Source organism: Leptospiraceae bacterium (genome assembly GCA_015075105.1).
GTDB lineage: Bacteria > Spirochaetota > Leptospiria > Leptospirales > Leptospiraceae > JABWCC01.
Map to the genome: position 1 here is coordinate 1,155,344 of JABTUZ010000002.1, position 115,343 is coordinate 1,270,686.

A 115,343-nucleotide genomic window follows, 5' to 3' on the forward strand; every position below is an offset into this window, starting at 1 on the left:
GTAGCCGAAACGAACACCCAAAATTTGGTGCTGAAAGGCGATAATTTGGACAGCCTGAAAATACTGAAAAGCCATTACACAGGAAAGATAAAATGTATCTACATAGACCCGCCTTACAATACCACGAGCGATGAATTTGTTTATCCCGATAAGTTTGACAAAGAAGAAGCCGAAGTGTTGGGATTGGCAAACCTAAGCGATGACGACTTTGCACGGATGGATTTTAGCTTTAAAACTAAAAAGAGCCATAATGGTTGGCTAGCATTTATGTATCCACGTTTGTTATTAGCAAGAGATTTATTGAGTAAAGATGGAGTGATTTTTATAAGTATAGATGACAATGAACAAGCCAATTTGAAATTACTTTGTGATGATGTTTTTGGAGAAGAGAATTTTGTGGCGAATTTAATTTGGGAGCGTGCATTTTCGCCTAAAAATGACGCAAAATTTATTTCAAATAGCCATGATTATGTTTTGATGTTTGCTAAAAGTATTAATGATTTTGACATAGGGAGGCTGAACCGAACCGACGAAGCTAATGCTCGTTATTCAAACCCCGATAATGATCCTCGTGGTGTATGGATGTCTAGTGATATTTCTGTAAAAACATACAATGCAGAAAATGATTATCCAATAACAACACCATCTGGGCGTGTAATAGAGCCTCCAGCAGCGCGCTGCTGGAGTCTCTCGAAAAACGCGTTTTTCGAGAGACTCCAAGATAATCGAATTTGGTTTGGAGCAGATGGTAATGGAGTACCTAGAATCAAACGTTTTCTTGCAGAATTAAAATTTGATGGTATGGCTCCAACTTCTATATTGGCTCATAAGGATGTTGGTCACAGCCAAGAAGGGGCAAAAGAGGTGGTTTCTCTCTTTGAGGATAAAGCATCTTTTGACGGACCTAAGCCAGTGAGACTTTTGAAAAGATTATTAACTCTTGCAAATACAGAAGACAATAGCATCATCCTTGACTTTTTTGCAGGTTCAGGCACCACAGGTCACGCAGTAATGCAACTCAATGCAGAAGATGCTTCGACAGGCTCAGCACCCGGCAACCGTAAATTCATATTGTGCCAGATAGACGAACCAATCAAAGAGGACAAACCGGCTTATAAATTTTGCATTGATAATAATTTACCACCGGTAATTTCGAGCATTACCATAGAACGCCTTAAACGTGCAGGAAAAAAAATTGCCAAAGAAATAGAAGAAGCAAACAACAAAAATGCAGGTAAACTGCAATTCGACAATTCGGACACTGAGCGCAGTCGAAGTGCTGATATTGGTTTTAAAGTGTTCGACAGTGTTGAAGCCCCCAAGTTGAAAGTAGATGAAACAGGTCAAATTTCAATTGAGATAAAAGAAAGCGATGCTTTAAGCCGTATTTACAATATGATTTTCACCGTTGGTTTAGACGAGCCAACACAAGTTCCAGAAGAAGTAGTAAAAGATTGCATTTACAAAATCGGCAACCATTATTACATCACCAACAGCGAGCGTATTACCAATGATGATTTTTCAGACGTTATTAATGCTTCGATACGCTCAGCAGGTAAAGTATTCATTGACGGTTGGACAGCCAGCCTAAACGGAACATTACAGAACTATAAAGAGGATGTGAAGATTGTGTTTTAATATATACCCCAACTTCCCATAATTTAGATTATGTCGCATTTTCTATTTGCCATGAAATACTGATTTAGTTTTATGTTACATAGAGTACATCGTATTTTATGTTTATTCTAAAATGTTTAAAGACTTGCAGAATCAGAATTTTTTTTCCATTCTTGCGACTGCACTATAACACTCTACCATGGGTTGGTGCGATCTGTACGATTTTTTTCAGTGTGTCTATCTTTTTCTTTTCTTTGCAAACCTACGCAAATCAAAAACTAAAACCATTAAAAATCGGAGACGACCTGAATTTTGAAGGAATATCTCCCAAGGCAAAGCACCAATTTCTAAAATTTATCACACTCGACGGATTTAGATTGTCTGCCGATTTTTACAAAAGTGTTTCTAAAGAAAGAGGTACTTTCGTAATTGTGCCCGACCTTCATGACGGAACATATCAAAGCGTGAAAATTTTTGCAGAGAAAATGGTTGAACACTTCAATGTTATCATCCTCTACCCAAGAGGACACGTCAACTCCGAAGAATTTTTAGGCACAAGAAAATTCTCTCTCGACTTAGTAAAAACTAAAAAAGATTCATTTCAGTTTATTAAAGACTACAAAGCAATCCTTGAAATCATTCAAGACAGAAAAGGGGAACTCGGTGTAGAAACAAATAAATGTATTTTTGTGACAGGGAGATTTCACTCCAATTTAATTGTAACTGAAATTTTAGAAGGTGTGAGTGGCTTAGTTTTACTATCCGCAAGAAAAGAATTTTACAAAACTCCGACAAGTGAGCACATATCTAAATTGAATCAATTACCGATACTTATTCTTGCGGATAAATATCGAGAATCAGAATTGAAAGAAGCCTTCCAGCCTATCCAAAATTCAAAAATACAGATGGAGTTTTTTGAAAAAATAGGAAATGGGTTTTCAATACTATTAAAAAGACCGGACACCATGACCACTATTCAAAATTTTGCAGAAAGTATTCAATGAAATTTTTAAGACTCTTACTTTTCATATATCTTTTTTGCACACTCACTATAAAAGCCCAAGAACAGCCAGTACGGAATGTGAAGATATTGGTAGGAGGGGACGTTATGTTCAATTGGGGAATCCAAGAACTCAAGACAAGGAAGGGTAATAACGCACCCCTAATTCAATTGAAAGAAATTTTTCAAGAGGCAGATTTTAGAGCAATCAATTTAGAAACCCCTGTAATCAAGAAAGCTTCTTCCGATGAGAGCAAGTCCTATGTGTTTTATTCCAAAGAAGAAGACTTGCTTTCCTTAAAAGAAATTGGAGTCGATCTGGTTTTTCTCGGAAACAACCATTCTATGGACTATGGAATAAAAGGGTTAAAAGAAACCTTTGAGCATCTGTCCAAATTGAATTTTTTGTATGCAGGAGCCGGAAAAAATTTAGAAGAAGCATCCACTCCTATCACCGTGAAAATCAACGAAATTCCTTTTCAGTTTATATCTGTAAGCATGGTTGGAGAATCCAGACTTTTTGCCCAAAAAAAAAGAGGTGGTATTGCACCTTGGCAAAAAAAATTTTTACAAAATAAAAGAAAAGACACATCCACAAAAATTTTTTCTATTCACTGGGGAGAAGAATACCGCCCTGCCCCCTACCCTTCTCAAGTCACCTTAGCTCATTCGCTTATTGATTCGGGATTTAAAGTAGTAGTCGGACACCACCCTCATATTCCTCAAGCAATAGAAAAATATAAAGATGGAATCATTCTTTACTCGCTTGGAAATTTAATTTTTGGGAGCAGAAATCCCTACTTAACTCACAATATCATCGCAATACTTCATTTTGAAAATGAAAAACTTACGTTATGCGAAATTGTTCCGGTATTCGGAAAATTTCAGAATGAAGAAGAGCACATAGTACGACCTTTAGAAGAAAAAAAGGCAAATGAATTTTTACGTGAAATATCCATACTCTCCGAAAAAAGAAACACGAACATAGAAATCAAAAATGGAAGAGGATTTATCTATTTTCGAAAGGAATGATAGGTATGCTTTGCAATATAAAATAAAATAAACAGTAAACCGAAGGACAACATCCCAAGAGAAACTTCGATTAGTTTTAATTTTTGAATACCTATAAGAGAAAGAAAAAAAGTCGGGAAAAGAAAGAAAGCAGAAATTTTCAAAGATATTTCTTTTTCCGATACCCAAAAAAGATAACCGATTAAAGACGCTCCAAAAAATAAAGAAATCCATTTAGTTAAGCTATAGCCTTTTAAGTCTATTAAGTAAACCGCAACCAACTCTTCCGATCTAGCGTTCAATATTTGAGAAATTCTATAATTTTCAAGGCAGTCAAAAACCGCAGCAAGAAGAATCGAAAAGTAAAAAAATATTCTATAAAGATTGGACTCGTTCGCATAACGTATCGAAAGTTCAAAAAGCAAGCTAAAGAATACGACATACAATACGATATAAAACATATCCCAGACCAAGGAATCTTTAAACAACTCTATAGACTCTGTGTGCCTTTCGTCTTCAGGTCCTCCTAAGATATTGTGAATATGCTCTATTTTTGAAGACAACTCCAATGCGATTATAGTAGATTTTAAATTTGAATGATTTAAGTAAACAGGTGGTTTAGAAGTTTTGAAAGTCATAACTATAGAAACCAAAATAAGCAAGAGACCATTAAGAAAAAGCGAATGAATTATATTTTTTTCGTTAAGGTATTGAAAAATCTTCATCTCAAGTGCTCGTTTTCTTTTTCAATACTTCCGATGTACTTTTGTATTTTTCTTAATGCCTTTCCTTCTCCAATAAATTGAATTCCGACCCCATTAGGTTTATCGAACATTTTACCAAGGTTTCTCCATTCTACTTTTGCAAGAATAGAAATTTTCCCGAAATCAGTATCAAAGTGAATCGTTACGTCTTCTTTGTTAGAAAAATTTTCAGGCTCGGTTTCTATAAAAGCACCATGATTAGAAATATTAATCATCTTCCCTTCAAATTCTAATCCACTTTTTGAAAGAATTATTTTTTGATTTACAGTGTATCTTGGTGAATAATATTTTTTTAGAAATATATATAGATTTTTTCGCTTTGTCCAAGGCTCTTCACTAAAATCAAATCGAACAATTGCCCTATCCCCGGAAATTAAAACTACTTCGGAGATTTTAGAACAAAGCTCTACTTTTCCAAAACGAAATAAATCAAAAGTCAAGAAAAACACAAGGCTACTGTTTTTCTCAGGATAAAAATCGAGGTCATCTAAAAAAAATACAACTGTTGCACCACTCTTAGAAATTTCCTTAGTTTCCATCTGATACACTTTTCCAAGAAAATTCAGAGACACAGGAATTCTAGATTTAATTTTTCTTTCAAAAAACATGTATTCTTCTTTCCATAAAGCTAAAACCCATTTTATCTAATCTTCACAGTTTTGCATTGACTTTTTTCAATTCAAGTTTTTTATGGTCAAAGTTGTATAATATTAAACTTCTACCCTTATTATAATCGGCTAAAATGCTGATTTTTTAAAATAAGGGAATTACCCATTAGGAGACTCTATGAAAAATTATGAAGTAACTGCGGTTTTGAAGGAAGGCTCTTCAATCGTAGAAGAAACCAAAAATGCCATCAAAGATATTCTATCTCGGAATTCTGCTGAAATTTCTTCAGAGGAAGACTGGGGCTCTAAAAAAATCTGGCATAAAATCAACGGACAAGAAACAGGGTTCTTTGCTCACTGGAAATGTAAAGCAAATCCGGCAAAAGTAGCTCAAATCAAAGCAGAACTTCTTCTAAACGAGAATATTCTACGCTCCCTTGTAGTAACACAAAACTAAAATGGCAAACGACTTAAATCGAGTTGTGTTAATCGGTCGGTTGACTAGAGACCCCGAATTCAAAATTATCGGGCAAAGCTCAGTTGTAAATTTTTCTTTGGCTAACAATCGAATCTATGTATCCAATGGAGAAAAACGAGAAGAAACTCATTTTTTCGACTGCGAAGCCTGGGGAAAATTAGCCGATATACTCAAGCAATACGCAAAAAAAGGCAAGCAAGTTGCGATTGAGGGAAGACTAAAACAATCTACCTGGGACACTCCTGAAGGGAAAAAGGCAAGTAAGGTCAGAATCCATGTAGAGAATTGCCAGCTTTTGGGCGGGATTTCAGAATCATCTTCTGAAAAATCTACCAGTGTGCCTTACGATAATACCGATTCCTCGAACTACGTTCCGGATTATGCCGAAACGACAGACGACGATATGGTATTTTAATTAAAAACAGTAATATAGAATATTTAAGAGGGAATATGTCAGAGACAGAAATCAAAAACTCCGATAGCGGGGAAATAAAATCTGAAGAAAAATTTGAATCAGGAAAAGAAAGATACCATTACAGAAAAAATTCCGACGAAGACGATGATCTTCGCGGCAAGGATATGGATGGGAAAGGAAAAAAGAATCCAAAGTACAAAAGAAAGATTTGTAAATTTTGTGCAGACAAAACTCTGATTTCCGGGCTGGATTATAAGCGAGTAGATATCTTGGAAAGATTTATCACAAATCGAGGAAAGATACTTCCTCGAAGAATTACAGGAACTTGTGCAAAACATCAAAGACAATTAGTGCACGAAATAAAAAAAGCAAGAAGTATATGCTTACTACCGTTTAAAGTAATCTGAGGTTTTAGACATGAAAGTTATATTACAAAAAGATGTATCCAATCTTGGAGATGCAGGAGATATCAAAGAAGTATCTGATGGATACGCTCGAAATTTTCTGTTTCCAAAGAAATTTGCAATCCGAGCTGACGAAGGCAATACTAAAACTGCCATTCATCAGAAAAAAATGGCATTACTCAAGAAAGAGAAAAGAAAGAAGACAATGAGCGATCTTGCCTCTTCTATCAACGGAAAAGAATTTGAGTTAAAAGTAAAAGTAGGCGAAAAAGATAAGCTATTTGGCTCTGTTACTGCAAATGATATTTCTGTGATGCTGAAAAATTCTGGCTTTGATATTGATAAAAGAAAGATCGAACTTTCAGATCAAATCAAATCTTTAGGTGAATTTAGCGCGAAAATCAAACTTGCAGACGGAATAAATGCCTCTGTTAAAATCAAAGTAGACAAGGAAGTTTAAAAATATCTTTCTAAGATGAATCCTGAACCCCTTTATGAACTGGAAACTGAGAAGTCTTTCTTAGGCACCATCCTCATAAAGGGCTCTATTATTGACCCAAACATTGGACTTTCTCCAGACGACTTCTATCAAGAGTTTCATAAAAAAATCTTTTCAACTATCATTGGTCTCACTGATAAGAATGTCACAATCGATCCAATATCTGTAATTAATGATTTAAGAGAAAAAGCCGGGTTTAGAGACGAGCCAAAAGAATTAGAATATATTTATTCTCTTTACAGAGACACTGTAATTTCTCAACCTCTTAGCTATTTTATAAAAAGAATCAAAAATCTTTCCGATAGAAGAAAATATCTTTCTGTTCTAAGAGAATCTATTCAATTAATCAATTCTGATCCAACAGAAAACGAAAGTCTTTTTTCAAAAATTGAAAAAGACCTTGCAGTAGTTTCAAAAGCTGTTCAATCTCGCGGGCTGCGCAACATGGCTACCGACCAAAATGAATTATTGCAATATATTAAAACTCTATTTGAAAACAAGGGAGAATTATCAGGATTAAAAACCCACTACCCTGAGTTGGATGAATTGACTACCGGTTTAAAAAGCCATGAGCTTATGATTCTTGCGGCAAGACCGGGCAGAGGAAAAACTTCTCTCGCTTTAAACATAGCGGCTAACGTATCTCTAAAAGACGGAAAAGCAGTCGCTATGTTTTCAATGGAGATGAGCCGGCTGGAACTTCAAATCAAGCTGATTTGTGCAGATGCAAGGATCAATTCTACCCATTTAAGAAATGGAGAACTACACAAATCCGATCAACAAAAGCTCAAAGATTCTATTGTAAGAATTTGCAATGCACCGATCTGGATCGACGATTCAGGCTCTTTGAATTTGTGGGAGTTTCGGGGTAGAATACGCCAGCTACTAACCACCCAGCCTCTTTCTCTCATTATTGTTGACTACCTTCAATTGATGAATGACCCGGAAAGCAAGGAAGGTGGACGACAACAAGAAGTTGCCTCTATCTCCAGAAATTTAAAACAGATGGCAAAAGAAGCAAACTGTCCGATAATTGCTCTTTCTCAAATGTCGAGAGCTATTGAGCAGCGATCAAAAGATCAAAGACCGCAACTGTCTGATTTAAGAGAATCGGGTGCAATCGAGCAAGATGCAGATATTGTTGCCTTTATTCACAGAGAGGATATGGTTCGACCTCCAGAAGAAGTGAAACCAGAAATGGTAAACAAGGCAGAAATCATCATAGCAAAAAATAGATCAGGTAGAATGAAATCTTTTTTCCTAACATTCACCCCTGAGTATGGAAAATTTGATACGTTTATGGCGTAGATTTATCTTCTCTTCTTGTTTTTTTGAGAATTCCCAAACCGATTTGATTTTTCATAAACCTTAGGTTTATTTTCTTTTCTTCGATTTGGCCTATTCGAACGATTACGATTATTTTTTTTCTTTTTGTTCTGCTCTTCATAAAAAACTTCTTTCTCAAATAGAAGATTTTTATCGAACATTTCTGTTTCTTTGTCTAACTTTAATTTAAACAATGCTGCTGCAATATCTATCGCAAGATATTTATCCCCCATCAGTTTTTCTATTTTCCTGATATACTCACTTAAATGACCAGCGTCGATAATTTTAGAAATAGTTTTTTGAAAATCCTGTAACTTCGCTTCTTCTAAATCTAATACTGACGGGATTTCTCTTCTCTGTATTTTTACACCACTTTCTCTTTCTATTTTTTTAATGAAATGGATTTGCCTGCCTACAACAAAATTGAAAGCTATTCCTGTTTTCCCGGCTCGCCCAGTTCGACCAATTCTATGGACATAGTCTTCGTCGTCTCTCGGCAAATCGTAGTTAAAAACAGCTTCTACATTATTAACGTCTATTCCTCGCCCTGCTACATCTGTAGCGATAAGAATTTCTACACGACCACTCCTAAAGCCTCTCATCACTTTATCACGTTGATTTTGATTCATATCTCCGTGTAATCCTTCAACAAAATATCCTCGTGCTTTTAAAACTTCAACCAGACTATCTACTTGAATTTTTGTATTACAAAAAACTAAAGCCAACTTTATTTTATAAAACTCAATTAATCGAGCCAAGGCTTCTGATTTTGAATGCTCTTTAATATCATAATAGACTTGTTCTATTTTTGGCGTACTCAATTTCTGATGAGAGACATCAATTACCTTAGGGTTTTTCTGATATCTTTTCATAAGATTTAAAATTTCATTGGGCATAGTAGCCGAAAACATAATAGTCTGTCTATCTTCTGAAGTATTTTTTAAAATGAATTCAATATCTTCACGAAATCCCATATCAAGCATTTCATCGGCTTCATCCAAAATAACCATTTGAATAGAATCCAACTTCATAGATTTTCGTTTGATATGATCAATAGTTCTACCGGGTGTGCCTATTACAATTTGAGGATTTTTCTTTAGTGCTTTCAACTGTCGTCCGATCTCTTGCCCACCGTAAACCGGTACAACACTAAGATCAGTTCTATACTTCAATAGTTTACGAAACTCTTCCGAAACCTGTATCACAAGCTCTCTCGTCGGACACAATATAATTGCTTGCAAACTTTTATTGTTACTATCTAAATTCTCTATCGTTGGAATAGCAAATGCAGCAGTCTTTCCTGTTCCTGTTTGTGCCTGCCCGATCAAATCCATCCCTTTCAAGATCAATGGAATTGCCTCTGACTGAATGGGAGAAGCCTCTTCAAATCCCATATCTGAAATCGCTTCTTTGACCTCTTGAGATATATCTAATTCTGTAAAACTAATTTTTTTCATTATTTTCCTAGTGCCATAACTAGGAAAATAAACTCCCCAAATTAAAGAAGACTTAAATTATTTTTTGTTTTCGATTCTTTCTTCTATCAGTTTGTTTAAAGCCTCTGCAAGATCTTTAAACTCATCTGTTTTACGAAGCCGAATCCTTTCGACCTTCTCACCGGCTAATAACCTATTGATTGATTTTTTAATATTATGAATAGGGCCGGCCATTCTATGAGAATTAAAAATTGTAAAGATTGCAAGTATTACCAAGAAAAGACTGGACAAGACTACAATGGCGTTCACTTGAATGTGAAACCTGTCTAACTTATGATCATAGTCTGGAAGAAAGATTTCTTTTTCGATAAACTTTTCTACTTCGACTCCATTCACTTCTTCAAAACCTTTTTGATAAACCTTGATCGGGTCTTGTCTAAGTTTGAATACTGCGCCACCTTCGTATTTAGTTTCATTCACCCAATACAAAACCCCCAGTGTAACCAAAACGCCAAGAATCAAAATAATTGAATTGTGCAATAAAAATGCGAGCTGAAACTCTTTATCAATAATATAACGGATACGGAATTTTTTTTTCTCAGAAGACATAACGCTTTCCTCTCAATGTATGTAACATCGTATTTAAGAAACTATTTTTTTGTCAAAAGTATTTAAAGTAAACTGAAATATATTTTTTATTTGAGTGCTATGATAGATTGCCCTACTCAATACGAAAAAGCATTAGTTTAAATTGGACACTTCTATAACCTTAGTTCGGTCGATTCTGATTTCTCCCTTTGTAGTGTGAATCAACATCGAACTGTCGTCCATATCTATAATAACTCCTCGAATCACAGTATTATCGTCTAAGATGATTTTTTCTAGTTTATCGTATTCTTCCTTTAATTGAGTTTCTGTTAATGGACCGGTGATCCTTTTTTTGGCTACCTTATCTATAAAAATAGTATCTATTTCAGAAAATTCAGATTTCTCGGTTTGAGTCAAGCGAGATCTTTTAAATCCTTCTAAGGACATTTCAATTTTCTGACCGGGTTCTATCACCTGCTCGCCTACAGGCTCGACTTTTACTTGGTTTTGAACTATTGATAAAGCTACTCTTCCCTCTTGTACACCGACCTTAACTGTATTTCCAGATTTATTCATATCTGACTCGAAATAAAACTTAGTCCCTCTGACCCCTGCAATTGCAGTGGGGGAAACAATTTGAAAATTTGACTTCTTTTGATTTTTGTGAACATGGGCAAACAGTTTTCCTTTTTCTGTGTAGAGCTCTGCCGTATTGTCCTCCCCTTGAATCAATTTTTTCAAAACCACTTCTGAATTTTCCTTGATTCGAATACTCGTGCCAACAGAAAGCCAAATATCTACCTTAGATTGACCCTTAGTGATAATAGTTTGGTTTTCGTATATCTCTGACCCATTTTCCAATTTTACAAAATCCTTAGTAGCCGAAGACTTTAAATATACTTCCCCTGTTAAAAAGGTAACCTTTGCCGAAAATACTTGTTGAGGCTTACCTTCGTTTTGAAACCATGAGTATTTCACGGCAATAGCAATCATCGCAGCAGCACCAAGCCCAATTGCCATATTTTTAAAATTCAATATATAAAAAGTATTTTTTGTTTTCTTATTTTGTAAGATCGCTGAAAAATTTTCCGGAATAGAAATACTTTTTTGTTTCTCTTTGGTGATTTTCTTTTGGATAGATCGAATGGACTCAGACAACTCATTCTCTTCGTTTTGAATTACGGAACGAAAAACCAATCTTTCTATTTCTGAAAATTCTTGAAAATCTTTGTCTTCAATATTCATAAGCTCATACCGTTTTCTTTTGCGTATTCAACCAAATTGGCCAATCCCTTTGTAACGAGTCTTGACGCAGTAGAAATGGAAATATCCATAATCTCTGAAATTTGCTGCAACGTCATGTCTTCCATACTTTTCAAAATTACCGCAGTTTTTTGTTCTTCTGGTAATGTGGATAAATGAGAATACAATTTCTCTTCCATGTCTTTTAATTCATAATTCTTTTCTATAGAAAGAGAATCACTTTTGTACTCAATTTTTTCGTAAGGATTCTCGTTCTTTGTAGAAAATTTCTTTGAATAATTAATCGAGTTATTCCTCGCAATCGTATAAAGAATCATTAGAGATTTATCTAAAGAGAATTCATCTTTTGAATAATATTTATAATAGCTTAGAAAAGTTTCCTGCATTAGATCCAACGCCACTTCTTCATTATTTGTAAACTTATACAAAAAATCGAAAATTCGTTTATGATTTTTTTTATAGATCATTTCCATCAAAGGGTTTTATCTTCCACAAATCCAATAACACTTCTAAAAATAAAACTTCAAGTGAAAAAGCCCAAGACCGTATAAAAAACGAAAAAACAGATTTTCAATTTTGTTCAACCTTAATATTCTTAACAATCGACCACTCCCATTTTTGCAAAACAGAGAAATTTTTACAATTTTGAAAGAGCATCCATTGCCGCATTTTTGTATGCACCGCTAAGCGTAGGATAGTTAAAAATATGTCTCGTAAAATAATCCAATTCTCCCTTTAAATTGACTACAGCCTGACCCAAGGCGATAAGCTCTGTAGCCCTGTCCGACACAATATGTACACTCAATAAACGCTTGGATTTCTTTTCAGCGATGAGCTTTAACAATCCCCAAGTATCCCCTGAAATCTGTGACCTTGTAATTGTATCAAAATTAGCCTTGCCTACCACGTATTCTATTCCTCTGTTGTTAAGCATTTCTTCCGTAGGACCAATCATTGCAATCTCAGGAAGAGTAAAAATTCCAATCGGCAGGTCGTCCATTTTTAGAGAAATGGGGTCATTGGAAAAAATATGCTTTGCGACTTGAATTCCTTGATACATTGAAGTAGATGCAAGAGCAGGAAAACCAATCACATCACCTGCAGCATAAATATTTGGCACGATAGTCTTGTAATTCGCATCTACAGGAATGAGCATCCTATCTGTAGGAATGATTCCTACATTTTCAAGCCCCATTCCATGGATATTTCCTACCCGGCCACGAGAAATCAAGATTTGGTTTACATGGGTAGTATCTCCATAATCGGTAAATATATCAATCCCTCCAGATTTTCTTAAATACTGTTTAATTTTTGTTCCAAGGTGTAATTGAATCCCTGAAAGCCTCATATAGTGTTCAATCGAAGAAGAAACCTCCCCATCTAAAAAGCTTAAAACTCTCTCCGAGTTATCAAATAAATGAATCTTTACTCCAATATTTGCAAAAATCGTGGCATACTCGCAGCCAATAATTCCAGCGCCTACAATACCCATAGAGCTTGGAAGATTTTCTATTTCAAAAAGACCATCACTGTCGTACACAAACCCTGTTTCAAAAGGAATTCCTTCATTCTCCGGACGACGAGGTCTAGTCCCTGTAGCTATTAGAATATAATCTGTTTCAAAGATTTCCTCTCCCATGGAATTTTGGACTTTTACTCTGTTTTTATCCAAAATAGTCCCCCACCCGGTGAGTATTTCTGCCCCACTCTGTAAAACTTGGTCTCTTGCTACTCTCTCTTCTTTCTGAATTACAGCTCCTGCCCGATACATCAGCTCTTTTAGAGAGATTTTCTTAGAGATATTGGTATCAAAACCGTGTATATTTTTCTCAGAAAGCCTCTTAAAAAACCGGCTGGTCTCCTGCAATGACTTAGAAGGAATTGTCCCTGTGTGGACACAACCTCCCCCTAATTGCTCTTCTTTTTCAATAATTAACGCTTTTTTCCCTAAATTGGCAGACTGGATCGCAGCTTTTTGTGCTGCGGGACCCCCACCGATTACAATAATATCAAATTTTTTTACTTTTGATTGCATTCTTTTCTCGACTTTCTGGATAATATAAATTTATGTTCTGATTTGAGCAATATTTTTTGGATTTGTTCATGATTGAAATTAAAAAAGAAGATTCAACTATAAAAATTAGTTTCCAGAAACCGGAGTTTGATATTGGTGATGTCAAAGAGCTGGAAGGAATAGTCACATCTTTGATAAATCAAAGCTATGTAAAATTAATATTTGATTTTCAAACTGTAAAATTTATCAACTCCACTACAATGGGGCAAATTGCAAAATTAATTCAAGACGCAAAAAACAAAAATGCCAAAATTTTCTTTAATGGAGAGATCGATCCATTCGTTTATCAACTTTTTTCCATCTCCGGCTTAGAAGAATATTTGAATAATCGAGAAGACGACTGATTCCATGCTCCGCAACAAACTATGCGGCAAACCTTTCACCTATTTTCTATTCATTACAATTAGAGACAATTTATGAACCACACATTTTTTAGAGCTTACTACCTATTTATACCTGTTGTACTTTTTTTTACGCTATTTCTTTTTGATAAAATTTTTGGTACAATGCCAATTAGAAAACTCACAGAGACTAGAATTGAATTTTCATTTTACGATGAAAAGAAAAATTTATTGACTCAAATAAAAAAATACAATTCAGAAAGAACCAAAGACGATTCTCTTCTGGTGCTCTTTGGTACTTCGCACATGGGAGAGTTTTCAACTCAATACATATCTAAAAAAATCAAGGGATTAACAACGTACAATTTTTCTGCCCCCATGGCCAGTCCTTCGTTTCTTTATTATTGGTTTCAAAAACTGCACTCAGAGAAAATTCATATAGATTATGCAGTTCTCGAAATTGTTCCCGAAATGTTTACAGATAACGCAAATAATTATGCACTGAAGTTTTCCTACGATTGGAATTTTATGTTCCGACATAGAGATTTTTTTACTCTAAAAGATTTAGAAAGTTTTGCAGTTGCCAATCTATTCGACTCTATTCGTTTTCCATTTCACGGAATGACGGCTATTGAAAGAATAAAATCCTCTGGAACTACAAATCAGTTAGAGTTTTTACAATCTATGGTGCATTTGGCAACTGTAAAAAATAATGGAGGTATCCCAAACCCTATTTTGCACGAGGTACCGGAAACTTATTTAGAAAGAGAATCTAAAGACTACTTCAAGAAAAATTTTACAAATTTTAAAACTTCAACTACTCAAGATAAATTCTATTCAGAATTCCTAAAGTTTGCATCTGAAAATAATATCAAGGTACTAGTTTATAAGCCTCTTGTTTCTCCTTATTTGCAAGCCATTCTGAATTCAGAAAAATTTTATTCTGACTGGGAGAATGAAAAATATAAAATAGCAGATACATATAAAATGAGAATTTTAAATCTTAGCGAAAAAGAAAAAAATATCCAATGCAAAAAATTTGTAGATGTACACCACCTTAGCGGTGGATGCTACAATGAAGTTACAGATATTTTGCTAAGTACAATTTTTCCAAAGAAAAACCAATAAGAAATTTACTTGCATTCGATTACTGGTAATTTTCCAGATTAGGAGAACTCAATGAAAGCGGTTCTATTCACAATTCAAAACGCTTACGCTTATTTAGATAAACTAGGTCCTAAAAAATCTATTCAGATAGTCAATAAACTTGGGTTAGATAAAATTTACTCAATTTCAAAAATTATTCCAAAGAATAGATTAGTCGCTCTGGCTCAAAATCTATCAGTAGAAAAAATTGTAGAAGCAATAAAAACAATTGAAGAAAATACTTTAGCTGAGTTAATTGAAAACCTAAACGACGAGACTCTACTCTATTTCCTGCAAAACATCCCTGTAAAAGAAATTTCTGAATTTGTCGAAAAAATTTCTGTAATTGAAATTCGATTTCTCATAGAAAAAATAGGGAAGGAAATTGCCGCAATCCTCATATTAGAAATCGGAGTAGAGAAATCTGCAAATCTTTTAAACCTAGTCGGCTCAAAAACAATGACAGACCTTATCATTACAACCGGTTACAAAGAGATTGTGATTCTTGTAAAAAGTCTAACTCTAAAAGAATCAGAAAAGTGGATCAAAGAATTTGGTGTGAATGACATTCCTATACTTATTCAAGGGTTAGGGGCAAAAAATATGCTCTCTATTATAAAAACTTTGGGTTTAGATAATAGCATGGAAACCGTAAAAATATTGGGATCGAATAAATCTGTAGAAATAGCAAAAAACATTTCTAAAATGAAACTACCAAAAAGCTCTACACCCATTTCAAAAAAGAAAAAAACAAAGAAAAAATTAGTCCCTAAAAAAATTAGGTCGAAAGCGGGAGCCTAATCGTAAATACAGATCCTTTCCCCGGCTTACTATCCAATAAAATCACACCCCCCATTTTCTCTAACAAAGTTTGTGTAATAGCAAGCCCAAGTCCTGTGCCTCCGATTTTTTTATTATGAACAGAAGGCACTCTGAAAAATCTCTCAAAAATAGAAATGCTATACTCCGGATCGATTCCTATTCCGGTGTCTGCAACTGTGATGATTGCAATATGATTCTCACTTCTTTTTAGGGTAATTGTAACACTTCCGACTTCTGTGTACTTAATAGCATTGTTAAGTAGATTTCCAATGATTTGTGAAAATTCGAATTTGACACCTTCAATAAATAAAGACTCTTCAAGATTCAAAACAATTTGTAACTTTTTTTCTTTTGCTAAAGGACTGTATGTATCTGCAATATCTCGAATCACATACGCAGGGTCAAACTTTTCTAAATCGTCTTTGGAATCTAAAATATTTTTTTGCTCCAATTTTAATAAATTTTCTATTAAGTGGTTCATTCGTTTAATATTTTTATCTATTACTTTTAACATATCCAACTCGTCTGAAGTAAAGCGAGTCAAATTCATATTCCCGCTAAGAAGCTGAAAATATCCTTGGATGTTAGTCATAGGAGATCGTAGCTCATGGCTGATATTAGAAATAAATTCATGCTTGAGTCTTTCATTTTCTTTTTTTTCCGAATTATTAACAAATTGAATCTGATATTTTCCAGACAGCCTTGATATAGAGCTAATATTCAAATCCACATCCAAAGAAATCTGATCTTTTCTGATTAATTCAAAATCGGAAAAATATATTTCTTGAACTGAATCATTTTCGTTCTCTTTCAAAGATGCAATTTTCTCATTATGCCCAACCATATCTTCAAATTCTAACTTTGCCAAATCACTTCTGGAATAGCCTGTAATTTGTCTGAATTTCATATTGGAGTCTATGATATTACCGGAATATATGTCTATAATAATTGATGGATCGGTAGAATACTCAAATAAATATCTATACCTTTCTTCTGAAAATTGTAAATCAATAAAGCTCCGATCTAATTTGATTTCCAGAACAGAATTTAAGTTTTCTAATTTTGTAATTTCATATTGTAGATAATAAATTTTCCATACGAGTTGATCTACGATTTCATTAAAATAAGTTCTTGCTACAAGGCTATAATCTTTGATCTCTTCAAGCCTAAGTCTGGAATCAAAATTCTTTTCTGAAATATCCAACAAAAGCAGATTTAAGTCCTTGATCAACTTTAAACCAAAGCTCTTTTCATAACTAATAGTTTTTTCGTTATTAGAAACTTCTCTCAAAACAGATCGAATATTATTCAAAGGGCTAAATATGTTTGAATACCTTTTTTGACGAATGGTCTTCCCGTCATTGGCAAATACATAGGGTCGTATTTTTTCCAAATCTTCTTCATAAGGACCATAAGAGAAAAATTTATTTTTTCTGGTTGAATTCATTAAAAAAATTTTCTTTATATCTTGATAGCTGTACTCCGGGAAATTCCCGGATGAATAGATCGTGTCGATCAATTCAGAATTTTCGTCCGGGTTTGTCTTCGCCAATAAATCTATTGATTGCATGATGGATTCAATTATCTCAAGAGAAAGTCTTTTTTTTTCATGGAAAAATATTCCACTAAACACCAAGATATTTGTAGGTAGAGTGATTTCCGGAAATTCGTTTATTTCAAACGCTGAATTCAAAGCAGGGAACATAAAACGATTTCCCGCCATACCCAAGCAATCACTCTGATGAAAATATTTTTCTAGTAGATGAAAAGGCGTTTCCTGAAATCGAATCTTTAATCTGTGAAATTTTTTACTTTGGAAGTAATACTCTACGACATAGCGCTCAATCGAATTTACGTGGGTCACCGGAATTATATATTCTTTAGAGTAGTCTAAATTTGAAAAATTTATATTCATAGAAGAATAAAATTTATAAGATATGTTGGTTAAAATAGCTCCCGGATACAAACTCTTGAATGGAGTTTTCTTTAAACGATTCTCTCGTAAAAAGTAGCTAAACGGAACTTCTCCCGCAGCTGCCCTTCCCTCTCTCAATAAGTAAATAATCCCAGAATATGCGTTATGCGATTCAGTGACTAAGGAGGATGTATCTTTTGGAAAGAGTCCTTTTTTTTCAGCAAGCACAATAGGAATAGAAGACAAAGTAGAAGAAATCAGTATTTTCATTTATAAATGGTGCACCTGCAAAAAGTTTTTCTTGAGAATAGATTCTCCCAAATATTCAATAAAATCCACAATTAATAGAAACCTCATCTCTTGCAAAACAAGGATAGGGCAGAAATGCCATAAATGCACATCTGTAAAAAATTTTTCTTCATAGTATATATTATAAAGTTTCAAGCGTCTCATTTATTTCCTATTTGTTTTAAAATAGCATCCCCATAAGTAGAATTCATCTTTACCATACCCGGATAAGTGAAATGGTGAAAATCACTAAAGTCTTGCATCGGTAGAAAATTTTTAAAATCTACAAAATGAATACTTCCGCCAGAAATTGAAATCAAAAAATCAAGGTGGGCTTTATACCAAGTAGATTTTGAATACCACTCCATAGAAATCGGATTTTCCGGATTATTCACAACTATAACTTTTTGGTTGTAGTGTTGTGCTTTTTCTGCAAATAGTTTTAAATATTTCATTTGCAGAGTAGGTAAAAATTTTTCATCTACTACTTTTAGCTTTGCATTTTTTAAAGCGTGAAGATAGGCAATTCCCGGTCTATTGGCAAAATCATCAAGCAGTCTATATTCAAAATATTTTTGATATTGTGCATCGCTCATCCCGACATACCTAAGGTCTTCGCTTCTTTCTTCACGAACATACTGCATGTCCCTCAAAGGCTCTTCTAATCCAAAAGTTTGTTGCAACCGGACTCCCACATCATCATTAGAGTGATCAAAGCGATCTTCTTTGGCATTTTTAGGTCTCCAAGTATCAGAAAGTGTTACGGTGACTTGTTCCTTTGATAAGAAAAATTTTTCGTCTAAATAAATCTGAATCCACCCGGATTTGGTAAACTCCAAGATTTGAGATTCTTTCTTTGCGTTTGTGATTTCTAAGATAAGCTTTCCGTTGCGAAATATTTCTGGAACCAATTGAATAAAAAATCCTTCATGCTTCATTTTCTTTGTCGGGAAAAAGGTGAAACTCTTTCCTGTCCAGCCAAGTGAGCTTACTCTTTCAGGAATTTGCACACCTGCATACCCGTGATAGCTCGTATTCCTTCCCATTCTATGATTGTATAAATTTTTCAGATTTTGGAAATATATTTCACGATAACGATAGAATCCAAAAAGACTTGAAGATAAATACTCAAAATTTTTTTCCAACTCCAATACATTCCAAAAATTTTTTAGAGTCGGAAAAGGGAAGCTATACCTTGATTGAGGTGCTTCACTAAAATTCAAAGCATCTCGAATCAACTCCTTTTCGCCTGACGCATTCAAGGAAGATGGGTTTATAGCATACGCTCTATGAATTCTATAATCAATAAAATTGACCGGAAACAAAATGATCTCAGGGTTTAATTCTCGAATAGAATCAAAGCATAAATATGCGTCTAATGGAGTCATACCTGCATAAGAAAAATATTCTATATCAAAATCTTTTCCGGTTTTCTCATGTAAATATGTCTTTAACAACTCTCTGTCCATAGAGTAATAGGCAATACTGCTACCTACAATTAGAATCCGGGGAGCTACTTTTTTTTTAGAAGATATTCTTTTTCGTTCATACTCAAAATTAAAAAAATGATTAGTACCCCAAGGAGATTCATTTGGAAGTTTCCAAATCAAAACCTTAAAAAAAAGAAAGTCTATGACTACCACAAACGAAAAAATTGTAAAAATATTCTTTAATAATTTCATATCAAAACACAAAATAAATAAACGGTTTAGTATTCCCAGAAAGTAAAACTCCCACAATAATAATTACAGAAACAAGAAAAGAACGAAATACAGTAAGATTTTCAAAAATATCCAAAATTTCAGAATTCCAAAAAGTTCCGGCTAAATGAGCCAAAAAAGAAAAAATCACCACAAGATAAAAAATATTTAACATACTATAAGAAGGCTCGATTCCCTCTCTCCAAAAAAGAATATTTTGAAATAGGGTTGTTGCAGTACTTATATCTTTCGATCTGAAAAAAATCCAAAGAATACAAACCAAGATAAAAATACAAATAGAATAAAATAGACCTGCATAGATTTTTAAATATTTATTCTTTTGAAAAATTTCTTTTCTATACTCTCCTATTTTTGACTCCGATACCATTCTTTCTAAGCCCAACCAAAAACCGTGCAAGCCTCCCCAGATAATAAAATTCCAACTTGCCCCATGCCAGAGTCCCCCAAGGAGCATTGTCAAAAAAAGATTTCTATATGTAAATACTTTAGAAATTCTATTTCCTCCAAGAGGGATATACAGATAAGACTTCAACCAAGACGAAAGAGATATATGCCATCTTCTCCAAAACTCTGTTAGGCTTTTTGAAAAATAAGGAAGATGAAAATTTTCCGGAAGCTCAAAACCAAGAGCATAGCCTGCCCCTCTTGCAATATCTGAGTAACCACTAAAGTCGCAATATATTTGTATAGAATAAGAGACAACCCCACAAAGAGTAAAAAACCCGGAAACCTGTTCGGGATATCCAAAAACAAAATCAGATACGACAGAAATCTGATCTGCAAAGACAGATTTTTTTAAAAAACCCAATAGAAGAAAATAGAAAGATTTGCCTGCTTGAATATCAGAAAATTTATGCAAGGTGCGAATCTGAGGCAGAAAATCCTTTGCAGACACAATAGGCCCAGCAACCAACTGAGGAAAAAAAGATAGAAATAGAGCATAACGTAGAAAACTCTTCTCAACAGAAATAACCCCTCTGTATAAATCTATAGTATAACTCATCGACTGAAAAGTAAAAAAAGATATTCCCGCAGGAAGGAGTATTTCTAATGCCGAAATATGGGCAGTGAGATGCAGCATTTCTGCAAGATGCCCGACATTTCCCAAGAAAAAGTTAAAATACTTAAAAAATCCAAGAATCGTTAAATTTATAACAACCGACAAAATCAGAAAAGCCTTTTTCTTAAGTGGGAACTCCACCATCAAACGTCCTGCCGAATAGTCCAAAATTGTAGTAAAAAGAATTAAAAATCCAAATCTCCAATCCCAACTCATATAAAAATAGTAGCTAAAAAAGACTAAGATCAAATTAGAAAAAAACAGATTTTTTTCAGGGTTGGCCTTGAAAAAAAAAGAGACAGCCCATCTCAAAGTAAATACAAGTAAAAGGAAGAAAAAAAATAATGGAGTCGTAAAGTTCATTTTATGTCAAAATCCAAAAAAAGGGGCATGAGCCATAGAAAATAAACCCAAAGAAGAACTCATCCTGAAAATCAAAAATTCAATCGAAAAAATTCCAGAAAATATGGTAGGAGAGCTGAATTTTGAGGTAGAAATGTTTTTATCCAAACTCTCTCTTCTTGAAGTAAAATCAGAGACTACAGGAATCGAGCTAACTATAAATAAAAAACTAACAAGAGAAAATTTATACGAATTTCTCAAAGATGATCTCATATTTTTTCTTCAAAAAATCCTATCAGGAGCAAAAATCAGCGATTCTTTCCCCGATATATCTACAATCCACAAAGATATCATACAAATCCTAAAAGAATTAGGAGTGTATGTATATTACCCTGTAGGGAAGGATTTCGCAAAAACCTCTATTATCGAAAGATGGTACACTCAATTAAGCAAAACCAATGCTTTAACCCTACCTAAAATTATCAATTTTTTTGATATTTATAGAAATAGACTCTATTCTCTTACAGAAAAATGCCCTTACGAATTCAGCGATTTAAACAAAATAGTCCGAAAAATGCTAAAATCCGAGAATTATGAGATTAGTTTTGAAGAAATTTACAGCGCAGAGCACCTTTTAAGAGACGAAATTTTATTTGCTCTTTTACGCCAAATTGCCCCAAACAATAGGTTAGAATACTTGGTCGGAAAAGAAATTATAGTCGATTTATCGAACCAATTTATCAAAATATTGCACCAAGAATTTTCGGACGATTTAAAAAAGGACTTAAATGAACAAAAAATTGTAGCAGATGAAATTATCAAAGAAAAAGAAACTATCGACACCGAATTCAAATTAGCCAAAAAGTTGCAAACGAAAACCCTCCAAAAACTGCCGGAAACTGACGAAAGAATACATTTTTCCTTATGGTATTCGCCACTAATTCACGTGGGAGGAGATTATTACAGCGTAAATCAATTCGACACTAACGAATATTCGCTTTTTTTGGCAGATATTTCAGGGCATGGAATCAGTGCAGCCATGCTCTTAAATACGGTAAAAATTAGCTTTGAAAAGTATTTGGCAACCTATAAGGATAGACCGGAAAAGCTCATCCGAAAAATGAACGATGAGTTGTATGGGAAAATCGGGGATAATTTTGTAACGGCGATCTATGTGTATATAAATCTTAAAAAGAAAATTATTCGCTATTGCAACGCCGGACATCCAAAAGCATTTCTCTATCCGTTGACCGGATCTCGTCCTAAGGTGCGTTTTTTACGACAAACTGGAAAAGTGCTTGGGATTTTTCAAAAAGCTAATTTTAGAGATGAAGAATTGAAACTCCAAGAAAAAGAAAGATTGATAATATATACAGACGGTATATCGGAAACTTTCAATCATAGCAAACAGATGTTTGGAGAAAGAGGAATACTGAGAGCTTTTTCAAACTCTGATTCAAATAATGGAGAATTAGCCATTGAGCAGATGAAAGATAACCTAAAAATATTTCAAGGAAATTATCCGGTAGAAGATGACAGATGCTTAATTTTGTGCGATATAAATAATCAAAAATTTACTGAAAAATAAGCGATTTAAAGCAAAAAATATAGCTAAAAAATAAACAATTTTAAGTATTTTATAGATTAAAATTAAGCAGTTTGCATTTTTACTTTTTGCTACCGCTAGACCAAGTATTTTTATATATCGCAAGGTGCTCCCACCTATAAAAAACTTTCTTAGAAATATATACCAAATATTCAGGGAATTTGTTTTATATTAGCTGACTCAGCTCTTACTAAAATATATATATTAGATGAATGAAGAATATAGATTAAATTTAAGCAAATTAACGCATATATTTTTATTATTTCGTGAATAAAAATATGCCTAAAAACACTGAAATTAAAACGAAAATAAAGTTAAAATTAAGCATTTTTATAAAATAAATAAAACTACCGCCTAAAAAGAAGTGTGCACAAACATATTTTCAAATGCAGGAGAAGAAAGGAATTATTGCTTACTATTAGGCATATTCATGCCTAATATAAACCTTATTATCGCTTACTATAAAGTGTATTTGCATTTAACTCCACAGTGTGGGCAAGTGCATGATATTTCTGCCTTAACAGACCTGCCTTTTGCGGTTTCAACTTTCCCGATTGCTACAAAATCAAAATCTACACCCTCTGGAACATAATGCCCCGATCCGTATTTTGCAGACCCCTCGATTTGATTAGTGCAAGCGTGGCATTTTACTCTTAACTTTATAACTTCAGCCATTTCTTCAGTAGATAGCAAATCAGCCCTAAAAGCAACCATTTTTTCGTTCTACAAAAATGGCATGTGAGTGAAAAAATTATACACATGCCATTTTGTCAGTGTTTTCGATATTTGTATATCTTTTCTTATCTGATTGCTGGACTATTTTTTTAGTTATAGGTTTCCAAATCCCCGGATGCCCATTTATTGCCTGCTATCGCGGCAAAATACAGAGTCTAAATTCTCAAGGTCACCTTTGCTTTATAATAGAGTCTATTTTCTCTTTTTTCCGAAATCTTATCTCACCCATCCCTCCCCTTGAAATTTATTTCTCAATCTATAACCGCCGAAATATCGGCACTTATTCTTTTCTATTATCTACTTAAAATTTTATATAAAAATCTTTACTTGAGATTGACTTTTAGCCTTACAAAACAAATTGATTTCATTCTATTCCACCTAACCTTATTCAGATTTAAGCGGAAAACACTTCAAGCTAACACATGCTCAAAAACAAGCAATGCCGAGATTTAAGCAGTATTTTTATCTTGCCCATTTTTAGAGACTTTTTTCCACTCATATAAAAGAACTGTCCAAATAATAGCATGCAATACCAGAATTATGTCACTTAATGCCAAAAATTCGTCTTTTTCTGCCCATTTCCCCCTGTATGTACTACAGTAAAAATTTTCTAATTTTCTAATATACGTCTCTGTAAAATTAGTAATTCTATGCAACTTCAAGAATGCAGCTTAATCTCCTTGGATTTAGAAACAAATGGATTAAGCCCGAACAATTCGGAAATTTTAGAAATCGGTTTAATAGAATTTTCAAAAAGTCAAATTCTGAACACTTTCAATACCTATATTAGACCAAAAGTTATTCAAAATCTAGCCTTCTCTATCAATGGAATAACCGAAGATATGTTGAAGAAAGCACCTACTCTCGAAGAAATTTCTAAAGACCTGTCTTCCTATTTACTAAACAAACCGCTCATTATACAAAATGCAGAATTTGACCTATCCTTCCTACTAAAAGAAAATTCGATTCAAGACGGGTTCACCAACCAAACACCGGTATATTGTACTGTTCAATTTGCCAGAAAATATTTTCCAGAGCTAAAATCTTATTCCCTCGCAAATTTAAGAAAAGAATTTCAGATTTCTGATTACCAAAAACACAGAGAAGGAAACGCACACGAAGCTATAGATGATTGTTACGCTGCAATGAAGGTTTTTATAGAATGCGCAAACAAAGGAGAGTTGTGGAAAAAAGATTACCTAAATATAGCGTACCACCAGAAAAATTTAGTAACTATTTCAGATTATAGAAAAAAACTTATTTCGACTTAGTGCGTACTAACTTAATAGAATCAGGATACAAAACTCTTTTTTTTTCTGAGCTTTCTCCGTCTGAATAGAAATGCTTATTATTGCCCGATTTTTCGTTTCTTTTTACCATGTAGATAAAGTGTCGAACATATTGAGTGTAAGGCTCTGGAATTTCTTTAGGCTCGAATTCGACCGGATTTTGAAGAAGACTTCTAACTGAATTCAAGTTCAAATCTTCCTTACTGGTTTGCATTAAAGTTTCAAAACGCCTGCAAATTTCTTCGTCATTGACTTCGACGCTTAACTTACGCATTGCGTTTAGCAATTTATTGAATGCTGCTGCGGATCTCCCCATATATTGCCATTATTATATGAAAGGCACTGTAAACAACTATAACTTTGTTTCAGGCATGACCCAACCTGAAAAATGTCGAAATTGATAATGTTTGAGTTGTTATTTTTCTGATTTAAAACTGCATACAAACCAGATAAGTGCATTTTCAATCTATTCCTTAAATTTGGATTTTTGCTATACTCTGTATTCCATTTTCGGTCTAAACCAATTCTCACATTATTTAAAATTTTTCTTTTCGTAAAATTATGCAATAAAGAAAAATATTCATCAATGAACGCCTTTACTAAAGCAGAAGATTGTTTCTCCGAGAAGTTTCTTTCTTCACAACTCTCTTCTTGAAATAAAGAAATGGCCGGCTCAAAGTAAACTAATTTAGAATTCCAATCGAATCCATAGCAAATTTGAGAATTCTTTTTACCCGCAATTTTGCTGTTTTTACTTTGCGAAATGAGGGTATTTCCCTTTTGTACAAATTTTCCAAAAAATATTAAATCCTCAGAATGATAGAAAGGAAAAGTTTTACTTTTCAGTTGTAGTTTTTCAAAGTCTAAATTCGTCATTCCAGATTTTTTATCTACTGAATAAGATCCAAAAAATTGAAACGCAACGGATAGATTTTCTTGGTATCTTTTTTGAATTATTGGTTCAGAAAAACCAAGTAGAGTTATTTTAAATTCTCTGAGAAATTGCTCCTTAGAAATTTTTTCATTCTTTTCTAAATTCAAAAATTGAAGTGGAGCTTCTTTCGTTTCTTTCTTCTCACCGACAGAAGCGAGTTTCTCAGAGCTACCAAAGTGAACGACTTGGACTTCCAAGGATACCGAAACAAAATTATCGTTCTCGATTATAGAATGGACTTCGCTTTCATGAATATCCAAAAGACTGTCTTCCGCAAAAATCGGACAACTACAGATAGCTAAGATTATCAAAAATCGTGCCAAATTTTTATGTAATTTTGAAAAAATCATAGTTATTTAACCCAAAATAGCAGAATTTCACTATTTTGTCTAATTTTTTTTGTGCTTTTTTGAAATTTTTTAGAAAAAAAACACGAAATTCTAAAGCTAAAAATTTTTGATCTAAGCGGCAACCATCCTCTTAGTCCGATACTTCCACTCCCAAAACATAATCCCATCTTCTTCGTTTGTTGTCTCTTCTTGACTTTTTTCCAATAATGCATAAATCATATTTGCAACTTCCTTAGAAAAGCCTTTATCCAATTCAACTTCAAACTCCAAAACTTCTTTCTGAAAGATTAATATAGCCAATCTAAATATTTCATCCAAGATTTGAATTTTTTCTTTGTTCGCTCGAAGCTCTTCTTTGTTATTTTCATTCTTTAACATTACTGTAAGGAATGTTCGAATAAAAACTACATCTTCCTGAGTTAATTTAAAATCTAAAAGTATTTGTCTGACTTTATCCAATTCCATATTCCTAAGGTGAATACGAGCCAAAAATACCGGGTTTTCAGAATACATATTCAAATTGGAGCCGCTTGCAATGATATCGGTTGCACGCACCTTATCCGAGTTTACTACATCTTTTTCTGTAGTTACGGAATTCTCTGCCGATGAATCCTTAGCCTGTGCAACGATTTTTCTTTTAATAATCAAAATATTCAATGTAGGAAAACGAATCTTCAAAGAAACCATTTCTTGCCGTGGAAAATCTTCATCTATTACCAAATGATGAAACTCATTATTTAACTCTGACCCAACTATAAAATCTTGAGTTTTCTTAAAATGATAAATAATAATCGGTAAAATATCGCTCCCACTTCCAGAGTTTAGAAAAATCGTTTTGACTTCCTTAGAGCCTCCGTGCTGATAAGGAATTACCATTTTCCCTGCTTTTACAGACACAAAACTTAATTCCCCTGTATGAAAATGAGACAGGTCAAAATCTTCTCCCAAAAAAACAATCCTTGGTACAGGCACTATAATTGAGTTATTTTTTGATCCTTTTGGAATCTCCGGTCCCCTAGAAGTAAATACAACATAAGTCATTTTGGCTAATCTGACCTTGACTAAAAATCCGGCAGGGGTCTTTTTTTCTTCGTAAAGAGGCTCTTCTTCCATTTTATAATAACTCCATTTTCTTCATTTTGTATTGCAAAGACCCTCTGGAAATTCCAAGAGCCTTTGCCATCCGAATTTGATTCCCGGAAAACAACTTATTGGCCAAAAGAATTTTTTGTCTCTCCAGTGCAAGTACGCAGCGCCTGATATTCATATCTTCTATATCCTGGCTCCCTATCGTTTTCAATCCGGATTTTGAGCTAAAAGAGACTTCCTCTACGCCTATTTTTTCAGATTTTGCAGACAACATAGCATGCTCCAAAACATTCCTCAACTCTCTCAAATTTTGCTGATAATTGCCCAATTTCAAGACATTTATTGCTTCCTCGGTTAAGATATAATTTCTTTTCTGGTGGCGATACAAAACTTCCCTAAACATGCTTTTCAATACTTCCACGAATAAAGCTTTCTCCATTGAATCTAAATCGGGTAAATTGACTAATCTTTGGTTTAAATACTCCCAAAATGGAGGGTAAATCTCATTTTTCGGAAGTTTTGAGTCCAAAAAAATCATGGTGCAAGTAGTATTTTCAGAAAACTTCTCAAAGAAAAATCTCTGTTGTCCGAGCGAAAATCCATAGATATTTTCAAACACCAAAATGCCGTTACTGGATAAATCGAGCCACTCCTCTAAAGATTTTTCTAATTTAACAATTTGCTCTGGAATAGAATTTAAAATAAGAATTTTTTTTGAAGGAAAATTTACAAAATTGTAGTACTTGGAAAAAGTCTTCTTTCCTACCCCGACAGACCCTGAAACTAAAAAGTATCTCCATTTCAAAGATTCTTGAAATTTCTCCGATAGCCCGGGAGTCATTTTCACTATATTTTCCATTGCCTCAAACTGCACAGAATTTACGGAATTACCCAAAAAAGGTTGATTCCCAAAAGACAATTTAGAATAGATTTTATCTCCAAAAAGCAACATTACCACAGAATAGATATCTCGCTCTTCTCCCGAAAATTCCCAAAGAATAAACCCCCTGAAATCCTCCTGACTTCCAATCCTTAAAACCATAGCAAAAGCAGAATCTTGGTTATACAATGAGTATGTATTAGACGAAAACTGACACGGGTATTTTGAAGTCCTGACTAATTCAAATTGGCTACTTTTCCCGGATAAAAAAGAATAAAAAAATCCACCATCTTGATAGCCAAAGCCGGCTACTTCATCGTAAGACTCGGAATTTTCGATTTTCAAAACGACCACACCACACAAAGCACCTACACTCAAGGAAACTTCTTCAAATAATTTGGGCAAAACCGAAGGCACAAAATCCCCACTATGAAAATCATCAGAAAACAAATATTTGAGGGAAGTATCCACAAATTAAAAGTGTTTAAAATTAAGCACAGTGTCAACTATTTTGTCGGATATCCGACAAAATAGAATTCTTTCTATAAAAATTTCTTATACTAATTCTCGATAGTCGGATGTCCGACAATTAAAAAAGATTATCTCTTTTAGGGAAAAATAATAAAATTTTGCAAAATTCCCTTTTTTTTATAAAATTAGATAAAATATTGAAGTTTCTTACGCTTTACCGTGAATAGAAAAAACAGGGGCTACAAAATAAAATTATGGAAATTATAGCAATCACAAATCAAAAAGGAGGCGAAGGAAAAACTACAACATCTTTAAACCTCTCAGAAGGTCTTGCCAGACGAGGACTGAAAACGCTTTTGGTTGATATAGACCCTCAGGCGAATTCCAGCGGGATCTACCTGTCACCTGAAAAATTAGAGAAATCTATGTACAACGTCTTCAACTCTTCTCTAAAACTAAAAGATATTATAGTTCCAACTTCCAGAAAAAATCTTTTCTTAGCTCCTTCCAAACAAAACCTCGCAGAGATGGAAGTAGTCAGCAATAATAGCGTAGAAGCCCCTTACATTTTAAGAGATGCGCTTCAGACCATCCCTGATTTTGAATTCATCGTAATAGACTGCCCTCCGAGCCTGTCCATTTTCACCATCAACGCCTTGGTGGCCTCCAAACATATTATCATCCCTCTTCAAGCCGAAAAATTTTCAGTTGATGGGATTCTTGGATTGCAACAAACTATAAACAGCATCAAAAAAAGAATCAACCCAGACTTAGGTGTATTAGGGGCACTGATCACCCAGCTAAAACCACAGACATTACTGACTAAAACTATACTGCCTGTATTGGACAAATACTTCAAAATTTTTGAGCATTCCATTAGCGATGGGGTTGCAGTGGGCGAAAGTCATCTTGCTAAAAAGTCAATCTATGACTACAATAAATCGAGCAGACAAGCTCAGGAATACGAAGGCTTTATTGAGGAGATTTTGCATGAGCTCAAAAAGTAAGCGATTAGGTAGCCTCGCAGATGTTTTCCAAGCAGAAAATCTGGAAGGAACAGTCCGAAAAATCAAGATAGATAAAATCCATCCAGCAGAAAATCAACCAAGACAAGAAAGACAAAAGGGAATCGGAGAATTAGCAGAAAGCCTAAAACAAGACGGGCTACTCCAACCCATAGTTGTGACAAAAAAAATATCAGACGAATTTTATACCATCATTGCAGGAGAAAGGCGGTACCACGCTGCAAAACTACTTGGGTGGAGCGAGATAGAATGCAAAATCTTGGATAGAGACAAAAAAGAAACCTACAGAATTGCGATCATCGAAAACCTTCAAAGAGAGAACCTCTCTCCTTATGAAGAAATCGAAGCGATTAGCTATTTAAAAAAACAATATCTTTACACAGATCAAGAGCTAGGAGGAATTTTCGGAAAAAGCCGAAACTATATGACAGAAATACTCAGCATCTCTTCTCTAAGCCCGGAAGAAATCAAGATCTGCAAGGACTTGAAAATAGACAATAAAAATCTATTAATTCAAGCAGTGCTTTCTTCAAAAAAAGGGGTGTTCCATGAATTCATCCAGATGTTTTCTAATGGTCAAATTTCAACCGTAAAAGAAGCAAAAAATTTTAACAAAGAAAAAAAGATACAAAATCCTATTTTAAAAAATACAAATTATGATATCACTAAAAAAGAAAATACGATTATCATAAAATCCGACGACAAAGAATCCCTTAACGAAATATATAAGTTTGTCAAAAAAGAATTAGCCAAAAATTATCCGTAAATTTTTCACCAATAATAACTCTAAAGCAGGTTTGCACCTATAGTAAATAGCGATCTCCCTTGGTTTTTTAAGCGTATTTATTTCCAAGATTGACTTTTTACAAGTGTGGCATTTAAAAAAACACACTACAACTAAAAAAAAATTAAACTATTCAAAAATTTACTACTTATTTGTAAAGATTGATATTTGTAAAAAATATTAATCCAATCCATTTTTTCAATCAACCTATCCACAATGATTATAAATCTACTTTGAATAAGGTTATAGCCATAGAAGTACGAAAAAAATTCGCTACAATTCTTGACAAAACAAGTGCAAGGTCTATAATGTGACATAATTTAGTAAACGAAGATTAAGTACTAAAAAGAAGAATTAATAAAAAAATAGAAAAAAAATATCCTCCACTGGCGGCAACCAATGGAGGCGGGTTTCCCCGAAGGAATGTTGTTGGATGAGACATAATAAAACTTATGTCAAAAAATGTCAACTCCTTTAGATTTTTTTTGCTTAAAATTAATTACTGGAGGAGAAATGACAGAAGGTCATTCCTATATAAAATTAATGTCGGACATAATAGATTCCGGCACTTGGGGCGAATTATCTTCTGCCGCAAGGTCACTATACCCTGTTCTGCTTAAATTTAGTGACCAAAATTTTAAACCAGTTTGGCCAAACACTGAAACTCTTATGAGACTAACTGGCTTTAAATCAAAAAAATCAATAATAGAAGGAAAGCGCGATTTAGCCCAAAAAGGACTCATCCAATTTAAATCAGGAACGGGACACAGCAGTTCAAAATATTTCTTTTCTTTTGCTTACAAAAACTCCAAAATCGAACCTCAGGGGTGGAAAAATGGATACCCCGGAGGTGGAGGGGGGTCCGCCTCAGAGGCGGAAAAAGAAATCTCCATGGAGTCCCCAGGAAGAAACCCGAACAACATAAATATAACCATAACTAATAACCAGAAAGTACCCTATTTAAAAGAAAAAAATAGCGAGAACAAGCTTTCAGCAAATTCACTAATAGATGAATTTGGATCTCAAATATTTGCAATAGCAACTGAAAAAGCACAGGCAAAAGGATTAGAAAAAAATTATGCATATATCCAAGCCATCTGCAAATCCGAATTGGAGAAATCGCTTAAATTTAATCAAACAAAAAAAGAAGAATCCCCTCAACCTATTATAGCTCCTTCTTGGGAGGGCTTTTTAGAATGGGCTAAAAAATATTTACCAAATTCTTCCATAAACTATTTTAGAAATTTAGATATTCATTTTGAGGGTAGAACTATATTTATAAAAGGCGAAGTGCCTGTTTTTCAAAAACAAATATTATATAAATTTTTTACTGAAGAAGTTACTCCTTCTATATTAGTAGTATTTTCGGATAGTTTTGAAAAAAAAGAAAATCGCTTGGAATATTTTCGATAAAAATAAAGGAATAAAAAATGCCAGACACATCCATAAGAATCAGTCATTCTCAATTACAAAAAATTCAAAAAATTACCGCAAAGGGCAAATACAAATTGCACGAGGGTGTTTTAGAGAGCTACATTGAAGATTCGGAAAATCCCGACAACTCTGTAGTTATTTTTAATTTTTCAGAAGAGGTTTATTTTAACTCTATTCAATTTTCAATCACTGAAAACGACAAAAAATACTCTCCCCATTTTTTCCGATTTGAAATTTCAAAAGACGGAATAGTATGGGAGCCTATTATCCAAGAAGTTGATTTTAGGAAAAATGCAAAATCCAATAATATTTGGACATTTTCTTTAGTTAGTGCAAATTACATAAAGTTTATCTCAAAATTAAATTTAAGCTCTGAAGAAAAAAAGTATAAAATTAGTTTTTCTAATTTAAAAATCATGATTTCTGGAGCAGTAAAATTAACTGCAAGCTCCGAAAATGACAGACTATGGGTAAAAGAAAATTTAATTGACGGAAGAAAAGATTATGGTTGGTCATCTAAGGAAAAAGATTCACCGGGTGAAGAAAGTTTTACATTAGACTTAGGATCGGTAAATAAAATTAATGAACTCCGCTTATTAACAAGAAATTCAACAGAAACTAACTTCCCGGAACATTTCTCTCTATTTTATAGTGAAGATGATTTGTCTTGGTTTCAACTTATGGAAGAGCCAAAATTTTTCTCAGAACCCGGTATGTGGTACAGATGGCGATTTCTTCCTGTGAATTTTCGATTTTTGAAATTCGTTTCTTATGAAGAATTGCGTCATAATAAAAAACAATACGTTAGTCAAGTTGTGGAAATTGAGCTTTATGCCGCTCCTGATTTTATTGACTTGTCTAAAAAAGAAAAAGCAGAACCCCTACCCTATGCATCTATTCTAAGATCTGGCTTAGTTCGCTTTGCGACCGAGGGTGAGGCAAAAAGTGGTGTAGCCGTACAAGCAAGTGACCCAAGACTAAGAGACGCTACAATAGAATTTAAAGGAATCGTAGAGCTTGCCTCTGATGGTGAAGAAAAACCGGGAGTAGTTGTTCAGGGAAATGATAAAAGACTAAAACCAGCAACAGATGAATTTAGAGGATTAGTACGATTTGCGAAGAATGGAGAAACTAGAACCGGAACCGCAGTTCAAGGAGATGACGATAGATTAAAACCGGCAACTACATCTGATTACGGAATTGTAAAACTTGCAGAAGATGGCGAGACCCGATCCGGGGTAGTTGTTCAAGGAAACGACAATCGTTTAAAAAAAGCTACAAAAAAGAATTACGGGTTGGTAGTACTTGCAGATCACGAAGAGTCATCTCCTGAAAAAGTTGTGACCTCTGATGACCCAAGAATCAAAAATGCAAATACAGAAAAAACAGGAATATTGAGATTTGCATCGAATGGAGAAGATTCTTCGTTTGCCGCAGTTCAAGGAAATGACAATCGTTTAAAAAAAGCTACAACTGAAAGTTATGGAATAGTCGAACTTGCCTCTGACGGTGAAGCCAAGCCTGAAAAAGTTGTACAGGGCAACGATAGAAGATTGAAGTTAGCTACGACCAATGAGCCCGGTATCGTACTATTGTCTGAACACGGATCTACTACTTCTAATAAAGTAGTAATTGCCGACGATCCTCGTTTGTGTGATAAAAGAGAGCCTGTTCCCCATACACACGAGTATTCAATGATTGGGCACGATTTTAATTCGCATTCGGGGTTGATTAAGCTAAATGGCAAAGAATCAAACCAACAAAAATCAATCGTGTCACCTTCTATAAATCAAGGAGTTATTTTTGGAAAAAATGAATCAGAGCAAGGGTCAGGGATTGTAGGAGTTGGTGGAGAGGAAGGAGTATTAGGGTTTAGTCCTCACTATGGGGTTAGCGGTTATAGCAATGGAAAAGAAAATTCTGCGGGTGTATTGGGTGTATCACATTTTTCACATGGAGCTATTTTTATTTCTCAAAGAGAGTATGCGTTATTTGCAAACGGCAACGGACTCAAATCAAAAGACATTCAGGGTAGTGGAAAAGCAATCCTTGCAGAAGGTGATTCTCTATTCAAAGGTCTTGTGCAAATTCAAACAAAAAATGGAAATGATTGCATAGCACGATACTTTCCTATTGTAAAAGGAGACGTGATTGCAGAGGGAGATTTACTCGTAACTTCTTCTGAAGAAGGCAGGCTCTCAAAGTCCAAGACTGCCTATTCTACTCGAGTTATAGGAGTGGCGATTCAATCTGAGTCTTTGGTGTTAGGTGAAAAAATTGAAAATTCTATGGCGGTAGGGATGTTTGGAGTTGTTCGATTGAATGTAGATGCATCGGATGGAGAAATTGTGCCCGGAGATATTTTGGTTTCGAGTATAAGTCCGGGTCATGCAGTGAAAGCAGATTTAAACAAAACTAAAATTGGTATGATTGTAGGGAAATCTTTAGGGTATTGCAAAAAAGGAAAATCTACTATTCAAGCCATGGTCAGTATCGGATAAGAAAATGAAAAAAATTTCAGATATATTAAAACAATCCAATACATGTTTATTCTCCTTTGAATTTTTTCCACCTAAGACAAATGAAGGTGAAATAAAATTTTTTCAAACTCTAAAAGAAATATCTAAGCTAAACCCTGCGTTTGTATCGGTTACTTACGGTGCAGGTGGAAGTACGAAAGAAAAAACAATTGAGCTGTCCGAAAAAATCAACAAAGAAAATATGTTTCCGGCGATGTGTCATTTTACTTGTGTGAGTGTAAATTCAGAACAGATTGAAAAAACTTTACACGAAATCAACAGTAAAGGGATTTCTAATTTAATGGCGTTGAGAGGAGACCCGCCTGCTGGGGAAGGTATATTCCAAAAAACAACCGGTGGATTTTCTAATGCAACTGAATTGATTCAGTTTATTAAAGAAAAAAAGTTCAATTTTTCTATAGCAGGAGGGTGTTATCCAGAGAAGCACCCGGAAACAAAAACTATGGAAGAAGAAATTTTTTTCTTATCGAAAAAAGTTGAAGCCGGAGCAGAATTTTTAATTACACAGTTATTTTTTTCTAATCCTGTGTTTGAAAAATATAGAGAACTTGCAATTCGTTCTAATGTAGAAGTTCCAATTATTCCGGGGATTATGCCGATTACGGATTTTAAGCAAATTGAAAGATTTAAAAAAATGACCGGCTGCAATATCCCTGAAAATTTTGTAAGTCGTTTAGAAAAATTCAAGGAGAATCCGGATGATTTTTTAAAAGTAAGTTTAGATTTTACGACTCACCAATGTTTGGAATTAATGAAAAGTGGCGTAAAGGGATTACATTTTTACACACTGAATCAATCCAAAACGAGTTATGAAATCGTAAAAAACTTAACTTAAAGGTTTATATCTCTTGATCTAAGAAAAGTTGCAAGGATTTGTTTTCTTTTGCAACTCCACTTTCAATAGCCTTTCGGTAAAGAGTTTGAACTGCTCCCCTTCCCTTTTCTCCTAAATTTTTTGTAAACTGGTTGACGTATAAATTGATATGTTCGTTTACCACTTCTTCAGAAATACTTTGAGAGTGCTTTAGTATATACTCTTTGGTTTTACTCGGATATTTCCATGCAAATTCTAAACTATTTCTTAAAGCCTTGTCAACTTGGTTTTGAATATTTTTAGATATACTTCTTTTTATAGCAATAGCTCCAAGAGGGATCGGGCAATTGGTTTCTTTTTCCCACCATTCTCCAAGGTCTATTAATTTTTCAAACCCTCTTTTTTCAAAGGTAAATCTTTCTTCATGAATAATTACACCGAGTGAATAGTTCTCCTGTTCCATTTGTGGAATAATTTTATCGTAGCGAATAGGTATGGGAGTAAAATTATTTTTTAAATAAAGTGAAAGAAGAAGATTGGCAGTAGTGTTTAGACCCGGAACTAAAATGGATTGACCAACTGGATCAAGAGTTGAGCTATCTTTTTTTTTAATTAGTATCGGTCCACAATTTTGACCTAAGGCAGAGCCGGTATTTAAGAGTATATATTTATCCATTACTTGAAAATATTTTGCAAAAGAAAGTTTTGTAATATCGTATTTGGCTATTTCTGCACTTTTGTTCAGCTCTTCTACGTCGTGCAGCTCTTCTATAAATTTTAAAAAATCGGATTGCAATTCATGGATTAAATGAAAAAATAAAAATGTATCGTTTGGACAGGGTGAATAGGCAAGAGTAAGTTTTTGTTGCATAACCTTTTTTTGTGTTTAGCTTTTTAGTAGTCAAATACTTTACATTGAACACGATGATTTTTACAGAACAAAAATTCAAGTAAAGGAGAAAGTATGTGCACCTCTGTAATCTATCGTGATCTTGAAAACCAAAGTATTTTTTTAGGGTTCAACAGAGACGAATCTGTAAAAAGAAAGAAAGCGATCTCTCCTTCGATTGAAAAAATAAATGATGTAGAAGTTCTCTGCCCAAAAGACGGCGATTACGGTGGGACTTGGATCGGGGTGAATTCAACTGGAGAAATATTTGCGATATTGAATTTTTATGAAGCGCAGTTGAAGATTCTCAGAAACCCTGTTAGTCGAGGATTACTCCTTCGCTCTGTACTCTTCAAGGAGATTGCGTTAGACGGTATAGATGCTCAGGGTCTCGTAAAATACTATCCTTTCAGAATTATAAAAATTAATTATTCAACTGTAATGCTTTTTGAATGGAATGGAGAATCTATACACACTCAAGAGGATGCCGGCAAGTGGCAAGTTTTTGGCAGCTCATTTACCCTTGGGAAAAAAGCAGAAATTGAAAGGAGAAGATTATTTGAAGAAAAATTTCTCCCGGACATAAAAAATTTTCAAGATATGGAAAATACGTCTATTCGATTTTTAACCAGCCATATTCCTGAAGCCGGAGCACTCTCCCCTTGCATGCACAGAAGAGAAGCAAGAACTGTGTCTCAAACTTTGATCACCCTAAGAAAAAATGTAGTTTCTATGAAGTACAAAAATTCCCCTCCTTGTGAAACAGAAGAGTTTGAAAATTTTTCTATGCCGATTGTTGGGCACTAACGCCTTCTTCTAAATTGTGAGTTTATTTTCTAATAGAGCATTTTGCACACGCCTCAGAATAGGAGGAAAGTTTTCTATTCTGCATTGATTTTGGTTTAAACAAAAGAAAAAATACGCTCTTTAAAGTAGGAAAGATTAGATACAATATAGCCAAACTTACAACGAAATAAATAATTTTGTCTTGAAATTCTATATTCATTTTGAAGCCTCTTTCATTTTTTTGTATAACGGAAAAGTAAGCAACACCACTAAAACTTCTAACCCACCAAAGAAGGTAGATAAAAATCCAAAATTGTGTTCCGAGGAAATATTCGTGTTCAAATAATTTTCTAAAAATACAGAAACAAGAGGTCCAAGCATAAACCCAATCGACCCTACTCCCGTAAATCCTGACATCACACTTGCGTTGTAACCTTTCGGTGCCATAAGCGAGGCAGACATCATAGAAGGTACAAACATGACTCCGGCTCCTATGCCACACAATAGAAGCACAGGAAGAATTAGCTTAGGGTGGTTTAAATAGCCTGCAATGGATAGACTCACTCCATATAAAAAAGACCCTGCAAGCATTAGTGGGAATGTTCCGACTTTTTTTGATAGTCTTGCAAACGGATAAGATAAAAGGCTCATCGGTATGAGAACTGCCGCCAGAAAAAATCCTACTTGTCCTGAATTCAAAGAAAGAGATTCTCTTAGGTGAATATTGAAAGTAGTTACAAAAAATCCGACCGTGAATCTATCAATAAAATTATAAATATAAGGAATCAGAAAATATTTATTTTGAGAGAGGGCTTTTTTCCATTTTGCAAATGTTACTTTTTCGTGAAAATGGATCGGGTGGTCTTTTAAGTAGATAAAGGAAATTATACCAATTGCAAACATTATTCCTGAGGCTGTATAAATTGGGATATATGGGTTTTGTCTTCCAAGAATTCCGAGTGGTGAGCCGATCCCTACTCCGAGAGACAGAAGCATCCCGGCAAGCCCCATGAGTATTCCTTTTTTATAGTGGGTTGGATTTGAGTTATCATTCTCTTTGTCAGTGATGGAGGAGAGCAAAAGCCCGATAACGAAAATATGACAGATCCCTTCAAAGAATCTGGCAAACTGAAGAATGGTGATTTCTCTTGTTCCTCCGAGAATTAAAAAACAGATTCCGTCTAAAATTGCAAAAATCGAAATAAAAGTCCTTCTATTCTTAAACTTATCAGAAAAAAACCCGGCTATAGGGGAAAACAAAAACGATCCAAGCATGGCGATGCTCATAAATAGAGAGACCATAAAGTTGTTTCCGCCATGAATATCTTTTATAATATCTTTGAAAACCGGCACAATCATAGTAACCGGAAGCATTGTAAAAAAAATCAGGAATAAATGAAGAAGCGGGACTTTGTTTGGGTCTGAAAAATAATTTTTCTTCATCATAATCCCAGTAAATATACTTAAATCAATCAGTCAATTGATTTTGATTCTCAAATAGAAACTGAATTAGTTTATTCGCAAGTTTGTCTATTTAGTTTCTGTTGGGTGGCTTTCAGTTTTAGAGTCAAAAATATTGTCTTTTTTGAAAATTAACTCCATCTGAAATGGAGCTTGCACATATTTAGACGGGTCTGTTTCATAAGAAATATAAGCCAAGTATTTTTGAAACTTTATAATGTACATGTATTCTTTATAGGGCAAGTAACCAAGAACATCTTTGATTCCGCGAACCCAAATACTTTCAGGAGTGACTTTTTCGTATTGAACAGATTTTGCGGTAATCTGAGGGAGTAAGTCTTTGCAAGCAGGGTAGTCTCTTTTATTAATTTCTGTTTTGAACGTTTTAATAAGATTAAATTCTAACTTTTCTTTTTTGAGTTTTGCAGAATCAGGAAGAGTAGTAAAATAATATTCGTAGTATTCCTTATCCATGACCGTAGCTTGATCAGAGTCTTTTTTTTGCTCTTTAGGTTGATTGTTTTCCGTAGAATTGGAAGGTTGATCTTTTTTTTCGTTTACAGTCGCATTTTGCTTGTCTTGAGCAAATATTCCAATTGAAATAGCTAAAAATAAAAGAGTTGTTCTCATATCTACCTCATATTATCGGCTTATACTGCAATAAAATAAAATACTTGTAAAGAATTTTATTTTTTTTGTTCGACGAAATTTGAGCATAAATATATCGTATTTTAAAAACTGAGTGCAAAATCTAAATGTTTGGCAAAGATTCGAAAATATTAAACGTAGGTATCGCAGAGATAAAAATTGGTAAAAGTCCCGATGTGCTTAGGACTACCTTAGGGTCTTGCATTGGGGTCGTTTTGTATGAGCCTGTAAAGAAAATAGGAGCAATCTCTCATATTATGTTGGCTAAGGATCCTACCGGAAAGGATAGTTTAAAGACCCCCGGAAAATACGGAGAAACTGCTCTACCCTTGGTGATTAAAGCTATGGAGGGGGAAGGTTGCAAAATCGGTACATTTTATGCTCGGATTTTTGGCGGAGCATCCATGTTTAAGGGGATTAACTCAAATTTTTTACAAAATATCGGTGAAAATAATATCCAGATAACCAAAGAAATTTTGCAAAGTAAAAATATACCTATTATTGTAGAGGATATCGGCGGGCACGATGGAAGAACTATTAGTTTGTATTTGGACGATGGAAGGATTCTGTTAAAAAAAGGTGGAGTGGAAAAATATTTATATAAAGTAAAATAAACGATGAAAGAAAAAATTGATGCAGTTCTGAGCGATGTAAATAAATTACCATCTATTTCTAATGTAGTTATTAAAGTAATGGAAATGGTGAGAGACCCTGCGGTGTCTATACAGGATCTTGCTACTGAAATATCTAAAGACCCTGCGATTACTGCAACTATCATTAAGCTTTCTAACTCAGCTTATTATAGAGCAAGTAAACCAATTAAAACAGTACAAGAATCACTTATGACTCTTGGAATCAAAGTTGTAAAAGAAATTATTTTAGTTACAGCCGCTAAGGGTATTTTTTATAAAGATGTACAAGGGTATCAAATTGAAGCAGAGGCAATGTGGTTGCATTCTTTAATTGTAGCCGAGCTTTCTTTTAGAATTTCCCAGCACAAAAAATTGACCTTACCGAAAGACTTAGTTTTCACTGCGGGTCTCTTGCACGATGTAGGGAAAATGATTATGGCTCAATTTTTCCCATCAGTTTTATTTAATATAAAAAATGAGGTAAAGGATTCAAAAGAGCCGTTCACTGAATTAGAAAAAAAATATTTTGGTTACGACCATCAAGAAGTAGGAAAGAAAGCTCTTGAGAAATGGAATTTTCCTGAAGAGTTAATCGAAGTTATTGCATATCATCACAACCCCGAGGAAGCTAAAAAATTTCCTTTACTCACAGCAGTAGTCCATATTGCAAATACCATAGCCATAGTGTCTGGAGTAGGGATTGATATTGGCGGGATTTCTCAGCCATTGTCAAAAGTAGCCTTGCAAGTCACAGGTGTTACTGAAAAAGATCTTCAAGATTATTATCTAATGATTCCTGATTTAGAAAAGAGTCTTGCAGAGTTAAAATCTATTTAAAATTGAATATTGCGTTAATTGGTCCAAGAGGGGCAGGCAAATCCAAGATTTCTAGAAAGCTAACAAAAATTATCGGTAATCCAGTTGTGTCAACAGACATGATTGCAGTTTATGAATCCGGTGGTCATTCGATTGAAGAGCAAATCAGAGAAGCAAATGGAGATTGGAAGAATTTTAGAGATTTAGAATTTAGAATTTTAGAAAAAATCTCAGAAGCAAAAAATATCATTTTAGATTGTGGTGGAGGGATTATTTTTGATGTAAATGATCTTGGTGAAGAAATTGTAAGCGAAAGAAAAGTACGGTTACTAAAATCGTTTGCTAAAATAATTTTTGTGTATCAAAGCAAAGAAAATCTATTACAAAAAGTAAAGAATGATTCCAATCGCCCTACTCTTAGCCAGATTAATTCTTACGAAGAAATATTGAACAGAAGAATGCCGGTATATTCAAAAATTGCAGATTTGCAATTGAATTTAGATGGTAAAAAACCGGAAGAAGCAGCAAGTGAAATTCTACAATTATTAAAAGGAAAGTTCTAACCCAAGTGAAGTTGCATAATCAAAAGTCACTTGAGATAGTATAGGGATCTGGAATGGACCAAGATTAGAATAAACTGTATCCTTGGAATAGTAGTTCCTAAAGTTCACGAATAGTGTAGTATTGGAAGATTTTGGTTTTCCACGAAAACTTGCAGAAAAGGAGGACATGCTCGGAGAATTCATTTGAGAAATTCCTCCTAAGTTTAAGTTGAACGAGCTTGGAAAAAGAAATGGATTTAGTAGATTTTGCTGAGATATTTCACTTCCACCGGAGCGATTCATAATATTGGAATAATTTCCACCAACATAGAATGAGTAATTTTTATTATTATCCAAGAAAATTGTCAAACCTACCGCAGCAGAATCTGCCCCGTGTAAGTTTGTAAAATTATAATTGAATTGGTTTTTTTGTGGGTCAGTGGTGTTCAAATAATTGTATCTTAAATTGAATGCAATGTTTTTGATATTTAAGAGCACAGATAGTCTTCCTCCATCGGGTGAACTGAAATTAATTGAATTGTCTTTTCTTGAATTAAATAGAGCCGCTTGGATCTGTAAGTGTTGAGATGGCACAAAATTTGTTTGCAATTCGAGGAGCTTATCTCTTGAGCCGGATCCATACAAATCACGATCTATAAAGCGATTTGTTAGGGTAGAAACAGGTATGTGAGATTGAAAAATATAATTATTTACATTTGAAGTATAAGTATTTCCAGCAACGATTTGTGTGGAAAAGAATTCATTTCCTTGCAGATTAATTCCGGCAAAGGCAGTAGTTCTTTCTTTAAATCTGTCTCCATAATCAGAGCTGATTGTTCTCATTACCGCAGAAACACTGGAACTAATCGAATAATCTATTTCCATGTTTCTAAGTAATGGTTGATTGCGACTGACTGGAGTAAATCCTTTGTCTATATTGGTAAAAGGAATTTTAGGGGCCATTATAGAGTGAACTGTAAGTCGATTGTCTTTATAATTCAAGAAAGTCTCTCCTTGAACCGGTGCGGTATAAAGCATTTGGTTTAAGGACAATGAATTTGGACTTACCGAGTGGGTTATTGAAAACTCATTGTTTGATTTGTCTAAATCTTGGTTTAAAGAAGGGTTTAGCTTTAGAAAATCATTTTTCTTAGAGTTTGCATCGTTGGATTTCGCAGAATCATTTTCTGATTGTGAGGAATTTTGGTTCGATGAAATAATATTTTCAGAAATAGAAACCAACTCATCACTTGGGCCGTGTAGAGATTTTGTGTTATTCAGAGACTGAAAATAGCTACGCCCTGACTTCTTGAGTTTTACGGGTGTGAATGCAAGGATTGCGACGAATCCGGCCCCGGAAAGAACAGAAATCAGAATAGAAATTTTTGGGTTTATTGTACGATAAAGCATCTCTATTTTATTATACGCCTGAATTTAAAAAAATCAGACGTTACTTTGAGATTTTTATGAATTTAATCTTTGTCAATTTCTTTTTTTCTATCCACCCTGTCTTCTATTGCTCTCATTAGACTGTTTTGGGTGTATTTTCCGTCTTTTTCAATTTTACCAATCTGTAACTTCATCAGTTCCGGTATCAGGTCTATGATATGGGAAAAGGTCAAAATTCGAAACTTGTCTTTTTTCATGGATTCACGAATCTCTTCAGACAAGATTAGGTCTTTGCTGTTTGCAACCGGAATGTAAACAGAATAGGTCTCTCTTGCACTGCCCATAATCTGGCATATATCAAACCACGCTTCTATTTTCTGGTTGATCGCCCCTACCGGAAGAATTTCTCCGTATTGGGTTACAGAGCCGGAAACCGCAACCGTAGAAGATATTTCTATATCGGAAAGTGCAGAAAGAATTGCCAAAAGCTCTCCGGCACTCGCAGAATCACCGTCCACTATGTATTGGTTTTGTTCAAACATAATGGATGCGTCTAGGGCAAATGAATTTAGGTGAGAGAAAAATCCTTTGATATAGGATTGTAGAACAAACACTCCCTTATCATGAATGTCCCCGGACAGGTTTACTTCTCTTTCTATATTGATAAAGTTTCCGCTACCGATTACGGCTCTTGCAGAAATAGTGTTTACTTGCCCATAATCCGGCATGTAGTTATTTTGGGGAGAGGCTATTATGGATAGACCGTTGATCCTGCCTACTCTTTTTCCTGTCAGGAAGATATTGTACGAGCCGTTTTGAATATCTTCATAGTATTTTTTTCTGTGGAGAGAATTTCTTTTGTCGATGTTTGCGATCCCTGCTTCAATTTCAGCATCGGTGATTTCTTTTTTTGCTTTACCGAGAGCTAAAGACTCTTCAAACACTTTTTTGATTTCTGTGAGCCTTAGAGAAAATTTAGACTGGCTGTCGTTTAGTTTTAATGCGTATTCCAATAGCCTTTTCTTTGCTGAAGGAACAGGTTTCGGATAATCTTCCATGACCCAGTTGTCAATTAGAAGAGAGAAGCGATTGATGTTTTTCTTACTCAACTCTGCTTCATAGTCCAATTCAATCTTGATCCCAAAAGTTTCACGGAGGTCGCTATCTTTTTTCATTAGTTGCTCATAGAGATAGTCTTCTCCTATTAAGATAACTCTAAGCTGAAGAGGGAATTGCGGTAGCGCTCTGTCGAAAGACTGAAAAAAACTTACTTCGGGTAAATTTGCGAAATCTAATCTTTCTGTGACAAGGCAAGACTTTAGCACATCGTATAGATAGGGCTCGTTTAATAATTTAAACATAGGTAATACCAAGTAGCCACCGGTAGCCTTGATTAAGTTCCCCGGTTGGTATCTTTTTTCTGTAGGAACTCCCATTAAGCCCATTACGCTTGGAGTAGGATCATAAACTATGGAAGTAGTCTCTATATCCGGATCAAAGAGTGCTACCAACCCTTCTTTATAGTCCGGATCTTCGATAATCGAATTATTTTTACGGAAATAGTAGTATTTGGTATAAGTATTTTTTGTAATGTATTCCTTTTTTAAAAGGGATAAAATTCCGCTTCTTTTTCCGATTCCCTCAGAGCCTGTAATTACAAAGTGTGGAAAAATTTTTGGGTTGTCCAAGGCAAAACGAATCTGCTTTAAAGCGTCGCTTTGGAATAGAAAATAGTCCGGATGGATTTCTTTTTCTTTTAGCTCGTTTTTCCCGAAATCGGCTTCCTTTATTTCTACTTTTACGTCAGAATTTGTTAATTTTTTTAACATATTTACCTACTTTATTATATAATATCGTTTTTTCTTGGATTTTGCATAAGAAAGAATCTTTTCAAAAACCCATAAATCCCTTATATTGCAAGAGTTTCAGGGGTTTTATTTCCTGCAATTCAGATAATTTCCTTAGGGTGATTTTTGAGCCAAAATAGACCCTAAGTTAAGTGAATTAAGAAGATGAAATTACCGAAAAACCCTTTTGGATTTTTGCAAAATAGCAGGTTGAGAGTGATTCTTTTTGAATTTTAACAAATTTTAATTTAGAGAAAAACTAAACTTGAATAAATTGAGTTATGTAGGTTGCTGGAATAAGTATAGTTAAATTCAGGAGACAGATTTTGTCAGATTGGGCAAAGAAAAATTATAAAAATAGAAAGTGGGCAGGAGAGCTTACAGAAAAAAATGTAGGTGAAGAAATCTGTGTTTATGGCTGGGCGTTCAGGCTAAGAGATCAAGGTGGAGTAATCTTTATCGATCTAAGAGACAGATCGGGTATTATCCAAGTTGTAGCCAGAAAAGAAATCATTGGAGAGGAATTTGCTAAGGTAGATCATATTCGGTCTGAGTTTGTGATTGGTATAAAAGGGAAACTTCAAAAAAGAGACAAGGAGTCTATTAACCCAAAAATTCCTACTGGAACAATTGAAATTATCATAGAAGAATTAGAAGTACTCAATTCTGCAAAGACTCCTCCGTTTTCTCTTGATGAATTTGACGATACGGGAGAAGAAGTTCGTTTGAAGTATCGCTATTTAGAGTTTAGAAAAAATGAACTAAAAGAGAGGATGATTCTTCGGCACAAATTTATTTTTGCAATTCGGAAATTTTTAAATGAGAAAGGGTTTTTAGAAATCGAAACTCCTATCTTGAATAAATCTACTCCTGAAGGTGCGAGAGACTTTCTTGTTCCTTCAAGATTGAACCCGGGAAGTTTTTATGCACTACCCCAGTCCCCTCAAATTTTTAAGCAAATCTTGATGGTGGGTGGAATGGACAGATACTTTCAAGTTGTAAAATGTTTTAGAGATGAAGATCTTCGCGCAGACAGGCAACCCGAATTTACACAATTGGATATGGAATTTTCTTTTGTGGATGAAGAAGATATACTTAGAGAAATTGAAGTGATGATTTCACACGTATTTAGTGAGGTATTTGGAATAAAATTGAATTCCCCTTTTCCGAGAATGAGCTACGATGAAGCGATGAATTCTTACGGCTCGGATAAGCCTGACCTTCGATTTGGAATGAAGCTGCATAACGTATCTGATATTGTAAAAAATTCTGACTTTCAGGTGTTTACTCAAGCAGTCCAAGCAGGAGGAATGGTAAAAGCGATTTGTGTAAAAGGCGGGTCTGTAATATCCAGAAAGGAAATAGAGGATTTGACTTCTTGGTTGAACAAAGACTTTAAAGTAAAAGGGTTGGCTTATATGAAGCACACTCCTTCCGGTTTAGAGTCAACGATTACAAAGAGATTTACAAAAGAGGAATTGGAAGGAATTTCCAAAGCAGTAGATTCCAAAGAAGGCGATATGGTTTTCTTTGTTGCGGATAAGACAGATATTGTGCATGCAGGACTTGGTGCTTTGCGTTTAAAATTATCGGAAAAGTTTGAAACTCCAAGAGACGATGAAATTAATCTTACTTGGGTCTTGAATTTCCCTATGTTTGAATTGGATGAGAAAGGTGCGTTAGGCGCTATACACCACCCTTTTACTTCTCCCACAGAAGATTGTATTTCGTATTTTGATTCTATGGAGAAATTGAAAGAAAATCTCTCTAAGTTGAAATCTAAGGCTTACGATTTAGTATTGAATGGAACTGAAATTGGGGGTGGAAGTATCAGAATCCATGATAAATCAATACAGGAAAAAGTTTTTCGTGCGTTAGGTATAGATGAAGAGGAAGCAACTGAAAGGTTTGGGTTTCTTTTAGAGGCTTTGCAGTTTGGTGCTCCCCCTCATGGAGGCATAGCGTTTGGCATTGATCGAATACTCATGCTTTTATCGGGAGGGAAATCAATTCGTGATGTTATTGCATTCCCAAAAACTCAGAAAGGATTATGCTTGATGAGTGAGTGCCCTACTCCTGTCGATGACAAGCAATTGTCTGAATTGAAAATACGAACAATCAAAGTCTGATGGTGAAAAAAGAAAAGCAAAACAAAAAAGATAAGGCTCAGTATTCTTTTCAGGATTATTCTTTGTATTTGAAAATTTGCGGGATCAATGATTCCAAGATAAAGGATCTTGAGAAAAATCTATCTATTGATATTATTCCGAGAGGGAACACCCTCCTTTTATCCGGAAGTCAAAAAAAAATCACAGGGGCATTAAATTTTTTTTCAAAGCTGGAGGAGAATTTTCGATTGAGACCGGATAAAGAAAATGTGGAATTTGCTGACATTCAATATATGATCGGGATTAACGAAAAAAAACAAGTGAAAGATTTAGTGGGAGACAAGATAAACCCTCTTTGGAAGCCTTCTGAAAAAGTATTTACTACATACCGAGGAAAAACAATTTTTCCAAGAACCTACAACCAAGAAATTTTCTATAATAGCTTGAATGAAAATATGATTACGTTTGCGATTGGTCCTGCCGGTACAGGAAAAACATTTTTATCTATTGCTACAGCGTGCAAGATGCTACAAACCGGTGAAGTAGAGAGATTGGTTTTAACAAGACCCGCAGTTGAGGCAGGAGAGTCTTTGGGATTTTTGCCGGGTGACCTTTCTCAAAAAGTGGATCCTTATCTTCGTCCGATTTACGACGCACTGTATGAATGTATAGGGTACGAAAAAGTGCAAGAGCTTTTGAGTACGGGGAAAATCGAGATTGCTCCGATTGCATTCATGAGAGGCAGGACTCTTGCAAATTCTTTTATCTTGTTGGACGAGGCTCAAAATTGTACGATAAACCAACTAAAAATGATTTTGACAAGGTTAGGTAGAAATTCTAGAATGAGTCTATCCGGAGATATTACGCAAATAGATTTGGAATACGGTAAATCCGGTTTAGATAGAGTTGTATCTTTGTTTCAGGATACAGAGGGGATCGGTTTGGTTATTTTTGGAAAAGAAGATATAACAAGGCACCCGTTGGTAGAAAAAATAGTTCGTAAATTTGAAGAACTTAAATAGGCGGGTTGAATATTTGAAAAGAATATTTGAAGAAATAGAAAACGTTATGACTAGATTAACGGAAATTCTGACTCGTATTCGACCGGCAAGTTTTGTAAAAAAACTCCAGCTAATCCTGATTCTGATTACTCTATCTATGGTGACGTATTTTTTAGCTGTGCCTTTTTTGGGACAAGCCAAATTAGACCTTTCAAAAGATGGAGTTTTTGCACTCGGACAAATTTCACACGATACGATAGCTTCTACTAAAGAGATCATCTACGACGACGAGGAAAAAACGAAAGCCGAAAAATCCAGAGCCTATCAATCGGCAGCCTTTTTTTTTGATAGAGACTCTTCGACTCTTACCAATGATATAAATAGATATATCGAAGAAGATTTTGAAAATCTAAAATCATTGTCCGGGCAAGGACACTCTGCAAAAATTTATTCCATGTTGATCGACAAGAATCCAAGATGGAGAAATCGAAATAAGGAAGACTTGGATGTGCTTATTTCTTATCCTCGAAAAGATAGAATTCGAGAGATGGTGGAACAAGCAGTTAGTTTGATTTTTTTGAGTCATTGTGTTTGTAAAGATATTCCATTCGATAGAAACCTATTGCGTGGCTCAGGAGCAAAAGTAAGGAGTAAAGGTGGGAAAGAAAATATTTCAGTTCTTGAGGGAAGTTTTGTAATCGAAAGGACAGAAATGTACGGAAATCGCATTGTCTCTGAAAGATTGAATAAAATATTAGAAGAGAAATTTTCTAATTCTAATTTTTCACTTTTGCCTATCGTAAAAAAATTAAGTTATTCGTATATATATTCTTTTCCTGCCTGTGTGTTTAATAGTCAGGAGACGGAAAATGAAAGAAAGTCGGCAATGGATAAGGTTGCATCTATCAAGAGTAAGATTAATGCAAATGAAATTATTATTAAATCGGGAGATCTCGTAACACCTGAAATTCGTTATCGTCTTGAAATGCTGAACAAGTATGCGACACGAGCAAACGTAACGTCTATTATTTCTATCTTACTCATACAACTTGTATTTTTAGGAATTATAGTTGTTTATTTAAAAAAATACGATCCAAAACGATTGAATGATGTATCGAGTAATGTAATTGTTTTTTCTTTGATATGGATATTTGTAATTTTTTCTTTTATAAGCTCTAAGTTTTTCTATCTTCCTGAAACAAACTACGATTCGATTTATTATTTTGGCTTATTTGTTCCTGTTGGAATGATTTGTTTGATCTTAGCTTTTATTTATGACGAACAATTGTCTATAGCTATTGGTTTTTATTTATCCTTTTTTGTATTTTTTGCTTCCAGAAACAATTCTACTTCTTTTCTTATCGCATTTTCCGCGACGATTGTATCTGCATACTATGCAGGCAAGGTGAGAAAGAGGATCGACTTTATCAAAGCAGGATTTCTCATAACGTTTATTCAGATGATCATTTCAACCAGTGGTTACCTTTTTGATTCAAGGGTGTATTGGGTGACAGAGCCGAGTGGATCTTTTTTTAGAGACCTCACTAGATCTAACGTATTCAAATTATATACAACTTGCTTTATCAATGGTTTTGTATGCTCTACGATGACTCAGTTTTTACTGCCCATATACGAATATATTTTTAATATCCCGACCAGATTCAAATTGCAAGAACTTGCAGACACTGGACATCCTCTGTTACAAGAAATGTTGACAAAAGCTCCTTCTACATATACTCATACTTTTTTGGTGAGTGCGTTATCCGAAAGAGCTGCGCAAAATCTTGGGCTTGATTGGCTGTTGACTAGAGTAGGAGTATATTTCCATGATATAGGGAAGATTCCGAATGCAGGATTTTTTGTAGAGAATCAACACCTCATTCCTAAAAAAGAAAATATAGATAGGAACAATCCCGGTCTTGCAGCAAAAATTGTAATCGATCACGTTTTAGACGGGATTGAAATGGCAAAAAAAGCTCGATTGCCAAGAGAGGTAATCAATTTTATTCCAGAGCATCATGGTACGAGCACTATGGCTTTTTTCTATCACAGGGCATTGGCTGATTTGTCTTCTTCTCAGAGAAAGAAGGTCAGAAAGCAGGACTTTATGTATCCGGGCCCGAAACCTCAACGAAAAGAAACAGCGATTGTGATGATTGCAGATTCTGTCGAAGCCGCAAGTCGCTCTATGGAAGAAGTTAATTCTCATGCGTTAGACGAATTGATTCAGAAAATCATCAATATTAAGTTATCGGAAAATCAACTCGATGAGAGTGGGCTTACGATAGGCGATCTTTTTGTCATCAAATCTTCTTTTAAGGAAGTTTTGTTATCCAGTCTTCACCAAAGACCTAAATATCCAAGTGAGGAAGAAACTAAGAGATTAGAAAACCGCTCATGATGGAAGTTATTGAAGTTTCTACTTTAAGTAAGCTCCCTTCCCCTCTCAATAGAGCAGATATAAAAAAGCAAATACGAAAAATTTTAAACTACCTTATAGACAATATATCCTATGAGATTTCAGTTATTATAACAAGCGACCTTGAAATTCAAAATTTAAATAAAGAAAAGAGAAATAAAAATAAACCTACCGATGTTTTGTCTTTTCCTGCAGTTCTGGCAGAACTGCAATTGCCTTACTTGGCTTTGGGGGAAGTTGTTATTTCAATCGACACAGCAAAAAGCCAAGCAAAAAAAATTGGGCATAGCTTAAGAGAAGAATTTTATAGATTGCTTGTTCACGGAATCTTGCATTTATTAGGTTACGATCACGAAAAAAGTCAATACCAAGCAAAAAAAATGAGAAGAAAAGAAGACGAATGTCTATCTATAATTTTTAAAAAATCATGCCTCTAAAAAAAGAAACAGGAATAGTATTGAATATGAGGACTTTTTCAGATGTGGATGCGCTAATAACTGTCTTGGGAAAAACTCAACCAAAAGCAAAATATATTCTGAAAGGAATTAAAAAGAGTAAGAATCGCCCGATAGTCGCCTCTGAGATTTCAACTCAAATCCAGTTAGATTTTTATAGCCATGAAAAAGACGAGACCAGAATCGTGAAGGAAGTTAGTGTTGTCAATAGGTTTGAAAAGATAAAATCTTCTTTTGGAGGTTTTGTGTTACTCGGGTACACTTCTGAACTATTAGATCAATTGCTTCCCGATGGAGAGTCTCACACGGCAATCTATAAACTGTATTTAGAATTTTTAAATACTATAGATGAGAATGGGTACTCACCCTTAATCATGCCTTTTTTCAAAATTAAATTATTAGCAGCGGTAGGTCTTTTTAGTGGCGAGTTTCGTTGTATTTTTTGCAATATGGATGTGTTGGAAAAAAAATCTGCATTTATAAATTCAGAGAACTGGGAGGTTACTTGCGGGGATTGTCAGAATATTCAAAAAAATACTATAAATGAAATCAGGTTGTTCAATGCAATTATGAAGAATCGATACTTGAATTTAAAAAATAAGTCGATTCCTCTGCCGCAAATTATAGAAATTGACTATCTTTTGAATTCTTATTTAAAAATATATATTGGAAAGCCGTTAAAAAGTGCTAACATTTTGTATAAATCATTAAAGGAAAACTATGAATTTCTTTATTAAAAGTATAAGTTTTTTATTTATCTTAAATTTTGTGATCTCACTTTTAGTTTTAAATATTCAGTGGGGAAGAAAGACTTTCGTATTGAAGAATTCCGAGAAAACAAAACAAGCCCTGCGTACAGAAAGCAAATCCGTATTTGTGAGATTGTTTGAATTAAAAAATAGCGTATTTATAGAATTGAATAAAGATTTCGAGAAGAGAAAAAAAGTAAGATTGAATTATGAATGAAAAAGATTTATTGAAAAATAGAGTAAAGAAAAAATTAGAAGAAGGAATTCTAAGGTATTTCGATAAAGAAAAAATTGATACAAAATTGGAGGATTGCAGAATTCGAATAGAGTATTCCAGAGATGAAAAATTTGGAGATTATTCTACCCCTTTTGCATTGGAAAATAAATCCATTTTATCGCGAAATCCAAAGGAGATTGCAGAGGGAGTTATTTTATATTTAAGAGAAGAATCAATTTTTGAAAAGGTTGACTTTACTTTTCCTGGGTTCATCAATTTTAGAATTCAAAAAGATTATTTAATTGAGTATATTTCCAATATGCCTATTTCGCCTAACGCATTATTTCCAAAAGTAGAATCCCCGAAAAAAATACTATTTGAGTTCGTGAGCGCAAATCCTACAGGCCCCTTAAATATTGTGTCTGCAAGAGCTGCGGCTATGGGTGATTCTATATGCTCCCTATTGGAGAGAGTCGGGAATACAGTTAGTCGTGAATTTTATGTAAACGATTACGGGAATCAGGTTTTTTTATTGGGCGTTTCTTGCCTTGCGAGGATTCGAGAAACTTTGGGTGAGCCTATTCAGATTGAAGCAGATGATTCTGAAAAATCTATAGAGGAATTGTTTAACGGGAATTTTATTCCTAAAGAAGGGTATCGAGGAGATTACATAAAAAATCTTGCAGAAAAATTTTTAAATAACCCGGACAAAAAAAAACAAATTTTAGATCATCTGGTGGGAAAAAAATACAAAGAAATTTCTGAGTTCTTGTCTCTTTGGTGTGTAGAAGAAAATTTATCTGGACAAAAAAAAGATTTAGAATCGTTTGGGATTCATTTTGATAAATTTTTTAGCGAGAAGTCTTTACACGATTCGGGCGAAGTCGAAAAAACTCGTATATTATTGGAAAAGTCAGGAGATGTTTTTACTGAAGACGGAAAATTATTTTTTCGTTCCACAAAATTTTTAGACGATAAAGACAGAGTTATCGTAAGAGAAGACGGGCGGCCTACCTATTTACTTGCAGATATAGCCTACCACACAAATAAGATGCAAAGAGGATTTGATGTGATGATCAATATTTGGGGGCCGGATCACCACGGTTATATCGCAAGACTAAAAGGTGCGATGAAATCTCTTGGCTATGCGGATGAATCTTTTCAGATATTGATCGCACAACAAGTAAACCTTTTGTCTAAAGGTGAAAAGGTAAAAATGAGTAAGCGTTTGGGGTCTTTTCAAACAATGTCTGAATTGTTAGAATACCTCGGAACAAACTCAAAAGATGTAGGAAGATATTTTTTTGAAATGAGATCGTTAGATGTACCTTTGGATTTTGATTTAGATTTAGCGAAAGATGAATCCGAAAAAAATCCAGTGTTCTATTTGCAATACGCTCATGCGAGAATATGCTCTATATTCAGAGAGGTCGGAGAAGACTTTGACTTGCAGGCGTTAAAAGAGTTGGAGATGACCTCCGAAAGAGAGAGGCTGCTATTTTGGTGTGCGAGATTTCCCGAAGAAGTCTTGGACTCTGCAAATTCTTTTGAACCGCACAGGCTTGCAAACTATTTACAAAATTTAAGCAAAGTTTTTACAAAGTTTTACTCGGCTAAGGAAAATAGACTAAAAAACAGTGAAGGGAGGGTGCGTCATGCGCTATCCTTTCTATGTCGGACTACTGCTGTTTGTTTGAGAGAGGGATTAAAGATCCTCGGAGTGAGTGCTCCTGAAAAAATGAGTAGAAATTCTGACAATGAGTAAATCTCTTTTAAGCATAACTGTAATCTCAACCGGTTCGGAGTTTACTTCCGGAAAAAGTATTGATACAAATTCTTCGTGGATAGCAAATGAATTATTTACACTTGGGTTTCAAGTGAATAAATTTTTAGTATTGCCAGATTCGCTTGAGGTATTGAAAGAGAACATTTGTAATGAGTTATATCAAGAGAAAAATACTCTTGTGATTATGACTGGCGGACTTGGTCCTACAGAAGATGACTATACGTTAGACGCAATTTGTGCAATTTTAAAAAAGAAGCCCCTTCGTAACGAAAAGGCTTTTCAAAGATTAGAAAATTTTTTTCAGAAAAGAGGAAAGGATTACCAGAAGTTAATTCAGGAAGTAGAAAAACAGACAAGAATCCCAGAAGGCTCAACTCATTTAGAAAATTCAGTTGGTATAGCAGCAGGGTTTTTTATTTCTACTGAAAATAATACTCACCTAATTGCGATGCCGGGTGTTCCGGCAGAAATGAAACCAATGTTTTGCAAAGAAGTAGTTCCGATTTTAAAAAATAATTTTCAAAGTAAGAATTTATATTACGATACAAGGTGGGTTTGGGGAATTGGTGAATCGTATTTTCAAAGTAAATTTATTTCTAACTACAAGGACTTGCTCTCCAATATAACGTGGGGAGTTACAGCAAAGTCTGGCTATATTCAAGTAAGTTTTTGTTCCGAGAAAATGGAAAATATTTCTCCTGTTGTCAAAGCAATAGAAAAAGAGTTTGAGCCAAATGTGTCGATAGATATATTTCAGGAAATTCATAAGTTTTTGACATTACACAAAATGAGTCTTGGAACTGCGGAAAGTTGTACCGGGGGGTTTATTGCAAAAAAAATTACAGATCTTGCAGGAGCTTCTGAATATTTTCTTGGCTCTATCGTCTCTTATAGCAATAAAATAAAAATGAAAATTTTGGGTGTTGAGGAAGAGACTCTTAAAAATTTTGGAGCTGTGAGCGAAGAAACCGCAAAAGAAATGGTTATCGGTGCAGAAAATAAGTTGAATTGTGAATATTCTATATCAATCACTGGGATTGCAGGGCCCGGGGGTGGAACAGAAACTAAAAAAGTAGGTTTATGTTATATAGCTGTGAAAAAGAAAGGCAGATCTCCGATTGTTGAGAAGTTTCATTTTCCATTTACCCGTGAACTTTTCAGAGATTACGCATCGAATATGGCTCTTTTTTGCTTGTATAAACTTATTCAAACAAAAAATCTGTAGAAGTGTATTTCTATTTTTTTTCTTCTATCCTTTTTTTTCTATTATTCTTTTTTGTATTAGGAAATAAATATTCTTCGTCTGCGTTTATTCAAAATAATTGGGTCTGGGAGAAGCATACCGAAGATGGGATGTCGCATGACGTACGCTTTTCTGTGAACCCTTTTACTCATTTAAACGGGTATATAAACGAGAATAGGTATTTTGCATTTCAGACAAGGCAAAGTCACGCTTTGAAACCGGATTTTCTTTATCAAATTCCAATTATTGGAAGAGGATTTATAGAGTATGAAAAAATCGGTAAAAAAGTTTCTTACTTCTCTTCAAATCAAGAAATTCTTTGGCAGAAAGATTTTATGAGTTATCCAAAACCGAGCTATGAAGGAAATTTAATTCTACTGGCTTCGGGGGACAATAATCGGGTTTTCCTTTCTGATCTCAACGGGAATTGGATCGGAGAGAAGGTGATAGACGGAAGATTTCTCTCTGATTATTCTTTTGCACAAAATAACGGTGGGGCTATTCTTTTGTTTTCAGGGGGAGAGGTAGTTCGGTTAAACGAAAAAGGGAATCGTGTGTTTTATAAAGATTTTAAAAAGAAAACATTATCGTTTTATAAAAGTATAGCTATTTCGCCTAACGGACAATTTTCTGCTATTCATTATTTGAACGAGGACAAGGATTTTATTTTGTTGTTGGATCAAGCAGGAGATGAGGTTGCGACTCTTCTTTTGCATAAAGTGTATCCACATAAAGTATTTATGGCGATTGGGAATTTAGGGAATCTACAAGTCAATCTACCCGATAGTATTTTTCTATACGAAAAGTCTGGAAAGTTGTTGAGGCATATACAAAAAAAGAAGCGATCTGATATTTACCAGCTTTCCTTCCATACCGGTGAATATTTTGTAGCATCCAATGTAGAAGATATTTATTTTTTTGATAACGATGCAAATATTCTGAAAATTCAAAAAGGGATTTCATTTCCGGTCAGAGCCATTCCTTCTAAATCTTCTAAAGAAATATTTTTAGAAACAAAAAATGAGATATTCCAATTTAGTTTATTCAATTAGGAGAATTTAACACACAAGTGATAGAAAAACCGATAAACGAAAAGTCTGTAGCAAAATTAAGTCTCTTTTATAGATTCGTTGTGTGGCTTATAGCATTTACGAGTAGATATGTATTTCACGGAATTCGTTACTACTTTCCAGATCAAACTAAAATGATTCAATTGACTCATCCTGTGGTGGCTTTTGCAAATCATGTAGATGAAAGAGATGTGCCTTTGCTCGCTTCTATTCATCCTTATTTAAGCCCAAAATCAAAATACTCTCTTCCAGTAAGAAGAGATATAATGGAAAAAAATTTCTTGATTAAGGAGTTTCGTCCAAAAGGAATCGCAAAATTTATTTTTCATATAGTGGATGTTACTAATGTCATCCCAAAACTTTTTAAGTATGTTGGTGGAATTCCAGTTGCAAGACCTTTTAGAGACGATGCAAAAGAATTATTGAGGGCGGGAAAACTTAGAGATATTGTGAATGAGCAGTGGGATGTATTATTGAAAGGAATTCAAAAAGGAAGGAAACTATTTCTATTTCCTGAAGGCACTCTTTCTTCAGACGGATCCATTGGACAAATTCGCAAAGGGGTATTTTTTTTACAGGAAAGAATTCAAAATTTGAATTTGTTGCCTTTTACATTGACTTATGATTTTCTGACCGATAAAAAACCTTTAGCTCACGTCGGTTTTGGAAAAATGTTTCAATTGAAGTCTGGACTCACAGAGCACGAAGTTGCTATGGAGTTAAAAAAGGCTTTAAACTCCTATTTTACGCTAACCTCGGGAAATTTATTTTCTTTTGCAATTTTAACTGAGGATGTTCGTGCAGGGATTGGCAGACATTTTTTATTTTATAAAATGAAAAAATTGGCAGAAGAGTTAGATAAAAAAGGAATCATCTATATAGCCAAAGAGCTTTTAGTAAAATCCTATAACGAGCTTTTTGCAGAAATTTTAGCAAAAGCAAAGCAAGAAGGATTCATTGAGTTTACTTCTGAAAAAAAATATCGTGGGACTGAAAAATTATATTCAATGGTGGCGACTGACGCACCGAATACAGGGAAGAGGCGGTTAAGGAAAGTGCACCCGTATTTGTACCATTTGAATCAGTTGAAGGGATTTCACGACACGATTGTAGAAATTTGGAACAATATTGAGGTATATGATTGAATATGGAATTAAAAGATAAGATAAAAGAATTTTTAAATAATTCGGAGAAATTAGAAAGAACAATCGGATCTGCAATAGATTGTATTTTCTTTTCAGAGATAAATAATTTACTTCCTGAAAAAATTAACATTGATTTACAAGCCTTATCGCTTCTCTCAAATAAAAATAGCGAACTCGATAAAAAGATAGGCACTCTCGAGCATGAAAAAATTATCACTGTGAATTCTTTTCATAAATTGATTAATGAAGAGTCGCTACTGAGTATAAGTGAGTTGGCATCTGTTCCCGGCTATGAGCCCTCTAAAGAATTTTTATTAAAAGTGCTAAATCAAAAACCAATTGTCGAGTTATTGGCAGGAATTATTGAAAGTGCAATCATTGAATTTAATAAAAAAATTAATCCTTTTTTTGGTGCAATACAAGCGACTGGATTAGACAAACAGATTAAATTATTTGTTTACCCATTTTTACCGGGGTTGCTATCCAAGATTGCAGATTTTATTTTTAATTCTCCTAAAGGTGAAGAAGGGAGAGAGTTGATTAGAAATACAATTAAAATATTTTTGACTGCGGAGTTTTCTGAATTTAAGTCCCCTACCCCAAATGAGCTTGAAGAAATCAAATCTAACTTTTTAGTATTGAAAGAATCTATTTTGAAGGATTCTGTTTTTACAGATTCGATGCAAAATATTTATACATCTCTCAGGCAGCACATTTTGCAAGGATCAAAGTCTAAAAATTTACGCGAGTTTCTTGGAATGAGTGAAGATGATTATTCTCTTTTTAGAACAAATCTTGCAAAACAATTGGCGAAAAATATTATTGATTTCAAAAATCGTGAATCTTTAGAACAAACAATTTTTTTGGTTGTTTCTGAAATTGTAGGGTGATGGAATCAAAGAAAGACATTGAATGGCATTTCTTTTTTTATAAGTACAATTCGTAAAATTAGTAGTAACAAAATACATAAGCCGGTTGTCATAACCGCTTTGAAACGAAAAGTATTTTTTTCAGAGTAGAGGAATATAGAATAAGGAAGCGAGAGTGCGTACATTCTGGAGATATTGTCAAACGCTCTCCAATACCCTTCTTCTGCAATAGCGATTTGTAATAAAGTGAAAAAGATGGGAGAGTAAAAAATCAAACTATTCAGTGACCATTTTTTGCCTACAAGAGAAATTAAAAATATAAAATAGAAAAGAAGTGGAATTTTGATAAGCTCGCGAATAATTCCCTTAGAGTCATTGGGTGTATCAAAACTTTTTAACAGTCCGAAAAATGGAAGATCACTAAGCTCTAAAAAATTTAAGGGATTTGTGCCCGGATGAGTGCCTGAAATTGTTTTTGTGTATTGAGTAAAAGAAATATAGGAAAGGATAACAAGGAAAAATACAAGGACTGCACTCCACTTTTTTTGTAAAATGCTGTAGAGAATAAAAGGTGCAATTAAAAATAAAGCTCCTTCTTTAACGAAAAGCGAAATTCCAAAAAGAAATATAGAAAGATACAGATATTTTTTTTTGATAAAATTTTGATTGGATAAAATTTGAGACCTGATAAAAAAATACAAACCAATAATTAAAAAGGAAACCATGAGAGAGTCAGCAACTAATAATAAATCAGAATTTAAAGAGAAAGGAGAAAAAAGATAGAAAAGTGAAAAATATTTCTTATCAGTTTCGCATAACGCTTTTAATGAATAAAAACTCAACAGATGGAAAAGAGTCAATAGAGTGGAAAGTACGAAGGGATAGATTGAAACTCCAAATATTTTTATAAATGGAAAAAGAACAAGACTCAGTCCGATTCTGTGAAATCTCAAATAAAAGGAGTCAAGAATCGGTAAAGAAATATTTTCGGTAACAAGATACTTTGTAATAAGATAGAAAAATTGCCCGTCGTATCCACCATTTTGAAATACGATAATACCTTTACAGAAATATTTCGGGTTTAATTTGAAAAATCCGTCCCAAATTCCAACAAGCGACCAGAGATTATAGTTGTAAGGTTTGATTAGAAAAACTATTAAAAGAATTTTTAAAGCAATGTACATAGCCACAAAATACTTTATCGGCAATCGTTTGAGCTTTTCTATAAAAGGATGAAATAGATTTCGGAAGTGAGTTTTTAGCAATGTTGTATTATACGAGATTATTGAGCAGGTGTTTGTTGAAAAGGTAAGATTCGATTTCTAAATATTTCTCTTCTTCTGATAGTTTCATTATTTCTTTGGCGAGTTTTTTTGCTTGACTGATTTCAATTACCTGAATGATCTTTTTTACTTTTGGTACGAGTGGCAGAGAAACAGAAAATTCTCTTAATCCAAGTCCGATGAGTAAAATTGTAAAGTTTGTATCACTTGCAATTTCTCCACAAATTCCAACAGGAATGTTTTGTTTTTTTGCTATTTGGATTGTATTAACAAGTAGGCGAAAAAAAGATATATGGTATGGATTGTATAGGTCTGAAATTACAGAATTATTTCGATCGACTGCTACAGTGTACTGCAATAAATCATTTGTTCCAATCGAAAAAAAATCACACTCTTTTGTGAATACGTCAGGCGATATTGCAACTGCTGGTGTCTCTACCATAATCCCGATTTTTACTCGCTTGTATGGAACATTCGCACTTTTCAATAAATCTTTGGATTCTTTTAAAAGCTCTTTCGTTTCTATAATTTCTTGGATAGACGTTACCATCGGAAGCATAAGAGAAAGTTCTCCATACACAGAGGCTCTGAGTATGGCTCTTAATTGTTTTTTGAACCAGTTTTTATTTTGCAAACAGTAGCGGATTCCTCTTTTTCCTAAGAAAGGATTTTCTTCTTTTTCGTTTTCAAATTTATCTGCACCAAGATCAAATGTGCGAATGATTACCGGTTTATTTTTCATTCCTTCTACAATTTTCTTATAGGCGTGAAATTGCTCGTCTTCGGTCGGGTTGTTTGAAGGATGCTCTAAAAATAAAGACTCGCTTCTATAAAGACCGATTCCATCTGCTCCATATTTTAGTGCTAGATCGCAATCGCTTTCTGATTCGAGGTTGGCTTTTACTAAAATTCTTGTCCCATCTCTTGTTTCTGCAATTTTTTTTGGTTTGAATTTTGAGTCGCCAAAATCTGTTTTAGAGGAAGCACCAAAAAGTTTAATTTCATTCAAAGAAGGATTTTGAATGATGATTCCTTCGTCAGCGTCTATAAAAATATATTCATCTTCGGAGATTTTTTCAGTAATATCAATCAACCCAACCACTGCGGGAATATTGTAATTTTTTGCAAGAATCGCCATGTGCCCCGTTTTTCCCCCGGTATCGGTTGCAATTGCTTTTACTTTATTTTTATCTAAGTGAATGATTTGAGAGGGAGTTAAAACATGAGCCACTAAAATTACTTCTTCTTTTAAATTTTCCAAGAAAGTGTAGTCGCTTCTTTTCCCGACAAGATTTGCTTCTATTCTTTCTCCTATATCGCGAATATCAACTGCTCTTTCGCTTAAATACCCGTCTCCCAAAGATGATAGTCTTTCAGCAATTTCTTCGATTGTGTTGTGAACTGCGAGAGGTGCGTTTTCTAACTTTTTCTGAATTCTTTCTTTTACGTTTTGAAGGAAGATGGGGTCTTCGAGCATTAATATTTGTGAAGATAATATTTCCACAAGCTCCTTTTTTAACTCTTTTGAAAATTTTTGAATAGTGGATTCTAATTCTTGTTTAGTTAAGTAAATTGTATTTTCAAATTTTTCAATTTCGTGATGTACTTCGTCTTCAGAAATATGTATTTGTAAAATCAGATGCTCTCCGGAAAGAATTTTTAAGCATTTGCCGTAAAATTTTCCGGAGGATGCACTGATTCCTTTGTGGATAATTTTTTTTGAATTGTTCTCCATTTACTCAACAAGATTTATTGTTTGATGATTGAAGAGATTCATTTTTTATTTTGCTCTTTAATTAAATTCAAAGCTCCACCTGCCTTGAACCATTCTATTTGATGCTCATTGTAAGAATGGCTAACTTTGATTTCTTCACTTTTCCCATCCTTGTGATGAAGTGCAAGAGTCAAAGGGATACCGGAGGAAAAATTTGTCAGTCCAAGAATATCAATAGTATCATCTTCTTGAATTTTATCGTAGTCCTCTTTGTTCACAAAAGTCAAAGCAAGCATTCCTTGTTTTTTTAGATTTGTCTCGTGGATTCTCGCAAAAGAGCGTACGAGAACTGCCCTTACTCCAAGAAATCTTGGCTCCATAGCAGCGTGTTCACGAGAAGAGCCTTCTCCATAATTTTCGTCGCCTACTACAATTGAGCCGATTCCTTTTTTTTTGTAGTCTCTTTGGGTTGCAGGTACCGGACCATACTCATCTGTGAGTTGATTTTTTACGTTGTCTGTCTTGTCGTTAAAAAAGTTTACAGCCCCAATGAGCATGTTGTTGGAAATATTGTCCAAGTGTCCTCTGTATTTTAACCAAGGTCCCGCCATAGAAATATGGTCTGTAGTACATTTTCCTTTTGCTTTGATTAAAAGTTTTAGTCCTTTTAAGTCAGTTTTTTCCCAAGGTTTAAAATTGTCCAATAGCTGCAAACGATCTGAATTTGGGTTTACAACGATTTCGATTTTTTCTCCGTCTTCGGCAGGTGCTTGATAACCCGGATCTTTTACGTCAAATCCTTTTTTAGGAAGTTCATCTCCACTCGGAGGATCTAATTGAACTTTCTCGCCTTTTTCATTGATTAGAGTGTCTGTAATCGGGTTGAAAGTAATGTCTCCTGCAATAGCAAGTGCAGTAACAATTTCGGGAGAAGCAACAAAGGCGTGTGTGTTTGGGTTTCCGTCTGCACGTTTAGCAAAGTTTCTATTATAAGAATGCACTATTGTGTTCTTTTCTTTTTTTTCTGCTCCAGCTCTCGCCCACATACCGATACAGGGGCCGCATGCATTGGAGAACACTCTTGCACCGATTTTTTCAAAAGCATCTAAAAAACCGTCTCTCTCTACCGTATAACGTATCTGCTCTGAGCCCGGGTTTATCATAAACTCTGCTTTGGTTTTTAGGTTTTTATCGGCTACTTGTTTTGCTAAACTCATGGCACGAGATAGATCTTCATAGGAAGAATTTGTGCAAGAGCCGACTAAACCTACTTCAACTTTCAGAGGCCATCCATTTTTATTGGCGACTTCTTTCATTTTAGAAATAGGAGTCGCAAGATCCGGTGTAAACGGGCCATTCAAGTGAGGCTCTAACTCGGAAAGATTGATTTCAATTACTTGATCAAAATAATCTTTTGGATTAGAATAAACTTCCGGGTCACCGGTTAAGTGCTCTTGGATTGTGTTTGCTAAATCTGCAACGTCTTTTCTGCCGGTAGATCGTAAATATCTGTCCATACTTTCATCGTAACCGAAAGTAGAAGTAGTGGCTCCAATCTCTGCGCCCATATTGCAAATTGTACCTTTTCCGGTGCAAGAAAGAGATTTGGCTCCTTCTCCAAAATATTCTAAAATACTACCTGTCCCTCCTTTTACCGTAAGAATTCCAGCTACTTTTAAAATTACGTCTTTAGCGGATGCCCAACCGTTTAGTTTTCCAGTCAGATGAATTCCGATGAGTTTTGGAAATTTTAATTCCCAGGGAAGTCCTGCCATAACGTCCACAGCGTCTGCCCCCCCTACTCCGATTGCAATCATTCCCAGACCGCCGGCGTTTACAGTATGCGAATCTGTGCCTATCATCATTCCACCGGGAAAAGCATAATTTTCGAGAACAATCTGGTGTATAATCCCTGCACCCGGCTTCCAAAATCCGATTCCGTACTTATTGGAAATCGAAGATAGAAAATCATAAACTTCTTTATTTCCTTTTTGAGCAACGCTAAGGTCTATAGAGGCTCCCTCTTTTGCTTCTATCAAGTGGTCACAATGGACAGTGGAAGGAACTGCAACTTTCTTTTTACCGGCTTGCATAAATTGCAATAATGCCATCTGTGCGGTTGCATCCTGCATGGCGACTCGGTCGGGTGCAAAGTCAACATAAGAGCTACCCCTTTGAAAAGGGCTTTTAGGCATACTATCGAATAGATGGGAATATAGAATTTTTTGTGTAAGTGTCAGAGGGCGACCTACTAATTTTTTTGCAGCAGCTACCTTTTCCGGTATCATTGAATATACCTTGCGAATCATTTCTATATCAAAAGCCATTTTCTTCCTTCCTGTTTCTTAAAAGATATTATCTTAAATCAATAGTTGAATACTTTTCCAAAAACCGTAAAAAGTCAAGATAAGATTTATTTTCAAAAATTTTTTAAGTGAATAAAAATCGTACTAAAAAAAGGAAGTTCTGGAATTTGAGGCATAGTCATTGGACTTTTTTGTTTTTTTAGTGTAGCCGAATCGAGTCTTTTTAAAAAATAGTTATCCTACCCTTTTTTAATAGGATTGGAAATAAAAATAAGCACTGCAAAAAAAATAGATCGACTTACAGGTGTAGTAGTTTAGAAAGAAATTTCTAAAATTTGAAAATGAAAATTTTTTTTACCTTCTATTTACTTTTACAGTTTTCTTTGTCGGCAGAGCCGTTCCAAGTCGGAGAATTACTTCGTTACAAAATAGTGTGGAAGTTTATGACGGTTGGCTATTCTACTATGGGAGTTCCCGGAACTATTCCTTGCGGGAAATACAATTGCTATATTTTTTTATCTACTGCAAAAGGTACTTCTTTTATCGATAAATTTTTTCCTGTTGAGGATCGGATCACCAGTTTTTGGATTCCAGAACTTAAAAAACCGGTTTGGACAGAAAAAAATTTGAATGAAGGTAATTTTCACAAAAAATACAATGCGGCTTTTCATTTAAAAGAAAAAAAAGCTACTTGGACATTGGAGCAAATTTCAGGGAATTCGAATCGGCCTAAAATTAAAAGAAAAGATGCTGTCTGGAAATACAAACATGGAACTACATACTCTCTTCCAGATGATTTTCAAGATATTTTGTCGGCGGTATATTATATGAGAGGATTCGACACAAAAAAAGATTTAGGACAATCTTTTGAGATTCAATTATTTGATGACTTGAAATTAAGTGTACTGAAAGTTAAAATTATAAAACAAGAAGAGCTGAAATTAGTGGTCAACGGTAAAACTAAAATTTACAATTCAATTGCGACAGAGCCATATTTTCATACGTCAGGAGTTTTTCAGTCTGCGGGGAATATTCGGCTTTGGATTAGTACTGATTACAGAAGAATCCCGTTAAGAATTCAAGCAAAAATTCCTTACATCGGCAGTATTCTTGTTGAATTGGAAGAGGATAACTTACAGAAAATTGAAAAATAGAGTTCACAGTATTTCTATCATAAATTCGATTACTTTTACTTTTGGTAAGTATTTGGTTTTTTTATTTTTGATTTGCGTAACTCACTGCATATCTTTGTTTCCGTATAAAGGAACAGGGTATGTATCGGTTTTGGATTTTGAAGGAAAAAAAATTGCAGAGTTCCCTAAAGATTCTAAGTGGATCGGATTTGATGAATCAAAATATTTTCCATTGAGCGAATTAAACAAATTCCCTAATTTAGAATCTTTAGAAATCAGGTCTCCAAAGTTTACCGATTTGAACGATCTTTCTATGTTTTCTAAATTACGATATTTAAATTTAGATGGGACTTCTATCATACACACCGACTTTTTAAAAAATTTACCGAATTTGGGAACCCTTGTTTTGAATAATACAAATGTTCAAACTATTTCTATCCCAGTTTCTAATAATACAATTTCTAAATTGTATTTGTATAAAACAAAAATTCAGTCACTAAAATTTTTAAAATATTTTACCGAGCTTCGGCACCTCGATTTGAGAAAAACAGAGATATCCGATTTGTCAGAGATTTCTAATTGTAAGAAATTGATGGATTTACAAATAGGAGATACGAAAATTAAAAATTTACACTTTGTTTCTACTCTGAAAGATTTACTTTATATTGATATAGATGGGTTGGAAATTTCAAAAGAAGAATTAGAAAAATTGAGAATTACCAACCCCTATTTAAAAATAGTAAAAAGAAAATATTATTAGCGTTATCATGTAAACTCAATAATTTATTTATTAACGTAAAGATTTCCACCTGAATCTTGGAATTCTTTTGCTTTTTTCTCTAATCCTTTTTCTAACACAGACTCTTCTGCAAGTCCGTTTTGTTTCGCGAAGTCCCTAACGTCTTGAGTAATTTTCATTGAGCAAAAATGAGGACCACACATAGAGCAAAAATGGGCTTCCTTCATTCGGTCTTGGGGCAGCATTTCATCGTGGTAGTTTCTAGCAGTTTCCGGATCCAGAGAAAGATTGAATTGGTCTTCCCAGCGAAATTCAAATCTCGCTTTGCTCAATAAATTATCTCTTTCAATAGCTCCCGGGTGTTGTTTTGCAAGGTCTGCAGCATGGGCAGCTATCTTGTAAGCAATGACCCCTGATTTTACATCTTCTTTATCTGGTAAACCAAGATGTTCTTTGGGAGTAACGTAACAAAGCATAGACGTTCCAAACCAACCGATCATTGCAGCACCAATTGCGGACGTTATGTGGTCATAGCCCGGAGCAATATCAGTAACCAATGGGCCTAACGTATAAAATGGAGCCTCATGACAAATTTCTAATTGCTTGTCCATATTTTCTTTGATTAGATGCATAGGGACGTGTCCAGGCCCCTCAATCATAGTTTGAATGTCATGATCCCAAGCAATTTTAGTCAATTCTCCCAAAGTTTCTAATTCTGCAAATTGAGCTTTGTCGTTGGCATCTGCGATACTCCCCGGTCTTAATCCGTCTCCAAGAGAAAATGCAATATCGTACTTTTTCATAATTTCACAAATATCTCGGAAATGAGTATATAAAAAATTTTCCTTGTGATGAGAAAGACACCATTTTGCAAGAATGGATCCGCCACGCGAAACAATCCCGGTCATCCTGTTGGTAGTGAGCGGTATATATCGTAAAAGTAATCCTGCATGAATAGTAAAATAGTCAACGCCTTGCTCTGCTTGCTCGATTAGAGTTTCTAAAAAAATATCAATATTGAGATTCTCGGCTTTCCCGTTGACTTTTTCTAAAGCTTGATAGATTGGAACAGTCCCTACAGGAACAGGAGAGTTTCGGATAATCCACTCTCTTGTCTCGTGTATGTTTTTTCCGGTAGAAAGATCCATGATCGTATCAGCACCCCATTGTAATGCCCACTGCATCTTTTCTACTTCTTCTTCTATACTTGATCCGAGAATAGAGTTTCCAATATTTGCATTGATTTTTACTAAAAAATTTCTTCCTATAATCATCGGTTCAAGTTCAGGGTGGTTGATATTTGCAGGGATAATCGCTCGGCCTCTTGCAATTTCTGAACGAACAAATTCAGGGTCTATTCCTTCACGCAAACCAACAAAGTTCATTTCTTCGGTGATAATGCCTTTTTTCGCGTAGTGCATTTGAGAGAAAATTTTATCTCCCCTACTCTTTCGCCTTTCGATCCATTCAGCTCTTCTTTTTGGGATTCCCTTTTTTGGGTCATAATTTTGTGGGCCTGAAGTTTCGTACAAGGAAATAATTTCTTTATTGGAAAGTTGTATTGTCTTGTTTGGAATTGAAGAGTCAAGTATTGGTTTATCTGTGATATGGTCTTTCGCAAGACTGGATGGAATATCGGAAAAATTAGACTTCATAAGTTGCCTACCAAAAGTTAATAGTCCGGGAATATTATATTAGTGAAATATTTTATTCTCCGTTTTCCTACGCTGGAATTATCCAGATCAGGTTCCGGGGAACTCTCTCAGCCTAAGGCATATAGCCATAAACACCCCCAACGGACTGATATTTAGACTTTCGCTTTAAAAGAAAATGTCAAGTTTTATTTTGAAGAGGAAAGTTTTTTCATTATAGATAGATCGTAAAAAAATTCTTTTGTGTTTAGATAATATGAATACTTTCCGGCATAGTTAGACAAGATATCATTAAACGAGTTTCCTCCTTTTGTCGTAAAATACCCTGATTGAAAAAGCCTGTGTCCAGTGTGACTGAATCGGAATAAAATGCTATCTGAGAGCCTATAATAAATTTCACCTTTGTATTGAAATCCGAATCCCCCCGACTCACCATTGAAGTTCATTGCTCTCCAATAATGGAAGTCTTTGAATTTATTAACACCATATACTATGTCAAATGAAAACTCCAGCGTTAAGCGATCTTTGGAGACCTTGTATCCAAGTCCAATCGGGAATTCTAAAACAGAATTTGCATAGGAAAGTCCCTTTCCTATGGGTTTGTATGTTATTGGGTTGGTAGCGACAAACTGGATTACGTCATAGATATAGTATTTGAAGTAGGAATACCTTAACCCGGTGGAAATAAAAAATCCATCGGAAGGTTTCCAGAAATCTGGTGACGCATCTCCAAAATAATAACGAATGTTCGGTTCGATTTTATATTCAGAAACTGTGGATATCCCTTTTCCATCGGCAAAATTTTGAGTTCCCGAAAATACGTAAGCCGAGTCGTGCAGAGACCATTCTCTTGTTGCTATTTTAGTTCCGTTTTCCGGTGAATTTGCCCGTAGAAAAAAGTCTTCATCTCTTGCTTCTCCAGAGTTGACAAAATTTCCGGTGGTTATAAATTTTCCGCTTAAAAGAAAGCGATTGTACACTTGTGAAGCTTGAATTCCAAGAGAGTTGAAATTTCTTGGGTAAGTGATTCGTGAGCCTCCTTTTAAACCTGAAAGATTATCGTATTTGTTGCCAGTTTCAAAAATATGCTCACCATTATTTCTTTCTGCAACCAGAGCAAGGGTGGTTTGTGAAAAAATTTTTACCTGAAAAAAAAGTAGGATGAAGAGAAAACTAAAAAATCGCATTTGTATAATATTTATAGGGTGAAATGATTTCACCCTATAAATATTGGAGAAATCAATGACTTTGCTATGCCTGTTATTTTTAGTTTTTAATGGTTTTGGTTTTTGTAAAGTCAGTTTATTTGAGTTGTTTGTTTTTCTCGCCTTTTCCCCTCTTCTATTGCTCGGTAGTACTTGTGTTGCTTTTCTGATTTGATTAGTCCCAGCATGCATCGCAGTACACTTTCATTAAAATTTGTAGGAGTTCCTACACTCAGGGACTTTTCTATATCGGGGTTTTTGCCTTCTAATATTTCCAGCTTTATAGAAAGGAGAGTGAAGAAAAAAAGGCATCGAGAGTCACCAGTACCATTCGACAATATCGAAAGTTTTATCCAATCATCACCTATTGGTCGAAAGCTTTTTTTGAATAGATTTTGGCCTTCCATTTGATAGGAGCTTTGAATTTTCTTAGATGTATTTTGTTCCTCGTTTAAGGGTAAAATTTTATAGTTTGCAATTAGTCGATTTAGAATTTTAGGGATGTCTTTTAAACGATAAAATTTACGTAATTTTATCACGGTCTTTTCAGGAATCAACAAGGTCGCAACTTGATTGCTTGCTTTTAAAGAATTTTTTAAATCGAATTCCGTAAATGTTTGTTTTTTGTTCATATCCTTTAAGGTAAAATAATAATAAGATAGAAAATTTTTTTTTCTTCTAATTTCATATTTGAGTTAATTTTTTTCTTTAATATGTAGCTAATGTGTGTGTGAAAAAATTCACGATAATCGAAAAATAATAAAAAATGTAGGAGTTCCTACAAAAAATTTAAGAGACATAATTCTTGACAGGAAAAGAGTCCTATACAAAATAGAGCAAAAAAAGGGCATGAAAAAAATAAGAGCAAACGAGGAAATCACTCCGGAAGAAATCGGACTGAGGTATGCTGTATCAGATTTGGATTTTTTGTCTTTAGTAAAAGAATATAAAATTCCTATTGAAAAAAGTGGAAATTATAGAATTTCCATTCTTGATAAATATTTCTCCATCGCTGAAAATAGAAATTTTAATTCTAACATAATTGCGATTACTAACCAGAAAGGTGGAGAAGGAAAAACTACTCTTTCCCTATGTCTTGCTGAAGCACTTTCACTTGAATCAAAGGTGCTGCTTGTTGATTGGGATGCACAAGCAAACGCGACTCGTTTATTTTTTAATGACTTAGACACTTCAATATTTGATTGCTTGCATTATAGAGATAAAGAGCCTATGAAAATTCAAGATATAATTCAGAGAGTTTTTGATCGCTATGATCTTGTTCCATCTTCTATTCGCCTTGCAAATTTAACTACACCGTATGAGCGAGATGATTTTGAATTATTAAAAGATGCATTGTTGCCTGTTCGGTCTTCTTACGAATATATAATCGTTGATTGTCCACCTTCATTGGGCCTTGGATTAGAGAATGCTTTGATTGCTGCAGATTATGTAATTGTTCCGATCCAAGCGAGGGCTTTTAGTATTCAAGGAATTCAAGATTTACACAATACCATTGAAAAAATACGCAAAAAAGTGAATCCGAACCTTGAATTATTGGGTGCAATCCTAAATCAATTTGAGGAATCTAGGGCTTTATCGGGAATTAGCCAAAGTATAAAAAAATATTTTCCTGTATTCCAAACAGTTATTAATAGAAGAGAAAGTATTCCACAGAGTCAAGTTAAGCGTAAATTACTTTTTGATTATGATAAAAAAGCATTAAAGAATTTTCAGGAATTAGCTTTAGAAATAAAGCAAAAGATATATGTCCAAGCGAAATGATTTTGCAGCTATAGATCTCATTACTGCGTATAGTGAGAAAAAAAATGCCCCTGATAAAATTGATATTTCTAGTATTGTATTGGATCAAAACCAACCACGTGTTTTTGGTAAAAATGAAATTGATGATTTAGTAGAGTCAATGAGAAGACTCGGACTTATTGAACCAATAATTGTTAGAAAGGAAAAATCACAATTTATTATAGTTGCCGGGGAGAGAAGATACCGGTCTGCGATTCAACTTGGTTGGAAGGATATCCCCGCAATTGTTACTGAGGTAAAAGAAGATCTTTGTTATGAAATTTCACTCGCTGAAAATGAAAAAAGGAAAAATTTAAACCCGTGGGAAGTTGGGCGAGCCATTCAATATTTACGAAAAGAGAAAAAGAGATCTGTTAAGGAAGTATCAGAATTGCTTGGATATACCGAAAGATATATTAAGCAATTGAGTTCAATTGCAAGGCTAGAACAAAATTCTGTTTATGATTTGTTAAAAAGTGGAAAAGAAGCAAGTGTTAAAAATTTAGAATCTTTGCTAAAATTTAAAGAGGGTAGGGGTGAAATGATTTCACCCAACAAGAAGTTATCCGACATAATTCGGATTAACTTGAAGAAATTACCCCAAAAGCAAAAAGAGACTTTTTTCCGCGAACTTAATGCATTAAAGAAAAAGTTCGGACTTTCTTAGCTCTCAGCAGTAATCATTTTCGCCTATTAATGTAATTTAGTCTTTTTATGCACCCCTTTGACTCAAAATTGTAGGAACTCCTACAATTTTAGTTCTTTTAGAATTGAGCCGGCTTTCATGAAAAACTCTTTTGTTTCGTTTTCAGAGAAGGGAGCAAAAAACTTATTGAGGAATCTTTTAGAGGACTCAACATATTCTAAAGAAGAGGCAATAATCAACTGAGGTCTGGATTTATTTTCATAAATTTTTAACTCGCCATTTTTTTGAATTACCATTGCCTTAGGAGGAATTTTTGTGTTGCCGCGAATTAAACACCCTGCAGAAATCATTGCACCATCTCCAATTACACAATTCTCCAAAATGATACTGCCGATTCCAATTAAGCAAGCCTTACCGATGGTGCTGCTGTGGATTACAACATTGTGCCCGATAAGAGAATAATCACCGATAGAAGTGCTGTATGTTGAATCTACGTGGATGGTGGAGTTATCTTGAATATTGACTGCTTTACCGAGTTTGATAAAATTTGTGTCTGCACGAAGAACAGCACCGGGCCAGATAGAACAATCATCTTGCATTTCAACTAAACCATAAACAGTTGCAGCTGGGTGGATGAAACAATTAGGAAATAAATTTTTTTGTTTAGCCGCAGTTTTTTTCAAAATTTTCTATCCCCAGTTTTTTACATATACGACTTAGGTCTTCTTGTTCAGCTTTAGATAGTTTACTCATTTCTTCTGTGATGATTTGGACTTGCCTTGGAAAAATTTCAGAAATAAATTTTTTCCCTGAGTGAGAGAGATGTACACTTATGTACCTCTTATCTTTCGTTTCGCGTTTTCGCTCAATCCAGCCTCTCTTCTCTAAATTGTTAAGAACCATTGTGATGTTTCCCCCACTTTTCAGAAGTTTTTTTCCAAGCTCATTTTGGCACATAGGACCGAGGTGAAAAAGTGATTCTAATACACCGAATTGGCTTGGGCTTAGACCAATTTTGTTGATATATTTTCCTGTTCTGTAGTTTACAGATTCAGATGCTCTCATTAATTTGATAAAGCAATCAAGTGCTTGAATTTCTGTTTGGCTGCCTTTAAAATGAGTACCCATACAATTCTAAAATATAGAGTATAAATAAAGAGTTCTTATTGCAAGTGTAATTTTCGCTAGCTTTGCAAAGTCTAATTGTAATTTTAACTGTAGTTTTTTACCTATCAACCGAAGATTAAAGTAGAAATCCTTAAAAACAGAATATATAGAATTTAAAAGAGAATATGATGAATAGAAATTTACGATTTAACAATTTTGAAGAAGCAGTGAGCGAGCTAAAAAAACTCGAAAAGGAAAAAGTGAGCACAACAAAACTATGGAGTTTTTTTCAGATACTTGATCATTGTGCTGATTCGATAGAATTTTCAATGACAGAGTATCCTAAGGTAGTGCCGAGTTTTATTCGTTTAACTATAGGAAAATTTATATTTAATAAAATGATGAAAGATGGGTATATGAGGACAAATGCTCCGAATCCTTCCGCTCCAAAAGTAAGGGAAGAAGGAGATGAAAAATTTGCACTTTAAAGACTTTACAACGCTATCTCTGCATTTAAAGAATTTCAAGGAAATTTAGCTGTTCATCCTGTTTTTGGTAAGTTAAAAAAAGAAGAGTGGGAAAAACTCCACGTCTATCATATAGCCAACCATTTGGGGTTTGTTGATGTTGATAAAAATAAAGAATTAAAACCGGTACCAAGACCTTCTAAGGTAAAGAAATCTTTATCAGTAAAACCGAAATCAAAAGCAAAGTCTTCCGTAAAGAAAAAGCCTTCAGTTGCAAAATCGAAAAAGAAAAAATCTCGCTAATTGAAGAATATTTTTCTTAGCTTTTGAAAACTGATCCATAAAAAAATCGGAATTATTATATTGAGTAATAAAAAGAAAAAGAACCCGGAAACTTTTCCACCAAAAGAATATGGGTCTCTTCCGAAACTCAGATGTATTAAAATGGGGTGAATCAAAAAAATAGATAAACTCATTTTTCCGATGAAAGAAAAAATAGAATAGATTTTTTGTAAAATATTAGAAACAGATTCTTCTAATTTGATTCCTATAGAAAATAAGAGTATAAACATGGCTAATGGATAAAATATAAAATGGTTAGACAGTTCCGGTAATTTTTTCATTGATAAATATCCAACAAAAATTAAATAAAAAAGTAGGCTAATGACTAAACTGAATAAAAAAATCTTTCCTGTTAAGATTGTATTTTTAAAATTACCCGAGTCTTTGAAAATATTTTTTGCAGAAAATCCTACTAAGAAGAAAAATACAAAGTTTCCAAAAAAAGCCGGAATAAGCCCGTTGATATACAAGTTTGTGCTTTGAAACCAATCTAAGTTAGAAAAAATATTTAGTACAAAAGAAATCCATAGCACAATATAGATAGATTTTGTTTTTTCAAATCTTCGGACAAATAGAGCATAAATTAAATAGCATTGAACCATGAGAGGAACAAAATAAAAAGGAGCCATGATAGTTCCTGAAAATATTTTGTAAATATAATCGAATATTGTGTATATTGATTCCAACGGATATTTCAAAATATAAGCAATTGTACCGATGATCAGATAGGGCATAATTAGGTTATTCCATTTAGATAGCCAGTATTCTTTTGGAGACTTATAGTTTAAAAAAAATGCTGAAGAAATAATAAATGCAGGAACGCTAAATCTGGAGGCATTCGACAAAAAAAATGTAATATTGGAAAAAGAATCGTTCGGGTGATAATATCGAAAATAGGAATCGAGGTGAATGATTACAATTCCAATAATAGATATTCCTCTAATAAAATCAATTATAGAGCTTCTTTTTTCTATAGCCTGAGGTGTTGTTTCAAATTTTGGAAAGAAAAATAATTTCCTGAAATTAGAGAAAAGTAAAAATAAGAAACTGCACAGTATTAGTCCAAAAATTTCAGCAGAGTAGGAATTTGTCAGTGTCATGGGGATTCTCCAAATAGAATAGAGTAAAAAATTTGCTTAAATTTCTGAAAATAAAAAAATTGTGTCGATTTATATAAGGAAAAAGTATATAGTAAATTCAATTCAAAAATTTCCAATAAATAGGGGCTGAAGACATGCCTGCAACAGTATCATTAAAATCCGGAGAAGTTATATTTAGAGAAGGTGACTCTGAAAATTCTATGTATGTAATTCTCCAAGGAAGTGTTGAAATTTATTTCAAAATAAAAGCTCAAGAGACAAGGGTTGCAATTTTAAAGAAGGGTGATTTTTTTGGAGAAATGGCTTTATTTCGTGCAAAGCCAAGAACTGCGACCGCAAGGGCTATGACAGATACAGAGCTTGCAGTTATTGAGAGTAAACAGCAGTTGGAAAGATTTTTGATCCAAAATCCTACTTTCTCGGCAAAAATGGTTAGCATTATGGCGACAAGGCTTGCCAATACGAATGAACTTCTAATAGAAAAAATTAATGAAACTTCAGCAAAGGAAATCGAATACCAGCAACCGATTATTAACTCGTAGTAGAACTTTATTTAGGAGCTTCAATGATTTGATCTTTACCTTGGCTTTTTGCCAAGTAGAGAGCCTTGTCTGCCTTCTGAAAAAGTATATCTGTAGAATCCCCGTGCTTTGGATAAGCAGATATTCCTCCACTTACTGTAATTTTTCTTTTTAGTAATTTTTCAGATTTCATTTTTAATTCTTGTGTAAATCTTTTTGCAGCGAGGATTGCAGAGGGTACTTCTAATTCAGGCAGAATCACGAGAAACTCTTCTCCTCCAACTCTAAAAGAGGAATCCTCTGATCGAAAAATTTTAAATAGAATTGTGCCTACCAATTTTAAAACCTTATCTCCTTCATGATGGCCAAAAGTATCGTTGTATGTTTTAAAATCATCTATATCAAAAAGAAAAATCGAAAATACTCTGTTGTATCTTTGACCTCTTTTTAATTCTTTCTTAAATAGAATATCAAAATATCGTTTATTATAAATTCCTGTTAGCTCATCCGTGATTGAACTTCTGACAATATTTTCATAAATTGTAATATCTATGAATTTCGGATTTTTTAAAAGATTTGCATGATTTAATAAATAGTCGAGCATGGCGACTCTAAACCCAACCGGGTAACCCATTTTATGATTAAAGACTCTGATATTTTCTTGGATTTTCTCCCAATGAGATTTTGCTTCTTCCTCTTCTATATTGAGGTGAGTCAAAATTCGGAATAGGTCCGAATAAAATCCTTTTTCTTCTTTTAGTTGCAGATTCTCTAAAGATTTGATGATATTTTCTTCTGTATTATTTTTATCCCTCAGTATTTCTATGATTCCATTTTTTACGATGGAAGACTCGTCTAACTCGTGAAATACTTCGAGTTCAGAAATCATATTGATTTTTTCTTGGCGAGAAACTTCTTCTACTATTTCATAAGCACTGATTGCTTCGATAGCATCTTTTAATTCTTTATTTTGAAGTTTAGCAAGTTTCTCATAGGCATTGATAATTCTTTGCAATTTTATGACTTCATTTTTTGTATCTTCTGAATTCGTATTTTGTATCATAATTGCTCTTGCAGATTACTATTTTTATAAAACTAAGAGATTTACAATAAATTTATCTGTCTAATATCCATAAAATTCAATTATTTCTATTGATTAAATCATTTCCATAAAACTAAGGAGGCGAAAGGAGATTTTTTGGTCTCTGTCATGCTTTCTTTTTTGCAACTATTAAAATTCTACCTCCATTGGATTTGAATTTATCCATCTTGTAATTACCGTAAACATTCAATATTTCAAATTTAAAGTCTTCGAGTTTTGCTTTTATTTCATTCCAAAAAAATACCCTCATGGTATGTTTATCTTTTAATTCTCGTGCATCTAAGTTATAGACATAATTAACATCGACTACAGTTGCTTGGTCAGAGCGAGTAAGACGAAACCCTCTATGTCTTTTGATTTGAATTTGACCGGATTTTAGAGTTGCTACATTTGTAATCGGTTTTCTTTTGATTTTTCGGATGGGTTCTGCATTCCAGATTTCAAAAATAGCAAGGCCTGAAGGTTTTAGATTTTGTTGCAAAAGTTTGAGAGCCGACTTAATTTCTTCGTCTGTGATTAAATAGTTGAAAGTTCCGAATAAAAATACAATTCCGTCGTAGTGGTGAGAGGCTTGGTAGCCTTGCATAAACCCGATGTCAAATTTGCAGTGAGGAAATCTTTTTTTGGCGACATTTACCATTTTATCGGAAGAATCTATTCCTACGATCTCGTACCCTCTTGACTGCAAAGCCTTAACATGCTCTCCGGTTCCGCATCCCATATCAATTACAGATCGAATTTTATGCTTCTTAAAAAGGTCATCTAAGAAATAAATTTCTTCGTCAAACTTCCTTCCACTTTTCTCGATGTCAAAATAGTATTCGGCAAGCTCTGTATATAGTTTCATTTTTTCTCTGAACAAATTTTAAATTTATGCCGTTACTTATATTATAACGGCACTTATCCATGAAAATACAAGCTTTTCTATTTTTGTTTTTGACCTGCTCTGAAATATTATATGCTTCAGAAGGATTGGGTAAAGGCATGGGACATATTTTTACTTGGTCGTTTTTTGCGTTTTCTTCTTTTTTAGGCCTTTTTTTTGTATTGTACGGCTTATTTTCCAAGTCTGAGAAGCTAAAAAAATCTAAAATTGTAGGAGCTCCTACAATTTTAGGCTCAAATAGAGAGTATAGCTTGGATGAAATGCGTAATCGGGAAGTATTCGGAAGAAAAGAAGAAGAATTATACTTGGAATATACGGAGCAGATGGAGAAGTATAGGGCATTTGAAACAATTGTGCTGTATTTTTTCCAAGGAGAAAATCTTGTCCCGGCGTATATCAAGCGTTCAGGAATACTCATTACCCCTACTGAAAACATCCAGATCGAAAACGAAGAGCAAGTTATAGAGAAGTTACTCAAAAAAGAAGGTGTGTTCAACAGGGATCACACTTCTTTATTTTTACCTTTGGCGGATGAGAGAAAATTGTATGGTGCTTTAGAATTTTGTTTTCAAAATCCGGATTCAGGTTTGAAAATTTCTTCCGTGTGGGCGGATACCAAAGAATTTGCTAAAAATTTCTTAAAACTTCATTCCTACAATTCTTCCAAAAAAGATACCGCAACCGAAGTTTATAACTCTGAATATTTCTGGGATACAATTCAGTCTAAGAGTAAAGAAAAGACTGATGAAAATTTGACTTTAATTTCATTTTTTGATTATACAGATATTTCAATAGTAGCTTATTTATTAAAATCTCAATTAGTAGATTGGTTTGGAGATGATTTTAAAATTTATAGACTCAGTGATTCTATTTTTAGTTTTTTTTTGAGAGAGAATGAAAATAGAAAATTTCAATCTAAGGTCGAGGAAATTCTATCTGATTTGCAAAGATACGAAAATAGAATTTATATGTCGGTTGGGTCTGCGGACAAAAATATAAAGTACAGCTCATATCAAAAATGGTTTCAGAGAGCAGAAAATGCTTTACAAGCTTCAGTTCTTCAAGGTCAAAATCACTATAAGCAATTTTCATTGAAATAATTATGGATCCTCTTTTAGACGAAAAAATAGTGTTGATGATTTCTCAAATCTTCCCAGAATATTTCCGTGAGATTTTGGGAGTTGACGCAAAAAGAGAAGCATTTGGTCCTTCAAAAAATGAAGGGCTTTGTTATGAGAGTTGTACTTGTGTGGAGTATTCGGGAGAGATAAGCGGGAAATTATTTATAGGTATGGACGGATACACCAAATTAAAACTTCTGCCTCGAATAGCAAAAAGTTTTCAGATAGACCCAACTACAAAGACAACATCTGCTTCGATTATCATGGAGTTCAACAATCAGATTGCGGCTCGTCTGGCGGGTGAGATGCAAACAGGGGGTTTTTCTATGGAGATTTCTCCTCCGGAAAATCTAAATCATAAAATTGTTCCAATAGATTCTACTCAGTACAGGCAATACATCTTAATTTACTTCTTGAAATCGGTTGAAGAAAAATCGTATTTAGGCAGAATCTATTTAATACTACTTCAAAAAAAATTCTAATGAAAAATATTACACAAAGTATAAGAAGTATTCCTTTGCTATTGAGATCTGCAGGAGTATTAGACAATAATAAAATAGAGATACGAAAAGAGATTTTAAAAGGACAAAAAAAAGAGTATAGAGTGTATTATTATTTTCCTCAAAAGAAAAACATCTCTAACCTTCCGGGAATTTTACTTGTTCACGGGATGAGTGTTTATGGTATAGAAGACAAGAGGTTGATTGAGCTGGCAAAAAATCTATCAGCCTCAGGATACGTCGTTGCGACTCCTGAATTTCCCGAAATCAAGCAACTTCAAATAAGAGAAGAGTCTGTTGATAATATATGTGATACAATTTTTGGATTTAAAAAAGAAAGAAATATATTCAATTCAGAAAGAATGGGTTTTTTTTCTATTAGTTTTTCAGGAGGGATGGGATTAGTATCTCTTACAAGAGAAAAGTTTAGAGACAATATTAATTCAATTTTTGTAGTAGGTCCTTATACAGATTTTCGGGAAACAGTTCCTTTTGTGCTTGGGAATCCCAACGCAGATGATTACGGGTACTGTATTTTTTTATATAACTATATTCATTTAGCAATTAAAAATTCCAAAAATTTAGAAGAAGTAATTTTGGAATCTGCCTTGGATAATGGGTTTCACAGAAATGAAAAATCTTTAGCTCCAAGTCTTGTCAATAAACTGTCTAAGAGAGATAGAGAAATATTTGTAAAAATTCAACGAGATCCGGAATTTAGAATTAGTATAGGGAATGAGTTTGTAACTAAAAAACCGGAGATTGCAAAAAATCTTTCTCCTATTTTTGAAATTCATAAACTCAAAGCACATATATCATTGGTTCATGGTAGAAACGATAATGTAATTTCTTCTGAAGAATCAGTGAAGGCGGCAAGAATTTTGACCGAGCACAACAAGCCGCATATTTTAGAGTTAACCGGATTACTTTCTCATGGAGATAAAGTTCCTGTACATTCTCAATTAGGAGATATTCCGGGAATGGCTAAGGCTTTCGGATATTTTTTTAGTCATATTTAATACTTTTATTGTTTCAAATACAATAATATTTAAAAATATTCAGAAAAAGCCGATTTCTATTCGTAATATATATATAGAGATAGTTATGGAAGACCAAAAAATACAGAATATTCCGGGAATTGGAGATTTTAATGCAGAAAGAGCATTGAGTCTAAGTATTTCAGAGGACACTTTGTCTGCGGAATTGACCATTAGCCCTGTAAAACTTTTTGGTCATCCACTTTCTCTTGGAGACCTGCAAGATTTTTTAGATAAGAGTGGGATTGCAGAAGATCGAACAGACTATGAGGCAATCAGGATTTCACTTACAAAATTAGCTAATCGTGGCCCTAAGCCCACTGATGAAAGTCCTATTAAATTTATTGTTGCGACTGGAGTTCCTGCAACGCCCGGGGTAGATGGATTTTTGAAATTCTATCACCCAAGAGCTAAGAGAGTGGTAATCGCTGAAGATGGAAGCGCGGATTATAGAAACACCGACAGATACATTCATGTAAAAAAAGATGAAAAGGTAGCTACTCTTTTTGAGGGGATAGCTGGTAAGCAAGGAGTGAGTGTATTTGGAAAACCAATTTACCCCCCATCAATAAATCGACCTAAACTATCCATAGGGAAAAATGTTTATACAAAAAATATTCCTTCTATAGAAAATTCAGGGCATATCTATATAGAGCACTATTCTGTGACAGACGGTGTAATCTATCTTACAGACAATTCTGTATCTGTTTCGCCTGAATTAGAAATTCAATCGGATGTCGGGTTATCTACAGGAAACGTAAAGTATGAAGGGAGCGTTCGTGTAAAGGGAAGTATAGAATCCGGATCCAATGTTTTTTGTACAGGGAGTTTAATTGTCGGAGGGAACATCGAGTCTGATGAGGTAACTGTATCGGAAGGACTGGAAGTAAAAGGTGGAATAAAAGTAAAAGGGAGAAGGGCAATAAAAATTGGAGGAGACTTAAAAGCTAAGTTCATCGAGAACTCGGTTTTAGAAGTGGATGGAGATATTATCTTAGAAGGTTCTGTGCTAAATTCAAAAATTTATTGTCTTGGAAATGTAATTTTAAACGGGCCGTCGGCATCTGTGATCGGATCTGAAATCATCGCCTATGGAGGTGTGTCTGTATTGAATCTCGGATCGCTCGCAGGTCTTGAGGCTGTGGTAGAGCTTGGGTTTCATTTTAAAAATGAAAAATCTTACAAAGAGGGGATAGTTAGACTACAGGCTTTAGAAAAAGAAGTTGAAGAGCTATTGCCTAAGGTTCAACAAATCAAACGTGCAGTCATGGCAGCGAGAGGAAATTTAGACGAAGAAAAAAAGCAAAAGTTCAAGGAGTTTTTTGACTCTTATCAAGAGAAAGCAAAAAAAGCCAATCTTATGGCAGAGCAGATCGAATCCTTGAAAATTAACAGATATAGCCAAGAAGCGGTAACTATGGTAGTTCGGGGAATGGCATTTCCGAATTCGGTTATAAAATATAGACGGCAAATAGAAAAATTTACGGTTCAGCAAAGCTCTTTCATGTTGAAATTTTTTCCCGGACAAGACAAGGCAGTTCAGTCTGCCTTCATTGAAAAGAAAGTGCCTAAACGATGATTGTTTTTTGGGTATTTAAATACTGAAAAGCCTTAATCATCAGACTATTATGCCGAATTTACGCAAATACACAAAAACAAATAAGTTAAAATTTCAGAATAATCCAAAAAAATACTTGACAAGATTCTGATTTTTTGAAATAATCTGTAGATTTGAAGGGTTTGGTAAAGGAATACCGGCTCAAAAATTTGAAACGGATTTTTAGTATATTCCCCCTGTATCTTTTATCGTCCCTTTAACGCTTTAGCTTTAGCGATTTTTTTCCAAAAATTTATTTAAGACAAAATTTGGGAATTTGTCTTTAGGAGTTTTTGGAACGGTCTGCAATCGTAAACCGGGAAATAAAGCTCCCCTTCAGGATGAAGGGTTTTTTTACAAAGGAGGGTAAGATGATTATCAATCACAACATCAGCGCGATGAATGCAAGCAGAGCGTTGAAATTCAACACTACCGAAGTGGACAAGTCCATGGAGAAATTGTCAAGCGGGCTTAGAATCAATAGAGCCGGCGACGATGCTTCCGGGCTTGCAGTTTCGGAAAAGTTGAGAACACAAGTTGCGGGTTTGCGACAAGCTGAGCGTAACACTGAAGACGGAATGTCCTTCATTCAGGTTGCCGAAGGCTTTTTGGAGCAGACTTCGCAAATTCTTCAGAGGGTCAGGGTTTTGGCAATTCAGACTTCTAATGGAATTTACACACCGGAAGACAGACAATTAGTACAAGTGGAAGTTTCCGGTCTTGTAGATGAATTGGATCGAATAGCTTCTCAAGCAGAGTTCAATCGTTTCAAAGTTTTGAACGGGGACTATGCAAGAGGATCAAAAACTGCAAGCATGTGGTTTCACATGGGTGCAAACCAGAACCAGAGAGAAAGAGTTTTCATAGGTACTATGAACGCTACTTCTCTTAAAATGAAAGCCGCAGGAAGAGCTACTTCCATTTCCACTCCCGGAAAAGCCAACGACACAATAGGTCTTGTGGATTCGGCTTTGCAAAGACTCGGAAAACAAAGAGCAGATCTCGGTGCTTATTACAATCGTCTCGAACATGCGGCGAAAGGTTTAATGAGCGCTTATGAAAATGTTCAGGCTTCTGAGTCACGTATTAGGGATGCGGATATGGCAGAGACATTCGTAGAATACACAAAAAATAAAATTCTAACGGATACGAGTCTTGCAATGGTTTCGCAAACTACAGTCAGACCTGAGGCAGTGCTCAGGCTTTTGAGGTAGGAGGTCTATCAACATTCTAACTGTCTATAGGGATTGAGTTTTCGATAGATATTAGATATGATGAGGAATTTAGAAACCTCAGTTCTTGGGAGAGAAAGTTTAAAAAAATAGAATCCTTTTTTTAGGAAAAAGAGTTCTTTGACAATACACTCTCCACAAATTTTTGTGGAGAACTTTTCTTGTAAATGATTGTCTGCCGCCCATTCGGGATAAAATCCATACGAAGCGGGGGCGGATAAGGGGCGGTTAGTAACTAACGCACCAAAGCCCTGGGTTATGGATGAACCCACATTTACGCAGGGAGGGTGTATATGATTATAGGTCACAACCTGGGCGCACTAAAAGCAAACAGGGTACTAAGGACTGTAAGTGAAGAGATGGATAAGTCTATGGAAAAACTTTCCACAGGACTTAGGATCAATAGAGCAGGGGACGACGCAACCGGATTTTCTGTATCAGAAAAAATGAGAACTCAAATCCGAGGGCTTGCCCAAGCAGAAAAAAATGCCATGAATGGAATTTCTTTCATTCAGGTGACAGAAGGATCTTTAGAGCAGGTGAATGATATTCTTCAAAGGCTCAGGGAACTTTCTGTTCAATCTGCGAATGGGATATATTCTAATATGGACAGGCAACAAGTCCAGTTGGAAGTGTCCCAGCTCATTGATGAAGTTGAGAGAATTGGGAACACGGCAGAGTTTAATAATGTAAAAACTCTAAACGGGCAATTTTCAAGAGCTTCTAAAAATCCATTGTCTCTTCATGTAGGACCCAACCAGAATGAAAAACTCGACATTTATGTCGGTACAATGAATTCTGGTTCATTAAAATTGCAGTCTGCGGGAAAAAGAGAAACAATTTCTTCACCTGCAAACGCAAACAAGATGATAGGTGTAGTGGACGAAGCGATAGGAAAACTTTCAAAGCAAAGAGCCGATCTCGGAGCCTATTACAATAGAATTGAGGTCACTGCAAAGTCATTGGATACTCGGTACATGAATATGGTCGCCGCAGAAAGTCGAATTCGGGACGCTGATATGGCTACTGAAATGGTTGAGTACACTAAAAATCAAATTCTGTCAAAGAGTGCGATGGCTATGCTTGTTCAGGCGAATGCAAGGCCCGAACAGGTTGTAAAACTTCTCACTGACAGATTCTAAAAAGGGAAGCAGTGTGAATTTCCCCGCTAAACTTAGCGGGGATTTTTTTAATCTACTTTATACAAAGGGATGTTGAAACCTTCCTACGAGAATTCCAGATACAGTTAAATCTTCATCAATATTTTCCCATCTGAGAGAATTTCCGTTCGCCCGCAATTTTACTAATTTTAAAAAGATTGTTCTTTTTTCAGTCCAGACTTTAATAGACGGTATTTCTTTTATGAGGTTATTTGTTGCCATGAAATTCATTATATTTCTCCAATAAATGGCGTACCTGCAAAAAGTCGTTTTTTGAAAAAGAATTGTTCAAAAAGCCAATAAAAGTGCCATTTTCTAGCGTTGTAAAAAGCCCTGAAAGGGGTTTTTGCAGTAGCGTCATAAATAGGACTGATATTCGAAAATTATTTTCTCTATTTTTTGCAAATCAGATATATTGACATCAAATTCTCTTGTACCTATCTGAGAGGATAGTCATGAATCAATGAATCCGCGGGTATCTTAAGATTCGTCGACAATGAACGTATCATTTTGATTGTCAGTTTTCTTTTTATTCAGAATCTCGGATGCTCGGCCTCGACTCCCGATATAATTGCCCAAATCGGTTGTAGTCAGATCCATTTCTTCCATCCTGAACTTGATTGCCTCTATAGGGTCTGGATCGTGTATTGGAAAATTCTCTTTCTCATACTTCTCTGCCAAGGTTGATAATACATCCAGTTTGTCATACTTTGACGTCCCCGGCATAGGATCTTTCTCCAATAAAGCATCAATTTCCCGTATAGCCGCTTCATAATCTTTTCGACTCTTCAATGGTTTAATATCCATAGTCACACCTCATTTGCATTAATTCGATCATATTGGCTATGCGTCCCAATAAAACGAATATAAACTATTCCGATTCCGTAATGTATTTTCACAATCAATCGATATTTATTCTCACAAATATTAAAACTACTACATTTGTGGTATTGACAAAAAATAAAAAAATTAACAGCTATGGTCAAAATTGGTAAAATTTTTTTACGGAAATTTATTTTTTCTTTTTATCGGGGTAGTCTGGCAAAAAATTTTCAGGAGAAAATATATGAATAAAAAAAATTTAATGAAAGTTGTTTCAATGCTATGTATTCTTATGGTAGTAGCAGGGAGCTTAGTCGGCTGCGCTGACTATAATGCAACGGCAAAGGCAAAAAAAGATGCAGACGCTTTTTGGAATTTGTGGTTTTTATTGATGCTACTTAGCAGTGTGTCAAGAACAAGCTCCACATCTTCTTCTTCAAGCTGTTCGGATTCTTGCTCCAATTCATTGGCTTGTTGCACTTCGAGATGTTGTTCATACACAATTCAGGGCAATCTATCAAAATTAAGTGGTGATACATCAAAAGGAGTCTCCAAGTGCCAAAGTCCTTTAGGAGATAAATACGCTTGTACCCCTCTTAATAGAGATGGATTAAAAATCGGAAATACAACTTGTGTGGGTAGTGGAGATTTAGCAAACTATACTTGTAATGTAGTTGCTCCGTAAATTCCCATGAAAATATCTGCTTCCATTTTAACTGTAAGATGGAGGCAGTTATTTAGAGGAAGTATTTGTGTCTATTCAATATTAGTAGTGCTTAATATTCATTGTTCAGATAAGAAGTCTTTTGAATCGCAAATTAAAAATTTTCCCATAATCCTTTCATTATTGAATCAGAGAAATTGCATTAGTTATCCAAAAAAATATTTGGTGACAGAGCAATCCTTAGTTAATGGAAGAAGTGATTGGGAAACAATAAACTATGTTACAAGAGAATGTATTTTTACAAGGGAATTTATTTATCATTGTACAATAGGTCGCGATCTTTCGGCTAAATATTTTTTCCAGAATAGTGATAAATTTTCTCAAAAGATTACTTCCCTTGTCGGACCGATAAATAATTTAGTTAGAAAAGAAACTCTCCAATTTCAGGAAATTTATACTCACAATGAAAATGGTTTGTTAATAGAATATTCAAGAATAGATGAATCTTATGGAGAAAAATATTTTACGTGGGATGAAAAAGGAAGAGTATTAGGAGGTATTATTACAAAAGGAAATTGTCAAAATACGAATATTATTTGGACGTATAATGAAAACCAGAATATTATTTCTTATCGCGCTATATCAGAAAATATTGACTGCAATAATTATACAGTTTATTCTTACGATGAAAAATATATTTTGCGTAACAGAACTGTAAAAACACATTATCAAAGCCAAAATTATTCCTACTCAAATTATGAATTTGCGAATTTGTGTCAAAATAATTAGGAGTGGGATGTTTCGCATCGTTCGGGCTTGTTGGCGATTCAGGTTTTTTCTCCATTCAGGATTTTCAATTTTTCCCAGGGCTTCACCTAATTGTTGTAAGCACATCAAAAGTGCGTGTCTCCCCTCAATATCGCCTAACGCATAATGTATTAGGTTTTCTTCATTTGTCATTCTAATTTTCATAAATTTTTTCCGAAAGGATCAGATAAGAAAAAATTATTCAAAAAGGTCCGAGTGAGTTCCCGTTCGTTCAAAAATTATTTCATTCCCGCGAACTTTATAAATTAACAGCCAATCTGGCTCAATATGACATTCTCTTCTACCAACATAAGAGCCGGATAATTTATGATCTTTATTTCTTGCTGGAAGTGCTGTTTTATCGATTAATAAAGAAACGACTGTTTTAAGTTTTGTTAAATCTTTATTTCTCTTTCTACAAAGTTTAATATCTTTTTCAAACTGATTTGTGTAGGAAGGCAAAAGACTCATAGTTTTAAAGATTGAAAAAGGTCAGCTTTATTTTTGAATTTTTTTACGCCTTTGTTTTTATCAGTATTTTTAAAAGTTTTTAAAGTGGTGTAATTTGGAACTTTTACATCAAAAGGAATGCCATTATTCAAACGAATTTGACTGTAAAAAATATTAATTGCCTCTGAAGGGGATATACCAAGAGAATAAAGAATATCTTCTACATCTTTTTTAAGTTTGTCCTCAACCCTAGCACGAATCATAGCAGATTTCATAAAAACCTCATGGAAAATGTATCACGATTGGGATACACATGTCAACAAAAAAATAATCCAAATAAAAAATCATGCACGAAATGCCGATCCACGCTGGTTATAAAATCACCTGCGAGGAGATAGAAAGCTAGCGCTCAATAATCTTTAAGCAACCCGAAAACCGGCTCGACGCTCAAAAAGCAGTCATACTGAAATTACTCGAAGCTGTGCACAAATCCAGAAAAAAACTTTCCCCAAAACTACTACATTTGTGGTATTGACAAAAAATAAAAAATTAACAGCTATGGTCAAAATTGGTGAAAAATTTTTTTACGGAAATTTATTTTTTCTTTTATCAGGGGGTAGTCTGGCAAAAATTTTCAGGAGAAGATATATGATAAAAAAAACTCTATTTTCAATTCTACTTGTGGCTGGTTTCATCGGATGTAGTACACCGAATACTAAATCAACAGATATTTGGGGAACAAGATCAGCAAATCTGGGTACTGTGACTCCGAATTATAAGCTTCTCGGTAAAGTGCAAGGCACTGGATGCACTATCGATGGAACCCCGGAAAAATATACTTTTTACGCCGGTTATCTGGGAAAAAAATCTACTGCTTTTGATTTTGCACAAAGCATAGCAATGTACAATGCAATGTCCCAGCAGGAAGATGCAGATCTTGTTATCCATTCTACAACAAAATATGAAGTTACAAATTCTGGAGATAAAATTTGCGCAAATGTTCGCGGACTTGCGGTCAAAATTACAGATATCAATGGAGCTAAAACTGATAATATTGAAAAAGCTGAAGAAACCAATAAAAAGAGGAAATAATATGAAATATAATTTTTTACTTTCTTTGTTAGCATTGGCTTTTTCGTGCTCTTCTCCAATCGTCAAAACCTACGACATTCCAGTAATGAGCGTAAAATCACTTCCATACCCTTTGATTACGTCATATGAATCCTTGGGCAAAGTAATAGGTAAAGCTTGTGTAAAAAATAACGAATCAAATTCTTTTGTCAATGCTTCACATATCGGAAATCTATCTCCTGCAGAACAAGCGGCGTATTTTCAGGGGCTTTCAACAAAACCGGAAGCGGATCTATTAGTATCAATAAAAACGGTTCAAACAACAAACCCCGATACAAACGAGGTTTGTGCTGAGGTTAGAGGCGAAGCCGTGGCAATTAAAGAGATCAGTAAAGAAGGGAAATATAAACAAGTTGATTTAGAAAATCAGAACGCAGGAATAAACCCTCTTGCAACAAATCAGTCAAATAAAAAGAGTTTTGATGGGATATGCAATATTCCTTTTATTGGTGGAATGGTAAATGCGGTGACGATAGGTCTGATATGTATTCCTTCGATAAGAAGAAAAAATAATATGACTGCATGTGAAATTCCACTCTTCGGTGTATATCCAAATTTGTTTACACTTGGTTGGGTGTGCCAGGAAAAATATCGAATATTTAGTTTTTAAAAGAAAAAATTTCCAAATGGTATGTTTAAAAAGGAATAAAGTAAAAGGCTTTGATTTTACTGACTTGAATTGCTCACCGGTGGAATTTATATTGAATCCGCCGGTTTGATTTTGATGGAACCTGATTTATCAAAACCTTCTATTCTCTATTTCCTGCAAAAACTTGTACTAAAAAGAGCCAACAGAAAACCCTTGACAATAGGAAATGCAAATCAATTTAATACCACAGAGAAAACATCAAAGCCTTTTTTTAGTTGCAAAGAAATCCGTGTCATCCAAGTATAAACCCAAATATTTTACTGGAATAAAAAGACTGGACTGAATTCTTTCAATTTCACTTAGCTTATCATGCTGGACAAAATTCAGATAACAAATCAAAAGGGAAAGCATGAATACGAATAATACCAACGAAAAAAAGTCATCCAAGAATTTTGGAAAATTTCTTGTTGCGATTGGAGGATTTTCAATCTTTTTTCAGTTTGTGGGAACTTGCGGGAGCTTTCTAAAATACAACACTTGGCCACATACTACAGGAGTCTATACAGGAAAAGTTTCTATTCCATCTCCGGGTAGAAATACAATGCCGAGTTGTAGCCATTCTTATAGCTTTGCATTCCATGGACAACAGAATACAGGAACACAATTTGCGGAATGTAAATATTTCTTTTACGGGAGTCAGGAAGTAGGCCAAAAATATGAAATCGCATACGATCCGAATAACGGGAAAAATGTAATCTCTAAAGAAATACTTTTTGGATTGGATTTATATCGTTTTCTTTCTCTATTCGTTCTACCGTTTGCTATTGGATTTGGAGTAATCCTGTGGAGAAAAAAATAATTCTACGATTTGTGTTTTAGATGTTCTGGAATCTTATTTTTGAAAAAACATTCATTAAACTTATACGCTACCATTATCTACAACTTTCAACCCAAAACTCGTAAGTAGAAAAATCATTCCAAATCCTATCCCAAAATAACCAATGTGTAGAGGTACTGTGGAGATAGAAACTGATTCAGAATTATTTTCTATTTTAGCGATGACAATTTTCTTGGAGAAGTAGTAAATAATTTTTTTCCGAATAGGGATGCTGTCTCCCACTCTAAGTCTTTTGTGTAAAATAGGATCTGCCATTTCTACAACCTCGTACAATTTACCTTTGTTGTCGGGGACAAGATAGGTATAGATATGTTTTTTTCTTCCAGCTACTACAATCGGATGATATTCTGAAAGAGTTGCAAAACTCGGTTGCGTTTCGGAGAGATTTTTATAATTTTCTTCAAGGAATAGTTTTTTATGAAAAGAGAACAATGTCAGTAAACCAAAAAATATCAGAAAAGCAATAGACAAAACAAAAAATATTTTGTATAGGTGAGTGTAATTTTGTTTTTTATTCTGAGAATTTTTCAATCTAATCCCCAAATTATCAATATCCTGAAAAATTACAACTTTGGAAATAGAAATTTTAATTTTTTCTTTTAAAATATACAGTATTTATAAAGTATAGTTCTTGAGTGAGAGGTGGTTTCTATGAGTCCTTTTAATAAAATTTTTGGGATTTTTGCTTTTATTTTATCTGTTTTTTGGGTTTCTTCCTGTTGCAAAAAAGATTTTGGGCTAATTTCTAAAATAGAAAGATCGGCTACTGACGAAATAGATTTATTTTTGATTCCTGAAAAGTACAATATTTTAGAAAGTAGCTGGATTAGCAAAAATACAAAATCCAATTTTAGGAAAAAAGATTTGGTTCGTTATCTCGCAGAGCATGGTAGATATATTTCTGATTTGCAATCCAATCCGAGTCTTGAATTTTCCGAAAAAGAAGGAGTTGTGACTATGAGGGTAGGGAGGACTTCTCATTCTACTGACTATTCTTACGACAAACAAATTCCTATTCTTTTTTATGGGGACAAATGGTTTCAAAAGGGAGTATATTCCGAAAAAATCCCTCAACAAAAAATTGCTCCTACACTCGCAAAAATTATAAATACACCTAAGCCAAACGGAGCAAAAGAATCTGAACTTTCTCAAATTTTAAAAGAGAGTAGTGAACTGCCGGAAATTATTGTAACGATTGTAATAGACCAAGGAGGTCAACAATTATACAAAGCTCATCCAAATTCTTATCCTAATATAAAATCTATTATGGCAAGAAGTGCTTACTTCCCAAATGCAGAGGTAGGTCATCTTGATGCACACACTGCCGTAGGTCATGCAGCAATAGGGACAGGTGCATATCCAAGAGAGAATGGAGTAGTGGGGAATACTTTTTATACACTTGAAAATGGGAAATTTCATCAAAGTGAAATTTATTCTCACGATGAGACGAATGTAAATATTTCAGACCTCAGAACTGAGACCTTGGCTGATGTTGCAGACTTGTATTTTAAAAACCAATTGGAAGTTATCAGTCAGGCTTATGCACTTCGTGCGTCTATCGGAATGGGTGGGCATGGTTTTGGACAACTTTCCGGTACAGATAAGGACTATGTATATTGGTTAGATGCTCATGATTGCAAGTGGAAGTCGGACGTTAGGTACTATTCATACCCTGAATTTGCGAATGAATTTTCTCCATGTGAGAATTTTATTTTAAATTATCCGAATGGTTGGAAGGATATACATAACTTCAGAAAAGAGGACTCTAAAAAATATTGGAGTCAAATTATGGCAACCCCAAAAGAAGTAGAGTTGGAAGCGGGTCTATTTAAAAAAATGATCGAAGAAAAGATTATCAAAAAAGGGAAGGCAAGCGATAATTTACCGGATCTGGCTTATATGACGATCAAGGCTACTGATGCAGCCGGACACTATTTTGGTTGGGAGTCCTTGGAAGCAGAAAATACCTTTCAAGAAGCAGACAAACAAGTTGGGCTTATCTTAGAATTTTTAAAATCAAATTTTAGTGATAGGTTTGTATTTGTGTTGACTGCCGACCATGGTTGCGCTCCACTTCCTGAAATTTCGGGAGGGGAAAGGTATTTGATTGAGGATTTTTACAAGGAAGTGAATTCTCTTCTTGGTTCCAAGAATACGTTAGGCGAAAGCCTGATCAAGACAATGACAGTAGGTCAAGTCGGGTTAAATAGAGAAGTTATGAATAAATATGGAATTTCTGAAGGTCAGATTATTTCAAAAATATTGAAAATTCAATCCAATGGGAAAAGATTTTTTAAGCAAGTAATTCGTAAGAATGCAGAGTTAAGAAGATAGCTCTTTTACTGCCTCATCGATTGTGTTGTAATGGGTGAATGATTTCCATAAATCCAATATAGTGAAAATACGGATAATATTTTCTGAGGCTTCTGCAAGATACATTTTTTTATTATTCAACTCTTGTTTATTTTTCATATCAAACAACGAGCGAATTCCTGAACTGGAAATATATTTTAATTTCGATAGATTTAATATTAAGTGTATCGACTCGGAAATTTCATCGTACTTTTTTTGTAATACATCAAATGAACTTTCGTCGAGTCTTCCCTGAAGCTCAAATATTTTTACGTCATTTTTATGTATTGTTTGAATTATTAAATGTTCATTCATCGTAATGTAAGTACTCTTAATTTATCTTTAGACAGTTGAAAACTCGCTTTAGCACCTGCTGGAAAATCATAAATACGCTCGCTCAAAGAGTCAATCGAAATTCCACCATTCATTTCAGAAATAATTTCTAATTTTTCATTTACTGGGAAGTCCATGAGTTTGTATTTTTGCCTGTACCTTGCTCCCAACTCTCTTGAGTAGGCTCTGAAAATAGATTTGGTTTTGGAGAATGTAGAATTTTTTTTATTGGTTTGCATACAAGAATTCACCCAGCCTGTAGATCCTGCACCCGTGTACAACAAAAACCCGGAGCTTTTTTGTTCTTCTAGAATTTTTCCGATTTTTATCAAATATCTGCTGATTAGGTCGGGGCTATTGTTTCGGATATGGATTTCGCTTACTGCCTTTACGGTTTCGATTTTTTTCCCGTTTGGGTATTCAATCTTCGACGAGATCAAAGCCCAGTTTTCAATTTTTGTATTTTTCCAAAATTGCTCTTTGGACTCTTTTAGGGATTTTGGTGTAAAACTGAGCAAAGCTCCCACAGAGGATTCGGGGTCTGAATTGCAGCCGAGTAAAAGATTTTGGTAAGTATAGTGAGAGACATAAGTGAAATGGTTGTCTCCCCCAAGTGCGATTACAAGGTCATAATTTTTCAGATTTCTGTTTCTGATATTTTCCCTGAAAATAAAGTCACCCTTTGGAAAAGTATATTTTAAAATCTCTCTACTTTTTAGCTGTCGCAAGTGCGAGGAGTGGATTTTATGAAAGCAATTATTTTGGACTTGGCATATTTTCTTTAATGTAGCCAAGCTACCATATTTTTCTAAGTCTAATTCATATTTAGATCTTTTTAGAACGATAAGTACGCTTTGGATTTTTGTTAAATTGCTTTTCATGGATTATGTATCTAAAATAATTTATTTTATGGGTTTTAGTATTCTATATTTGGGGCTATTTGGTAAACAAATAAATTTTTGTATTTCAGTATAATATTGGACAAAATTCCTAATTTAATTTTTATTTTTACAAATAATAATTGCATTTTAAATAAAGTAAAAACCATCATGGAATTGAATGAGTAATGTAATGGAACAAATAAACACTGACGAATTATTGAAAAAAATTTCCAAATTAGAATTTGAAAATAAAAACCTTAAAGACGAATTGAATGCAGTAGCTAAATCGCCTTATCTCCCTAATACAATCGCCGATCTGTATTTCAAAATCATCCTAAGAAGAGAAGAAATTTTGAAACACGAGATAGGGGCAGGGATTAATGAAAAAGAAGGCTCTCTATACGATATTAAAAACCAGATCAAGAAATACGCACCTATCATCGGACTTGATCCAGATTCGGTAAGAATTGCAGTGACCGAAGCTATTCAGAATATTGTAGAGCACGGATACGGAACTTTTGCAGAGATTGAATTGGAGATTAATAATAAAATCCATAACCCGTATTTAAAAATGACATTCAAGCATGAAATGGAGTTAGGAGCAAAATACACACTTTCGCAGATTGATGAAAATGCCAAGAAAGGCGATATCACCTCAGAGCATTTTGATTTTGAAAGCTCAAGAGGCAGAGGTGAATTTTTGATGAGAGAATTAGCCGATGAGAGGAGAGTGGTCAATGGAGTGGAGATTGCTCCTGATGGAAGAAAGATCCACTACTTCAAGAGAGTTTTGATAAACTACAAAGACCCGAAAGGAACAAGAGCAGAAACAAGTTTTGATGAAATTCGTACTGAAATCGACAGATTGGATTATGAAGATGTAGTTTGTTATTTTCATATAGATCACAAACAAAATAAATTGAATACGATCACAATAGTTACTCATAAAAACAAAGAAGAAAAGGTACGTCAAATTATGGAAGAAGCAGGATTTGCTTTATCGCATAAAGACACTTATTACAGAACTTTATTTTCTTCCTTTGTTCCCACTAGAGATCAAACAGATAAAGAGTTAGAAGATTTATTTGCAAAAGTGAAGCGTAGCGTAAGCGCTGAATACGATGTAAAATAGGGCTTTTCTATAGGTTTTTTTAGATTTTTCATAAAAATTGAAAATAAAGTTTGCATGTATTTGAAAATTCTTTCCGATTGTAAAAAAGGAACATAATTTTATGGTTCGACTGCGAGGAAACGAAAGCAGTTGTACTGTAAATTCAATTTTTTAAAACAAGAATTTTGATTTTGTTAAAGGATTTTCAAATATGACAAACGGCAAACCAACACCAATTAAAAAAGCACAGATTTTATCAGAGCTTTCAACTGAATTAGATATTTCAAAAAAGGATGCGGGTGCATTTCTTGATGCTCTTGTGAATCTTGCTTATAAAGAAACAAAAAAGAATGGTGCTTTTATAGTCCCCGGACTTGGTAAATTAGTTCTTAGAAAAACGAAAAAAAGAAAAGGACGAAATCCTGCGACTGGTGCAGAGATAGAAATCCCTGCAAAAACTGTAGTTCGATTTTCTTTATTCAAAGCGTGTAAAGAAGCAATCGTTCCATCTAAAAAATAATTTTTTAATGTCAAGCTATGCCTATCATCCACTTGAAGATTCTTTCTTCGGGAAACTGATAGGTGAAGTTTTGCATTCTAATGGAATTTCCAGAGAGGAGATTCTAAATTCTATACATTCCAACCTTGAGTTTCCAGAAAAAAAGTTTTCTTTTACAGGAACTCCCAAAGCAGATAAACAAATTCAAATGAGTATCCTTCCAGTGAAAATTAGAAAGTGGATCTCTGAAAAAAAATACAAAGAGATTCAAGATGAATTTCGAGGACTTGCCTTCGGAAAAAATCAAGAGAAACCAAAGATAGATTTGGCTTTGGAAATTTTGGAGTGGATTGTTTCGGGCTTTGAAGAAGATGAGCTTGTCTTAGAGTTAATAAAAATTCTAACAGGTCATAAAATTCCAGTAGAATTAAATTTAGTTGAAAGTTTAAAATCAGAATATGAAACTGCAATTCAGGGATAAAGATGAGCTCCGATAAAGAAAAAATTCAAATTTTAAATACAATGACTCGGATCATTGATGAAAAAGCAGCCAAGTACAAAAGCGAACGAAAAGGGATGAACCCATCAAGGGTAAATTCAGAAAAAAAACTCATTCTGGATTCTATTGACGACGCTGTAAAACTTGCAAAAACGATCCAACCAATTCCACAGGATTTGATTGCTGACCTAGAAAAACTGAGTAAACAATTCTTTAATATGATTTAATGAACTTTTATAAATTACTCGGCTGGAGTTAGAGTTTCGTATTTGTCGTTGAACCTGTAACCCACTCCCCAGATAGTTTCTATCCATTCCGGTTGCTCTGCGTTCTTTTCTAATTTAGAACGAATTCTTTTGATATGGCTATCAATCATTCTTGCAAACCCATCCCATTCAGTTCCCCAGAGAGCCTCTAAGATTTTTTCTCTGGTGAATACCTTCCCTGGGGCTGATGCGAGAAGTTGTAGAATCTCAAATTCTTTTCTGGAAATATTAATAATCTTGGAGCCAATGGTCACTCTTCTGCGAACGGGGTCAATTTTTAAGGCTCCTCGAATAATCTCTCCCTCAGAATCATTTCTAATCTGATTCTTATTGTCCCATCTTCTGAAAAATACATCAATCCTTGCTTTTAGTTCCCTTAGTGAAAATGGTTTAGTGATATAGTCGTCTGCCCCCAGCTCTAACCCCATGATCTTATCAATCTCATCATTTCTTGCGGATAGAATAAAAATTGGAGTGATTTCATCGTTTTTGCGGATAGTTCTACAAATTTCGATACCGTCTATATCGGGCAAAGATAGATCCAATAAAAGCATATCCGGGCGATTCTCTTTAAATAGAGTGAGTCCTTCTTCGCCAGTTGGACTTACTGTGGTGACATAATGAGCAGAATTCAGAGTTTTTCTAATTAGATTTCCTATATCAGGATCATCTTCTATGACTAATATATTTTTCATTTATATTGGAAATTTAACTATTTGCATAATTCTGTCAAGAATATTTCAGTTTTAAATTATCATTGACACAATTTAGTCGTTCGTTGTAATTTTTTATAAAGGTTTAAGAAATTGCAAAAACCAAAAAGCTGGGCTGTACTTACGGTTGCAGGAAATTTTCGTCCTGATGAATTTAGCCGTGATTTGGGGATTTCTCCTGATTTTTTTGAAGAAACTAACTCTAAGTCTGGAACTACCGGGTTTTGGCAGATCCATTCTAAATTAAGTGCTGACCATGCTTTAGAAGAGCATCTTTGGGAAATTTTAAAAAGACTTGCACCTGTAAGACTTATCTTTAAAAAAATGATTATTGGAATAGAATGTACAATTTATGCAAGTGTAGAATTTTCGGATGAAAGCACCCGGGGGATTGATTTCAGTCCAAGGATTCTTTCCATATTGGGAAATTTAGGGATTCGATTTGAGTTAAATCCTTGGTTGAATAAAAGCAATCAAGGTCAAGCCGGGCTAATGGGCACTAACTGATCTAAGTTGAACCTATTTAAGTATCTTTGAAAACTATTTGTGATTTCATAAATGAAAAATTTTCTTTTTTTTTCTTTTAATCCTTTTGCAAAATTTAAAATTTCATTGATAAGGGTATGGTCGAAATATGCAACTTTAATCGTATTTAGTTTTATATTTTCATTCGATCCAAAAAAAACTAAATTGAATACACTTTTGATTTCTTGTAAAATATCTTCATTAGCTTCTTCAAATAGACAAATTATTTCTATAAACCCACGTTTTTTTTCTATTTTAAAATATTTTAGATCCTTAGCCATAATTCGATGAATCTACTTCCTTTTGAAATTTTACAAATCCGATCTCAATTTTTATATTCTATCAGAACATTTTTTCATGAAAATCATTTTTTTGAAATAGACACACCTACATTAAAAAAAACGCCGGGAATGGAGCCTTATTTAGATCCATTTTTAGTTTCTTCTCCTCATTCCAAAAATGAAGGTTATTTAATTACCTCTCCTGAGTATTCTTTAAAACAGGTTCTTTCAAAAGGATTGGAAAGAATTTACGAAATCGCTCATGTATATCGCTCCGGGGAAAAAGGTGTTTTACATACAAAAGAGTTTTTAATGTTAGAGTTTTATATATCTAATACTGATGAAAAAGGATTAATCCAATTTTGTATTCAGTTACTCGAACACTTAAATAATCATTTTAAAAATATTGGTTTTTCAACTTCTGATTGTCTTGTCATCTCTATGGAAGAATTATTTTTTCAAAAAACGGGTAGGGGGTTTTCAAGAGAAGATTTGGTATTTACAATAAAAAAAAATAGATTATTGGATGATTTTTCTATTCAAACATATTCTTACGATGATTTATTTTTTTTAACCTTTTTAAATTGTGTGGAAAATCGTCTTGGTGAGAATCCAACTTTTGTGTATGACTACCCTCAAGAGCTTGCCTCTCTTGCAAAAGTAGAAAACGGTAGAGCAAAGCGATTTGAAATCTATTGGAAGAAAATCGAAATTGCAAATGGATTTTATGAGTTATCCGATCCATATTTACAGAGAAAAAGATTTGAAGAAGAAAAAGCCTTACGAAAAAAATTAGGGAAAGAAGTTTTTGATATTGATGAAGATTTGATTCAGGCACTTATAGCCGGAATAGGAAACTCTTCAGGTATATCTTTTGGATTGGATAGACTTTTTATGATTTTCCTAAACCATAAAGATTTGCGCTTTGTTAGCCCTTATTACCAATCTCCACCACCTGAATCACCTCCATCGAAAGAGCCTGAATCTCCCGATGAGTAATCACTTCCGTCATCGGACTCTGACCACGAATCGGAAGAAAGGTCATTGTTGCCGTAATAGGAGGAATTGTCTGAGTATCTGTCGTTTCCATACAAGTTGTCTCTGCCTGTCAATTTATCGTAGATCCAGTTCCCTGCAATCGCTCCAAATATTCCGCCAAGGATTCCTCCCATGATTCCTCTTCCTCCTGCAAACATACCATTTTGCTCTCCTTGACTTTGAGGGCGGTTACGACTTGTGAAATTTTTAATAAGTCGGATTATTATAAATGCTATTAATACAAAAAAAAGAATTGTGAGAATTCCAGAAAATTTACTACCAGAGTTATTTTTCATTGAATTGTAAGTTTCCCCTCGAACAGGGCGTGTATCTTTTGTGAGAGGAGCACTTCCCGATAAAACTTGCGAATAGTAGTCAATCGCTGAATTTAAACCGGAGTCAAATTTCCCGGCTTTAAATTCACTCGCTAATTTTTCTTTCAGAGTACCGGACTCAAAACTACCAAAAATTTCTCTTGTTTTACTTCCAACTTTGATTTCAATTTTTTTTTCTTTCTTTGCAATTAGAATGTAAACACCGTTAACTTTTTTCTCTCTTGCTCTTTGTAAAGCAAACTCAGAAGGATGAAAATTTTTTATTTCAGGGAAAGTTTCTATTACTAAATTTTTCCCGAACTTGGATTGGATTTCAGAAATTTTCTGATTCGCAGAACTCACTGCTTCGTTATGAAACATCCCGGCGGTATCTGAAACTTCTCCAAACACGGATTGGGTATATAAAAAAAATATTAAAAAAATTGTAAAAATTTTATTCATTTTTTCTCCTACTGCTTTTTATAAAAAGTCATGCGAATAGATTTGCAATTATAATTTACTTTTCTTTGATTAGACGGAGTAAAATATATATTGATTCATCTACCATACAAAAAAGACTAGAAAATAGAATTATGAAAACCGTAAAAAAGAAACCACCTTTGAAAAAAAAATCTATTACAAGCACAACTTCTAAAACTAAGGGAACGACACTCCACTCTGAGCCTATCCGAAATTTAAAGATCGGAAAATGCAGCGTAACTATTCTTGGCACCGCACATGTAAGCAAAAAAAGTATAGAAGCTGTAGAAGAAATCGTAAAAAAAGAAAAACCTGATACAATCTGTGTCGAGCTTTGTGATTCAAGACTTACATCTGTCAGAGACCCGGAGCACTGGAAGAAACTTGATATATTCAAAGTGTTCAAACAAAGAAAAATGTATTTACTTTTATCGACTTTGATACTTTCCTCATTTCAAAAAAAAATCGGAAAAGGAGAGGTCAAGCCCGGCGACGAGATGCGTAAAGCAATCCAAGAAGCAGATAGAACGAAAGCAAAACTTATTACTGTGGATAGGGAAGTGCAGACTACTTTAAAAAGAGCGTGGGGGAATGTTGGATTTTTTTCCAAGATGTATTTGCTTAGTGCTCTTATTACTTCTCTCCTTGTAAAGGAAGATGTTACAGAAGAAAAAATTGAAGAGATGAAATCAGACGATGCTTTAAAAGACCTTTTTTCGCAATTACCCAAACGTTATGAACATATTAAGAATGTAATCATTGATGAAAGAGATGAATACCTTGCAGAAAAAATCCGTAACGCTGCTTCTAATTCAAAAAAACTTTTGGCAGTCGTCGGAGCAGGCCACTTAGAAGGGATTTTAACGCACATCCATGAACCAAAAGATATTTCTCATTTAGACATTATCCCGGTGAAAACTATCTTGCAGAGAATTTCTGGTTTTGTATTGCCCCTCTTAATACTTGGTTTGTTGTCTTATACTTTTTATTCAGGTGGAAAAGAAAAGGCAATGGAATTTGCAATCAATTGGGTTGTAGTCAAGGGAAGTCTTGCCGCACTCGGTGCACTCATTGCACTTGCCCATCCGGTTTCTATTCTACTTGCATTTGTAGTTGCTCCGCTTGGAAATTTTAATCCAATTTTAAAACCTGGTTGGGTGGCTGCACTTTCCGAATCGTATTTTAGGAAGCCTATTGTTGAAGATTTTGAAAATATTGCAACAGACTCCGAAAACTTTACAGGCTACTGGAAAAATAGAGTGATTAGAATATTTTTGGTTTTTATGCTTCCACAACTTGGGAGCAGTATCGGAACATTTATCGTAACCTACAAAGGATTCACCGGATTATTCTGATTTGAATTGGTTGTAGAATTTATTTACCTTCTCTACATAGTTCTTTGTTTCTTTGTAGGGAGGAATACTTCCAAACTTTTGAACTCTTCCAGGCCCGGCGTTATACGCTGCAAGTGCGAGATTTTTATTTCCAAAAATATTCAACATATCTTTTAAATATTCAGTCCCGCCTGAAATATTTTCTTCAGGGTCAAGTGGGTTGTTGACACCGAGCATCTCCGCAGTTTTTGGCATTAGCTGCATGAGACCAAGTGCACCTTTTTTGGATTCTGCTTTCGGATTAAAATTTGATTCGGCTTTGATTACAGCTTTGACTAAATTCGGATCTAAATTTTTTTCTTTTGAATTTTCCTCTATAATAGATAATAAGTCTTTGTTTTTTGAAGAAGGACTTTTTTCTTCTGTGATTACTTTTTTTAGTTCTTTTTCAAATCCTGAAATTTCTTGTTTTTTAAAAAATTGTTTGGAATAGTTGTCTTCTAATTTTTCGGGAAGAGTTTCAATTTCTTTGATTCTCACAAGAATACTTGTTACTTGAGGTAAATTTTCGATTCTCATATTATGTCTCATCGGTAAATTTTCAGAAAAGTTGAGATTTTTTTTAGATTCTTTTCATAAAGAGTAGGGCGTTTTTTCTCTAGCCTCCCGGTTTTGGTCTTCTATATCGTTTTAGTCTGTCGTAACGAGTCGTTTTTCTCTTGGAAAGGTAAGCTCCCCCCGCAATCGTGGTTACCGGGGTGGGAACTCCATTCTCGAAGAATCTGCTGGGGAGAATTATGTCCCATTCGGCAAGGTCAAGCACTAACAAAAGAGTAAAAAGAGCTGTCTTTGTGGTGCCAAGCCAGTCTGCAAGAATGCCCAAGCTCAATCCAGTCTTCGTTATTCGGGGTAAAATTCTTTTTCTGCAAATTTTGCCCGACTTCTTGATACGCTTTCTTTACTCTATCCATTTTCTCAAAAGTCCCCCAAAGAATCACATTTCTGTATCTGTTCAACAATACGTTTAGGTATTTCCTCCTTGATAAACCTGTCGTTCTTCTATTGAACTCGTCCATATATTTTGCTGGAACAAGCAAGCTCGATTGGGTTTCTGTAAATTTTTGTGGGTTCATAAATTTCTCCTTAAAGTAAAATTTTCTGCTCTTCTTTATAAGGTAAAAAAATATCACGATAGAAATAAAATTTTTGCAATTTTAGAAAATTTTTTTTAGTTTTTACAGAAAAAGTCTCAAATCTGCACTAAATGTGTAATCTTTTTTTAATCCCCCAAAAAAGTGGAGTTCCCACATTTTCGCACGAAAAGTGTAAGATCTGCACTAAACGCGAAATTTCAAAAACTCTACTAAAGCTCAAAACCTCATCCTAAAAGATAAACGTATTTGCAAAGATTCTACCTCCACTATTTCCGACCTCAGACTTTCGTTATCAGTCCTCTGAATTGGAGTTTCCACATTTTTGCATAAAAGGTTCACAATTGGTATAAAACATGCACTTTACAGAAAAGAGTGGAGATCCCACATTTTTACATAAAATCTCCACTATTAGTATCAAACACTAAAATTCTTCGAAAAACATGAAGTTTCTGGCATATAAGGCAAAAGCTACCGAATCAAATCTTAACGTGTAATTCTCTAAACTAAAAAAACTTATCCTAAAAGCGAATCAAATTGAAAAAGATTTCAGTCTTCAAACCTCAGAATAGTTCCCACATATTATAGGAATTCAACTTATGTCTCTATAGAAAGCAAAAACAGTTTAAATGAGTAAAGAGAAAGATCGAGAACGCACTCGCAAAAAGTAACCATACTGTAATAATTCAGGTTAGATTTATTCTTGAATAAAAAAAAGCAAATGGAAATTTTTATTCAGAGTGGACGGAGTAGTCGTTTATTCGGAAATTGGAGAAAATATTTGACAAAGAAAATATTTCAAAATGGTAAAAAGATACTGGTGGTGGATGATGAGGAAGACATTGCCGATCTTATTCAATTTCATTTAGAAGAGGAAGGCTACGAGGTATCTGTTTGTCATAATGGTCTTGAAGCTCTTCCTCGAATCGAGAAGCATTCTCCTGACTTAGTGATTTTAGATTTAATGTTACCCGGTATAGGCGGAATAGACCTTTGTAAGAAAATCAAAGAGAAATATTCTATGCCTGTGATAATGGTTACTGCAAAAAATACAGAAACTGAAGCGGTGATCGGCTTAGAAATCGGAGCAGATGACTACGTCAGGAAACCTTTTTCTATTAAGGAATTAATGGCAAGAGTGAGGACTGTTTTAAGAAGGACTTTAGTCGAAAAAAATGATGAAAAGAGTTTAGGAAATATATCTATCGGAAAGATTTTTGTAAATCAGAAAGCCCATAAAGTTTATATTGATAACGAAGAAATTGAATTGACCCTCATCGAATACAAAATTTTAAATTTATTTATGACAAATCCCGGTATTGCTTTTACAAGAGACAGGTTACTCGATAGTATTTGGGGGAAGGATATTTTTGTCACAGATAGAGCAATTGATGTAAATATCAAAAGGCTTAGAGATAAACTTCTTTCTGAAAAAGAAAGACTTGAAACTATTCGGGGGGTTGGATACAGATTCAAACATGCGTAGTTTTTTTTCCCGACTTCTACTTAGCAATTGGCTTTTCTTATTAATTCTGCTATCTTCTGCAATTTGTGTGTGGTACATAGAGAAAATTATTCCTTCAGATTATAAGATTCTACTATTTGGAATGTATTTTATTTTAGCTTTGTTTGGTTCATTTTACATTTCTTATTCCATTGCGATGAGTATCACTGAGCCATTAAAGCTCATTGAAAAAAAGACAAATGAAATCAATGCGGGTGATTTTGGTACTGCTTTGATCACTTCAGAAATTGATGAGCTTGCCCATTTGAGTGAGACAATCAATTCCATGTCGCAAAGATTAAAAATTCAGTTTACAGACCTATCTATTGAAAAAGAAAAATTCAATTCTCTCTTACAGAATTTGAAAGAGGGCGTTTTTGCTATCAGTCCAGAAATGGAAATTCTATACCAAAATAAAAGTATCCCTTCGAGTTTAATACCTCCAAATTCTAATTCAAGGCAAATTTTTCAAGTTGTGAAAAACCAAGAATTTCTCAATTTTTTGAAAAAAAATATTTCTAATGAAACGGATGAAAAAATTGAGTTAGAGGTTGGAGAAAAATTTTACAATATTCGCTTTTATCATTTGAAGTCAGATAGTAAAAGAATTATTTCTATAGGTATTATCAGGGACAAAACTGAAGAAAGACAAACACAGATTATTCGAGAGCAATTTGTTCAAAACGCATCCCACGAGCTTAAATCTCCAATTACATCTATTAAAGGATTTGCAGAAACCCTTAGTCAAAAATTGCCTACTTCCCCGGACAATCCTGAAAGAAAATTCTTGGATGCGATTCTTCGTAACACAGATAGAATGGTAAGAATTGTGGACGACATGCTTCTTATTTCAAGAATTGAAAATTATGAAACTGCATTTCAGCCGGAAAAATTTTTCTTAAACGACTTGGTTGGTGACATTCAATTGACAATTGAAGGGTTAATTAAACCTAAAAATCAAACTTTTACAATCAATATCCCTGAGAAAATGGAAATTTTTGCAGATAGAGTTCTTCTTGAACACTTGCTGTTAAATCTATTACAGAATGCTTCTGCTTATTCTCCTGAAAATAAAAAGATCGAGTTAAAAGCTATTTACGAAAAAAATAATGTTTTGATTCAGGTGATTGACGAAGGAATTGGAGTAGATACTGAATTTAAACAGAGAATTTTTGAAAGATTTTTCAGAGTAGATACAAATAGATCAAGAAAAGAAGGCGGGACGGGTCTTGGTCTTTCTATTGTAAAACATGTCGCAAAAATTCATAAAGGTTGGGTCGATGTTTCTTCTCGTGAAGAAGGGGGATCTATTTTTACTGTTTCAATTCCAATTTGAAGCAGGATGGATATTAACTCTTGACAATAGCACCAAGCATTGGACTTAAAAGAATAGTCCAAACATTTCGATTTTGGAGATTTGCATGAAGTGTCCCAAAGGATTTTTTTCGTTTGGAAGAAATATTGGAATTAAAGATAAGACAAAAGATTTTGCAGTTATATATTCAGACGTTAGTTGCGATGCGTCTGCTGTTTTTACGAAAAATAATTTTCCCGGTGCTCCTATTATTGTAGGGCGAGAGCATATCAAAAACTCAAAACTTCGTGCAATTGTAATCAACTCAAAAAATTCAAATGTCGCTACAGGTGAAAGAGGGATTATGGATTCAAAAAAAATTTGTGAATCCATAGCTGGATCACTTGGTGTTCGTTCTGAAGAAGTCTTACCTTCTTCAACGGGTGTAATCGGCGTTCCTCTCCCTATGGATAAAATTTTGCCGGCTTGTCAGGAAGCAAAAAATTTTCTTAAAATCGGGAATCTTGAAGAAGTAGCCGAAGCAATTATGACTACCGATACCCAAAAAAAAATATCATGGAGAGAAATACAAACGAGCACACACACAGGAGTGATGTACGGGATCGCAAAGGGAGCCGGAATGATCGAGCCGAACATGGCAACAATGCTTTCTTATATTCTAACTGATGTTAAACCAAAAAGTGAAAATTTTTATGACATATTAAAGAAGTCTGTCGATAAAAGTTTTAATTGTATAAGCATTGATTCAGATACTTCTACGAGCGATACAGTCGTACTTATGTCATCAGGGTTAGCAGGTGAAGTAGAAGTAGATATTTTTCAAGATACGTTAGACGATATATGTATTGATCTCGCTAAAAAAATTGCTTCTGATGGAGAAGGCGCTACTAAACTTATCGAACTAAGAATTTTCGAGTCTAGAGATGAAGACCAATTAAGAAAAATAGGTAAGTCAATCATCAACTCTCCACTAATTAAAACTGCAATTTATGGGGGAGACCCAAATTGGGGGAGGTTTATCATGGCAATAGGAAAGGTTTTTGATGAGCCGATTTCTTATGACTCTCTTCAATTACATATAGGCGGCATTAACGTAAAAGATGCAGACAAGGCGGTAAAAGAAAAATTATCCGAGTATTTAAAAAAGAATACAGAAATTATAATCGAAGTGAAACTTGGATGCGGAAATCATTCGGGGAAATTCTGGGGTTGTGATTTGACCGAAGGGTATGTAAAAGAAAATGCGTTCTATACTACTTGAACCGATTTTCAAGTCAATTTATCAGTATTTGTCTCTATTTGATTATAGAATCAAGTCTTCACTGATTTCTTTTTCCTTAAAATTAACTTCTGGTTTTATCAGTATAATTATTTATTTAATGATCAAGAAAAAAATTCCTTCGGACATAACGTATCCAGATGAAATTAGTTTATTGGTGACTATTGTAATTTCTATTATTGGGATTTTTCCTGTTCAAGAATATTTATATTCATATTTTAGAAATTTATTTCTATCAGAATATCTTACCGATGACAGTCTAAGTGCAAAAATAGCATATAGAAGATTTGATGCAGACTCTCTTATTAAAAACGTATTTCCTGTGATGGTAAAAATGTCCAGCAGTCCTTCCGGGGTACTTGCAGTTTTAAATAAATCAGAAACACAATACGATATCTATTCCTATTCCAGTGGTCGTCAGAGAAAAGTAAAGATACGTGGAGAAAATTTTAATACAAGACTTACAAATCTACTCAGATCAAAAAAGCAAAGCATTTCTGTTGCAGATGTGATGAAGTTTCCTGAATTGAATGAAGATTTTACGACATTAAAATCCAGTTTTATCATCCCTTTTATTTTTCGTGAAAAACTTTTTGGATTTCTTGCTACCACAAATATACCTTCCGAAGAAGTAAAGGCTGACCTTTCTTTTCTTTCTAGTAAAGCTGCATTAGCCGTGCACAACCACATCCTTTCATTCAAAGTCGCAGAAAATAAAAAATATAAGCGAGAGTTTGAGACTGCGGAAAGGATACAGTTTTCTATTCAATCGACTAAGGTTCCTGTAATTCCTGATTTAGAAATTCAATTATTAGAAAAAGACCAGCGACTATTGTCTGAATTCTATACTATTAAAGAGAACGGAATAGTATTTGTGATTTTTGCTTTACCGAGTAATAGAAAAGGAGAAGGTTTGGTTCTTGCGTATATTGCAGGCGCTTTGTATATTCAACTAAGACAATTTAATAATAATTTGAACGAGATAAAAAAGGCTATAGAGAACACCTTAGCAGAGATTTATTATACAGACCATTATGAGTTTCTTATTGGGTATATCGAAAACGATAAAAATATATTACAAGTCTTAGCAAGTGGACACAGCCTTACTGCAACAAAATCCGACATGCCGGAAAAAAATATTATTTCTTTAGGATGGAAAAATCTTATTGATTTGGACTCTAATTCAATTTTATTCAAACTGCAAGATAAAAATATTCTATTAGTGAGAAAAAAATGAGAACCTATTCGAGTATAATTCTCACCTTATTTATACTTTCTATTTTTTCATTTGTAATAATTTTAAAGTTAGATTCTAAGAAATCTTCAACTCCTTTTTATTATTTTCCAAACGGGTTTATTGCTAATACAAGTGCAGAGTATTCCAATCTATTGGGGAAAAGAATTTATATTTCTCAAGTTTCTTTTTCCGAAAAACAATTCAAGTCAACAGGAGAAAGTATATACGATATTTATATAATAGATAAAAATCATGATTTTCAAATACTATCTGTAAATTTCACAGATAAAACAAAATGGAAAATTTTGTACGATTTTCTACCATTTATACTTTTATCATGCATTAGTATGTTTGTTTCAATTTGGTTTTTCTTACAAGACAGAGACATCCACATTTTTTTTCTATTTTCTTCTATAGCGTCTGCCATATTTAGTTCGTTTATAGTACTAGCTTATAACGATTTATATACTCCATTTTACTTTACACTATTTCTGATTCCCTGTTTCATTTTAAATATTTCTTTTCGATTAAATGGACAAGAAATTTCTGCAAAATGGATTGTAGTCGAAATTATATTTGCCTTTATCTTGTCTTTTATCGGATATTCGGAAAAAGAAGATCCTTTAATTTTTGAAAATTTAACCAACTTTGCTATTTATTTAATTTTAATTTTTTCTTTTGTATTTATCATTATTGTTCTCTACGATTTGTTAAAATATGGAAGTGGATTTTCGATCTTATTAAAGAAATTATCTTTGGTGTTTTCAATAATTTTAATTTCATTTCTGCCGTTCTGGATTTTTAATTACGATATAGGTATTTTTCAAAATTATTCACAAAATATTTTATTCGTTTCATTTCTTTTATTTCCTGTACTTTTTATTTATGGAACATACAGATATACATTTATCCCTGTCCAGCTTTTCTTTAGTAACTCGCTTACAACTGCATATCTCATCAGTTTTTTCCTTCTTATGTACCTTACATTTTATTTTTTACTTACTACTTTTAAGCCTCTCTTTTTTCATCATATCCGATCTGCTTTCAATATTTGCTATATATTTTTATCTATGTTATTACTTCCTTTGGCAAAAGAAAAACTGTCAGATTGGATTGATTACTGGACTTTTAAAAGAAATCAGAAGCTAAACCATTCGTTAAAAGAATTGGCAGATCTTATTTCTAATCCGATTTCTTTAAAGGGAACAATTTCTTCTCTTATTTCTAAAATTATGAAAACATTAGAGGTAGGAAAAATCATTGTTTTGATTCCGGGAGAGAGATTTCCAAAAATGGAATTGGGGAAAATTTCACTTATGAGAATTCCTTTTGATTCAGAAATATGGAAATACTTTTCGAGTGAGTTTCAAATAACTGTTACCTCGTACCTAACGTATGGAGTTGGAATCAGAGAGTCAGTTTATGAATTTTTAAGAGATTTAGAAATCCAACTTGCCTACCCGATGATTTCATCGAATGGTAAAAAAGTTGAATCTGTGTTTTTAGTAGGTGAAAAACTCAATAGAAAAAATTTTAGTCTGGGAGAGTTGCGTTATATTAAAGAGTGCACGAGGTTTGCAAATTTACTTTTAGAAAATTATACTTTGCTCAATGAAGAAGTAGAGAAGAAAAAACTTGTTCGAGAGTTAAATTTTGCAAGTATCGTTGATAATATTATTCACCCTTTGAATGATACAAATATATCGGGTATAGGTCTTAGCTATTTAGCCATTCCTGCAGTCGGTATATCCGGTGATTATTTGGAAATTGTAAAGCTTAGCGAAACAAAAATGCTGATACTTCTTGGTGATGTTGCAGGGCATGGACTTGGAAGCGGGTATATCGTAAGTGCAATCAAAGCAATTACTCGACAAAATCTTAAGGCAGACTTAAACATTGAAAAACTTTTTTCACAGATAAGCGATTTCTTAATCGAGAGGTATTCAGGAAATGAATTTCTTACTCTGATTGGTGGAATAATGGACATTGAGACAGGTATATTTTCTTATGCCAATGCAGGACATCTGCCTCTAATCATTCTTCGGAAATCTAAAGAGGTAGAGGTAGTTTCTGAAAGTCAAAGAGTGCTTGGAATACGTCATACCCAGTACGACTTGCGTGAGATTAAAATATTCCCCAGCGAAAAACTTATTCTTTTTTCAGATGGTGTGACTGAAACATTTAATAAAGAAGAAGAAACCTATGGTGAAGAGAAGTTCATCACATTTCTAAAAGAAAATTCTGAAAAAAGTCCTAAGCAGATTGTTACACTGTTAACCCACGAGTTAAAAAATTTTCGTAATGGAGTGGATATCAGTGACGATATTTCTGTGATATGTATTTCTATTGAAAATTTAGCACGTCCTTTAAAATAGAAATGAAGTAAACATTTCTAATTGAATAATTTGAAATGCAAGAATACCAATTCCTCCTCCGATAATCCATCCACCTGCAACATCACTCACATAATGATGAAGAGAGAGAAGCCTTCCAATTCCGGCAAAAAGTGGAAACAAGAAGAAATATCCCGGCAAGTGAAAACCCAAAACTAATATGACTACAACTACCATAGAATTGGCAGCGTGTGCAGACGGGAAGGAGTGCTTCATGTCGGGATTTTTGTCTTCTTTTCCACTAACGCTTAGAAGTGGTCTTTTTCTTGAAATAATTTTTTTTATTAACAGTACCAATCTATCGGTAATAAAAGCAAATACGCCTGTAAACAGCATACACAAAATAATTTTTGAAATCTGAAAAGAAAAAAAATAAGACAATAAAACAACTAACACCAGCAAGAAAACTTCTCCTCTGTTGATTCTGGATAGCCACCAACTTAGTTTTTCATTGTTGATATAACTCTGGATATATACAGAGACACGATGATCAAAATTCTCGATTAGATTTTGCTTTTTCAAAAAATATCCTTAGGCTTTCGGTGAACTAAATTAGCTTTTCCTTTAAATAACTGACTAACTTTTCGTTTTCGATGAAACTTTCTTCACCTGTGAACAAATTTTTAAGATTTACTTTCCCGGATTGGATTTCATTTTCACCAAGAATCAAAATAAATTTATGTCCTTTCTTTTCAGCGTTGGAGATTTGCTTTCCAATTTTTGCTTTCCCGTCTAAAGTCATTTCACAGTTGATTTTATTTTTTCGGAGTAAGACTGCTAATTTATATACTTCTTCATACAAGTTGTCATCCAGTAATAAAAGCATCACTTGGCACTCTGATTTTAAATCGGGTATTAAATTATGAACTTTTAAAAAATTTTCTAAGGTAACATCACCAAGTCCAAAACCAATTCCTGAAAGCTCTTCATTGGAAAAAAGTCCGATTAAGTTGTCGTATCTTCCTCCACCATAAAGCGATCTTTTATTGCTTGGGTTTGTATCAAAAATTTCAAAAATAAATCCGGTATAATAGTCAAACCCGCGTACAATGGAAGGATCAAATTCTATTTGATTCGAAAGACCAGAGTTTGATAAATGTAGAAATAAATCACCAATGTCCTGCAAAATAGATTTCCCAAGCCCTTCTATACTTGAAATTTCATCAATATCTGAAGTCAGAAATTTATTAACTAATTGAATTTGGGTATCAGGCTTGTGAAGAATTTCTTTCAATAGACTTTCAAATTCTTCGGCAGAAATTTTATTTTTCTTGTCCAATACTTTAGATAACGCTATCCTATTTGATTCATTTAAGCCGAGAGAATTTTTTAAGAAATCATCTAAAAGTTTTCTATGAGAAATTTTTACTTTAAAACTAGAGGGAGGAGCTTTAAAAGCATAAAGAATTTCGCATGCAAGTTGAATAATTTCTACTTCTGCTTTTAAAGAGTTCACACCAAAAATATCTACATTCAATTGCCAATGCTCTCTGAGTCTTCCATGTCCCGGTGCTTCGTATCTCCAAAGATTTGGAATGGAGAACCAACGAATCGGCTTTGGTAGGTTTCTGTTTTGTGCGGCTACCATCCTTGCAAGAGTGGGAGTCATCTCTGGACGGATTGCGACTCTTCTCTCTCCCTTATCTATAAAATCATAAAGCTGTCTTTGTACGATTTCTTCACCTGTTTTTGCAGCGTAGAGGTCAAAAGATTCTAAAATAGGGCCATCGTATTCTTGATAGCCAAAAGATTTTACTGTCTCTCGCATAACAGAAAACATCCAGTTGCGGAGTCGCATATCATCCGGATAAAAATCTCTTGTGCCTTTATAGCCTGTTGTAGGTAGTTTTGACTTTTTTTCGGTCACTGAGTATTTTTCTTATTTATGAAGTGTAGAAAACTTCTGTAATTTTCCATAGCTTTTTCTGTATCGTTGGAGCCGGCTATTGCTACTCCGACAAATAATGACGTACCGAACTTATGAACATGCTTTACTTCTACCGCAAATCGAAGGGGAGGCTGTAATTTAAAAGTAATATCCATCGTAAAACTTGGCTTAATCAATATTGATTTTTGCAGATTAGGATCAGTAATATCTAAAAGCATTCCGCCTTCACAAATATTTATAATGTTCTGCTTAACCGATAAAACCGTTATATTAAAATCCATAATTTTTTTATTTAGGTTTTCTTCAATATCTTTATATGTAGAGAGAATTTCTATCGGTAAACTTTGTGATGAATAAGTATAGCCGTAACCGATTAAAAGTTTCTTTTGGTCAATCTGAAAAGAAATCGGGTAGTAAACAAAAGACTTGATTTTCTCTTTTCTGAACTGTGTAATTTTTTCATCCAAAGAGCCTTCTTCTAAGTAGTGTGTTATTAAATCAAAACAATTCAGATTTTTAGGAGAAGTCATTGTGTCAATATCGGTTACAAAAACTATTTGATTTTTTCTTCTAACAATTTCTACTTCTTCGTTTAAAGGTGTTTGTTTTGTAAGAGGAACTAATTTAGAATTTGGATAACTTAACTTCAGCTCTTTTTCAATATCACTAAAAATCAACTGGCCTGAAAAGCCAAGAATTTTTGAAATATCTACATTTTCTTTTGCAACCATAAAATTGCTCGAAATGATCATATTTTCTCTATCCAATATTCTGGATTGTTTTCGGTTCTCTTTTGCAATTCTTGCAATTACCGGTTTACATCGCAATACACCATTTGAAATTATTGAAGTAACTTCCATATCAATTTCAATGTGTTTGTTTAGAGTTTTGTAGATAGTGAAATGCTTTTCAGAAAATGAAATAGTAGGCTCTGTTTTAAAAATATATGTACCGTCAGATTTTCTTTCAGAGTAATAAATCTCCGGTTTTTGTTCAAAACCTTTTAAAGTCAAATCTTTCAACATGAGATATTCTTTTAGTATGTACTCAACTTTAGCAGGTACAGTAACTGTTTCCCAGGATCTTTTGTCCTGTTTTATAATCTCTAAAGGAGAAATCTTTTCTACTTTTTCCATTTTATTCCAGTTTGCGAAAATTTACTCTTCTGTTTTTTCTTCTGCCTTCTTCTGTTTGGTTATCAGATTCCGGTTGAGAATACCAATACGCTTGTTTACGCATCCTATTCTCGTGTATGCCTTTTTTACGAAAATATGCAAATACTTCTTCAGACCTTTTTTGACTTAATGCAACATTAAACTCTTTACTCGCTATATTGTCTGTATGCCCACCAATTTCTATTTTGTCCTTGGGATTTTTTAACAGAAACTCTGCTATTTTATCTAATGCAATTTTTTGATTATTTGTCAATTTGTATTCATTAAATTTAAAATATATTCTTTCATTATAAATGGAATGCAATTGGTTTAGACTTTTCAAATACACCACTATGGTGCTCTTAGTTTTAAACTCATTGCTATTCTTGGAAATAATCACAGTGCTATCTTTATAGCCTTTTTTTTGCGCAAGAATTTCAAATTCCTCTTCTGGGTACTTAGAAAGCCCGTATATTTCTTTTTTATCTTCATGAATTTTTAACTGAACTCCGTTTTTATTTTTTTCGGTAAATAAAGTTACGGTAGCATTGACAATATCTTGCTTCGTGTCTTGGTCTTTTACCAAAACATTGAGTTTATCTTCTGCAATTTTGTCATTTTCGTGTTTTTTCTTTGTCGGGTCATCCGACTTGTCAATTTTTTTCTTATTTTTGATTGGTTGCAAGATAATTCTAAGATAGTGCTTTTTACCTTGCCCTATATTTCCTCTCAGGTCAAGGGTCAACTCAGTCGGATGAAAACCCGGAGCAGAAACTTCTATCCTGTAAAATTTTCCTGTTGAGAGATTTGTTTCAAAATTTTTATTATCCGATTTAGTTAGGTCTCCACCAATTCTCTTAGAAGTAACAATTTTCACCGGTCTTGACTCGTCGTAAATTTTTAGTGTAGATTCAATTCCAATCATAATCGGCTCTGATCCGTCTAAAACAAGACCGGATAATTCAAACGGATACGATCTTCGCATATCTTCCGGGACTTGGGTTCTATAAATATCAAATTGTCCTTCACCGGATAGTCGATTGGACGAAAAGTAAGCCCAGTTTCCATCATGAGTTAAAGAGATTCCTTCATCGTCGTCTTTGCTGTTGAAAGGTTTTCCGAGACTATAGATTTCTTCAAAATGATTTTTTACAAGATCCGATCCATACAAATTGAATTTGTTATTTTCATCTCGAACGTTAGAGCTGAAATATAGAGTGTTGCCATCGTAATGATAGGAAGGCATAATTTCATCAGAAGGGGAATTGATTGGGCTACCTAAATTTTTAGGTTTAGACCACACCCCGGTTTCTTTGTCTCGTACACTTTTCCATAAATCGAAACCACCAAACCCACCGGGTCTGTTAGATACAAAGATCAAGCTATTTCCATCGGGAGAAATAGTCGGCATTTTATCTTCAAAATTAGAATTTATTTCATTTAGGTGGATTGGGCTGTACCATTTTTCATTTCTTGGATTTTTTTTTGTATAATATATATTTAACCCTGGGTAGCCTTCTCTTTTTCCTGCAATGTATTCCGAAGTAAAGAATATCTCATCCGGTTTGCCATCTGTTCCAAAATGAATCGAAAACATTCCTTCAAAATGATCAGTGTTCAGTTCAGTAAAATTTCTAGGCAAGGTCCATTCTGCATCTCCTGTTCTGTCTCTGAAGTTTTTATTTTCTGAAATCCAAATATCCATCCCTCCTTGTCCGCCAGGACGATTGGATTGAAATACGATATACCTTCCGTTTGGGCTAATCACTGGATTGTATTCTACGTTCCCGGTATTTAGAGGAGGACCAAAAATTCCATCTGACAAAGAGGGCATAGGTTGAGCGTTAAAAATAGAAATTTTTGCCACTAAAAAGAAAATGAGTAAGCTTAAAAATTTTAAAAACATATTTCTGAAAAGAGTATATTTCACTAATTCAATTATCGACAGAAAAGCCCTCTTTCAGATACAGTAAAATTTCAATGATACAACATATTTATTTGATTCGACACGGAGAAACTGACTATAACAGAGAAGGTAGGATACAGGGAGGGGGAATCAATTCTGAATTGTCGGACAAGGGGCGAATTCAAGCAGAAATGCTAAGAAAAAGATTGGAACGAGAAAGCCTTCAATTTGATTATATTTTTTCCAGCCCTCTTAACAGAGCTTATGAAACTGCAAAAATTGCCGCATCCGACATAAAACAAGATATTTTAACAGATGATTTGCTAAAAGAAATAGATTGTGGAGAGTATGAGGGACTGCTTACAAAAGAAATTGATCCGAGTATTCTGCAAAAATTGCGAGAAGACCCATACTACAAATATCCAGGTGGAGAAAATTGCGAAGATGTTCAAAAAAGAGCCAAACAATTTTTAAACAAGTTAAACAACTTAGAGAAAAAATCTGCACTAATTTTTTCACACGGAAATTTTAACCGTGCCTTTATGAGCGCTATATTGGATTTGTCGATTGAAATTGCAGTGAAAACGATCCAGCACAACACAGGGCTGAACTATTTTCAAAAGATTCAGTCCTCGTTTAAATTGATTACTTGGAACGATATTTCTCATATTGACGATCTGGCTACATGGCGATGACTCAAATTGTAGGAATTTTGAATATCACTTCTGATTCTTTTTCTGACGGGGGAAGATATTTCGATACAGATTCTGCAATTTCTTGGGTAGATTTTCTTTCACAAAATGGTGCAGATATTATAGAGCTTAGTTCTCAATCTTCGAATATTCACTCCTTGCAAATTCCAGACAAATTGGAGTGGGAAAGAATTTATCCTATTTTGCAGTACTGTCAAACGAATAAGTTAAAAATTTCAGTAGATACTTACAAGCCTTATGTAATCCAAAAATGCATAGAAAGCCAAGTAGATTATATAAACAGTATAAATTCTTTTAGAGATGAATTGTCTCAAAATATATTAAAAGAATTATCAAGTTCACTTCCTGAATTGATATTGATGTATTCTCAAAACAAAGGAGATACGGCGATTAGTGAATCGAAACTAACAAGAGAAAATGTATTGAATGAAATAGTAGTATTTTTTGAAAAAAAACTTAAAGACTTAGAAAAAATAAATATCTCAAAAGATAAAATAATAGTCGATCCTGGAATGGGGTTATTTTTGAGTCCTGACCCTGATATCAGTATTCACGTTTTAAAAAATATTAATACTTTTAAAGAGAAGTTTCAAAGAGTAATGGTGTCTGTATCCAGAAAATCTTTTATAGGTGCGTTATGCGATAGCGCAAAACCTATAGAAAGAAGTGGAGGCACTCTTGCTTGTGAGAATTATCTAATCGAAAAAGGTGTCGATTTTATACGGACTCACGATCCAAGACAGATAAGACAATTTATTCATTTGAATTCTATTTTGAGAAATTGAAAGAATGAGAGATTATTTACTATTGAGTGTCGCCTAACGTATAAAATATCTTTTTCTAATGAGTTCTATCAGCAAAGAGCAGGCAATGACTCCTGTAGCAAGAATAGAAAAATACATAAAAAAAGACCCGAAGGAACTGAGATTTGCAAAACTTAGAGTTATTGCATTGTAAAAAAGAATGAGTGAGGCTCCAAAATTGCTGATGACTCCCATGATTACGATACCTTCAGGGAAAATATTTTTACGAATTAGCTGCAGTGCATACACATAACCAATAGTAAGAGACAAATAGGCAAATCCAAGAAGCTGGCTAAAATATTTTGGAGAAACAATCGGGAGTCCAAGTGCTTGAATGAGAGAGTCCGGGAATAAAAGCAAGGGCAGTGCCCAGAAAAAAAAAGTCAATACTATCTTGCAGTATAAAGCGTAAGTCAAAAAATGGTAGTTTACTGTAGTTTCTTTTTCGTTTGAATTTTCAATCATAAATTTTTTAAAGAATTTAGAAAATATTCCTATTAGGCTAACTTTAGTCAATAAAATGATTTTCTCCAAGAATACACTTTTGTATATATTTTCTTTGACAAAATAATAAAAACAATTCCACTAAGATTTTCAAAGCATATTCAGAGGGTCAACACATTGGTAAATAATTCTATGGATGGCACAACTCCAAAAAGTCTTTCTTGGAAGTATATATGCTTAAATATTCTCAGAAATCGCCATTTACTATCAATGTCCGGCTCTTGCAACTCAATGGCTGGGCAGTAGCGTCATGGATATACAAACACTTAATTACTCGATAGCGTTTTTGACCTTTACTGCATTTTTTATATCTCTATTGATGTTTTCAAAAATAAGAAATTTTCCCGGGTCTCTTCAGTGGCTTTTGTCTATTCTGAATATTTCTATCGGGAATTTTTTGCTTGGGTTAAGAGACGTGATTCCAGACTTGCTTAGCATTCATCTTGCAAATCTGCTATTGTATTTTGTTCCTGCTTTCATGATTCAGAGTTTTCGATTGTTGCTTGGAATCCCAAACAAGATCAAAATAGAATACTGGTTGTCTGGTATAGTTTTTATCGGGTTTGTTGTTACAGCTGAAATTGGCTCTACTCGAGAAAGGGTTATTTATTATAGCTTGGTTAATATTTTGATGTGGGGGTGGGGAGGAGTTACATTTTTATTTATAAAAGAAATAAAAGCAAAGTTACTTATTTCGGTCAATTTTTTTTCTACATCGATCTTATCTTTAGTGAATGTTATATCCTCTTGGAATATGGAAAGAAATATTAGTCTATTGCATATTCATGGTTTTTATGGAATTTATTTATTGTTTATGCTTGGATTTATTTTTGCTATATTCTCCAGTTATGTAATTATTGTAAATCAAAAACTAATGGATATGGTGGAAAGTGAAAAGGAATCTTTACTCTATGCAAATCAGAGTAAAGAGAAATTGTTCAATATCATTGCTCACGATTTAAAGGGGCCATTTAGTGCAATACTTCAGGGTTTAGGTTTTGCAATAGAAGAAAAAAATCTTGCAGAGAAAAATCTTATATTAGAAAGAATTTCTTACCAAGCGAAAGTCCTATTTCAATTTTTAGAAAATATTTTGCGATGGGTCAAGACTCAACAAAATGGGGTCAAATACAATAAGACCGAGATTTCGTTAAAAGAATTGATTGAAGGTGAGATTCAAACCTGTATGGGTATGGCTAATGAAAAGCATATCAAGGTATTGATTTCTGAACTGAATCCGGATCTTGAGTTTTATGGAGATAAGGTTACTTCTGGAACAGTGATTCGAAATTTGCTAAGCAATTCAATTAAATTTACTCCTATACATGGTAGCATACAATTTTTTATTCAAGAAATAGACGAACAGGTTCAAATAATTATTGAAGATTCAGGAATCGGTTTGTCAGAAACTCAAATAGAAAGTTTCAATAAAAGGCAACTCTTAAATTCTACTTTTGGTACTCAAGGAGAAGCAGGCCACGGTCTTGGTCTTGCAATTTGTCGAGAATATGTTGAAGGAAATGGCGGCACGATTCAATTTGAGAAAAGTAAAAAATTGGGCACTAAAGTTATAGTTTCATTTCCAAAACAAAAAAATTAAACTTTTACCAGATATCATCTTTTAGGTTTAGGTTCCTGAGTTTAGGCGCTTTGAACGATGAGATAATTACAACCAACACAGTGATTGCCCCTCCAAAAATTACTGAAGGCACAGTACC

117 protein-coding genes, 2 pseudogenes and 1 riboswitch (2 of these 120 running past the window's edge) are annotated in these 115,343 nt (G+C 34.1%); of the genes and pseudogenes, 67 read left to right on the forward strand and 52 right to left on the reverse strand.

Translation table 11 applies throughout. The features are described 5' to 3' along the window. The 3 genes from HS129_15345 to HS129_15355 all read left to right on the forward strand — a co-directional run. On the forward strand, positions 1-1,638 hold the 3' portion of the coding sequence (locus HS129_15345; GenBank protein MBE7413409.1) for a site-specific DNA-methyltransferase. Its footprint begins 306 nt before the window's first position; only the last 1,638 of its 1,944 coding nucleotides appear in the window; its start codon lies beyond the left edge, outside the window; its stop codon occupies positions 1,636-1,638. A gap of 98 nt (positions 1,639-1,736) precedes the next feature. Further along, positions 1,737-2,621 (forward strand): hypothetical protein, encoded by an 885-nt coding sequence (locus HS129_15350; GenBank protein MBE7413410.1) that lies wholly within the window; start codon positions 1,737-1,739, stop codon positions 2,619-2,621. Positions 2,622-2,698: 77 nt separating this feature from the next. Next, complete coding sequence (locus tag HS129_15355) at positions 2,699-3,649, forward strand: CapA family protein (GenBank protein ID MBE7413411.1); 951 nt, start codon at positions 2,699-2,701, stop codon at positions 3,647-3,649. Here HS129_15355 and HS129_15360 read toward each other — a convergent pair. After that, entirely contained in the window at positions 3,631-4,353 is a 723-nt protein-coding gene (locus tag HS129_15360; protein ID MBE7413412.1) for a hypothetical protein, read from the reverse strand. The genes HS129_15355 and HS129_15360 overlap by 19 nt on opposite strands. Beyond that, a complete protein-coding gene (locus tag HS129_15365; protein ID MBE7413413.1) occupies positions 4,350-5,000 on the reverse strand; it encodes a PilZ domain-containing protein in 651 nt (216 codons plus the stop codon). Before HS129_15365 ends, HS129_15360 begins: the two co-directional genes overlap by 4 nt. A gap of 178 nt (positions 5,001-5,178) precedes the next feature. On the opposite strand from HS129_15365, the gene rpsF reads away from it, so the two are divergent. The 5 genes from rpsF to dnaB all read left to right on the forward strand — a co-directional run bounded on the left by rpsF (position 5,179) and on the right by dnaB (position 8,104). Next, positions 5,179-5,457, forward strand: a complete 279-nt coding sequence (gene rpsF / locus HS129_15370) for a 30S ribosomal protein S6 (GenBank protein MBE7413414.1) — start codon at positions 5,179-5,181, stop codon at positions 5,455-5,457. Position 5,458: 1 nt separating this feature from the next. Next, positions 5,459-5,893: a single-stranded DNA-binding protein gene (gene ssb, locus HS129_15375; GenBank protein MBE7413415.1), complete on the forward strand. Its 435-nt coding sequence runs from the start codon at positions 5,459-5,461 to the stop codon at positions 5,891-5,893. Positions 5,894-6,057: 164 nt separating this feature from the next. After that, positions 6,058-6,300, forward strand: a complete 243-nt coding sequence (locus HS129_15380) for a 30S ribosomal protein S18 (GenBank protein ID MBE7413416.1) — start codon at positions 6,058-6,060, stop codon at positions 6,298-6,300. A gap of 10 nt (positions 6,301-6,310) precedes the next feature. Next, on the forward strand, positions 6,311-6,757 hold the full coding sequence (locus HS129_15385) for a 50S ribosomal protein L9 (GenBank protein ID MBE7413417.1): 447 nt from the start codon (positions 6,311-6,313) through the stop codon (positions 6,755-6,757). 15 nt (positions 6,758-6,772) lie between these two features. Continuing rightward, positions 6,773-8,104, forward strand: coding sequence for a replicative DNA helicase (gene dnaB / locus HS129_15390; protein MBE7413418.1), 1,332 nt, complete (start codon positions 6,773-6,775; stop codon positions 8,102-8,104). A gap of 2 nt (positions 8,105-8,106) precedes the next feature. Here dnaB and HS129_15395 read toward each other — a convergent pair whose 3' ends face one another. From HS129_15395 to sthA, 5 genes are all read right to left on the reverse strand, one after another. After that, on the reverse strand, positions 8,107-9,579 hold the full coding sequence (locus HS129_15395; GenBank protein ID MBE7413419.1) for a DEAD/DEAH box helicase: 1,473 nt from the start codon (positions 9,577-9,579) through the stop codon (positions 8,107-8,109). Between the two features lie 57 nt (positions 9,580-9,636). Continuing rightward, a complete protein-coding gene (locus tag HS129_15400; GenBank protein ID MBE7413420.1) occupies positions 9,637-10,167 on the reverse strand; it encodes a methyl-accepting chemotaxis protein in 531 nt (176 codons plus the stop codon). 132 nt (positions 10,168-10,299) lie between these two features. Next, the gene (locus tag HS129_15405; GenBank protein MBE7413421.1) at positions 10,300-11,391 is read right to left on the reverse strand and encodes a FecR domain-containing protein; all 1,092 of its coding nucleotides are present in this window, start codon (positions 11,389-11,391) and stop codon (positions 10,300-10,302) included. Continuing rightward, positions 11,388-11,882, reverse strand: a complete 495-nt coding sequence (locus tag HS129_15410) for a sigma-70 family RNA polymerase sigma factor (protein ID MBE7413422.1) — start codon at positions 11,880-11,882, stop codon at positions 11,388-11,390. The genes HS129_15405 and HS129_15410 overlap by 4 nt, the downstream gene beginning before the upstream one ends. A 164-nt stretch (positions 11,883-12,046) precedes the next feature. After that, entirely contained in the window at positions 12,047-13,444 is a 1,398-nt protein-coding gene (gene sthA / locus HS129_15415; GenBank protein ID MBE7413423.1) for a Si-specific NAD(P)(+) transhydrogenase, read from the reverse strand. A gap of 68 nt (positions 13,445-13,512) precedes the next feature. Here sthA and HS129_15420 point away from each other — a divergent pair, with 68 nt between their 5' ends. The 3 genes from HS129_15420 (at position 13,513) to HS129_15430 (ending at position 15,771) form a co-directional block, all read left to right on the forward strand. Next, complete coding sequence (locus HS129_15420) at positions 13,513-13,827, forward strand: STAS domain-containing protein (GenBank protein MBE7413424.1); 315 nt, start codon at positions 13,513-13,515, stop codon at positions 13,825-13,827. A 72-nt stretch (positions 13,828-13,899) separates the two neighbouring features. Next, positions 13,900-14,952 carry a DUF1574 family protein gene (locus HS129_15425; GenBank protein MBE7413425.1) on the forward strand — a complete coding sequence of 351 codons (1,053 nt, stop codon included), beginning with the start codon at positions 13,900-13,902 and terminating at the stop codon, positions 14,950-14,952. Positions 14,953-15,003: 51 nt separating this feature from the next. Next, on the forward strand, positions 15,004-15,771 hold the full coding sequence (locus HS129_15430) for a hypothetical protein (GenBank protein MBE7413426.1): 768 nt from the start codon (positions 15,004-15,006) through the stop codon (positions 15,769-15,771). Here the strand turns inward: HS129_15430 and HS129_15435 are convergent. The 3 genes from HS129_15435 to HS129_15445 form a co-directional block, all read right to left on the reverse strand. After that, a complete protein-coding gene (locus HS129_15435; protein MBE7413427.1) occupies positions 15,749-17,977 on the reverse strand; it encodes a PAS domain-containing sensor histidine kinase in 2,229 nt (742 codons plus the stop codon). The two genes, HS129_15430 and HS129_15435, sit on opposite strands and share 23 nt — an antisense overlap. Before the next feature lie 179 nt (positions 17,978-18,156). After that, the gene (locus HS129_15440; GenBank protein MBE7413428.1) at positions 18,157-19,677 is read right to left on the reverse strand and encodes a hypothetical protein; all 1,521 of its coding nucleotides are present in this window, start codon (positions 19,675-19,677) and stop codon (positions 18,157-18,159) included. A gap of 1 nt (position 19,678) precedes the next feature. Further along, complete coding sequence (locus tag HS129_15445; GenBank protein MBE7413429.1) at positions 19,679-21,139, reverse strand: MBOAT family protein; 1,461 nt, start codon at positions 21,137-21,139, stop codon at positions 19,679-19,681. A gap of 103 nt (positions 21,140-21,242) precedes the next feature. On the opposite strand from HS129_15445, the gene HS129_15450 reads away from it, so the two are divergent. Then, a complete protein-coding gene (locus tag HS129_15450; protein ID MBE7413430.1) occupies positions 21,243-22,706 on the forward strand; it encodes a serine/threonine-protein phosphatase in 1,464 nt (487 codons plus the stop codon). A 477-nt stretch (positions 22,707-23,183) separates the two neighbouring features. Here the strand turns inward: HS129_15450 and HS129_15455 are convergent, their stop codons facing one another. Continuing rightward, positions 23,184-23,399, reverse strand: coding sequence for a hypothetical protein (locus HS129_15455; GenBank protein MBE7413431.1), 216 nt, complete (start codon positions 23,397-23,399; stop codon positions 23,184-23,186). A gap of 710 nt (positions 23,400-24,109) precedes the next feature. Here HS129_15455 and HS129_15460 point away from each other — a divergent pair. Further along, positions 24,110-24,730: a 3'-5' exonuclease gene (locus tag HS129_15460; protein ID MBE7413432.1), complete on the forward strand. Its 621-nt coding sequence runs from the start codon at positions 24,110-24,112 to the stop codon at positions 24,728-24,730. Here HS129_15460 and HS129_15465 read toward each other — a convergent pair. The 4 genes from HS129_15465 to HS129_15480 all read right to left on the reverse strand — a co-directional run bounded on the left by HS129_15465 (position 24,717) and on the right by HS129_15480 (position 28,451). Continuing rightward, positions 24,717-25,064 (reverse strand): hypothetical protein, encoded by a 348-nt coding sequence (locus HS129_15465; GenBank protein MBE7413433.1) that lies wholly within the window; start codon positions 25,062-25,064, stop codon positions 24,717-24,719. The genes HS129_15460 and HS129_15465 overlap by 14 nt on opposite strands. After that, the gene (locus HS129_15470; GenBank protein ID MBE7413434.1) at positions 25,028-25,942 is read right to left on the reverse strand and encodes a hypothetical protein; all 915 of its coding nucleotides are present in this window, start codon (positions 25,940-25,942) and stop codon (positions 25,028-25,030) included. Before HS129_15470 ends, HS129_15465 begins: the two co-directional genes overlap by 37 nt. A 201-nt stretch (positions 25,943-26,143) precedes the next feature. Further along, on the reverse strand, positions 26,144-27,145 hold the full coding sequence (locus tag HS129_15475) for a hypothetical protein (protein ID MBE7413435.1): 1,002 nt from the start codon (positions 27,143-27,145) through the stop codon (positions 26,144-26,146). 1 nt (position 27,146) lies between these two features. Next, on the reverse strand, positions 27,147-28,451 hold the full coding sequence (locus HS129_15480) for a hypothetical protein (GenBank protein MBE7413436.1): 1,305 nt from the start codon (positions 28,449-28,451) through the stop codon (positions 27,147-27,149). A gap of 275 nt (positions 28,452-28,726) precedes the next feature. Here HS129_15480 and HS129_15485 point away from each other — a divergent pair, with 275 nt between their 5' ends. From HS129_15485 to metF, 5 genes are all read left to right on the forward strand, one after another. Further along, entirely contained in the window at positions 28,727-29,479 is a 753-nt protein-coding gene (locus HS129_15485) for a ParA family protein (protein MBE7413437.1), read from the forward strand. After that, entirely contained in the window at positions 29,463-30,263 is an 801-nt protein-coding gene (locus HS129_15490; GenBank protein MBE7413438.1) for a ParB/RepB/Spo0J family partition protein, read from the forward strand. Before HS129_15485 ends, HS129_15490 begins: the two co-directional genes overlap by 17 nt. A gap of 480 nt (positions 30,264-30,743) precedes the next feature. Then, positions 30,744-31,694, forward strand: a complete 951-nt coding sequence (locus tag HS129_15495) for a helix-turn-helix domain-containing protein (protein ID MBE7413439.1) — start codon at positions 30,744-30,746, stop codon at positions 31,692-31,694. Positions 31,695-31,711: 17 nt separating this feature from the next. Beyond that, positions 31,712-34,216 (forward strand): discoidin domain-containing protein, encoded by a 2,505-nt coding sequence (locus HS129_15500; GenBank protein ID MBE7413440.1) that lies wholly within the window; start codon positions 31,712-31,714, stop codon positions 34,214-34,216. A gap of 4 nt (positions 34,217-34,220) precedes the next feature. Next, on the forward strand, positions 34,221-35,090 hold the full coding sequence (gene metF, locus HS129_15505; protein ID MBE7413441.1) for a methylenetetrahydrofolate reductase [NAD(P)H]: 870 nt from the start codon (positions 34,221-34,223) through the stop codon (positions 35,088-35,090). 4 nt (positions 35,091-35,094) lie between these two features. On the opposite strand, the gene HS129_15510 is transcribed toward metF, so the two are convergent. After that, a complete protein-coding gene (locus HS129_15510) occupies positions 35,095-35,940 on the reverse strand; it encodes a 1,4-dihydroxy-6-naphthoate synthase (protein ID MBE7413442.1) in 846 nt (281 codons plus the stop codon). Between the two features lie 93 nt (positions 35,941-36,033). Here HS129_15510 and HS129_15515 point away from each other — a divergent pair, with 93 nt between their 5' ends. Beyond that, positions 36,034-36,765, forward strand: a complete 732-nt coding sequence (locus tag HS129_15515; GenBank protein ID MBE7413443.1) for an NRDE family protein — start codon at positions 36,034-36,036, stop codon at positions 36,763-36,765. Between the two features lie 195 nt (positions 36,766-36,960). Here the strand turns inward: HS129_15515 and HS129_15520 are convergent, their stop codons facing one another. Both HS129_15520 and HS129_15525 read right to left on the reverse strand, forming a co-directional pair. Then, entirely contained in the window at positions 36,961-38,190 is a 1,230-nt protein-coding gene (locus HS129_15520; GenBank protein ID MBE7413444.1) for an MFS transporter, read from the reverse strand. Positions 38,191-38,274: 84 nt separating this feature from the next. After that, positions 38,275-38,835 carry a hypothetical protein gene (locus HS129_15525; GenBank protein MBE7413445.1) on the reverse strand — a complete coding sequence of 187 codons (561 nt, stop codon included), beginning with the start codon at positions 38,833-38,835 and terminating at the stop codon, positions 38,275-38,277. Positions 38,836-38,960: 125 nt separating this feature from the next. Between HS129_15525 and HS129_15530 the strand changes: the two genes are divergently transcribed. From HS129_15530 to HS129_15540, 3 genes are read left to right on the forward strand one after another with little or no spacing between them, the layout of a single operon-like run. Then, a complete protein-coding gene (locus HS129_15530) occupies positions 38,961-39,467 on the forward strand; it encodes a chemotaxis protein CheD (protein ID MBE7413446.1) in 507 nt (168 codons plus the stop codon). Positions 39,468-39,470: 3 nt separating this feature from the next. After that, complete coding sequence (locus HS129_15535) at positions 39,471-40,322, forward strand: HDOD domain-containing protein (protein ID MBE7413447.1); 852 nt, start codon at positions 39,471-39,473, stop codon at positions 40,320-40,322. Further along, a complete protein-coding gene (locus HS129_15540; GenBank protein MBE7413448.1) occupies positions 40,313-40,864 on the forward strand; it encodes a shikimate kinase in 552 nt (183 codons plus the stop codon). The genes HS129_15535 and HS129_15540 overlap by 10 nt, the downstream gene beginning before the upstream one ends. Here HS129_15540 and HS129_15545 read toward each other — a convergent pair. After that, entirely contained in the window at positions 40,847-42,253 is a 1,407-nt protein-coding gene (locus HS129_15545; protein ID MBE7413449.1) for a hypothetical protein, read from the reverse strand. The two genes, HS129_15540 and HS129_15545, sit on opposite strands and share 18 nt — an antisense overlap. Before the next feature lie 62 nt (positions 42,254-42,315). Next, positions 42,316-44,061 (reverse strand): AAA family ATPase, encoded by a 1,746-nt coding sequence (locus HS129_15550; GenBank protein ID MBE7413450.1) that lies wholly within the window; start codon positions 44,059-44,061, stop codon positions 42,316-42,318. 344 nt (positions 44,062-44,405) lie between these two features. On the opposite strand from HS129_15550, the gene aspS reads away from it, so the two are divergent. From aspS to HS129_15600, 10 genes are all read left to right on the forward strand, one after another. After that, positions 44,406-46,208 carry an aspartate--tRNA ligase gene (gene aspS, locus HS129_15555; GenBank protein ID MBE7413451.1) on the forward strand — a complete coding sequence of 601 codons (1,803 nt, stop codon included), beginning with the start codon at positions 44,406-44,408 and terminating at the stop codon, positions 46,206-46,208. A 125-nt stretch (positions 46,209-46,333) separates the two neighbouring features. Then, positions 46,334-47,209 (forward strand): PhoH family protein, encoded by an 876-nt coding sequence (locus HS129_15560; protein ID MBE7413452.1) that lies wholly within the window; start codon positions 46,334-46,336, stop codon positions 47,207-47,209. Between the two features lie 46 nt (positions 47,210-47,255). Beyond that, a complete protein-coding gene (locus HS129_15565; protein ID MBE7413453.1) occupies positions 47,256-49,589 on the forward strand; it encodes an HDIG domain-containing protein in 2,334 nt (777 codons plus the stop codon). Next, positions 49,589-50,044, forward strand: coding sequence for an rRNA maturation RNase YbeY (gene ybeY, locus HS129_15570; GenBank protein MBE7413454.1), 456 nt, complete (start codon positions 49,589-49,591; stop codon positions 50,042-50,044). The genes HS129_15565 and ybeY overlap by 1 nt, the downstream gene beginning before the upstream one ends. Beyond that, positions 50,035-50,799, forward strand: coding sequence for a DNA repair protein RecO (gene recO / locus HS129_15575; GenBank protein ID MBE7413455.1), 765 nt, complete (start codon positions 50,035-50,037; stop codon positions 50,797-50,799). The genes ybeY and recO overlap by 10 nt, the downstream gene beginning before the upstream one ends. A 221-nt stretch (positions 50,800-51,020) precedes the next feature. After that, positions 51,021-52,793, forward strand: coding sequence for an arginine--tRNA ligase (locus HS129_15580; protein MBE7413456.1), 1,773 nt, complete (start codon positions 51,021-51,023; stop codon positions 52,791-52,793). Further along, positions 52,786-54,039 (forward strand): CinA family nicotinamide mononucleotide deamidase-related protein, encoded by a 1,254-nt coding sequence (locus tag HS129_15585; protein MBE7413457.1) that lies wholly within the window; start codon positions 52,786-52,788, stop codon positions 54,037-54,039. The genes HS129_15580 and HS129_15585 overlap by 8 nt, the downstream gene beginning before the upstream one ends. Positions 54,040-54,167: 128 nt before the next feature. Beyond that, the gene (locus HS129_15590; protein ID MBE7413458.1) at positions 54,168-55,109 is read left to right on the forward strand and encodes a hypothetical protein; all 942 of its coding nucleotides are present in this window, start codon (positions 54,168-54,170) and stop codon (positions 55,107-55,109) included. Between the two features lie 17 nt (positions 55,110-55,126). Then, positions 55,127-56,272: a 1-acyl-sn-glycerol-3-phosphate acyltransferase gene (locus HS129_15595; GenBank protein ID MBE7413459.1), complete on the forward strand. Its 1,146-nt coding sequence runs from the start codon at positions 55,127-55,129 to the stop codon at positions 56,270-56,272. A 2-nt stretch (positions 56,273-56,274) separates the two neighbouring features. Then, on the forward strand, positions 56,275-57,162 hold the full coding sequence (locus HS129_15600) for a hypothetical protein (GenBank protein ID MBE7413460.1): 888 nt from the start codon (positions 56,275-56,277) through the stop codon (positions 57,160-57,162). Positions 57,163-57,167: 5 nt separating this feature from the next. Here the strand turns inward: HS129_15600 and HS129_15605 are convergent, their stop codons facing one another. The 3 genes from HS129_15605 to HS129_15615 all read right to left on the reverse strand — a co-directional run bounded on the left by HS129_15605 (position 57,168) and on the right by HS129_15615 (position 62,465). Then, positions 57,168-58,349, reverse strand: a complete 1,182-nt coding sequence (locus tag HS129_15605) for a hypothetical protein (GenBank protein ID MBE7413461.1) — start codon at positions 58,347-58,349, stop codon at positions 57,168-57,170. Positions 58,350-58,413: 64 nt separating this feature from the next. Further along, the gene (ptsP, locus tag HS129_15610; GenBank protein ID MBE7413462.1) at positions 58,414-60,159 is read right to left on the reverse strand and encodes a phosphoenolpyruvate--protein phosphotransferase; all 1,746 of its coding nucleotides are present in this window, start codon (positions 60,157-60,159) and stop codon (positions 58,414-58,416) included. 38 nt (positions 60,160-60,197) lie between these two features. After that, entirely contained in the window at positions 60,198-62,465 is a 2,268-nt protein-coding gene (locus tag HS129_15615; protein MBE7413463.1) for an aconitate hydratase, read from the reverse strand. A gap of 320 nt (positions 62,466-62,785) precedes the next feature. On the opposite strand from HS129_15615, the gene HS129_15620 reads away from it, so the two are divergent. Together HS129_15620 and HS129_15625 are read left to right on the forward strand one after the other, a co-directional pair. Then, complete coding sequence (locus HS129_15620) at positions 62,786-63,598, forward strand: DUF3108 domain-containing protein (protein MBE7413464.1); 813 nt, start codon at positions 62,786-62,788, stop codon at positions 63,596-63,598. Further along, positions 63,588-64,337, forward strand: coding sequence for a leucine-rich repeat domain-containing protein (locus HS129_15625; GenBank protein ID MBE7413465.1), 750 nt, complete (start codon positions 63,588-63,590; stop codon positions 64,335-64,337). Before HS129_15620 ends, HS129_15625 begins: the two co-directional genes overlap by 11 nt. A 23-nt stretch (positions 64,338-64,360) precedes the next feature. Here HS129_15625 and thiC read toward each other — a convergent pair whose 3' ends face one another. From thiC to HS129_15640, 3 genes are all read right to left on the reverse strand, one after another. Then, the gene (thiC, locus tag HS129_15630) at positions 64,361-65,971 is read right to left on the reverse strand and encodes a phosphomethylpyrimidine synthase ThiC (GenBank protein MBE7413466.1); all 1,611 of its coding nucleotides are present in this window, start codon (positions 65,969-65,971) and stop codon (positions 64,361-64,363) included. 47 nt (positions 65,972-66,018) lie between these two features. Further along, a riboswitch (TPP riboswitch) is annotated at positions 66,019-66,120 on the reverse strand. Positions 66,121-66,156: 36 nt separating this feature from the next. Beyond that, positions 66,157-67,155, reverse strand: a complete 999-nt coding sequence (locus HS129_15635; GenBank protein ID MBE7413467.1) for a putative porin — start codon at positions 67,153-67,155, stop codon at positions 66,157-66,159. A 110-nt stretch (positions 67,156-67,265) separates the two neighbouring features. Next, complete coding sequence (locus HS129_15640; GenBank protein MBE7413468.1) at positions 67,266-67,805, reverse strand: DUF1564 family protein; 540 nt, start codon at positions 67,803-67,805, stop codon at positions 67,266-67,268. A 217-nt stretch (positions 67,806-68,022) separates the two neighbouring features. Here HS129_15640 and HS129_15645 point away from each other — a divergent pair, with 217 nt between their 5' ends. Both HS129_15645 and HS129_15650 read left to right on the forward strand, forming a co-directional pair. After that, positions 68,023-68,955, forward strand: coding sequence for an AAA family ATPase (locus HS129_15645; GenBank protein MBE7413469.1), 933 nt, complete (start codon positions 68,023-68,025; stop codon positions 68,953-68,955). Beyond that, the gene (locus tag HS129_15650; protein ID MBE7413470.1) at positions 68,939-69,640 is read left to right on the forward strand and encodes a ParB/RepB/Spo0J family partition protein; all 702 of its coding nucleotides are present in this window, start codon (positions 68,939-68,941) and stop codon (positions 69,638-69,640) included. The genes HS129_15645 and HS129_15650 overlap by 17 nt, the downstream gene beginning before the upstream one ends. An 80-nt stretch (positions 69,641-69,720) precedes the next feature. Here HS129_15650 and HS129_15655 read toward each other — a convergent pair whose 3' ends face one another. Continuing rightward, complete coding sequence (locus HS129_15655) at positions 69,721-70,218, reverse strand: gamma carbonic anhydrase family protein (protein MBE7413471.1); 498 nt, start codon at positions 70,216-70,218, stop codon at positions 69,721-69,723. A gap of 64 nt (positions 70,219-70,282) precedes the next feature. Then, entirely contained in the window at positions 70,283-70,747 is a 465-nt protein-coding gene (locus HS129_15660; protein ID MBE7413472.1) for a MarR family transcriptional regulator, read from the reverse strand. Positions 70,748-70,914: 167 nt separating this feature from the next. On the opposite strand from HS129_15660, the gene HS129_15665 reads away from it, so the two are divergent. Continuing rightward, positions 70,915-71,214 (forward strand): DUF1569 domain-containing protein, encoded by a 300-nt coding sequence (locus HS129_15665; protein ID MBE7413473.1) that lies wholly within the window; start codon positions 70,915-70,917, stop codon positions 71,212-71,214. 15 nt (positions 71,215-71,229) lie between these two features. After that, entirely contained in the window at positions 71,230-71,496 is a 267-nt protein-coding gene (locus HS129_15670) for a DUF1569 domain-containing protein (GenBank protein ID MBE7413474.1), read from the forward strand. Here the strand turns inward: HS129_15670 and HS129_15675 are convergent. After that, the gene (locus HS129_15675; protein MBE7413475.1) at positions 71,493-72,635 is read right to left on the reverse strand and encodes an acyltransferase; all 1,143 of its coding nucleotides are present in this window, start codon (positions 72,633-72,635) and stop codon (positions 71,493-71,495) included. The two genes, HS129_15670 and HS129_15675, sit on opposite strands and share 4 nt — an antisense overlap. 134 nt (positions 72,636-72,769) lie before the next feature. On the opposite strand from HS129_15675, the gene HS129_15680 reads away from it, so the two are divergent. Beyond that, entirely contained in the window at positions 72,770-73,177 is a 408-nt protein-coding gene (locus HS129_15680) for a cyclic nucleotide-binding domain-containing protein (protein ID MBE7413476.1), read from the forward strand. A 7-nt stretch (positions 73,178-73,184) separates the two neighbouring features. Here HS129_15680 and HS129_15685 read toward each other — a convergent pair whose 3' ends face one another. After that, a complete protein-coding gene (locus tag HS129_15685; protein MBE7413477.1) occupies positions 73,185-74,219 on the reverse strand; it encodes a GGDEF domain-containing protein in 1,035 nt (344 codons plus the stop codon). Positions 74,220-74,364: 145 nt separating this feature from the next. Beyond that, on the reverse strand, positions 74,365-75,105 hold the full coding sequence (locus HS129_15690) for a class I SAM-dependent methyltransferase (protein ID MBE7413478.1): 741 nt from the start codon (positions 75,103-75,105) through the stop codon (positions 74,365-74,367). A gap of 59 nt (positions 75,106-75,164) precedes the next feature. On the opposite strand from HS129_15690, the gene HS129_15695 reads away from it, so the two are divergent. The 6 genes from HS129_15695 (at position 75,165) to HS129_15720 (ending at position 81,773) form a co-directional block, all read left to right on the forward strand. After that, positions 75,165-76,244 carry a hypothetical protein gene (locus tag HS129_15695; protein ID MBE7413479.1) on the forward strand — a complete coding sequence of 360 codons (1,080 nt, stop codon included), beginning with the start codon at positions 75,165-75,167 and terminating at the stop codon, positions 76,242-76,244. Then, entirely contained in the window at positions 76,235-76,747 is a 513-nt protein-coding gene (locus tag HS129_15700; GenBank protein MBE7413480.1) for a chemotaxis protein CheX, read from the forward strand. Before HS129_15695 ends, HS129_15700 begins: the two co-directional genes overlap by 10 nt. Continuing rightward, positions 76,747-77,784: a hypothetical protein gene (locus HS129_15705; GenBank protein ID MBE7413481.1), complete on the forward strand. Its 1,038-nt coding sequence runs from the start codon at positions 76,747-76,749 to the stop codon at positions 77,782-77,784. The genes HS129_15700 and HS129_15705 overlap by 1 nt, the downstream gene beginning before the upstream one ends. A gap of 85 nt (positions 77,785-77,869) precedes the next feature. After that, positions 77,870-79,381 carry a DUF342 domain-containing protein gene (locus HS129_15710; GenBank protein MBE7413482.1) on the forward strand — a complete coding sequence of 504 codons (1,512 nt, stop codon included), beginning with the start codon at positions 77,870-77,872 and terminating at the stop codon, positions 79,379-79,381. Positions 79,382-79,770: 389 nt separating this feature from the next. Further along, positions 79,771-80,613 carry a flagellin gene (locus HS129_15715; protein ID MBE7413483.1) on the forward strand — a complete coding sequence of 281 codons (843 nt, stop codon included), beginning with the start codon at positions 79,771-79,773 and terminating at the stop codon, positions 80,611-80,613. A gap of 311 nt (positions 80,614-80,924) precedes the next feature. Continuing rightward, complete coding sequence (locus HS129_15720) at positions 80,925-81,773, forward strand: flagellin (GenBank protein ID MBE7413484.1); 849 nt, start codon at positions 80,925-80,927, stop codon at positions 81,771-81,773. 57 nt (positions 81,774-81,830) lie between these two features. On the opposite strand, the gene HS129_15725 is transcribed toward HS129_15720, so the two are convergent. The 3 genes and pseudogenes from HS129_15725 to HS129_15735 form a co-directional block, all read right to left on the reverse strand. Next, entirely contained in the window at positions 81,831-82,022 is a 192-nt protein-coding gene (locus tag HS129_15725; GenBank protein MBE7413485.1) for a hypothetical protein, read from the reverse strand. A gap of 206 nt (positions 82,023-82,228) precedes the next feature. After that, a pseudogene (locus HS129_15730) lies at positions 82,229-82,598 on the reverse strand (transcriptional regulator). 2 nt (positions 82,599-82,600) lie between these two features. Further along, positions 82,601-82,807 (reverse strand): type II toxin-antitoxin system HigB family toxin, encoded by a 207-nt coding sequence (locus tag HS129_15735; GenBank protein MBE7413486.1) that lies wholly within the window; start codon positions 82,805-82,807, stop codon positions 82,601-82,603. A 50-nt stretch (positions 82,808-82,857) separates the two neighbouring features. Between HS129_15735 and HS129_15740 the strand changes: the two genes are divergently transcribed. Both HS129_15740 and HS129_15745 read left to right on the forward strand, forming a co-directional pair. Then, positions 82,858-83,298 carry a hypothetical protein gene (locus HS129_15740; protein ID MBE7413487.1) on the forward strand — a complete coding sequence of 147 codons (441 nt, stop codon included), beginning with the start codon at positions 82,858-82,860 and terminating at the stop codon, positions 83,296-83,298. A gap of 6 nt (positions 83,299-83,304) precedes the next feature. Beyond that, on the forward strand, positions 83,305-84,066 hold the full coding sequence (locus HS129_15745; protein ID MBE7413488.1) for a hypothetical protein: 762 nt from the start codon (positions 83,305-83,307) through the stop codon (positions 84,064-84,066). On the opposite strand, the gene HS129_15750 is transcribed toward HS129_15745, so the two are convergent. From HS129_15750 to HS129_15760, 3 genes are read right to left on the reverse strand one after another with little or no spacing between them, the layout of a single operon-like run. After that, positions 84,028-84,249, reverse strand: coding sequence for a hypothetical protein (locus HS129_15750; GenBank protein ID MBE7413489.1), 222 nt, complete (start codon positions 84,247-84,249; stop codon positions 84,028-84,030). The genes HS129_15745 and HS129_15750 overlap by 39 nt on opposite strands. Before the next feature lie 33 nt (positions 84,250-84,282). Further along, entirely contained in the window at positions 84,283-84,555 is a 273-nt protein-coding gene (locus HS129_15755; GenBank protein ID MBE7413490.1) for a type II toxin-antitoxin system YafQ family toxin, read from the reverse strand. After that, complete coding sequence (locus tag HS129_15760; GenBank protein ID MBE7413491.1) at positions 84,552-84,809, reverse strand: type II toxin-antitoxin system RelB/DinJ family antitoxin; 258 nt, start codon at positions 84,807-84,809, stop codon at positions 84,552-84,554. Before HS129_15760 ends, HS129_15755 begins: the two co-directional genes overlap by 4 nt. Positions 84,810-84,874: 65 nt before the next feature. On the opposite strand from HS129_15760, the pseudogene HS129_15765 reads away from it, so the two are divergent. The 4 genes and pseudogenes from HS129_15765 (at position 84,875) to HS129_15780 (ending at position 87,113) form a co-directional block, all read left to right on the forward strand. Beyond that, positions 84,875-85,069 (forward strand): annotated as a pseudogene (locus tag HS129_15765) (hypothetical protein). A gap of 113 nt (positions 85,070-85,182) precedes the next feature. Beyond that, positions 85,183-85,626, forward strand: a complete 444-nt coding sequence (locus tag HS129_15770) for a hypothetical protein (GenBank protein MBE7413492.1) — start codon at positions 85,183-85,185, stop codon at positions 85,624-85,626. A gap of 1 nt (position 85,627) precedes the next feature. Further along, positions 85,628-86,275: a hypothetical protein gene (locus HS129_15775; protein MBE7413493.1), complete on the forward strand. Its 648-nt coding sequence runs from the start codon at positions 85,628-85,630 to the stop codon at positions 86,273-86,275. Positions 86,276-86,663: 388 nt separating this feature from the next. Next, positions 86,664-87,113 (forward strand): hypothetical protein, encoded by a 450-nt coding sequence (locus HS129_15780; protein ID MBE7413494.1) that lies wholly within the window; start codon positions 86,664-86,666, stop codon positions 87,111-87,113. 60 nt (positions 87,114-87,173) lie between these two features. Here the strand turns inward: HS129_15780 and HS129_15785 are convergent, their stop codons facing one another. Beyond that, on the reverse strand, positions 87,174-87,683 hold the full coding sequence (locus HS129_15785) for a hypothetical protein (GenBank protein ID MBE7413495.1): 510 nt from the start codon (positions 87,681-87,683) through the stop codon (positions 87,174-87,176). A 120-nt stretch (positions 87,684-87,803) separates the two neighbouring features. Here HS129_15785 and HS129_15790 point away from each other — a divergent pair, with 120 nt between their 5' ends. Beyond that, entirely contained in the window at positions 87,804-89,486 is a 1,683-nt protein-coding gene (locus tag HS129_15790; GenBank protein MBE7413496.1) for an alkaline phosphatase family protein, read from the forward strand. On the opposite strand, the gene HS129_15795 is transcribed toward HS129_15790, so the two are convergent. Together HS129_15795 and HS129_15800 are read right to left on the reverse strand one after the other, a co-directional pair. Next, the gene (locus tag HS129_15795) at positions 89,475-89,819 is read right to left on the reverse strand and encodes an STAS domain-containing protein (protein MBE7413497.1); all 345 of its coding nucleotides are present in this window, start codon (positions 89,817-89,819) and stop codon (positions 89,475-89,477) included. The two genes, HS129_15790 and HS129_15795, sit on opposite strands and share 12 nt — an antisense overlap. Further along, positions 89,816-90,718, reverse strand: a complete 903-nt coding sequence (locus HS129_15800; GenBank protein ID MBE7413498.1) for an NAD+ kinase — start codon at positions 90,716-90,718, stop codon at positions 89,816-89,818. Before HS129_15800 ends, HS129_15795 begins: the two co-directional genes overlap by 4 nt. Positions 90,719-90,917: 199 nt before the next feature. On the opposite strand from HS129_15800, the gene HS129_15805 reads away from it, so the two are divergent. The 4 genes from HS129_15805 (at position 90,918) to HS129_15820 (ending at position 93,054) form a co-directional block, all read left to right on the forward strand. Beyond that, complete coding sequence (locus tag HS129_15805; GenBank protein MBE7413499.1) at positions 90,918-91,850, forward strand: ATP-binding protein; 933 nt, start codon at positions 90,918-90,920, stop codon at positions 91,848-91,850. 190 nt (positions 91,851-92,040) lie between these two features. Further along, on the forward strand, positions 92,041-92,349 hold the full coding sequence (locus HS129_15810) for an HU family DNA-binding protein (GenBank protein MBE7413500.1): 309 nt from the start codon (positions 92,041-92,043) through the stop codon (positions 92,347-92,349). Positions 92,350-92,356: 7 nt separating this feature from the next. Further along, positions 92,357-92,809 carry a hypothetical protein gene (locus HS129_15815; GenBank protein ID MBE7413501.1) on the forward strand — a complete coding sequence of 151 codons (453 nt, stop codon included), beginning with the start codon at positions 92,357-92,359 and terminating at the stop codon, positions 92,807-92,809. Between the two features lie 2 nt (positions 92,810-92,811). Further along, positions 92,812-93,054, forward strand: a complete 243-nt coding sequence (locus HS129_15820; protein MBE7413502.1) for a hypothetical protein — start codon at positions 92,812-92,814, stop codon at positions 93,052-93,054. A 14-nt stretch (positions 93,055-93,068) separates the two neighbouring features. Here HS129_15820 and HS129_15825 read toward each other — a convergent pair whose 3' ends face one another. Next, positions 93,069-93,788: a response regulator transcription factor gene (locus HS129_15825; GenBank protein MBE7413503.1), complete on the reverse strand. Its 720-nt coding sequence runs from the start codon at positions 93,786-93,788 to the stop codon at positions 93,069-93,071. 111 nt (positions 93,789-93,899) lie between these two features. Here HS129_15825 and HS129_15830 point away from each other — a divergent pair, with 111 nt between their 5' ends. Continuing rightward, positions 93,900-94,313, forward strand: coding sequence for a DUF4279 domain-containing protein (locus HS129_15830; GenBank protein MBE7413504.1), 414 nt, complete (start codon positions 93,900-93,902; stop codon positions 94,311-94,313). Here HS129_15830 and HS129_15835 read toward each other — a convergent pair. Next, positions 94,286-94,612, reverse strand: a complete 327-nt coding sequence (locus HS129_15835; GenBank protein MBE7413505.1) for a hypothetical protein — start codon at positions 94,610-94,612, stop codon at positions 94,286-94,288. The genes HS129_15830 and HS129_15835 overlap by 28 nt on opposite strands. 6 nt (positions 94,613-94,618) lie before the next feature. Here HS129_15835 and HS129_15840 point away from each other — a divergent pair, with 6 nt between their 5' ends. Continuing rightward, a complete protein-coding gene (locus tag HS129_15840; protein MBE7413506.1) occupies positions 94,619-95,611 on the forward strand; it encodes an elongation factor P--(R)-beta-lysine ligase in 993 nt (330 codons plus the stop codon). Here HS129_15840 and HS129_15845 read toward each other — a convergent pair. Continuing rightward, positions 95,551-96,426, reverse strand: a complete 876-nt coding sequence (locus tag HS129_15845) for a TPM domain-containing protein (protein ID MBE7413507.1) — start codon at positions 96,424-96,426, stop codon at positions 95,551-95,553. The two genes, HS129_15840 and HS129_15845, sit on opposite strands and share 61 nt — an antisense overlap. A 131-nt stretch (positions 96,427-96,557) precedes the next feature. Between HS129_15845 and HS129_15850 the strand changes: the two genes are divergently transcribed. Continuing rightward, a complete protein-coding gene (locus HS129_15850; GenBank protein ID MBE7413508.1) occupies positions 96,558-97,799 on the forward strand; it encodes a TraB/GumN family protein in 1,242 nt (413 codons plus the stop codon). Here HS129_15850 and HS129_15855 read toward each other — a convergent pair. The 3 genes from HS129_15855 to HS129_15865 all read right to left on the reverse strand — a co-directional run bounded on the left by HS129_15855 (position 97,791) and on the right by HS129_15865 (position 98,911). Next, positions 97,791-98,357: a lytic transglycosylase domain-containing protein gene (locus tag HS129_15855; protein MBE7413509.1), complete on the reverse strand. Its 567-nt coding sequence runs from the start codon at positions 98,355-98,357 to the stop codon at positions 97,791-97,793. The genes HS129_15850 and HS129_15855 overlap by 9 nt on opposite strands. Before the next feature lie 79 nt (positions 98,358-98,436). Then, on the reverse strand, positions 98,437-98,607 hold the full coding sequence (locus HS129_15860) for a hypothetical protein (protein ID MBE7413510.1): 171 nt from the start codon (positions 98,605-98,607) through the stop codon (positions 98,437-98,439). Continuing rightward, a complete protein-coding gene (locus HS129_15865; protein MBE7413511.1) occupies positions 98,594-98,911 on the reverse strand; it encodes a DUF1564 family protein in 318 nt (105 codons plus the stop codon). The genes HS129_15860 and HS129_15865 overlap by 14 nt, the downstream gene beginning before the upstream one ends. A 739-nt stretch (positions 98,912-99,650) precedes the next feature. On the opposite strand from HS129_15865, the gene HS129_15870 reads away from it, so the two are divergent. The 5 genes from HS129_15870 (at position 99,651) to HS129_15890 (ending at position 106,639) form a co-directional block, all read left to right on the forward strand. Further along, the gene (locus HS129_15870) at positions 99,651-100,415 is read left to right on the forward strand and encodes a response regulator transcription factor (protein MBE7413512.1); all 765 of its coding nucleotides are present in this window, start codon (positions 99,651-99,653) and stop codon (positions 100,413-100,415) included. After that, on the forward strand, positions 100,408-101,769 hold the full coding sequence (locus HS129_15875; GenBank protein MBE7413513.1) for a HAMP domain-containing protein: 1,362 nt from the start codon (positions 100,408-100,410) through the stop codon (positions 101,767-101,769). The genes HS129_15870 and HS129_15875 overlap by 8 nt, the downstream gene beginning before the upstream one ends. Positions 101,770-101,854: 85 nt before the next feature. After that, positions 101,855-103,009, forward strand: coding sequence for a bifunctional glutamate N-acetyltransferase/amino-acid acetyltransferase ArgJ (gene argJ / locus HS129_15880; GenBank protein MBE7413514.1), 1,155 nt, complete (start codon positions 101,855-101,857; stop codon positions 103,007-103,009). Continuing rightward, positions 102,990-104,264 (forward strand): hypothetical protein, encoded by a 1,275-nt coding sequence (locus tag HS129_15885; protein ID MBE7413515.1) that lies wholly within the window; start codon positions 102,990-102,992, stop codon positions 104,262-104,264. The genes argJ and HS129_15885 overlap by 20 nt, the downstream gene beginning before the upstream one ends. Then, positions 104,261-106,639: a SpoIIE family protein phosphatase gene (locus tag HS129_15890; GenBank protein ID MBE7413516.1), complete on the forward strand. Its 2,379-nt coding sequence runs from the start codon at positions 104,261-104,263 to the stop codon at positions 106,637-106,639. Before HS129_15885 ends, HS129_15890 begins: the two co-directional genes overlap by 4 nt. On the opposite strand, the gene HS129_15895 is transcribed toward HS129_15890, so the two are convergent. The 4 genes from HS129_15895 to HS129_15910 are packed head-to-tail and all read right to left on the reverse strand — an operon-like array spanning position 106,631 to position 111,533. Continuing rightward, positions 106,631-107,179: a phosphatase PAP2 family protein gene (locus HS129_15895; GenBank protein MBE7413517.1), complete on the reverse strand. Its 549-nt coding sequence runs from the start codon at positions 107,177-107,179 to the stop codon at positions 106,631-106,633. The genes HS129_15890 and HS129_15895 overlap by 9 nt on opposite strands. Before the next feature lie 25 nt (positions 107,180-107,204). Further along, positions 107,205-108,524: a histidine--tRNA ligase gene (locus HS129_15900; GenBank protein MBE7413518.1), complete on the reverse strand. Its 1,320-nt coding sequence runs from the start codon at positions 108,522-108,524 to the stop codon at positions 107,205-107,207. Further along, positions 108,521-109,681: a DUF1577 domain-containing protein gene (locus tag HS129_15905; protein MBE7413519.1), complete on the reverse strand. Its 1,161-nt coding sequence runs from the start codon at positions 109,679-109,681 to the stop codon at positions 108,521-108,523. The genes HS129_15900 and HS129_15905 overlap by 4 nt, the downstream gene beginning before the upstream one ends. Position 109,682: 1 nt before the next feature. After that, positions 109,683-111,533, reverse strand: coding sequence for a PD40 domain-containing protein (locus HS129_15910; GenBank protein ID MBE7413520.1), 1,851 nt, complete (start codon positions 111,531-111,533; stop codon positions 109,683-109,685). Positions 111,534-111,679: 146 nt separating this feature from the next. Between HS129_15910 and HS129_15915 the strand changes: the two genes are divergently transcribed. Next, positions 111,680-112,300, forward strand: coding sequence for a histidine phosphatase family protein (locus HS129_15915; protein ID MBE7413521.1), 621 nt, complete (start codon positions 111,680-111,682; stop codon positions 112,298-112,300). Further along, a complete protein-coding gene (gene folP / locus HS129_15920; protein ID MBE7413522.1) occupies positions 112,291-113,103 on the forward strand; it encodes a dihydropteroate synthase in 813 nt (270 codons plus the stop codon). The genes HS129_15915 and folP overlap by 10 nt, the downstream gene beginning before the upstream one ends. A gap of 33 nt (positions 113,104-113,136) precedes the next feature. Here folP and HS129_15925 read toward each other — a convergent pair whose 3' ends face one another. Further along, positions 113,137-113,637, reverse strand: coding sequence for a hypothetical protein (locus HS129_15925; GenBank protein MBE7413523.1), 501 nt, complete (start codon positions 113,635-113,637; stop codon positions 113,137-113,139). A gap of 238 nt (positions 113,638-113,875) precedes the next feature. Here HS129_15925 and HS129_15930 point away from each other — a divergent pair, with 238 nt between their 5' ends. After that, on the forward strand, positions 113,876-115,225 hold the full coding sequence (locus HS129_15930) for a HAMP domain-containing histidine kinase (protein MBE7413524.1): 1,350 nt from the start codon (positions 113,876-113,878) through the stop codon (positions 115,223-115,225). A gap of 4 nt (positions 115,226-115,229) precedes the next feature. Here HS129_15930 and HS129_15935 read toward each other — a convergent pair whose 3' ends face one another. After that, positions 115,230-115,343: the end of an MFS transporter gene (locus HS129_15935; protein ID MBE7413525.1), read on the reverse strand. The gene runs 1,134 nt beyond the window's last position; the window shows 114 of its 1,248 coding nt (coding positions 1,135-1,248); the start codon falls outside the window, past its right edge; its stop codon occupies positions 115,230-115,232.

Excerpts from the sequence above, each read along its gene's own strand:
- HS129_15350 (MBE7413410.1), top strand. The coding sequence starts at position 1,737 with ATGTTTATTCTAAAATGTTTAAAGACTTGCAGAATCAGAATTTTTTTT.
- HS129_15360 (MBE7413412.1), bottom strand. The coding sequence starts at position 4,353 with ATGAAGATTTTTCAATACCTTAACGAAAAAAATATAATTCATTCGCTT.
- HS129_15365 (MBE7413413.1), bottom strand. The coding sequence starts at position 5,000 with ATGTTTTTTGAAAGAAAAATTAAATCTAGAATTCCTGTGTCTCTGAAT.
- rpsF (MBE7413414.1), top strand. The coding sequence starts at position 5,179 with ATGAAAAATTATGAAGTAACTGCGGTTTTGAAGGAAGGCTCTTCAATC.
- ssb (MBE7413415.1), top strand. The coding sequence starts at position 5,459 with ATGGCAAACGACTTAAATCGAGTTGTGTTAATCGGTCGGTTGACTAGA.
- HS129_15380 (MBE7413416.1), top strand. The coding sequence starts at position 6,058 with ATGGATGGGAAAGGAAAAAAGAATCCAAAGTACAAAAGAAAGATTTGT.
- HS129_15385 (MBE7413417.1), top strand. The coding sequence starts at position 6,311 with ATGAAAGTTATATTACAAAAAGATGTATCCAATCTTGGAGATGCAGGA.
- dnaB (MBE7413418.1), top strand. The coding sequence starts at position 6,773 with ATGAATCCTGAACCCCTTTATGAACTGGAAACTGAGAAGTCTTTCTTA.
- HS129_15395 (MBE7413419.1), bottom strand. The coding sequence starts at position 9,579 with ATGAAAAAAATTAGTTTTACAGAATTAGATATATCTCAAGAGGTCAAA.
- HS129_15400 (MBE7413420.1), bottom strand. The coding sequence starts at position 10,167 with ATGTCTTCTGAGAAAAAAAAATTCCGTATCCGTTATATTATTGATAAA.
- HS129_15405 (MBE7413421.1), bottom strand. The coding sequence starts at position 11,391 with ATGAATATTGAAGACAAAGATTTTCAAGAATTTTCAGAAATAGAAAGA.
- HS129_15410 (MBE7413422.1), bottom strand. The coding sequence starts at position 11,882 with ATGGAAATGATCTATAAAAAAAATCATAAACGAATTTTCGATTTTTTG.
- sthA (MBE7413423.1), bottom strand. The coding sequence starts at position 13,444 with ATGCAATCAAAAGTAAAAAAATTTGATATTATTGTAATCGGTGGGGGT.
- HS129_15420 (MBE7413424.1), top strand. The coding sequence starts at position 13,513 with ATGATTGAAATTAAAAAAGAAGATTCAACTATAAAAATTAGTTTCCAG.
- HS129_15425 (MBE7413425.1), top strand. The coding sequence starts at position 13,900 with ATGAACCACACATTTTTTAGAGCTTACTACCTATTTATACCTGTTGTA.
- HS129_15430 (MBE7413426.1), top strand. The coding sequence starts at position 15,004 with ATGAAAGCGGTTCTATTCACAATTCAAAACGCTTACGCTTATTTAGAT.
- HS129_15435 (MBE7413427.1), bottom strand. The coding sequence starts at position 17,977 with ATGAAAATACTGATTTCTTCTACTTTGTCTTCTATTCCTATTGTGCTT.
- HS129_15440 (MBE7413428.1), bottom strand. The coding sequence starts at position 19,677 with ATGAAATTATTAAAGAATATTTTTACAATTTTTTCGTTTGTGGTAGTC.
- HS129_15445 (MBE7413429.1), bottom strand. The coding sequence starts at position 21,139 with ATGAACTTTACGACTCCATTATTTTTTTTCTTCCTTTTACTTGTATTT.
- HS129_15450 (MBE7413430.1), top strand. The coding sequence starts at position 21,243 with ATGGTAGGAGAGCTGAATTTTGAGGTAGAAATGTTTTTATCCAAACTC.
- HS129_15455 (MBE7413431.1), bottom strand. The coding sequence starts at position 23,399 with ATGGCTGAAGTTATAAAGTTAAGAGTAAAATGCCACGCTTGCACTAAT.
- HS129_15460 (MBE7413432.1), top strand. The coding sequence starts at position 24,110 with ATGCAACTTCAAGAATGCAGCTTAATCTCCTTGGATTTAGAAACAAAT.
- HS129_15465 (MBE7413433.1), bottom strand. The coding sequence starts at position 25,064 with ATGGGGAGATCCGCAGCAGCATTCAATAAATTGCTAAACGCAATGCGT.
- HS129_15475 (MBE7413435.1), bottom strand. The coding sequence starts at position 27,145 with ATGGAAGAAGAGCCTCTTTACGAAGAAAAAAAGACCCCTGCCGGATTT.
- HS129_15485 (MBE7413437.1), top strand. The coding sequence starts at position 28,727 with ATGGAAATTATAGCAATCACAAATCAAAAAGGAGGCGAAGGAAAAACT.
- HS129_15490 (MBE7413438.1), top strand. The coding sequence starts at position 29,463 with ATGAGCTCAAAAAGTAAGCGATTAGGTAGCCTCGCAGATGTTTTCCAA.
- HS129_15495 (MBE7413439.1), top strand. The coding sequence starts at position 30,744 with ATGTCAACTCCTTTAGATTTTTTTTGCTTAAAATTAATTACTGGAGGA.
- HS129_15500 (MBE7413440.1), top strand. The coding sequence starts at position 31,712 with ATGCCAGACACATCCATAAGAATCAGTCATTCTCAATTACAAAAAATT.
- metF (MBE7413441.1), top strand. The coding sequence starts at position 34,221 with ATGAAAAAAATTTCAGATATATTAAAACAATCCAATACATGTTTATTC.
- HS129_15510 (MBE7413442.1), bottom strand. The coding sequence starts at position 35,940 with ATGCAACAAAAACTTACTCTTGCCTATTCACCCTGTCCAAACGATACA.
- HS129_15515 (MBE7413443.1), top strand. The coding sequence starts at position 36,034 with ATGTGCACCTCTGTAATCTATCGTGATCTTGAAAACCAAAGTATTTTT.
- HS129_15520 (MBE7413444.1), bottom strand. The coding sequence starts at position 38,190 with ATGATGAAGAAAAATTATTTTTCAGACCCAAACAAAGTCCCGCTTCTT.
- HS129_15525 (MBE7413445.1), bottom strand. The coding sequence starts at position 38,835 with ATGAGAACAACTCTTTTATTTTTAGCTATTTCAATTGGAATATTTGCT.
- HS129_15530 (MBE7413446.1), top strand. The coding sequence starts at position 38,961 with ATGTTTGGCAAAGATTCGAAAATATTAAACGTAGGTATCGCAGAGATA.
- HS129_15535 (MBE7413447.1), top strand. The coding sequence starts at position 39,471 with ATGAAAGAAAAAATTGATGCAGTTCTGAGCGATGTAAATAAATTACCA.
- HS129_15545 (MBE7413449.1), bottom strand. The coding sequence starts at position 42,253 with ATGCTTTATCGTACAATAAACCCAAAAATTTCTATTCTGATTTCTGTT.
- HS129_15550 (MBE7413450.1), bottom strand. The coding sequence starts at position 44,061 with ATGTTAAAAAAATTAACAAATTCTGACGTAAAAGTAGAAATAAAGGAA.
- HS129_15565 (MBE7413453.1), top strand. The coding sequence starts at position 47,256 with ATGACTAGATTAACGGAAATTCTGACTCGTATTCGACCGGCAAGTTTT.
- ybeY (MBE7413454.1), top strand. The coding sequence starts at position 49,589 with ATGGAAGTTATTGAAGTTTCTACTTTAAGTAAGCTCCCTTCCCCTCTC.
- recO (MBE7413455.1), top strand. The coding sequence starts at position 50,035 with ATGCCTCTAAAAAAAGAAACAGGAATAGTATTGAATATGAGGACTTTT.
- HS129_15580 (MBE7413456.1), top strand. The coding sequence starts at position 51,021 with ATGAATGAAAAAGATTTATTGAAAAATAGAGTAAAGAAAAAATTAGAA.
- HS129_15585 (MBE7413457.1), top strand. The coding sequence starts at position 52,786 with ATGAGTAAATCTCTTTTAAGCATAACTGTAATCTCAACCGGTTCGGAG.
- HS129_15590 (MBE7413458.1), top strand. The coding sequence starts at position 54,168 with ATGTCGCATGACGTACGCTTTTCTGTGAACCCTTTTACTCATTTAAAC.
- HS129_15600 (MBE7413460.1), top strand. The coding sequence starts at position 56,275 with ATGGAATTAAAAGATAAGATAAAAGAATTTTTAAATAATTCGGAGAAA.
- ptsP (MBE7413462.1), bottom strand. The coding sequence starts at position 60,159 with ATGGAGAACAATTCAAAAAAAATTATCCACAAAGGAATCAGTGCATCC.
- HS129_15615 (MBE7413463.1), bottom strand. The coding sequence starts at position 62,465 with ATGGCTTTTGATATAGAAATGATTCGCAAGGTATATTCAATGATACCG.
- HS129_15620 (MBE7413464.1), top strand. The coding sequence starts at position 62,786 with ATGAAAATTTTTTTTACCTTCTATTTACTTTTACAGTTTTCTTTGTCG.
- thiC (MBE7413466.1), bottom strand. The coding sequence starts at position 65,971 with ATGAAGTCTAATTTTTCCGATATTCCATCCAGTCTTGCGAAAGACCAT.
- HS129_15635 (MBE7413467.1), bottom strand. The coding sequence starts at position 67,155 with ATGCGATTTTTTAGTTTTCTCTTCATCCTACTTTTTTTTCAGGTAAAA.
- HS129_15640 (MBE7413468.1), bottom strand. The coding sequence starts at position 67,805 with ATGAACAAAAAACAAACATTTACGGAATTCGATTTAAAAAATTCTTTA.
- HS129_15645 (MBE7413469.1), top strand. The coding sequence starts at position 68,023 with ATGAAAAAAATAAGAGCAAACGAGGAAATCACTCCGGAAGAAATCGGA.
- HS129_15650 (MBE7413470.1), top strand. The coding sequence starts at position 68,939 with ATGTCCAAGCGAAATGATTTTGCAGCTATAGATCTCATTACTGCGTAT.
- HS129_15655 (MBE7413471.1), bottom strand. The coding sequence starts at position 70,218 with ATGCAAGATGATTGTTCTATCTGGCCCGGTGCTGTTCTTCGTGCAGAC.
- HS129_15660 (MBE7413472.1), bottom strand. The coding sequence starts at position 70,747 with ATGGGTACTCATTTTAAAGGCAGCCAAACAGAAATTCAAGCACTTGAT.
- HS129_15665 (MBE7413473.1), top strand. The coding sequence starts at position 70,915 with ATGAATAGAAATTTACGATTTAACAATTTTGAAGAAGCAGTGAGCGAG.
- HS129_15675 (MBE7413475.1), bottom strand. The coding sequence starts at position 72,635 with ATGACACTGACAAATTCCTACTCTGCTGAAATTTTTGGACTAATACTG.
- HS129_15680 (MBE7413476.1), top strand. The coding sequence starts at position 72,770 with ATGCCTGCAACAGTATCATTAAAATCCGGAGAAGTTATATTTAGAGAA.
- HS129_15685 (MBE7413477.1), bottom strand. The coding sequence starts at position 74,219 with ATGATACAAAATACGAATTCAGAAGATACAAAAAATGAAGTCATAAAA.
- HS129_15690 (MBE7413478.1), bottom strand. The coding sequence starts at position 75,105 with ATGAAACTATATACAGAGCTTGCCGAATACTATTTTGACATCGAGAAA.
- HS129_15695 (MBE7413479.1), top strand. The coding sequence starts at position 75,165 with ATGAAAATACAAGCTTTTCTATTTTTGTTTTTGACCTGCTCTGAAATA.
- HS129_15705 (MBE7413481.1), top strand. The coding sequence starts at position 76,747 with ATGAAAAATATTACACAAAGTATAAGAAGTATTCCTTTGCTATTGAGA.
- HS129_15710 (MBE7413482.1), top strand. The coding sequence starts at position 77,870 with ATGGAAGACCAAAAAATACAGAATATTCCGGGAATTGGAGATTTTAAT.
- HS129_15715 (MBE7413483.1), top strand. The coding sequence starts at position 79,771 with ATGATTATCAATCACAACATCAGCGCGATGAATGCAAGCAGAGCGTTG.
- HS129_15720 (MBE7413484.1), top strand. The coding sequence starts at position 80,925 with ATGATTATAGGTCACAACCTGGGCGCACTAAAAGCAAACAGGGTACTA.
- HS129_15725 (MBE7413485.1), bottom strand. The coding sequence starts at position 82,022 with ATGAATTTCATGGCAACAAATAACCTCATAAAAGAAATACCGTCTATT.
- HS129_15740 (MBE7413487.1), top strand. The coding sequence starts at position 82,858 with ATGAATAAAAAAAATTTAATGAAAGTTGTTTCAATGCTATGTATTCTT.
- HS129_15745 (MBE7413488.1), top strand. The coding sequence starts at position 83,305 with ATGAAAATATCTGCTTCCATTTTAACTGTAAGATGGAGGCAGTTATTT.
- HS129_15750 (MBE7413489.1), bottom strand. The coding sequence starts at position 84,249 with ATGAAAATTAGAATGACAAATGAAGAAAACCTAATACATTATGCGTTA.
- HS129_15755 (MBE7413490.1), bottom strand. The coding sequence starts at position 84,555 with ATGAGTCTTTTGCCTTCCTACACAAATCAGTTTGAAAAAGATATTAAA.
- HS129_15760 (MBE7413491.1), bottom strand. The coding sequence starts at position 84,809 with ATGAAATCTGCTATGATTCGTGCTAGGGTTGAGGACAAACTTAAAAAA.
- HS129_15770 (MBE7413492.1), top strand. The coding sequence starts at position 85,183 with ATGATAAAAAAAACTCTATTTTCAATTCTACTTGTGGCTGGTTTCATC.
- HS129_15775 (MBE7413493.1), top strand. The coding sequence starts at position 85,628 with ATGAAATATAATTTTTTACTTTCTTTGTTAGCATTGGCTTTTTCGTGC.
- HS129_15780 (MBE7413494.1), top strand. The coding sequence starts at position 86,664 with ATGAATACGAATAATACCAACGAAAAAAAGTCATCCAAGAATTTTGGA.
- HS129_15790 (MBE7413496.1), top strand. The coding sequence starts at position 87,804 with ATGAGTCCTTTTAATAAAATTTTTGGGATTTTTGCTTTTATTTTATCT.
- HS129_15795 (MBE7413497.1), bottom strand. The coding sequence starts at position 89,819 with ATGAATGAACATTTAATAATTCAAACAATACATAAAAATGACGTAAAA.
- HS129_15800 (MBE7413498.1), bottom strand. The coding sequence starts at position 90,718 with ATGAAAAGCAATTTAACAAAAATCCAAAGCGTACTTATCGTTCTAAAA.
- HS129_15810 (MBE7413500.1), top strand. The coding sequence starts at position 92,041 with ATGACAAACGGCAAACCAACACCAATTAAAAAAGCACAGATTTTATCA.
- HS129_15815 (MBE7413501.1), top strand. The coding sequence starts at position 92,357 with ATGTCAAGCTATGCCTATCATCCACTTGAAGATTCTTTCTTCGGGAAA.
- HS129_15820 (MBE7413502.1), top strand. The coding sequence starts at position 92,812 with ATGAGCTCCGATAAAGAAAAAATTCAAATTTTAAATACAATGACTCGG.
- HS129_15825 (MBE7413503.1), bottom strand. The coding sequence starts at position 93,788 with ATGAAAAATATATTAGTCATAGAAGATGATCCTGATATAGGAAATCTA.
- HS129_15835 (MBE7413505.1), bottom strand. The coding sequence starts at position 94,612 with ATGGCTAAGGATCTAAAATATTTTAAAATAGAAAAAAAACGTGGGTTT.
- HS129_15840 (MBE7413506.1), top strand. The coding sequence starts at position 94,619 with ATGAATCTACTTCCTTTTGAAATTTTACAAATCCGATCTCAATTTTTA.
- HS129_15845 (MBE7413507.1), bottom strand. The coding sequence starts at position 96,426 with ATGAATAAAATTTTTACAATTTTTTTAATATTTTTTTTATATACCCAA.
- HS129_15850 (MBE7413508.1), top strand. The coding sequence starts at position 96,558 with ATGAAAACCGTAAAAAAGAAACCACCTTTGAAAAAAAAATCTATTACA.
- HS129_15855 (MBE7413509.1), bottom strand. The coding sequence starts at position 98,357 with ATGAGAATCGAAAATTTACCTCAAGTAACAAGTATTCTTGTGAGAATC.
- HS129_15865 (MBE7413511.1), bottom strand. The coding sequence starts at position 98,911 with ATGAACCCACAAAAATTTACAGAAACCCAATCGAGCTTGCTTGTTCCA.
- HS129_15870 (MBE7413512.1), top strand. The coding sequence starts at position 99,651 with ATGGAAATTTTTATTCAGAGTGGACGGAGTAGTCGTTTATTCGGAAAT.
- HS129_15875 (MBE7413513.1), top strand. The coding sequence starts at position 100,408 with ATGCGTAGTTTTTTTTCCCGACTTCTACTTAGCAATTGGCTTTTCTTA.
- argJ (MBE7413514.1), top strand. The coding sequence starts at position 101,855 with ATGAAGTGTCCCAAAGGATTTTTTTCGTTTGGAAGAAATATTGGAATT.
- HS129_15885 (MBE7413515.1), top strand. The coding sequence starts at position 102,990 with ATGCGTTCTATACTACTTGAACCGATTTTCAAGTCAATTTATCAGTAT.
- HS129_15890 (MBE7413516.1), top strand. The coding sequence starts at position 104,261 with ATGAGAACCTATTCGAGTATAATTCTCACCTTATTTATACTTTCTATT.
- HS129_15905 (MBE7413519.1), bottom strand. The coding sequence starts at position 109,681 with ATGGAAAAAGTAGAAAAGATTTCTCCTTTAGAGATTATAAAACAGGAC.
- HS129_15910 (MBE7413520.1), bottom strand. The coding sequence starts at position 111,533 with ATGCCCTCTTTGTCAGATGGAATTTTTGGTCCTCCTCTAAATACCGGG.
- HS129_15915 (MBE7413521.1), top strand. The coding sequence starts at position 111,680 with ATGATACAACATATTTATTTGATTCGACACGGAGAAACTGACTATAAC.
- folP (MBE7413522.1), top strand. The coding sequence starts at position 112,291 with ATGGCGATGACTCAAATTGTAGGAATTTTGAATATCACTTCTGATTCT.
- HS129_15930 (MBE7413524.1), top strand. The coding sequence starts at position 113,876 with ATGGATATACAAACACTTAATTACTCGATAGCGTTTTTGACCTTTACT.